The sequence below is a fragment of the Arthrobacter sp. UYP4 genome, assembly GCF_057291175.1.
The window spans coordinates 168,472-282,111 of sequence record NZ_JBXAVU010000004.1 but is presented as its reverse complement, the minus strand read 5'-3'; the positions used below and the strand labels follow the sequence as shown (position 1 = coordinate 282,111).

The window sequence follows — 113,640 nt, the reverse complement described above, 5'->3', positions numbered from 1 at the left end:
GGCAGACGCCACAGCGCGGCAAGCTTCTCGCCGTCCACGTCCTCCGGGTCGGGGCGTGCCGAGGTGAAGAGCAGGTCGCCGCTGGAGAGGAACACGGCGCCGGACTCCCCTGCCGCGCCCTGCGTGAGGCGCCGCGCGGGCTGCTCGCCCGCAGGGTCCACCTCCCACAACGCGGTCCTGTAGGCGGTCTTCTTGGGGTCGAGAGTCGCGACGGACGTCACGAGGCGCGTGCCTGCCCGGTCGAGGACGAGGCCGCTCAGGCGCGGCAGGGCGACGAAGTCGTCGAGCGATGAGAAAGGGGTGGTCATGCGTCATCTCTACCACCGCGTGTGGCCGCGGTCACAGCCGTTCACTCAGGGAGGAATTCCGTTGCTGAAGGCACCCATCGCACGGCGGAACCCTAGAACGGCGGAACCCGCCCTGGTGACCAGGGCGGGTTCCGTAATGCCGTGCCGTGCGTGCTGCCGGTACTACTCGGGGACGGTGGCCTCGAGAGCGGCCGGCGCATCCTCCAGCTCCTTGGGAGCACCGTGTCCGACGAAGGTGAAGCGCGCATCCACGCCCTCGCCCTCGACGTCGACGTCGACGCGCTCTCCCGACTTCAGCTCGCCGAAGAGGATCTTCTCCGACAGCTGGTCCTCGATCTCGCGCTGGATGGTACGGCGCAGCGGCCGGGCACCCATCGCGGGATCGTAGCCGCGGGTCGCAAGAAGCACCTTGGCCGCGGGGGTGAGCTCGATCGTCATGCCCTTGTCCGCCATGCGGCGGCTCAGGCGCTCGAGGAACAGGTCCACGATCTGGACGATCTCGTCCTGGGTGAGCTGCGGGAACACCACGGTGTCGTCGACGCGGTTCAGGAACTCCGGGCGGAAGTGCTGCTTGAGCTCCTCCTGCACCTTCGCCTTCATCCGGTTGTAGCTCGTCTGGGTGTCGGAGCCGGACTGGAAGCCCGTCATGACGCCCTTCGAGATGTCGCGGGTACCGAGGTTGGTGGTCATGATGATCACCGTGTTCTTGAAGTCCACCATGCGGCCCTGGCTGTCCGTCAGGCGGCCGTCCTCGAGGATCTGCAGGAGCGAGTTGAAGAGATCGGCGTGCGCCTTCTCCACCTCGTCGAACAGAACCACGGAGAACGGCTTGCGGCGGACCTTCTCGGTCAGCTGGCCGCCCTCCTCGTAGCCCACGTAGCCCGGAGGGGCACCGAAGAGCCGCGAGACCGTGTGCTTCTCGGAGTACTCGGACATGTCGAGGGTGATCAGGGCATCCTCTTCGCCGAACAGGAACTCCGCGAGTGCCTTGGCGAGCTCCGTCTTGCCGACACCCGTGGGGCCGGCGAAGATGAAGGAGCCGCCCGGACGCTTCGGATCCTTGAGGCCGGCGCGCGTGCGGCGGATGGCCTGCGAGATCGCCTTGATGGCCTCGTTCTGTCCGATGACCCGCTTGTGGAGTTCGGCCTCCATGTTCAGCAGTCGCGAGGACTCGGCCTCGGTCAGCTTGAACACGGGGATACCGGTGGAGTTCGCGAGCACCTCGGCGATGAGTTCCTCATCCACCTCGGCGATGTCGTCCAGTCCGCCGGACTTCCAGCGGCGCTCCTTGTCGCTGCGCTCGTCGTGGAGCTTCTGCTCCTTATCGCGCAGCGCGGCAGCACCCTCGAAGTCCTGGGAGTCGATGGCCGACTCCTTCTCGCGCTTGACGTCCGCGATGCGCTCGTCGATCTCCTTGAGCTCCGGCGGCGCGGTCATCCGGCGGATGCGCAGGCGCGCTCCCGCCTCGTCGATGAGGTCGATCGCCTTGTCCGGCAGGAAGCGGTCCGAGATGTAGCGCTCGGCCAGCGTCGCCGCGCTGGACAGGGCGCCGTCGGTGATGGACACGCGGTGGTGCGCCTCGTAGCGGTCGCGCAGTCCCTTGAGGATCTCGATCGCGTGGGCCACGGAGGGCTCGGCGACCTGGATCGGCTGGAAACGGCGCTCGAGCGCGGCGTCCTTCTCGATGTGCTTGCGGTACTCGTCCAGCGTGGTGGCACCGATGGTCTGGAGTTCACCACGGGCGAGCATCGGCTTCAGGATCGACGCGGCATCGATGGCACCCTCGGCCGCACCTGCGCCGACGAGGGTGTGGATCTCGTCGATGAACAGGATGATGTCGCCGCGGGTGCGGATCTCCTTGAGGACCTTCTTCAGCCGCTCCTCGAAGTCGCCGCGGTACCGCGAGCCGGCCACGAGGGACCCGAGGTCCAGCGTGTACAGCTGCTTGTCCTTGATGGTCTCCGGGACGTCGCCGCGGACGATCGCCTGGGCGAGGCCCTCGACGACGGCGGTCTTGCCGACGCCGGGCTCACCGATCAGGACGGGGTTGTTCTTGGTGCGTCGGGAGAGCACCTGCATGACGCGCTCCATTTCGGACTCGCGCCCGATGACGGGGTCGAGCTTCGATTCGCGCGCCGCCTGCGTCAGGTTGCGGCCGAACTGGTCCAGCACCACCGAGCCGGCAGGGGTTCCCTCCTGCTGCGGACCGCCGGCGGCAGCCGGCTCCTTGCCCTGGTAGCCGGACAGCAGCTGGATGACCTGCTGGCGGACACGGTTGAGGTCTGCGCCGAGCTTCACGAGGACCTGCGCGGCGACGCCCTCACCCTCGCGGATGAGGCCGAGCAGGATGTGCTCGGTACCGATGTAGTTGTGGCCGAGCTGGAGTGCTTCCCGCAGGGAGAGCTCCAGTACCTTCTTGGCCCGGGGGGTGAAGGGGATGTGACCGGACGGGGCCTGCTGGCCCTGCCCGATGATCTCCTGAACCTGCTCCCTCACGGCACCCAGCGAGATGCTGAGCGACTCCAGGGCCTTGGCGGCGACACCCTCGCCCTCGTGGATCAGGCCAAGCAGGATGTGCTCGGTGCCGATGTAGTTGTGGTTGAGCATGCGGGCCTCTTCCTGGGCCAACACGACAACTCGACGGGCACGATCTGTAAATCTCTCAAACATGAGACACACACTCCTAGCTAACGCGTAATTCGATGCTACGGGTACGGCATGAGCTTTGGGTGCGTGTTCGCCACAGGCGAGATAACGCCGGAGGGCTTCCCCTCCGGCGTTCCGTGGTGGAGGTCAGCGCTGGGCGGCGCGGTAGGCCTCCACGATCTCGCTGTTGACGCGGCCACGGGAGGAGACGTTGTAGCCGTTTTCCTTGGCCCATTCGCGGATCTGGGCGGCTTCCTGGTTGCGGGAGGCGGCCGGGGCGCTCGAGCGCTGCTGCTTCGGGGAGTTGCTGCGACGGGCTGCCCCGACGTACTCGGCGAGGGTCGAGCGGAGTTCCGAGGCATGCGTCTCCGAGAGGTCGATCTCGTACTGCACGCCGTCGAGGCCGAAGCGCACGGTTTCGTCGGCTTCCCCGCCGTCGATGTCATCGATGAGAATGATCTTTACCTTCTGCGCCACAATGCTCTCCTTATTAAGTTCCTCGATATCGATGCCCCATGAATTAGTATGCGGCATTGATGAATCGAGGTCAAAAGAAGAGCATTCCTAACTCGGATCGATTTCCCGGCCGTCATTCTTTTCCCGCGCGGCCTCGCGGTTCCTCGCGTCCTCGGCGTCCTGCATTTCCTCGGCACGTGCCAGCGCCTCGCGTTCGGCGCGGTCGGCATTGAATATGGCCTTGATCACGAAGTAGAAAAGCACTGCCAAGCAGGCTGACGGCAGGAGGACCGCTACATATTCCACCGCTACTGCCCCGCCTCGGGCTTGAGAATCGGGAAGAGGATGGACTCGCGAATTCCGACGTTCGTGAAAAGCATCACGAGCCGGTCGATTCCGAGACCGATGCCGCCCATCGGCGGGGCCCCGTACTCGAGGGCCCGCAGGAAGTCCTCGTCCAGCTGCATGGCCTCGTCGTCGCCGGCCGCGGCCTGTCGGGACTGCTCGGTGAGCCGCTCGCGCTGGATCACCGGGTCGATGAGTTCGGAGAAGGCCGTGCCGCGCTCCATCCCGCCGATGATGAGGTCCCACGCCTCGATCAGCCGCGGGTCCTCCCGGTGGGGCCGGGCGAGCGGCTGCGCCGACGGCGGGTAGTCGTAGACGAAGGTCGGCTGGATGAGGGTCGGCTCCACGATCTCGGAGAAGAGCTCGAGCACCACCTTCTCCGCGCCCCAGGCCGGGTCCAGCGAGACCTCGTGGCGTTCGGCGATCGACCGCAGCTCCTCGAGGCCGGTGTCCGGCGTGACCTCCTGGCCCACCGCGGCGGACAGACCGGGATAGACGCCGAGCCACGCCCACTCGCCGTCGAGGTCGATCGTGCCCTTCGCGGTCTCGATGGTGCGTGATCCCAGCAGGTCGGCGCAGGCGAGGATCATCTCCTTCATGCGGTCCGCCATGACGAACTGGTCGGCGTAGGCCTCGTAGCACTCGAGCATCGTGAACTCCGGGCTGTGCGTGGAGTCCACGCCCTCGTTGCGGAAGATCCGGCCGATCTCGTAGACGCGGTCGATCCCGCCGACGACGGCGCGCTTCAGGTACAGCTCCAGGGCGATGCGGAGCGTCATCTTCTGGTCGAAGGCGTTGAGGTGGGTCTCGAACGGCCGGGCCGTCGCTCCGCCGTGGACGAGCTGGAGGATGGGTGTCTCGACCTCGATGTAGTCGTGGCGGTTGAGCGTCTCGCGGAGTGTGCGCGTGATCGCGGCGCGGGTGCGGACCATCTGCCGGGCCTCCTCGCGGACCATCAGGTCCACGTAGCGCTGCCGCACGCGCGTCTCCTCGTTGACCCCGGCGTGCAGGGTGGGCAGCGGGCGGAGCGCCTTCGACGCCATGGCCCAGGAGTCCGCCATCACGGAGAGCTCGCCGCGCCGCGAGCTGATGACCTCGCCGCGCACCTGGACATGGTCGCCGAGGTCGACGAGCGCCTTCCAGTCGGCGAGGCGGTCGGGGCCGATCTCCGCGAGGCTCAGCATGACCTGGAGCCGGGTGCCGTCCCCCTCCTGCAGCGTGGCGAAGCACAGCTTGCCCGAGTTGCGGATAAAGACGACGCGTCCGACGACGGCGACCTGCCGGCCGCTCGACTCTCCCGTGGGGAGCTCGCCGAACTGCTCCCGCACCTCGCCGAGCGAGTGCGTCCGCTCCGGCCTGACCGGGTAGGCCTCGGTACCGGCGTCGAGCAGGGCCGCCCGCTTCTGCAGCCGGAAGCGCATCTGCTCGTTGAGGTCTTCCGCGGGGAGGATTTCGTCGTGAGTCACGGAAGACAAGTTTACGGCTCCGCGCCGGGCGCCGGGTGCCGGTGTGCCTCAGCCCACGACCGGCAGGAAGGTGTTGTCGATCAGGCGCACGGCACCGACCCTGGCCGCGACGACGGCGAGCGCCTGGTGCGACCGGCCATCGTCCCCGACGACGGCGAACGACGACGGGTCCACGACCTCGAGGTAGTCGAGTTCCACCAGCTCCTCGGACGCTATCTCGGCGCGCGCACGGTCGAGGTCGGGCGGTGCGCCCCGGCCGGCGGCGTCGCGCAGCCCGCGGAGCACGCGTGAGAGCACCAGCGCCGCGTCCCGCTCGGCGGGACCGAGGAAACGGTTCCGGCTCGAGAGCGCCAACCCGTCGGCGTCGCGGACGATCGGCACGCCCTCGATGCGTACGGGCACGTTGAGATCGAGCACCATCCGGCGGATGAGGGCGAGCTGTTGCGCATCCTTCTCGCCGAAGTACGCCCGGTACTCCGCCGTGGTGCCGGGCAGCCCGAGGTTCAGCAGCTTCGCGACCACCGTCAGCATGCCGTCGAAGTGGCCGGGCCTCGATGCCCCCTCGAGCACCTCGCCCATCCGGCCCGCGCTGACCCGGACCGAGGGTTCCCCGCCCGGGTACATGTCCTCGACGGACGGGGCGAAGACGACGTCGACCCCGCACCCGCCCAGGAGCCGGAGGTCCTCGTCGAGCGTGCGCGGATAGCGGTCGAGGTCCGCCGGGTCGCCGAACTGCAGGGGATTGACGAAGACGGACGCCACGACGACGTCGACGGCTTCCCGCGCCGTCCGTGCGAGTGCGGCGTGCCCGGCGTGCAGGCCGCCCATGGTGGGGACGAGGCCGAGCGACGGCGGGCCGTCGGCTCCGCCGCGGGCGGCCGCCCGGTCCAGGAGCGCCGAGGTGGCGGTCCGGAGCTCGGCCGGGGTGGAGACGAGGAGCGGGGTGGCCGGGCGGGTGGTGCCGGTCGGGGTCACGGGAGGTCCTTCGGGGAAGTGGGAGCGGTGCCGCTGCACGGCGGGGGCGGATCAGGCGGGTGGGGAAGGATCGGGGCAGGTCAGGACGGCGGACCGGAGGGGCCGTCCTGCGGCGGGCGGGGAGGCCCGCTCCCGCCGGGGACGTCCGCGAGTGCGGCGAGGATCGCCTCGCCCTGCGCCGGCGTGAGGATGCCCCGCTCGAGAGCGCGCAGTGCGGTGGCACGGGCCATACCGAGATAGGCCTGGCGGGTGTCGGGGGCGTCGTGCGCCTCGAGGGCGGCACGGTGCGCACGGACGGTCCCGGCGTCACCGCGTGCCACCGGTCCGGTCAGGGCACCCTCGCCCGAGGACAGGGCGTTCTCGAGGGAGGCCTTCATGAGCGGGCCCAGCATGCGGTCGGGATGCTGGACGCCGAGGTCGGCGAGGAGCTGGGCGGACTGCGCGGCGATCGTCACCAGGTGGTTCGAGGCGTGGGCGAGGGCCGCGTGGTACAGCGCCCGCGACTCCTCCTCGATGACGACCGGCTCCGCTCCCATCTCCACGACGAGTGCCTGCGCGATGGGCAGCACGGCGGACGGGGCGGTGATGCCGAACATGCTGTCCGGCAGGCGCCCGAGGTCCAGGCTCATCCCGGTGAAGGTCATGGCGGGGTGGATGGCCAGGGGGATGGCACCGGCCGCACGTGCGGGGCCCAGCACGGCGGTCCCGTAACGGCCGGAGGTGTGCACCACGAGCTGCCCGGCCTGCCAGACCCCGAGCTGGGCGAGCCCTTCGACCAGCTCGGGCAGGGCGTCGTCGGGCACCGTCAGCAGCACGAGTTCCGCACGCTCGATGATGTCGGGGACCTCGAGGACCGGGACCCCGGGCAGCAGGTTCTCGGCGCGTTCACGGCTCGCCTCGGATACGGCGGCCACTCCGACGACGGCGTGGCCCGCCGATCGCAGGGCCGCACCGAGGACGGCGCCGACCCTCCCCGCGCCCACGATGCCGACGCCGAGCCGTCCCGGCCGGCGGGATGCGTCAGCGGCCATCAGCGGGCTCCTCCGTCCCGCCGGGCGCGGGCGCGTAGAGCGGCACCTCGGGCATCACGTCCCGGACGCCGGGGGCGGGCCGCGCATCGTCCTGCGACGTCCCGGCGTCGTCGTGCCGGGTCTGCCCGGTGTCCCCCGTGAATCCGGCGTCCCCCGCCCGGGTGTCCGCCGTGGCGGCCGTGTCCTCCGCCCCGGTGTCCGCCGTGGCGGCCGTGTCCCCGGTGTCCGCCGTGGCGGCCGTGTCGGCCGTGTCCTCCGTGGTCCCCGTGGCGGCTGCCGCGGGGAGCGCGCCGGGGACGGGCTTCATCCACTGCTCGGGGCCGCTGCGGCGCCGGGCCTCGGCGGCGCGGGCGGCCTGTCCGTGGAAGAGCTCCCAGGCCGTGGCCGAGTCCGCGAGGAGGACCCGCGGATTGACCGGGCCGGGCGTCGTCTGGAACTGCAGGTTCGAGACGCGGAAGCGCCGCTCCACGGGGCCCTGCTCGATCGACAGCGACTGGGTCCGCTCGTGCGGGACGACGACGAGCTGGCGCCACAGCACGCCGGAGCGCATGAGCAGTGCCGTCCGCGTTCCGACGAAGCCGGTGCGCCGCCAGGCGAGGGGTGCCAGCCACCGGGCCCGGCGCGGAGTGGTCGCGAAGCCCTCGGCGCCGTCCCGGCCGGCCATGCCGGCGGTGAACACCTCGACCGGACGCGGCGTCCCGGGATCGGGCAGCACGAGGGCGAGGATCTGCAGCACCTCGTCGCGGGTGCCGACGGGGAGGAGCGTCGCACGCGCCTGTCCCTCGCTGGAGACCGACGCCCCGTAGCCGGCGACGTTCACGGTGACGCGGTACCAGCCCTTCAACCGCCAGAGCGGTGACTGCTGGATGCTCAGCGCCTGCACGCGTCCCGGCGGTACCGTCTGCGAGCGCGTGTCGAGCAGTCCGTAGCGCATGCGGATGCCGTCCGGGGAGGTCGCTGCCCGGAAGTTGTAGCCGGTGTTGAGGGCCGACCAGTAGGCGCCCACGACGCCGATGAGGATGGGGATGAAGGACGTCGCGATGATCGGTGTCTCCAGGACCACCCCGAGCGTGGTGACGACGGCGGCGGCCACGACCAGCGCCACGGTGGTCCCCGAGAGGACGGCTGCGCCGACGACCCGCGCCGGCGGGATCGCGACCACCTCCCGCTCGGGCGCCTCCACGGCCTCCTCCGGATGCTCCGGGTCCGGGTCCACGCCTGCCGCGCGCGCGAGGATCGTGGCGCGCAGCCTGCGGGCGTCGGCCAGCTTCAGGAACGCGAGCCGGACCGCGGACTCCCCCGCGTCGGCCACCTCGAACTTGAGCTCGGCGAGCCCGAAGATCCTGGCGAGGAAGGGCTGCACGATGTCGATGGCCTGCACCCGGTCGAGGCGCGCCTGCCGCTGCTGCCGGAACACGACGCCGGAGTGGACGCGCACGTGCTCGGCCGTGACCTGGTAGCGCGTGAAGTACCACGAGACGAGGAAGGCGGCCGCGACGACCACCACGACGCCGAGCACGATCCCGCCGGCCACCAGGAGGCCGATGCCCTCGGGCAGGGGACCCCGCTCCCGCGATCCGCCGTCGAACAGGCCCTCGAACCAGTCCCTGCCCACGAAGTAGAGGATGGCGACGAGCGCGATCCAGCCGCGCACCAGCGGGGAGATGAAGTGGACCCGGTGCCACGTGTCGGCAGGCGGAGCGGTGGCCTCCGGTCCGTCCGGGGCGGGAGTCGCCGGGAGGCCGCCGGAGGAGCCGGGCGGGGCCGTCACAGCCCGGCCAGCCTGGCTTCTCCCCGCGCGGACAGCTGCTCGCGCAGCCTCGTGCCCTCCTCGGAGGGCAGGCCGGGGATCAGGGCGTTCGTGGCGGGGGACGCGGTGTGGAGCTTGAGCGTGCAGATCCCGAACGCGCGCTCGAGCGGCCCGACGGCGACGTCGACGTACTGCATGCGGCCGTAGGGGACCACCATGGTGCGCTGGAAGAAGACGCCCTGGCGGACCAGGAGGTCGTCGTCGCGCTCGGCATAGCCGATCGAGGCGACCTGGCGCGGCAGCAGCACGCCCCGCCACACGGCGATGACCAGCACGGCGGCGGGGAGCCCCCAGGCGATCACGGGCGGCGGGAACGAGTCCCAGAGGCCCGTGAGGCGGAGGACGAGCGGGACACTCGCGAGGACGAGCCAGACCACCGACCCGATGAGCCAGCCGAGCAGCCGGACGCGCAGGTACTTCGGTGACACCCTGGACCACTCGAGCCCGGACGGGTCGATCGGTTCCCTACGCATATTCCCCCTCGATGGAGCCCGGAGCGCCCGTGCCGTCGTCGTCGGGCGGAAGCCTGCAGAAGCTCTCGACGACCAATCCCACCACAATCATCAGGATCCCGCCCACCATGAGTGCCACGGACCCCCACAGGGGTGCCGTGGTGGAGCGGACCGCCAGGAGGGCCACCTGGTCCACGAGGATCCCCGCGTGCCAGCCGAGGCTGAGCGCCCCCGCGTACGCACAGGCCTGTGCGAGGACGAGGGTGCGGGTGGCGAGGATCGGATCGAGGGGCCGATCGCGGTTGCCGTTGCGCCACCGCAGCACGCGGCGCCCGAAGACCAGGGTGATCCCGAGGATCACAGCCGTGGTGACGAGGGACGTCAGCGGCAGGGTCGGGGTGCCGTAGCCGTTGCGGGTCGCGAGCCAGTTGGCCAGCCAGCCGGCGAGTCCGGCCAGCACGCCCACCAGGGCCAGCCAGCGGAACCGAAGGGTGCTCACAGCGTCCTAGACTCCCTCGAAGGGCACCAGGCCCGCAAGATCGGCGGCCTCCGCGGCGAGCCCGGCGACGGGCCGGCCGCCCAGTTCCGCCCCGGGATCCATCCAGGCCCAGGGCTGCAGGACGAACGCACGGGACGCGGCGCGGGGGTGCGGGATCGTCAGCGCGTCGTCGTCGGAGGTCCACGCCCCGTACGTGATGATGTCGACGTCGAGCGTGCGCGGCCCCCAGCGCACCGTGCGTTTGCGGTGGTGGACGTCCTCGACGGACTGGCAGTGCGCGAGGAGCTCGTACGGTCCGAGGTCCGTCTCCACCTCGATCACCATGTTGAGGTAGTCGGGCTGCTCCGGGCCTCCCACCGGCTTCGTCCGCACCACGGGCGAGACGGCGCGGAGGCGCACGTGCTCGGAATCCACGAGGTCGGCGACGGCGCGCACCAGGGTGTCGCTGCTGGCTCCGAGGTTGCTGCCCAGTGCGAGGACCGACCGGACCGTGCTCATGCCCGGCTCCGGCGCAGCGTCACGGCGACGTCACCGAACGGCACCTCGATGGGTGCCTTCGGCTTGTGGACGGTCACGTCGACGGCGGCGACGGGGAACGCGGCCAGGACCGCCGAGGCGATCGTCTCTGCGAGGGCCTCGATGAGGTCGAAGGGCTTCCCGCCGATGATGCCGTGCACCAGTTCGGCGAGCTCCCCGTAGTGCGCCGTCCTGGCGAGATCGTCGCTGGTCCCCGCGGGTTGCAGGTCGAGGTGGAGCACGACATCCACCGCGAAGGGCTGGCCGTCCCGGCGCTCGTGGTCGAAGACGCCGTGGTACCCCTTGGCGGTGATGCCGGTGAGCACCACCGTGTCCAGGTGCCCGGAGGGTGAACCGGGCCTGCCCGGCACGGGAGACCCGTTCACCGTCGGGTGCCGGCGGCGGCGACCTTGACGGCGTCGAGCGTCGCGGCAGGATCATGGACGCGGACGCCCCAGGCGCCGGCGGCGGCGGCCAGGGTCGCGACCGCGAGTGAGGCGGAGTCGCGTTCTCCGGGCGCCGCGGCCCTGCCCGCCGAGGTCAGGAGGGTGCCGAGGAACCGCTTGCGGGAGGCGCCGACGAGCACGCGGTGTCCCAGCCCGGTGAAGGCGTCGAGGTTCCGCAGGATCGCCCAGTTGTGCTCGTCAGTCTTCGCGAAGCCGAGTCCCGGATCGAGGATGATCTGCTCGGCGGCGACGCCGGCGGCCATGAACCGGTCGCGCAGTCCGACCAGTTCCGCGGTCACCTCCGCGACGACGTCGCCGTAGGTCGCGAGGCCGTCCATCGTCGCGGCCGTGCCCCTCCGATGGGTCAGGACGTAGGGCACGCCGCGCTCGGCGACGAGTGCCGGCATGGCGGGATCGAAGCCGGCGCCCGAGATGTCGTTGACGATCGCGGCACCCGCATCCAGTGCCTGCCGCGCGGTCTCCGCGTGCATGGTGTCGATGCTGATCAGGGCTCCGGCCTTCACGAGGGCCTTCACCACCGGGAGCACGCGGGCCAGCTCCTCCTCGACCGGCACCTGGCGGGCGTTCGGGCGGGTCGACTCCCCACCGACGTCGATGATGTCCGCACCCGCGTAGTGCATGCGGAGGCCGTGGCCGATCGCGTCGTCGGTGGTGGCGTACCTGCCGCCGTCACTGAAGGAGTCCGGAGTGACGTTCAGGATCCCCAGGACGACGGAGCGGTCCGCCGGCAGGTCCCCGACGGCCTTTGCCACCCGGACCGGCCGGAGGACGGGCAGCGGCGAGGTCGCCGGCCCCGTCCCGGGCGCTGCAGCGAGAGAATCCATGGGGTCCTACCTTCCGAGTATGAGGCTCATCGCCTCGGCACGCGTCGCCGTCTCATGGATCTGGCCGCGCACGGCTGACGTGACGGTCTTTGCTCCGGGTTTCCGCACCCCGCGCATCGACATGCACATGTGTTCGCATTCGATGACGACGATCGCGCCCTTGGGCTTCAGGTGCTCCATCATCGCATCGACGATCTGCGTGGTCAGCCGTTCCTGGACCTGGGGGCGCCGTGCGTAGACCTCCACGAGGCGCGCGAGCTTGCTGAGGCCGGTGACGCGGCCCTCCTCCGACGGGATGTAGCCGAGGTGGGCCGTCCCGTGGAACGGCACCAGGTGGTGCTCGCACGTGGAGTAGAACGGGATGTCCTTCACCAGCACGAGTTCCTGGTGGTTCAGGTCGAACGAGGTGGACAGCACCTCGCTGGCATCCTGGTGCAGCCCCGCGAACATCTCCGCATACGCCTTCGCCACCCGCTTGGGCGTCTCGAGCAGGCCGTCGCGATCCGGGTCCTCGCCGATCGCCGCCAGGATCTCCCGGACCGCCCGCTGGATGCGGACCTGGTCCACGGGGGAACCGGTGGCTTCCAGCGCGGCCTCCACCACCTCGTCGTCGAAATCAGTCACAGCTCTTCCACCCCTTCCTCGGACACTGCTCGCCACCGGCCCCCTGGCCGGTGGCGTACTCCTGCGGAACTAGCCGTCCCGGCTGTCCCCGGGGCGGTCGCCCGACTCGGGCGACGGGAGGTCCGAGCCCCGGACGTCGAAATCACCGGGGATGTCCGCGTCGGCGATCTGGTCCTGCGGCGCCACGGATTCCGGGGTGGGCCGGCCGCTCTCCAGTGCTTCCGCGCGTTCCTTCGGGGACGTGACCGGCGGCAGCGAGTGCACGGGGCGCGTCTGCTTGGACAGCCACACCTCGCGCAGGTCGCGCTTGCGCACGTTGTGGAAGACCTCGGCGATCTCCGCCTGGTTGAGCGTCTCGCGCTCGAGCAGCTCGAGCGCCAGCTGGTCCAGGACGTCGCGGTTCTCGGTGAGGATCTGGTACGCCTCGTCGTGCGCGTTGTCGATCAGGCGGCGGACCTCCTCGTCGACCACCAGGGCGATCTGGTCGGAGTAGTCGCGGTCGCTGCCCATGTCGCGGCCGAGGAAGGGCTCGCCGGCTCCCTGGCCGAGCTTCACGGCGCCGATGCGCTCGCTCATGCCGTACTGGGTGACCATCTTGCGAGCGGTCCCCGTGGCCTTCTCGATGTCGTTGGAGGCACCCGTGGACGGATCGTGGAACACGATCTCCTCGGCCACCCTGCCGCCCATGGCGTAGGCGAGCTGGTCGAGCAATTCGTTCCTGGTCACCGAGTACTTGTCGTCGCTCGGCATGACCATCGTGTATCCGAGGGCGCGTCCGCGCGGCAGGATGGTCACCTTGGTCACGGGGTCGGTGTTGCGGAGCGCCGCCGCCACCAGGGCGTGGCCGCCCTCGTGGTACGCCGTGATCTTCCGTTCGAGTTCCTTCATCACGCGGCTGCGCTTCTGGGGGCCGGCGATCACGCGGTCGATGGCCTCGTCGAGTGCGCGGTCGTCGATCAGCTGGGCGTTCGAACGGGCCGTCAGGAGTGCCGCCTCGTTGAGGACGTTCGCGAGGTCCGCGCCGGTGAAGCCTGGCGTCTTCTTCGCCACGGCCTTCAGGTCCACGTTGGACGCCATGGGCTTGCCCTTGGCGTGCACCGAGAGGATGTGCTCGCGGCCCTTCATGTCGGGGGCCTCGACGCCGATCTGGCGGTCGAAGCGTCCCGGGCGCAGGAGCGCGGGATCGAGGACGTCGGGACGGTTGGTCGCGGCGATCAGGATGACGTTGGTGGTCGCGTCGAAGCCGTCCATCTCGACGAGGAGTTGGTTCAGGGTCTGCTCGCGCTCGTCGTTGCCACCACCGACGCCCGCACCGCGGTGGCGGCCGACGGCGTCGATCTCGTCCACGAAGATGATGGCGGGCGAGTTGTTCTTCGCCTGCTCGAACAGGTCGCGGACGCGGGACGCGCCGACGCCGACGAACATCTCGACGAAGTCGGATCCGGAGATGGAGTAGAAGGGGACGCCGGCCTCACCGGCGACGGCGCGTGCGAGGAGGGTCTTGCCGGTCCCGGGAGGGCCGTACAGCAGGACGCCCTTGGGGATCTTGGCGCCGAGGGCCTGGAACTTGGCGGGCTCCTGCAGGAACTCCTTGATCTCGAGCAGTTCCTCGACCGCCTCGTCGGCACCCGCGACATCGTTGAACGTCACCTGGGGCATGTCCTTGGAGATGAGCTTGGCCTTGGACTTGCCGAACTGCATGACCTTGGAGCCGCCGCCCTGCATGCGGCTGAGCAGGAACCAGAAGATGACGCCGAGGATCAGGATGGGGAAGATCAGGCCGGCGAGGCTGAGCAGCCAGTTGCTCTCGGCGGGCTGGTCGGTGAAGCCGTCGGTGTCCGAGGTGTTGATGGCATCGACGACGCTCTCCGCGCGGGCGGTGCTGTAGTAGAACTGGACGCTCTCGCCCTTGCCCTCGTAGTCCTCACGGAGGGTGAGGTCTACGCGCTGCTCGCCGTCGTAGATCTTGGCCTGCGACACCTTGTCATCTTCGAGGAGCTGGAGCCCGACGTTGGTGTCGACGCGGGAACTGCCCGTGCCGAAGAGGCTCGGGAGGACCAGGAGGAGCGCAACGACCGCGAGGACGATCCAGAAGAAGGGCCCCTTGAAGATGTTCTTGAATTTCATACGTCTCAGGGCAGCAAGCCCTGTCCCTCCTGCTGATGCAAGTAAAAGTGTGCGGGCGCACTGCTGCGTGGGTGCCCGTGGAGCACCTCAACATATACACCGTCCGAGATTCACCACGCGCGGATTGTGGCAATAGTTCCCTCTTGGCGTACTCCCCGCATGGGGCGAGGGGGAATCCCCTATTCGTAGACGTGCGGCGCGAGGGTGCCGATGAAATCGAGGTTGCGGTACTTCTCGGCGAAATCGAGGCCGTAGCCGACGACGAATTCGTTGGGGATGTCGTAGCCCACGTATTTGACGTCGATATCGACCTTCGCGGCGTCGGGCTTGCGCAGCAGGGTGCAGATCTCGACCGATGCCGGTCCGCGGGACAGGAGGTTGGCCTTGAGCCAGGACAGCGTCAGACCGGAATCGATGATGTCCTCGGCGATCAGGACGTGCTTGCCCATGAGGTCGGTCTCGAGGTCCTTGAGGATCCGGACCACGCCGGAGGACTGCGTTCCCGAGCCGTAGGACGAGACCGCCATCCAGTCCATGGTGATGTGGGAGTGGAGTGCGCGTGCGAGGTCCGCCATGACCATCACCGCACCCTTCAGGACACCCACGAGGAGGATGTCCCGGCCCTGGTAGTCGGCATCGATCTGCTGGGCCAGCTCGTTGATCCGCTGCTGGATCTCTTCCCTGGTGTAGAGGACGTGCTTGAGATCTGACTGGACGTCGTTGGAATCCACCGATTACTCCTGGGTTGGACGGCGCGACTGCTTCACGCCGGGGCCATTGCTTCTAAGGACAAGATTGCCATAGCTCGGCTCTCCCCGGAGAACCGCCCGCCCCCGCACCTGGCGGTGGACGCTCACCTTCCCGCCCAGTTGCACCGGACCGGCGGACCCCTTCCTGTCGAGCAGGGACTCGGCGGCGCGGAGGCGTTCGAAGCTCGGCTGGAAGGCCCCCAGTTCGAGCGCGGCGAGGGCGAGGACCCGCTGCCTCAGGGCTGCGGGCAGGTCCCTCAGCCCTTTCTCGGACAGCAGGATGCCGCCGTCGTCGAGCCGCCGGAGCTGCTGGTAGGCCTCGGCGCTCAGGCGTTCGAGGTGGTCCGCGTCCTGCCCGAGGATCCGTGCGGTCCGGGACAGCGCCTGGGCGATGCCCGGGCCGAGCTGCTCCTCGAGGAACGGCAGCACGTCGACGCGGACGCGTGAGCGGGCGTAGGCCGGGTCGAGGTTCGTCGGGTCGTGCCAGGGGTCGAGCCCGTAGAAGTCGCAGATGGCCTCGGTGTCCGAGCGGCGCAGTTCGAGGAACGGGCGGACGTAGAGGCCGCGGCGTGCGGGCATCCCTGCGAGCGAGCGTGTGCCGGAACCGCGCGCCAGCCCGAGGAGCACCTGTTCCGCCTGGTCGTCGAGGGTGTGCCCGAGCAGCACGGCGGCGGCTCCGAGCCGTGCGGCGGCGTCGTCGAGTGCCGCATACCGTGCGGTCCTGGCCGCCGCTTCGGGTCCCATGCCCTCGCGTTCGACGGCGACGCGCCGCACCTCGACGGGGTCGAGCCCGAGTTCGCGCGCGGCGTCGGCGGCGGCCGCGGCCGTCCGGGCACTGCCGGCCTGCAGTCCGTGGTCGACGACGACGGCCCCGACGCGACAGCGGCCCGTGTGCGCGAAGTGCGCCGCGACGGCCGCCAGGGCCAGTGAATCCGGTCCGCCGCTGCACGCGACGAGCACCAGCGGCAGGTCCCGGGCGGCACGGCCGCCAGGGGCACCCGACGATGCGGCCTCGCCACGATCCTGCCGCACCGCATCCGCCAGGAGTCCCTGCAGGCTCGCCTCGAGCAGGTTGCGTGCGGCCCCGACGGCGGGAAGCAGGCGGGGGCGCCTAGCCATGACGGCGGAGGCTCATCCTGTCGATCCACTCGTCGGCGGCGTGGATCTCCCGCTCGGTGGGCAGGTGGGAGGCGGACTCCCAGACCGCGTTGAAGCCCTCCATGCCCGTCTGGCTGACGACGCGGCGCACGAACCTCGAGCCGTCGCTGTACTGGCGCATCTTCGCGTCCAGTCCCAGAAGCTGCCGGATGACCTTCTCGAGCGGCCCGCGGGACTTCCCCCGGGCGTTGAAACGGCGACGGATGGTCTTGACCGACGGCACGATGCTCCCGTCCACACCGTCCATCACCACGTTCGCGTGGCCCTCGAGCAGACTCATGACGGCGGTGAGGTGGGACAGGCGCGCCTTGTCGTCCGGGTCCTGCAGGATCGACAGCACGCCGACCTCCTGGGACGGCAGGGCGTCCACGGCCGGACCCTCCCCGCGGGCACGCGCCCTGCCCGCGGCGATGTTCCTCACGACCGCACCGAGGCGCTCCGAGACAGTGTCCGCCTTGTCCATCAGCCCGGACGTCAGCTGGCCGATGTGGCTCGTCATGTGGTCCTTGAGCCAGGGGGCCGCGGCGAACTGGACGCGGTGCGTCTGCTCGTGGAGGCACACCCACAGCCGGAAGTCGGACGGGTCCACGTTCAGTTCCCGCTCCACCGAGATGATGTTGGGCGCCACGAGCATCAGCCGCCCGCCCTGCCCGTTGCGCGACGGCACGAACGGATCGTACTGGCCCAGGACCTTGCTCGAGAGGAACGCCAGGATGGCACCGAGCTGTGCCCCCGTGACCGTTCCGCCGAGGGCGAGGGACGCCGACCTCAGGACCTCGGGACGGGATGCCGCGAGCTGGTCCAGGGCAGGTTCCATGAGCGTGCGGAAGCTCTGGGAATTGGCCCTCGACCACGTCGCGCGGTCGACGACGAGCAGCTCGGAGTCCCGCAGGTCCCGCGCGGCGTCGAGCCGGGAGATGGCGTGGACGTGGCCGACGGACGCATCGGCCAGCTCCCGCATGTTCTGGACGGCGCGGGCGATGTCCGCGGGCGCCATGGTGGGTCCGGCAGGGGTCAGCGATGCCGCGGTGGAGGCCGCGACGTCCCAGTTGACCAGCTGCGGACGGGGTGCTGCGGGCTCGTTCCTGGACATGCGCCTATTCGATCACATCCTGCCGACGGCGGCTCCCAGAGAATGGGCAGGATCAGCCCGTAGGGGCTCAGCGGCAGCCGCATCCCGCGAGCAGTCCGGCCGCGCGGTCCGCCGCGGCGCGCGCCTCCGCCGTGGTGCCGTCGAGTCCGGAGGCGAGGAAGGAGAAGACGAGCAGGCGGCCGTCGGCGGTGACGACGTGCCCCGTGAGCCCGGTGACGGCATTGAGCGTCCCCGTCTTCGCACGGACGGTCCCCGCACCCGCACCCGCACCCGCCCCGTCCTCGGCCGTGAACCGTGTCGCCAGCGTCCCGGTCAGACCGGCGATGGGGAGCGATCGCGCGACGGCCGCGAGGCCGGGCTCCTGCGACGTGGTGGTGCCGCGGACCAGCTGGGCGAGGTGGGCCGGGGACACGGCGTTGCGGACGGACAGTCCTGCTGCGTCGCCGACGCTGAGCCCCTCCTGGGGCACGCCGAGGCGCACGGCCGCGGCGGTGATCGCCTCGGTGGCTCCCCCGAAGGATGCCGGCCGTCCGCTCTCGAGCGCGGCGATCCGCGCCAGGGCTTCGGCGAGGTAGTTGTCGGAGATCTCGAGCATGTGGCGCATCTGCTCCTCCAGCGGCGCGGAGGCGACGGCGGCGACGGTCTCGGCGTCCTCGGGAGCCACCTGGCGCCGGACATCGAGGGCCACCGCGATCCCGCGCTCCCCGGCTGCCGCCACGAGCGCGGCGGTGAACGCGCGGGCGGCGTCAAGCGCTGCGTCCTGGGATCGCGGCCCGCCGGTCCTGCCTTCCTCGAGCCATGCCGAGTTGACGGCGAGCGCGTGGACCGGCGCGACCTCCCCCGCCTGGACGTCGCCGTCCGCCCAGGTCGGGTTGAGGGTGGCACCGGCGAAGAGGGAGTCGTCGAGGTAGACGCTGTAGGGGCCGGAGCCGTCGGGCAGGGCGTCGGCCGCGTCGGCGGCGAGGGTGGCGAGGCCTGCCCGCCCGATCACGGCGTCGGGGTCGGAGGGACCGGAGCCGAGGAGGACGTCACCCCCGCCGCGCAGGTAGAGCGCTCCGGGCGCGGTCCCCGAGGTGAGGACCGTCGTCTCCAGCACCTGGTCCGGCCGGCCGTAGGTCATGGCCGCGACGGCGGTGAGGAGCTTGATGTTCGACGCCGGTGGCTGCGGGCGGTCGGCGTCCCTCGCGTACAGCACGGCACCGTCCGCGGAGTCGATGACGGTGCCCGCGAAGCTCCCGGGCCCGGGGATCGCCAGGGCGGCGTCCAGCTGTGGGCCGAGGACCGCGGGGTCCGGTGCGGGCGCCGCCGGGGAGAGGGGGGTCACGACGTCGGGCAGGGGGACCGCCGTCGGCGGCACCTGCGGGGAGGGCGTCACGGGAGGTGCCGAAGGGGCGGGATTTACGGCCGCGAGGACCCGGGGCGTCAGGTACACGGCCAGGGGTACGGCAATCCCCACCATCACCAGGACCAGGAGGAGACCGGTCAGCAGGCGGAGCGGGCGCTTCATGGTGTCCTTTCGCAAGGTCCGGCGGGGCAGCGCCGCAACCACGAGGAAATGCTCTGGTACCGGCGGCCGACCGATATGTTAGGGCTGACGAATGAAACACTAGACCGGCCGGGCGGCCCTCCAGCGGAGGGCGCGGCCGCCGGCTGCCACCGCACCTAGCCCCAGGAGTTGCCATGAAGCTCGACGTCACCATCGAGATCCCGAGGGGATCGCGCGTCAAGTACGAGATCGACCACGACACCCACCGGCTGCGCCTCGACCGCGTCCTGTTCACGGCCATGCAGTACCCCACGCACTACGGCTACTTCGAGAACACGCTCGGCGAGGACGGCGATCCGCTGGACGCGCTCGTCCTGCTGCAGGACTTCGACCTCATCCCGGGCGTGCTCGTCGAGTCGCGCCCGATCGGCGTCTTCAACATGACGGACGACGGCGGCGGGGACGCGAAGGTGCTGTGCGTACCCGTGGATCCCCGCTTCGACCACATCAAGGACCTGTCCGACGTCTCGGACTTCCTGCTCGACGAGATCAAGCACTTCTTCACGAAGTACAAGGACCTCGAGCCGGGCAAGTGGGTCGAGGCCGCCGACTGGGCCGGGCGCGAGGAGGCCGAGGCCGAGGTCGAGGCGTCGCTGAAGCGCTTCCAGGAGATCGGCGAGGGCAGCGCGCAGGACGAGCCCCAGGGCCGCTCCGTCGATGTGGAGGCGAAGAACGCCACGGAGACCCCCGAGGGCCGCTAGGACGTCCCCTGCAGGAGCTCCCGCCAGGGACGGCGGGAGCTCCTGCGTTTCCGGCCCCTCCTCCGCCCGCTGCGGGGCCCTGAGCCGCCCCGATCAACCGGAAGGCGTTGATTTCGGCGGTAGGTCCCCCATACTGGGGCCATGCACTACGTCCTGACCATCAACCAGCGTGACTCGCGTGAGGCCGGGGACCTGGTCGGCGACCTCCTCAGGGTCCTGCGCCGGCTCCCCACCGTGATCCCGTTCCAGCGCTCGGTCGGCGACGAGGTGCAGGGCGTCGTGGATGCGGCGTCCACGGCGGTCGACGCCGCGCTGCAGGCCATCCGCTACCGGCGCTGGCACGTGGGTATCGGCGTCGGCGGCCTCACGCCCCCGGTCCCCGAGCGGCTCGTCGACGCGCAGGGCTACGGGCTCGTGTACGCGCGCCGCGCGGTGGACCGCGCCCGGAAGACCGGCGAGCGGATCCCCCTCGCGGTGGAGGGGCCCGACGGCGGTATCGCGGCCGAGGCCGAGGCGGTGCTGCGACTGCTCGGGCAGATCGTGTACACGCGCACGGACGCGGAGTGGGCCGTCCTGGACCTCATGACGCCGGGTGCCCGCGGGCAGCAGAAGTACGTCGCGCAGGAACTCGGCATCACCACGCAGGCCGTGAGCCGCGCCGTCGTCCGCTCGCACTGGATGGAGGAGTGGGCCACGCGGCCCGCGGCAGCCCGCCTGCTGGACCTCACGCACGGACCGGCATCACTGCCCGAGGCGGCCCTGGCGTACTGACGGGGTCGGACGGAGTCGGACGGAGTCGGACGGAGTCAGACGATCGAGCGCAGGACCTTCGCGGCGCCGTCGTCGTACACGCTGCCCGTGACCTCCGACGCCGCAGCACGGACCTCCTCGGGTGCCTGCCCCATCGCGACCCCGCGGCCGGCCCACTCGAGCATCTCGACGTCGTTCCGGCCGTCGCCGACGGCGACCGTGAGGCTGCGGTCGGTCCCGAGGCGCTGCCGGAGGGCCTCCAGGGCGCTGGCCTTCGTGACGCCCGAGGCGGCGATGTCCAGCCAGGCGGTCCAGCCCACGGAGTAGGTCACCCCGTGCAGCCCGATCGACGCGACGGCGTTCCCGAACTCGTCGGCCGAACTGTCGGTGCTGAACACCACCACACGCACGGCCCGGCTCTCGAGCATCTCCTCGAAGCCGACGCTCTGCGCCTCGGAACCGAAGCTCGCGTCCTGGAAGCTCTCCGTGGACAGGAAGCGGCCGCGGTCGTCCTCGAGCGCGTACTTGGCGGAGGGGAGCCGCTCGCGGAGCGCGGTGAGGGCGGGTCTCGGATCGAAGGTGACGCGTTCGAGGACCTCGAATCCCTCCGGCAGCGCCGCGTCGATCCTCAGTGTGACCCCGCCGTTGGAGCAGACCGCGTAACCGCGCGTGATACCGAGGAGCCGGATCACGGGGAGGGTGGCCCCGAGGGACCGGCCCGTGGCGATGATGACGTCGTGCCCGGCTTCGATGACGGCCCGCGCGGCGTCCCGCACCTCTTCGGTCATCGACCCCTCGTGATCCACGAGGGTGCCGTCGACGTCGAGGGCGACGAGGTGGTGCTTCCTGTTCTCCTGCCGGTCATCGATGCCGGCATCGCTCAAAGTACTCATGGTTCAGTGAACCAGACCTCACTGAAGCCCCGGTAGGACGGCGCTCACAGTACCGGAAGTGTTTCCAGACCGTTAAGATAAGGCCGCAGCGCCGCCGGTACGGTGACGGAACCGTCCGGGTTCTGGTGGTGCTCGAGGATCGCCACGATCCAGCGGGTGGTCGCCAGCGTCCCGTTCAGGGTGGCGACGGCGCGCGTCCCCTTTTGGCCCTCCCCGTCCTGGCGCTCGCGGATGTTCAGCCGGCGGGCCTGGAAGGTCGTGCAGTTCGACGTCGACGTCAGCTCGCGGTAGTCCCCCTGGGTGGGGACCCACGCCTCGCAGTCGAACTTCCGTGCGGCGGACATCCCGAGGTCGCCGGCCGCCGTGTCGATGACGCGGTACGGCAGTTCCACCTTCGCGAGCATCTCCTCCTCCCAGGCGAGCATGCGCTCGTGCTCCGCAGCGGCGTCCTTGACGGTCGTGTAGGTGAACATCTCGACCTTGTTGAACTGGTGCACGCGGATGATGCCGCGCGTGTCCTTGCCGTGGGACCCCGCCTCGCGGCGGTAGCAGGAGGACCAGCCGGCGTACCGGACCGGACCCGCACCGAGGTCGAGGATCTCGTCCGAGTGGTACCCGGCCAGCGCCACCTCGGAGGTGCCCACGAGATACAGGTCGTCCGCCTCGAGCCGGTAGATCTCGGCGTCGTGGGCGATGTCGAAGCCGGTGCCCTGCATGGTCTCGGGCCGCACCAGGGTGGGGGTGATCATCGGGATGAAGCCGGCGCGGATCGCCTGGTCGAGGGCCATCTGCAGCAGGGCGAGCTCGAGGCGGGCACCGACGCCCTTCAGGAAGTAGAAGCGCGAACCGGACACCTTGGCGCCGCGCTCCATGTCGATGGCGCCGATCAGCTCGCCGATCTCGAGGTGGTCGCGGGGCTCGAAACCCTCGGCCGCGAAGTCCCGCGGGGTGCCGACCTTCTTCACCACGACGTAGTCGTCCTCGCCGCCTTCGGGGACGCCGTCCTGCACGAGGTTCGGCAGCTTGCGCAGGAGCGCCTCCTGCTCGGCCTTGGCCTCCTCGGAGCGTGCCGCGGCGGCCTTGACGGACGCCGCGAGTTCCTTGACCTCGGCCAGGAGGGCCTGCTTCTCCTCGCCCTTGGCCTGGGCCACCCGCTTGCCGAAGGCGTTCTGCTCGGCTCGCAGCGTCTCGTAGGCCGTCACGGACTCCCGCCGCGTCGTGTCCGCCGCGAGGACGGCGTCGACGAGGGACTCATCCGCCCTGCGGGCGCGCTGCGATGCTCGGAACTGCTCGGGATTCAGGCGGAGGTCGTTGACGTCGATCACCCGTCAAGACTACCCAAACCCGGCGGCACGGCCGCCCGCGGTGGCCGTGCCGCTATTCTGGATGACCATGCGCCGCAAACTGCTTGCCGGAACCGCCGCGGCGTCCGCCGCCGTCGCGTCCCTCCAGACGTACTGGTCCGTCCGGCGGCTGCAGCAGACCCGCACCCCCACCGCCTCCGTCCACGAGCCGACGCCGGTGGCGGCGGGCCCGCAGCGCGTCGCACTCGTGCTGAATCCCTCGAAGCTCCAGGCCGACGCGACGCGTGCCCTCGTGGAGCAGGCGTGCTCGGACGCCGGCTGGGAACCCCCGCTCGTCCTCGAGACCACCATCGAGGATCCGGGCACGGGGCAGGCCGCGCAGGCACTTGCGGCCGGGGCCGACGTCGTCATCGCGGCCGGCGGCGACGGCACGGTGCGTGCCGTGGCGCAGGCACTCGCGCACCAGCCCGCCGCGCTCGGCCTGCTGCCCCTCGGGACCGGGAACCTCCTCGTCCGGAACCTCGGCCTGCCGTACAACGACATCGCGGGCTGCCTCCGGCTCGCCCTGCACGGCTCCGAGCGGCGCATCGACATGGCCCGGATCAGGCTGCGCAACGACCGCAGCGAGGTGGTGTCCGAGCACCCGTTCCTCGTCATGGGCGGCGTGGGCTTCGACGCGAGCGTGGTGGCCGACGCGAAGCAGGACCTGAAGGAGAAATTCGGCTGGCTCGCCTACAGCGAGGCCGGGGTTCGCCACCTGCCCGGCAGGCGCCGGCGCATCTCGATCAGCCTCGACGGACAGCCACCGCAGAGCAGGAAGGTCCGCAGCCTCCTCGTCGCGAACTGCGGCAAGCTGCCGGCGGGGGTGGATTTCGTGCCCGACGCCGTGATCGACGACGGCTACCTCGACGTCGTGGTGCTGAGCCCCCGCAGCCTGCTCGGCTGGACCTGGATGGCCGCGAAGATCCTCTCGCGGCACCGCGGCGTCATCCCGGTCATCAGCTACTACCGCGCCCGGGAGGTGACCGTCTGGTCAGCCGATCCGATCGCCACCCAGCTCGACGGCGATCCCTCCGGTTCCATCACCTCGCTGACCGCCCGGGTGGACCCGGACGCACTGATGGTCCGGGTGCCGGTGACGGCTCCCGGACCATCAGGGTCCTCGGTGCTGCCGCTGCCCGACTGGCACCGGCGGTGGCCCAGGACGTGGCAGCAGGGCTGGCAGCGGGGCCGGCAGAAGGTCCTGCGCCGCCCCTAGGGCCGGTCCGTCCTAGCGGTCGCGGTCCGTGTACTCGCCCTGGCCCTCGGGCTCGTCGATGAGGGGCTTGTCCTTGTCGGTGTACTCGCCCTCCTCGGCCGGGTCCTGCGACGAGGTGTAGCCACCGGAGGCTCCGGCGGGATCCGAGCTGGTGTAGTGGCCCTCCTGCTCGGAGGCGTCGACGGCCTCCGACGGGTCGCGGTCGGCGCGGCCGGCCTGCTCGTTGATGAGGGCCTGCTCCTCGGCGAAGCGGACGTCGTTCCCCTGGTCGCCCATATCGCCCTGCCAGTTGGGGTCCGACGTCGAGCCGTCGCCCTCGTTGGGGTTCACGATGTGTCCTCCATGAGCGTTCTCGGTCATGATGCTTCCTTTCGTCGACGGATGCGCTCCTCGTTGGGCGCCCGCTGCCAGCGTACTGACCGGCGGGATGGTTGGAAATGTGCTGTTCAGTCCCGCAGGAGTTCCTGCACGGCCTTCTCCGAGGCGGAGTAGGTGGTGATGGGGATGACCTCGCCGCTCATGAACCGGTCCACGAGCCTCGGGTCGACGTACGAGCTCCTGGCGACGGTCGGCGTGTTGCCGAGGTGGTCGGCCACGGCCTTCATGGTCGCCGTCACGGCCTTCTGGCGGGCCGTGCGGCTCGTCGCCTTCAGGTCCTCCTTGGCCAGCGCCATGGCCGCGACGACGGTGGCCTGCCAGGTCCGGAAGTCCTTCGCCGTGAACGGACCGCCGGTCACCTGCCGGAGGAACTCGTTGAGCAGGGAGCCGTCCACGTGGTGCCACTTGCCGTCCTCCGTCTGGTAGGCGAGCACCGTGTCGGCGTCCTCGCGCTCCATCATGGGCCGCAGGGCACCGGCGAGGTCCTCGTCCTCGAGCCGCGTCTCCCAGTGCTGCCCGCTCTTCCCGGGGAAGTCGAAGGTGATGATGGAGCCCTCGATCGTGCAGTGCTCCACGAGGAGGGTCGTGACGCCGAAGGAACCGTTCGCCTCGGCGTACTGGGCCGACCCGATCCTCAGCGCCCCGGCGTCGACGATCCGCAGCGCAGCGGCGAATGCGCGTTCCCTCGTCACGCCATCACTGCGCAGGTGCTGGGTGATGGCCCGGCGGGCGCTCGGCAGCTTCGCTCCGAAGTCCAGGGCGCGGTCGAACTTCTCGCGGTCCTTCTGCTCGCGCCATGCCGGGTGGTACATGTACTGGCGCCGGCCGGCGTCGTCCGTGCCGATCGCCTGGACGTGACCGTTCGGATAGGGCGCGATCCACACGTCCTTCCACGCCGGCGGGATCACGAGGTCCCGGATGCGCTCGATCTCGTCGCGGTCCTGCAGCAGCTCGCCGTTCGGGGCGCGGTAGCTGAACCCCTTGCCGTGGCGGCGGCGGGTGATACCGGGCCTGCGCGTGTTGCTGCGGCGCAATCGAGCCATCGTGGAACCAGCCTTTTGTGGGAGGAGGACCTTCGATAGTAAGCCTACTGTGCTTTCGGTCCTCCCGGCGCCCCCCGCTATCGCCCTCCGGTGATCCCGCCCAGCCAGGCATCGGCGGCACCGAAGGCGTCGTCGGACGTGTGGCGTTCGACGGCGGGGGTGCGGCGGTCGGCGCGGGCGTAGGACCCGAGGAAGCGCAGTCCCGGACTGATCCGGTGCAGCCCCTTGAGGGCGTCGGCCACACGGGCGTCCTCGACATGGCCGTCGGCGTCGACGCTGAAGAAGTAGTCCCCGAGGAAGTGGCCCGTGGGCCTGGACTCGATGCGGCTCAGGTTGACGCCGCGCGCCGCGAACTGGTCGAGGATCTGCATCAGCGCACCCGGGTGGTCGTCGGGCAGGGGGATCACGAGGGTGGTCTTGTCGGCCCCTGTGCGTGGCGGCAGGGCGTCCGGCCTGCCCACCAGCACGAAGCGCGTGACGGCGTCGGTGACGTCCCCGATGTCGGCCGCGAGGACCGCGAGTCCGAGGCGCCCGGCGACGAGGGGGGAGCAGATGGCGGCATCGTAGCCCGCATCCGTGTCGGCCAGCCCGTACGCGGCGGCGGCGGTCGACGACGCCGGGAAGTATTCCGCTTCGCGTATATGAGCATCGACCCAGTTGCGGCACTGCGCCCAGGCGTGGCCGTGCGTGGCGATGCGGCGGACGGCGTCGAGCGGCGTGCCCGGACGGGCAGCCAGCACGAATGTGATCGGCACGAGCTCCTCGCGCAGGATCCGGAGCGGCTCACCCACGGCGATGGCGTCGAGGGTGGCGCTCACCCCGCCCTCCACGGAGTTCTCGATGGGCACCATCGCCGCATCCACGGTTCCGGAGCGGACGGCGTCGAGCGCCGCGCCGACCGTCGACGCCGGGACACGGCGTGCGTCCTCCGCCCCCGGCACCTGGAGCAGTGCGGCTTCCGTGAAGGTCCCCTCCGGGCCCAGGTACGCGTAGGAATCGGACCGTGTCACAGGACGGTCGGCTCGCTGCCCGTCTCGGACACCATCGGCTTGCCGGCCTCGAGCCAGGCACCCATGCCGCCGCTGACGTTGACCGCCGTATAGCCGTTGCCCTCGAGCCACTGGGCTGCGCGCTGCGAGCGGCCACCGCTGCGGCAGATGACGTGCAGGTCCTCGTCCGGATCCAGTTCACCCAGCCGGGCGGGAAGCTGGTCGAGCGGGATGTGCAGCGCGCCGTCGACGTGGCCCGCCTCCCACTCGTAGTCCTCGCGCACGTCGAGGATCCTCGCGTCGTCGGGCACGGCCGTCACCGGTACGTTCTGGGGTTCGCTCATGCGCCTACCTTTTCACGGCCCGGTGGGGTGCCGCCATTGCTACGACCGCACCGGGCGGGGGAACGGCTCCTATAGTTGTCCTTGTCGTTTCTTCACGGGCCCATGGCGCGGCGGGTCCCGGAACCGCCCGCCTCCGATTGGGAACCCATGAGCGAACTCCACGAACTCTCCGCACTCACACTCCGCGACGCGCTGGTGCGCGGCGCGGTCAGCGCCCGCGAGGTCACCGAGCACTTCCTCCGGCGCATCGACACCCTCGACCCCGACCTCGGCTCCTTCGTCACCGTGACCCACGACGACGCCCTGCGGGCCGCCGACCACGCCGACCGGCTGCGTGCGTCCGGAGTGGCCCTCGGCCCGCTCCACGGCGTGCCCCTGGCACACAAGGACCTCACCGACGTCGCCGGCGTGAGGACCACCCTGGGCACGGCGGCCCTCGACCACGCCGTCGCCGAGCAGGACGCCCCGCTGGCCTCGGTGCTGCGCCGGGCCGGCGCCATCAGCCTGGGCAAGACCCAGGTCCCCGAGTTCGGACTGAGCTGCTACAGCGAGAATCGGATCGCCCCACCGGCCCGCAACCCCCTGGACCGTCGCCTCAGCCCGGCCGGATCGTCGGGCGGCAGCGCCGCCGCCGTCGCCGCCGGAATGGTCCCCTTCGCGCCCGGCACCGACGGCGGGGGTTCCATCCGCATCCCGGCGGCGGCGACCGGGCTGGTGGGCCTCAAGCCGAACCGCGGCCGCGTGCCGTCGGGCTCGGGACAGGCGGACCTCGGCCAGTTCGTCGTCGCCGGCCCGCTCGCCCGCTCGGCCGTGGACGCCGGGCTGATGCTCGATGCCCTCGTGCGGGAGCCGAACTACCGGCCCACGAGTGCGGCGTCCCGCTACCCCGGGTCCTTCACCGAGGCCGCGCTGCGGGCCGAGGGCCACTTCCGCATCGGCGTCAGCACGGCCTCCCCCTTCTCCGGCGCGATGGACATCAGCCTGGACAGCGCCGCCACCGATGCCTTCTCCGCCGGGATCCGCCGGCTGCAGCAGGCCGGCCACGACGTCGTCGACGCGGACCTCACCTACGACCGCCGTTACCACGACGCGTTCCAGCTCGTCTGGACGGCCGGCCTCGCCACCGCGCCGATCCCCGACGAGCGCGAGGACCGGCTGACGGACATCACGCGCGTGCTGCGCCGTCGCGCCCTGGGCCGCAGCGCGGCGGATCTCGCGGCCGCCGTCGACGTCCTGCGGCAGTTCGAGCAGGACACCATCAGGCAGTACTCCGGCTTCGACATGGTGCTCACCCCCGCCGTCGCCATGACACCCCGCCCCCTCGGCTGGTACACCGACGCCGACGGCGACACCGACTACCTCCGGCAGTGCCGCTACTCGCCCTTCACGTCGATGGTGAACGTCTGCGGCCTGCCCGCCGTGACCGTGCCCACGCTGCGCCTGCCGGACGGCCTGTCGATGAGCGTGCAGCTCATCGGACGGCCCGGCGAGGAGGCCCAGCTACTCGCCGTGACCGCCCAGATCGAGGCCCTGCGCCAGGAAGATCGCGAATTTACTCCCCTTGCGCCCGGTGGCACCATGGAGTGAATGAGCACAACCCAGCGGACCGCCGCCACCGGCGGGAAAACGTTCTTCGGCCACCCGCGCATGCTGGCGAACCTCTTCAGCGTGGAGCTGTGGGAACGCTTCTCCTTCTACGGCATGCAGGCACTGCTCCTCTACTACATGACCTACTCCCTCGCCGAGGGAGGGCTCGGCTTCGACTCCGCCACGGCCGCGGGCCTCGTCGGGGCCTACGGCGGCGGCGTCTACCTCTCCACCATCCTCGGAGCGTGGCTCGCGGACCGCGTGCTCGGCTCCGAGCGGGTGCTGTTCTACTCGGCCATCATCATCATGTGCGGCCACATCGCCCTCGCCCTGCTGCCCGGCGTCGTCGGACTGGCGATCGGCCTCGTGCTCGTGGGCGTCGGCTCGGGCGGGCTGAAGGCCAACGCCTCGTCGCTCGTCGGCACGCTCTACGCCCCCGGGGACGACCGCCGCGATGCCGGCTTCTCCATCTTCTACATGGGCATCAACATCGGCGCCCTCGTGGGACCGCTGCTGACGAACCTCGCATGGGACGCCTACGGCTTCCACGTCGGGTTCGGACTGGCGGCGATCGGCATGGCCGCGGGGCTCCTCCAGTACGCCGCGACCCGGAAGAACCTCCCGGACGCCGCGCACCTCGTGGAGAACCCGCTCCCCCGCACGGCGTACCCGCGCTGGATCGTCATCGCCGCCGCCGTCGTCGTCCTCCTCGGCGTGGTGCTGGCCACCGGGCTCCTCAATGCCGGCAACCTGGCCAACGTCATGGCCTACACCGCCATCGCGGCGACGATCGCCTACTTCGCGGTCATCCTCTCGAGCAGCAAGGTCAGCGGGGTGGAACGGCGCAGGGTCTACTCCTTCATGCCGCTCTTCCTCGCCAGTGCCGCCTTCTGGTCCCTGTTCCAGCAGCAGTTCACCGTGGTGGCGCTGTACTCGGAGAGCCGGCTGGATCGGAACCTGTTCGGCTGGGAGATGCCGCCGGGCATGGTGCAGTCGATCAACCCGGTCTTCATCATCGTGTTCGCCGGGATCTTCGCGGCCCTCTGGACCCGCCTCGGCAGCCGCCAGCCGTCCTCCCCGCTGAAGTTCTCCTTCGGCCTGATCATCATGGGTGCCGCGTTCCTCGCCTTCATCCCCTTCGCGGGCGGCGGCCCCAACAGCACGCCGCTGGTCGGCCTCGCCGGGATCCTGCTGCTCTTCACCTGGGCCGAGCTCTTCATCTCCCCGATCGGGCTGTCGGTGACCACGAAGCTGGCGCCGGAGGCCTTCCGTACCCAGATGCTGGCCCTGTTCTTCCTGTCGATCTCCCTGGGCACCACGGTGTCCGGCCTGCTCGCGGGGTTCTACTCCGAGGCGAACGAGGTGCCCTACTTCGCCTTCAGCGGCATCACGGCGATCATCCTCGGCGGAGCGCTCATCGCCGGCGCCCCCGCGATCCGGAGGGCCATGAGCGGGGTCCGCTAGGTCCGCGGCACTGCCCGAGGCCGGTGCGGCCCCCGGCATGAACAGGACCCGCCCGGCACCTGCGGGCGGGTCCTGTTGCATGCGAAGCGCCCATCGCCCAGACTTCTACCGACCGGTAACTCCCGTACCGTCCGTTGCAGCATCGTGCTTGGAGATCAAAGGAGATCGCGTGCCGAACCTCGCCAACAACCTCGTGGCCACCGCGACGAGGAGCCCCTCGGCCGTGGCCATCAAGCTCGACGACGTCGAGGTCACCTTCGGGGCGCTCGAGGTACTCAGCCAGAAGGTGGCGACGCTGCTCGCCGGGCACGGCGTGCAGCGTGGGGACCGCGTGGCGCTCATCATGCCCAATATTCCCCAGATGGCATTCGTCTACTACGGGGTCCTGCGGGCGGGCGCCGTGGTCGTGCCCCTCAATCCGCTCCTCAAGGGCCGCGAGGTCGCCTATCACCTGACGAACTCCGGCGCCCGGCTCGTCTTCGCCTGGGAGGGCATCCTCGCCGAGGCGCAGGCCGGCGCCGAGGCCTCCGGCACCGAGACCGGCGATCCCGTGAGCGTGATCCCCGTGGACAGCACCACGTTCATGCAGCAGGTGTCCGGCGCCGAGCCCACCCCCGGCGTCGTCGACCTGGACGGCGAGGAGACCGCCGTGGTCCTCTACACCTCCGGCACCACCGGCCGCCCCAAGGGAGCCACCCTCTCCCACACCAACCTCTCCCGCAACACCGAGATCTCCCGCGACCTCATGGGTACCGCCGAGGGCGAGGTGCTCTTCGGCGGACTGCCGTTCTTCCACATCTTCGGGCAGACCTGCGCGCTCAACGCCGCCGTCCTCACCGGGGCCACGGTGACGCTCCTGCCGCGCTTCGAGCCCGGGAAGGCGCTCGAGATCATCGCCCGCGACCGGGTGACGATCTTCGAGGGCGTCCCCACCATGTACATCGCGATGCTGCGCCACCCGGGTGTCACGGACACCGACCTCTCCTCGGTCCGCGTGGCCGTCTCCGGCGGATCGGCGCTGCCGGTGGAGGTGCTGCACGAGTTCGAGCGTGTCTTCGGTGCAGACCTCCTGGAGGGCTACGGACTGTCGGAGACCTCCCCGATCGTCAGCTTCAACCGGGTGGGGCACCTGCGCAAACCCGGCTCCATCGGCACGCCCGTGGAGGGCGTCGAGGTGCGGATGCTCGACCCCATGGGCGACGAGGTGGCGCAGGGCGACGTCGGCGAGCTCGCCGTGCGCGGTCACTGCGTCATGAAGGGCTACTGGGAGAACCCGGCCGCCACGGAGGCGGCCATCCCGGACGGCTGGTTCCGCACCGGCGACCTGGCCCGCGTGGACGAGGACGGCCTTCTCTTCATCGTGGACCGCAAGAAGGACGTGATCCTCCGCGGGGGCTACAACATCTATCCGCGCGAGGTGGAGGAGGTGCTGTACGAGCACCCCGCCGTGGCGGAAGCCGCCGTGATCGGCGTGCCGGACGACCTGCACGGCGAGGAGATCGTGGCGGTCGTCGGCATCAAGGCCGAACACGCCCCGGCCGACGACGGCGCCCGCGAGGCGCTCGCGGCCGAGATCGTCGACTTCGCGAAGGACCGGGTCGCCGCCTACAAGTACCCGCGCCGCGTGGTGCTGGTCGACGCCCTGCCGAAGGGACCCACCGGCAAGATCCTCAAGCGCGAGATCAGGCTCTAGCCCCGACCGGCCGCGAAGACGCCGTAGACCTGCGCGGCCGCGTCCTCCATCAGCATCCCGGCATCCCGGATCAGCTCGTCGAGCACCATGGGACCGGTCGCGATGGAGAACGCCCCCGCCAGCCCGGCGTCCTGCACCTGGGCCGCCGTGAGCTGCACGCGCCCCGCGACGGCGACGACGGCGCAGCTCGCCGGGGCGTTCTCCACCACGGCCTGCACCACCTTGCCGCCCAGTGACTGGGAGTCGAAGGACCCCTCACCCGTCAGGACCAGATCGGCATCCGCGAGCGCGCCGGCCAGACCGACGGCGTCGGCCACCAGGGCGGACCCGGGGACGATCTCCGCGCCCAGCAACGGGACGAGCACCGCGGGCAGGCCGCCGGCCGCTCCCGCACCGGGGACCTCGAGCATGTCGACGCCGGACACCGCGCCCACGACGGCGGCCAGGTGCGCCAGGCCATGGTCGAGGACGGCGACGTCGTCCGGCGTCGCGCCCTTCTGCGGACCGAAGACGGCTGCGGCACCGCGGCGTCCGCACAGGGGATTGTCGACGTCGACCGCGATGCGCCAGCGGACCTCGCGGGAGCGCGGATGGAGGTGGGCGGTGTCGATGGTCGCCAGGGCCGCGAGCGCTCCTCCGCCCGGCAGCAGGGGATCACCGTCGGCGTCGAGGAAGCGGGCACCGAGGGCGGAGAGCAGACCCGTCCCGCCGTCCGTCGTCGCGGAGCCGCCGATGCAGAGCAGGATCTCCTCCGCGCCGTCGTCGAGCAGTTGCGCCGCGATCTCCCCGACGCCGAAACTGGTGGCCGTGAGCGCATCGAGGGGGAGATCGGCGACGAGGGGCAGGCCGTTGGCCTCCGCAGCCTCCAGGACGCCCCGCACCGGCGCGTCCCCCGGGCCTCCTGCCCTCGAGATGCCGTAGCGTGCGGTGCGCGTCCGGCCGGCCGCGTCGTGGCAGGCGGCGGTCCGCGCCTCGGCGGACCAGGCCGTGAGGAGCGCGTCGAGGGTCCCTTCGCCGCCGTCGGCGAGCGGCGCCAGGACCACGTGCGGTACGGGATGGCCGAGCCGGGACGCCGCCGCCCGGACCCCCGCGGACATGGCGAGGGCAGCCTCCGCTGCGGGAAGGCTGCCCTTGAGGGAATCGGGTGCGAGGACGATCTTGAGCGGGCGCTGCTGCGCTGGCGTGGTCACCCGTCCACCCTAGCGGGCGGTCGAGCCCCGCTCCGGGGCCGACCGACGGGTGTCAGTCGCCGGAGCCGCCGTCGTTGTCCGCCTCGAAGTCCGGAGCGATCTCATCCTCGGTGCCGGGCCCGCCGTAGCCGCCCGCGGTCTGCTCCTCGAGCGTGCCGGCCTCCTCCGCGCCCTGCTCCTCGGGGTCGGCGGCTGGGTTGTCACTGGAATTCTCGCTCATGGTGATACCTTCCGGAATGCGTCTGCCCCCTGGCTGGGTGCTGATACTCAGCTTACTGATGATCGGCATGCGGGCAACCCGTGGGCCACGTCCGTCATTACACCCGTCATGCACCCGCCGACGGGTGTAATCGGACGAGTTCTTTGGCATGCTGGGGCCATGGCTAACCGAGCGGGCACTGTTGCCCTTCCCAGCGACCTCGTCGACGTGACCAAGCTCCTCGACGCGTACTTCGACGTCGAACCCGACCTCCAGGACCCTGCGCAGCGGGTGGCCTTCGGCACCTCGGGCCACCGCGGTTCGTCCCTGAAGTCGTCCTTCAACGAGGTTCACATCGCGGCGATCACCCAGGCGATCGTCGAGTACCGCGCCGGTCAGGGCATCACCGGGCCCCTCTTCATGGGCAAGGACACGCACGCGCTCTCGGAGCCGGCGCAGAACACCGCCCTCGAGGTCCTCGCGGCCAACGGGGTCACGGTCCTCGTCGACGCCCGCGGCGCCTACACACCCACCCCCGCCGTGTCCCACGCCATCCTCACCTACAACGCGGCCAAGGTCGAGCAGGCGGACGGCATCGTCATCACGCCATCGCACAACCCCCCGGGCGACGGCGGCTTCAAGTACAACCCGCCGCACGGCGGTCCCGCCGACTCCGATGCCACGACCTGGATCGCGAACCGCGCCAACGACCTGCTCGAGGGTGGACTGCGGGACGTCCGGCGCCTGCCGATCGCACAGGCCCGCACCGCCGAGGGCATCGGCAGCTACGACTTCCTGCAGCAGTACATCGACGACCTCCCCTCGGTCCTGAACCTCGATGCCATCCGGTCCGCGAACGTCCACATCGGCGCGGACCCGATGGGCGGTGCGTCCGTCGACTACTGGGGTGCCATCGGCGAGCGGCACAACCTCAACCTCACCGTGGTCAACCCGACCGTCGATCCGCAGTGGGCGTTCATGACCCTGGACTGGGACGAGAAGATCCGCATGGACTGCTCGTCGCCGTCGGCCATGGCGTCGCTCATCGGACGGGCCGCCGAGTTCGACATCGCCACGGGCAACGACGCCGACGCGGACCGCCACGGCATCGTCACCCCGGACGCCGGCCTCATGAACCCGAACCACTACCTCGCGGTCGCCATCCAGTACCTCTACGCCAACCGTCCCAACTGGCGTGCCGACGCCGTGATCGGCAAGACCCTCGTGTCGTCGTCGATCATCGACCGCGTCGCCCTCGACCTCGGTCGCGTGCTGCAGGAGGTCCCCGTGGGCTTCAAATGGTTCGTGCCCGGACTGCTGACCGGCGACCTCGCCTTCGGTGGCGAGGAGTCCGCCGGCGCGTCCTTCCTGCGCCACGACGGCACGCCCTGGAGCACCGACAAGGACGGCATCCTGCTGGCCCTCCTGGCCTCGGAGATCACCGCCGTCACCGGGAAGACCCCGTCGCAGCACTACACCGGGCTGACCGAGCGGTTCGGCGCACCCGTCTACGCGCGGATCGACGCCGCAGCGACCCGCGAGCAGAAGGCGGCCCTGGGCAGGCTCTCGCCCTCGGACGTCACCGCCACGACCCTCGCCGGCGAGGAGATCACCGCCCGCCTGACGGAGGCACCGGGCAACGGCGCCCCCGTGGGCGGCCTGAAGGTCACCACCGAGAACGCGTGGTTCGCCGCGCGCCCGTCGGGCACCGAGGACGTCTACAAGATCTACGCGGAGTCCTTCCGGGGCGAGGAGCACCTGAAGCAGGTGCAGGCCGAGGCGAAGGCCCTGGTGGACGGCGTCATCAGCTGACGGGACTCAGAGGAGCCTGCGCAGCAGCCTCCTCTTGATCGGCCCGAAGGGTGGATACGCGAGGCGCAGCGTGTCCATGCGGGTGGGCTTGGAGAACACCGGCTGCACATGGCTGAAGGTCAGGAACGACTGACGTCCGTGGTAGCTGCCGGTGCCGCTCGCGCCCACTCCCCCGAACGGCAGGCCCGGCACCGCGAGCTGGATGGTGCAGGCGTTGTGGGCCAGCCCGCCCGCCTGCACCCGGTCCGTGAACTCGCGCAGGTGTTCCTCGCGGTCGCTGAACAGGTAGGCGGCCAGGGGGTGGGGCCGTGCGCCGATGAACCGGATCGCCTCGTCCAGGTCCCCGACCTCGAGGATCGGCAGCAGCGGGCCGAAGATCTCCTCCTGCATGAGCGCGGAGCCCGGATCGACATCGCGCAGGACGGTCGGCTCGATGTACCGCTCCGTGCGCTCGTGGCGACCGCCGGAGACCACGGTGCCCCCGTCCAGCAGGCCCACGAGACGGTCGAAGTGGTGCTCGTTGATGATCCGGCCGTAGTCGCCCGAGGTGCTCGGATCGCTGCCGTAGAAGTCCCGGACGGCTGTCGCGAGCGCATCGGCGAGGATCGGCGCGGCGGCCGGTGTGGTCAGGACGTAGTCGGGCGCCACACACGTCTGGGCGGCGTTGAGGAACTTCCCGTGGGCGATGCGGCGGGCGGCGGTGCGCAGGTCCCCGCCCACGACGACGGCCGGCGACTTGCCGCCCAGCTCGAGCGTCACCGGCGTGAGGTGCTCGGCCGCGGCCTTCATCACGATCTTCCCCACGCGCTCTCCGCCCGTGTAGAACACGTGGTCGAACGGCTGGGCGAGCAGGTCGGTGCTCACCTCGGCTCCCCCCTGGACGACGGCGACGGCCTCCCGGTCCAGGTACTCCGGCACGAGGCGCGCGAGCACCCGGGAGGTCGCGGGCGCGAGCTCGCTGGGTTTGAGCACCGCCGCGTTGCCGGCCGCGAGCGCCCCGACGAGCGGCGCCAGCACGAGATTCAGCGGATAGTTCCAGGGCCCGATGATCAGGACGACGCCGAGCGGGCGGGCCTGCGACCAGGCGCGGCCCGGCTGCAGCCCGCCCGGGACGGGGATCCGCTCCGGTGCCATCCAGCGGTCCAGGTGCCGGAGGGCGTAGCGCGCTTCCGCCCGGACCACGACGACCTCTGAGAGGAAGCCTTCCGTCCGGCTCTTGCCGAGATCCTCCTCCAGGGCGCCCGTCAGCTCGTCCTCGCGTTCGGCCAGCAGCCGGAGGAGCGCACGCAGCTGCTCGCGCCGCCACCCGGCGGCACGGGTCACCCCCGTCCCGAAGTACCGGCGCTGGTCGGCGAGAAGCCCTGCGGCGTTCATGCGTCGCCTTCCTTCTGGTCGGCGGGAGCACCGGGGCGTCCCGTGAAGTGCTCCATCGAGCTGTACACCCGGAAGACGCGCCCCGCGACGACGTCCCACACGGGCTGCGGCAGGACGTTGCGGAGGGTGCCGGCGAGCTGCACGGTCCACGGCAGCTGGACGCGTGCCCTGCCGGCGAGCATCCCCCGCCAGGCCCTGTCCACCACATGGTCCGGTTCCATCAGCGGAGTCATCAGGGGGCCGCGGGCTCCCTCGAACATGCCGGTCCTGATGTAGCTGGGGATGAGCGTGGTGACGGTGATCGGGGAACCGGTCGATGCCAGTTCGAGGCGCAGGGAATCGCTCCAGCCGATCACGGCCCATTTCGACGCCGCATACACGCTCATGCGGGGCACGGCGAGGGTCCCGGAGGCCGAGGCCACGTTGAGGATCCTCGCGGGCGTGCCGCGCTGCATCATCGCCGGGAGGAACGCGCGCGTGACATGCATGGGCCCCGCGGTGTTCACCCGCAGCGTGAGGTCGATGTCCGCGGCGTGGTCGTGTTCCCAGAAGTACTTCCCGCGGACGATCCCGGCGTTGTTCACGAGGACGTCCGGCACGCCGACGTCGCCGAGGACGGCATCGGCCGCCGACCGGATCGACTCCACCGACGCGACGTCGACCACGTAGCTGTGCACGGTCGCCGTGGTCGATGCCAGGCCGGCGACCACCTCCTCGAGTGCTCGCCCGTCGACGTCCCAGAGGACGACGGCGGCCGCTCCCTCCCTGGCCGCCCGTTCGGCGTAGAGCCTGCCCATGCCCCTGCCCGCGCCCGTGACCAGTACGGTGCGTCCCCGGATCGGAGATACCATCCCTCTGCCCTTCCCTCGATTCCAAGCAACGTAACATCCCGGTCACGTGCTGCGGATAGGATTTCCCGGAACCCCTCGACCATCCCCGGAAGGCATACCCATGAGCGCACGAGGAATCGGCTGGACCCTCCACGGGGACGGCAGGAACGTGACCGCGGGCGGGTTCGTCGCGCCCGAGGAACGCCTCAGCTGGCCCAGGACCATCGGCATCGGGGCGCAGCACGTCGTGGCGATGTTCGGCGCGACCTTCCTCGTCCCGCTCATCACCGGATTCCCGCCGTCGACCACACTGCTGTTCTCGGGGATCGGGACGATCCTGTTCCTGATCATCACGGCCGGGAAGGTGCCGAGCTACCTCGGTTCGAGCTTCGCCTTCATCGCACCGATCGCCGCCGCGCAGACGCAGCACGGCGCGGCCGGCGCCCTCGGCGGCATCATCATGGCCGGTGCGGCCCTGGCGATCATCGGGTTCATCGTCCACACCGCCGGCGCACGCTGGATCCAGGTGGCCATGCCCCCGATCGTGACGGGTGCCATCGTGGCCCTGATCGGCCTCAACCTCGCGCCGACGGCCAAGTCGAGCTTCGAGCAGGCTCCGCTCACCGCCCTCGTGACGGTGATCGCGATCCTGCTGGTCACGGTGCTCTTCAAGGGCATCCTCGGCCGGCTCTCCATCCTCGTCGGCGTCCTCGCCGGCTACGTCGTCGCCATGATCCGGGGCGAGGTCGACTTCGCGGCGATCCGGGACGCGGCCTGGGTCGGCCTGCCGGACTTCGCGGCGCCGGAGTTCCACCTGTCCGTCGTCGGCCTCTTCGTGCCCGTGGTGCTCGTGCTCGTGGCCGAGAACATCGGCCACGTGAAATCCGTGGCCGCGATGACCGACCGGGACCTGGATCCCCTGACCGGGCGGGCCCTGATGGCGGACGGCCTGGCCACCATGATCGCCGGTGCCGGCGGCGGTTCGGGCACCACCACGTACGCCGAGAACATCGGTGTCATGGCGGCGTCGCGTGTCTATTCGACGGCCGCCTACTGGGTAGCCGGCATCGTCGCGATCCTCCTGAGCCTGTTCCCGAAGTTCGGCGCCCTGATCGCCACGGTCCCCGCCGGCGTGCTCGGCGGTGCGGGCGTGGTGCTCTACGGCATGATCGGCATCCTCGGCGTCCGGATCTGGGTGCAGAACCAGGTCAACTTCTCCAACCCGATCAACCTGTCCACGGCAGGGGTCGCCCTGGTCATCGGCATCGCGGACTTCACCTGGACGATCGGTGATCTCACCTTCGCCGGGATCGCCCTCGGGACCGCCGCGGCGCTCCTCATCTTCCACGGCATGACGGCGATCGCCCGCGCCCGCGGCAGCGAGCACGTCGCGGGTCCGGACGACCTCGAATCCAGCGACCACGGCAGCAGGCCCTCCAAGCTCGGCTGACTCCCGGGCGATGCGAGAATGAGGTCCATGCTCCGTTCCTCCATCATCCGCAGCGTCCGATGACGTCTCCCCGCGAGGTCTGGGCCTCCCCCGAGTGGCGGCAGCAGGCCGAACAGTGGATCGACCTCGTGCTCGAGAACTTCGGTGTCACGCGGCTGGGACCGACGGAGCAGCCGCGCATCCGCTTCTGGTCGACCCAGCTGACCGTACCCACGGACCACGGGACACTGTGGTTCAAGGAGAACAACCTCGGGCAGCTCACAGAGGCGTCCGTCCTGTCGCTGCTGGGTGAGCTCGCCCCGGACCACGTCGCGGCGCCCCTGGCCATCGAACCGTCCAGGGGCTGGATGCTTACCGCCGACCACGGCGCGACCCTGGACACCCTGGGCTCCGACGACCCTTCCGTCTGGGCCCGCATCACGGGCGACTTCGCCGACCTGCAACAGCTCCTCGCGCCGCACGGCGAGCGGCTCTCGCAGGCTGGCCTGGTCCTCATGAACCCGGACGTCGCCGCCAACTTCGTCGAGAACCAGCTCCTGCTCCACACGGGCCTGCCGGCCGGACATCCGCTGTACCTGTCCGCGGAGGAGGCGGACGACGTCGTCGGGCGCCTGCCGGCCATCCACCAGGCGGTCGAGGTCCTGCGCAGCGTCGCCGTCCCCCTCTCCCTCGACCACAACGACCTGCATCCGCGGAACTGCTTCCTGCCCGGGACCAGCACCGGGCCGCTGCGGTTCTTCGACTTCGCGGACTCCTACTGGGCGCATCCCTTCAGCGCGTTGCTCGTGCCGCTCACCCGGATGCGCGAACAATGGCGCACGACGCCGGACGATCCTCGCCTCCAGGCAGTGGTCACCGCCTATCTCGAGCGGTGGACCGGCTACGCTCCCCTGCCGGAGCTGCGGGCCGCCGTCGAGCCCGCCCTGGCCCTGGCCGGGGTGCACCGGTACGGTTCGTGGCTGCGCCTGCTCGTGTACGCCGACGACGACTCGATGCGCACCTACGCACCCGCCGCCCTGCACTACCTGCGGACCCTGACCGATCCTGTGCTGGCCGCCGGTACGGCGTCCTAGGGCTCCCTCCTTGACGGTCACCACGGAGCCGAGGGAGTGTTCTACAACGATGTAAAGAATGATGTAGACGGGCAGCGAGTAGCTGCCCGCACCCACCAGACTCGGTGGACCGGCAGGGCGCGATCCCCCGGCCGGCGCACCGATACCGAAGGAGCCCGGTTGCGGGTGTGGCCGCGACCGGGCTCCTGCACGTCAGGCCGGACGCCCCTGGGGCCAGGCGGACCGAGCGGCCATGCACGCGGCGAGGACATCGGCGGCGTCGGACACGAGGCCGTCGGCGCCGAGATCCAGCAGCCGGTCCATCTCCGTGCGCTCGTTGACGGTCCAGACGTGGACCTGCAGCCCGCCCGCCCGGCAGGCGCGGAGGAAGCGGCCCGTCACGACGCGCACGCCGCGGTACGTCTCGGGGACCTGCAGCGCCTGCACCCGCGCGATGCGCGCGACCGCACCGGCCAGCCCGAACGGTGCGAGCAGCTTCACCAGGGTGTTGACCGCCATGCCGGCGGAGGACGCCGTCGGCCTCCCGAGCAGGCGCAGCACCGCGAGCCGCCGACGGTCGGAGAAGGACGCCACCAGCACGCGGTCATGGACCCCCAGACGGTTGACGAGCTCGGCGAAGGGTCGCACGCAGTCATCGCTCTTCACGTCGATGTTCAGGCGCAGCCGGGGCCACCGGACCAGGACGGCCTCGAGGGTCGGGATGCCGCCGTGTCCCCCGATGGACAACGCCCCCAGATCCAGCGCCGTGCGCGCCGCGATCGGGCCGCCGACGCCGGCCACCCGGTCGAGGTCCCCGTCGTGGAAGACCATCACCACGCCGTCGCTCGAGGCGCGGACGTCGATCTCGAGATAGCCGAAGCCGAGGTCCACGGCGCGTTGGAAGGCGGCCATCGTGTTCTCCCCGCCGTCGGGCGCGAAACCGCGGTGGGACAGCGCGAGCGGGAGGCTGCCCGGTCGCAGGCCGGACCGGTTGTCGAGATAGGGGAAGCGGCCCGCGTCAGGCCGTGCGAAGCGCCGCAAGCCGTTCCTCCAGCACCTGTGCCACGCCGTCCTCGTCGAACGGAGGCGCCACGAGGTTCGCGGCGGCGAGGGCGTCGGGGTGCCCGGAGGCCATGGCATACCCCTGCCCCGCCCAGCCGAGCATCTGGACATCGTTGGGCATGTCGCCGAACGCCACGACGTCGGCGGCATCGATGCCCCGCGCCGCGGCGTAGCCGGCGAGCGTCACGGACTTGTCGATGTGCGGCACCGCCATCTCGAGCAGCGCGATGGTGGGAGCGGAGTGCGTCGTCGAGACGAGGTGGGCGACGGCGGGGCGGACGGCCGCCAGGAAGTCGTCGGGTGAGACGTCCCGCTCCCGGGAGAGGAACTTGACGACGTCCTCGCCCGGCAGGGACTCCTCGAACGGCTGGGCGGTGATCCCGCCGAGCAGCTCGGAGGTGGCGGCGTCGCCGAAACCCGGCTCGAGGTGGAAGCCGGACACCGTCTCGGCCGCGAAGGTCGCCGCCGGGAAGAGCCCCCGGATGATGTCGCGTGCGGCGAAGACGTCCTCGGGCTTCAGGAGCTTCGCGTCGAGGACGCGCTCCGCCTCGAGGTCGTACGTCAGGGCGCCGTTCGAGCAGATGACCGTCCCGGTGTGGCCGAGCTGGTCCCGGAGCGGCTGCAGCCAGCGCGGCGGGCGGCCCGTGACGAACACGACGTCGACCCCGGCCTCGACGCACGCGCGGAACGCCCGGACCGTCCGTTCGCTCATCCTGCCGTCGTGACCGATGATGGTCCCGTCCATGTCGCTCGCCACGAGGCGCATCGCTGACTCCTTCGTTTCCTGGACTCCCACCCTACCGGCGGCGCGGGGGCCACCCGCCGGATGGCCACGGCTACTGCTCGAACGTGCCGATCAGCCGGGCGCGGCCGAAAGTGTGCGAGAACAGGGCGAACCCGAGCGAGGCGGGCGTGGCGTCCGCGGGGACGCCCAGCGACTCGACGTCCACGGCGTGCACCACGACGTGGTAGTGGTGCGGGCCATGGCCCTCGGGCGGGGCGGCGCCGATGAAGCCGGCGAATCCGGCGTCGTTCCGGAGCTGCACCGCACCGTCCGGGAGCAGTCCGGAGCCCTCCGTGCCGGCCCCGGCGGGCAGCGACGTGGTGGTGACCGGCAGGTCGGCGACAGCCCAGTGCCAGAATCCGCTGGCCGTCGGCGCATCCGGGTCGTAGACCGTCACCGCGAAGCTCCTGGTGCCGTCCGGGAAGCCGCTCCAGCCCAGCTGCGGGGATTCGTCCCTGCCGCCGGCCCCCATGACCCCGGATGCCTGCGCGGCGCCGAGCGGCTCCTGATGCGTGATGTCCTCGCTGGTCAGCTCGAACTCGGGTACCTGCGGAAGGTCTGCGTAGGGGTCGCGGGTCATCGGTGTGCTCCTGGAGGTCGTCATGGCTCGTTCGGGTCAGGCCCGGCGCGCCATCTCGTCCCGGGTGGGCGGATTGGCGCCCGCACGGGAGACGGTGATGGCCGCGGCCCGGGCCGCGTACTGCAGCAGGTCCGTCAGCTGCCCGAGGTTGATTCGGCGCAGCTCGTCCCGGCGATGGGCGCCGTCCAGTTCGAGATCCACGAGATATCCCACGAGGGCCGCCATGAAGGAGTCCCCGGCACCCACCGTGTCCACGACGCTCGTCGGGGGTGCGGGCACGGACACCTGGCCCGCGCGGCACAGCGCCCACGGACCCTTCGATCCGCGGGTCACGACGACGACGGCGGCTCCGGCCTCCAGCCAGGCCCGCGCCGACTCCTCGGGGGTCCGATCGGGATAGAGCCACTGGAGGTCCTCGTCGGAGGCCTTGACGACGTCCGCGAGCCCCACGAACCTCTCGGCCTGGTCCCGGGCGAAAGCCGCGTCCCGGATGATGGTCGGCCGGCAGTTCGGGTCGTAGGTGACGGTGGCGAGCGGGTGCGCGGCCGTCACCAGCGCCAGGACGTCGTCGGCCCCCGGGGCGAGCATGGTCGCGATGGAACCGGTGTGCAGGAGGGTGGTCCCGTCGAGGAGCCTGTCCTTCTGCCCGGCGAGGCCGGGCAGGTCCCAGACCAGCTGGAAGTCGTACGCCGCGCCGCCTGCGGGGTCGAGGCGCGCGGTGGCGACGCTGGTGGGCGAGCCGTCGGCTTCGACCGGGAAGGGCACCGAGTTGTCGCGGAGGTGCTGCTGGATCATGCGGCCGTACTCGTCGTCGCCGTACCTGCCGACGAACTGCGCCGGGTGGCCGAGCCGCGCGAGCCCGACGGCCACGTTCATGGGGCTTCCGCCCACGTGGGCGCGCATGGACGCGGTGTCGCTGACGACTTCGTCGATGAGGGTTTCCCCGATTACGGTGAGCACACCTTCAACGTACCAGCCCCGGTGCGTCACCCGGCCGGAGGCTCTTCCCTGTCGGGGACGCCCCGGACGTGGGCCCTACTCGGCGTCCGCCCGATGGGTGAACGCCTCACCGGCACCGGCCGCCCCCGGAAACGCCGCACGCTGTAGGCGATGAGGGCGAGGGCTATCAGGGACGAGGCGATGAGGCTGACCCCTGTACCGGACCCGCCGAAGAGCCACCACCTGTCCTCGAGGAACCACCAGGACGGAACGCCGGGTTGCAGGATCCACACGACCCCGAGACCCATGATCACGAAGGCGCTGAGGCAGCTCGCCGCGATGCGTGGGATCGTCTTCACCCCCAGCGCAGCGGCGTGGTAGGCGCTCTCCTTGAGGGGCTTCAGATACCGGCGCGCCCAGTGGTACTGCTGCGAGAGGACGGCGAGGCCCGCGGCCAGCATCAGCAGCCCCGGTCCGGGCAGCACGAGGGCGGCGATTCCGAGCACCACGAGGGTCCACCCGAGCACCTCGATGCCGGTACGGCGGACCCAGCCCCGGACCCGCTCTCTCGCTGCCATGCACACAGGATGACACAGGACGCCGGACACACACGACGCTCAGCAGGCTGCCTACCGCGTACGGGGCCGGACCGTGCGGGAGGGAACAAATACCGATATACATGCGTTTGCATGGACATACCGGCGCATGTGGACCGGTCGCTACCAAGGAGGACACTGTGACTGCACGAACCGAAGGCCTTCATCACGTCACCGCGATCGCCGGTGATCCCCAGAGGAACATCGACTTCTACATCAGGGGACTGGGACTGCGCCTCGTCAAGAAGACCGTGAACTTCGACGATCCGGGCACGTACCACCTGTACTACGGCGACGAGGCCGGCCGTCCCGGTTCCCTCCTGACCTTCTTCCCCTGGCAGGGCATCCGCAGCGGACGCGTCGGCAGCGGCCAGTCCACCACCACCGCGTTCTCCGTTCCGCAGGGCACCCTCGGCTGGTGGCAGGAGCACTTCAAGGCCCTCGGCGTGGAGTCGACCGTCTCCCGCGCATCCTCCGAGGAGGAGCGCCTCTCGCTCCGCGACCCCGACGGCCTGCAGATCGACCTCGTCGCCTCCTCCGTCTCGGACCCCCGCAATCCCTGGGACTCCGCGTCCGTCCCCGCCGAGTACGCCGTCCGCGGCCAGCACTCATCCGTCCTGACCGTGCAGGACCCCACCCGCACCCTCGAGACGCTGACGCGCGATCTCGGCATGAACGTCCTCGCCGAGAAGGACGGCCGCTACCGCCTGAGCACGCACGACGGTGAACCCGGCACCGTGGTCGACGTCGTCACCGATGCGCGCGGCGAACGCGGGCTCGTCGCCGGCGGCACGGTGCACCACATCGCCTTCCGTGTCCCCGACCAGCAGACGCAGGAACTCTGGCGCCAGGAGCTCGCCGAGCGCGGCTACGGCGTCACGGCCATCCTCGACCGCCAGTACTTCACCTCGATCTACTTCCGCGAACCCGGTGGAACCCTCCTCGAGATCGCGACCGACACACCGGGCTTCGACATCGACGAGCCGCTGCTGGAACTGGGCCGCTCCCTGAAGCTGCCGCCGTGGCTCGAGCCGAACCGCGAGGCGATCTCCGCCGCCGTGGCGAAGATCGAACTGCCCGGGGAGAACAACCCGGCCATCCAGGCCTTCGTGAAGTAGGTACGGACATGACCACCACGCATCCGTGGCCGCACCTGTTCGGTGCAGGAGCAGCAGGCACGCCGGTGCTCCTGCTCCTGCACGGTACGGGCGGCACCGAGCACGACCTCCTTCCGCTCGTCGACCGCCTCGCGCCCGGCGCCGGCTACCTCGCACCGCGCGGACCGGTGCAGGAACATGGCATGAACCGCTGGTTCCGGCGCTTCGGCGAGGGCGTGTTCGACGTCGACGACGTCGTCCGCCGCGCCGGCGAGCTCGCCGGATTCATCGACTGGGCGCGGGAGCACTACGGCATCACCGACCGCCCGCTCGTCGCGGTGGGCTTCTCGAACGGTGCGAACATCGCGCTCGCCGCCGCGCTGCTCCACCCGGCCGTGGTCGCGGACGTCGTCGCGTTCTCCGGCATGTACCCGCTGGAAGGACGGACCATCGAGGCCGATCTCTCGGGCACGGCGGTCGCCCTGTTCAACGGGACCGCGGATGCCATGGCCCCGACCGACAGCGTGATCCGCGTCGGTTCGATCCTCGAGAGCCGCGGCGCCGAAGTAGACCGGAACGTCCGCGAGGGCGGTCACGGGATCCACCCCACCGAGATGGACGGCGCAGCCGCCTGGATCAGCTCCCACACGCAGAAGGCAAGGCAATGACCGAAACACGCACCGATACCGCCGCGAAGGCCACCACGCTCGCCCGGCTGCACTCCGCCCCGGAGATCCTCCAGGTCGTCAACGTCTGGGACGTCATCAGCGCGAGGACGATCGCCGGTATCCCGGGCACGAAGGCGCTCGCCACGGCGAGCCACTCCATCGCCGCGTCGCTCGGCTACGAGGACGGCGAGAACATCCCGCTCGACGAGATGATCACCGTCGTCGGGCGGATCGCCGCCGCGACGGACCTCCCGGTCTCCGCCGACCTCGAGGCCGGCTACGGAGACCCCGGGGACACGGTCCGCAGGGCGATCGGCGTCGGGATCGTCGGCGCGAACATCGAGGACCAGATGCGACCGCTGGCCGACGCGATCACGCAGATGGAGGCGGTCCTGAGGGCCGGGACGTCGGAGGGTGTCGACTTCGTGCTGAATGCGCGGACGGATGCCTTCGTGAAGGGGGGAGACCGTGATCCCGCGGACGTCCTGGCCGACGCCGTCGAACGGGGCAGGGCGTACCTCGACCTCGGCGCCGCCACGGTCTTCGTGCCCGGCCTGCTCGACGAGCAGGCCGTCACCACCCTCGTGGAGGCCTTCGGCCCGCAGCGCCTCAGCGTCATCAACGTACCCGGCAGCCTCGCACCGTCCCGCCTGCAGGAACTCGGCGTCGCCCGGATCTCCTACGGACCCTGGACCCAGCGCGTCGCCCTGACCGCGCTGGCGGACTCCGCACGCGAACTGCTCGCCGGCGGCGCCCTGCCCGAGGGCACGCTTCCCCTGAACTAGGGAGCGCCGCGACCCGGACCCCGGTCAGCCCGGTGCGGGCAGTCCGGAGGCGGCCGCGTCGTCGAGCAGTTCGACGACGCGGTCCCAGTCCTTCGATCCCGGGGTGATGACGGCGAAATGGTCGCCGGGCACGAGGGACAGTCCCGCCGTCGCGCCCGCTGCCGTCGCCGCCCGCACATAGCTCTCCGCCTGGCTGAGCGGCACCGTGGTGTCCTTCTCCCCGTGCACCGCGTAGACGGGGACGTCGAGCGGGACGGCGGTCATGGGGTCCGCGAGCCGGTAGCGCTCGGGGTCGTCGGGTGCACCCAGCAGGTTCTCGACGGCGCCGTCGCCCAGCCCCAGTTCGCGGGCCTCGCGGAGGTCGAGCACACCGGCCTGGCTGACGACGGCGGTCAGCGGCACCCCGGGCGTCCCGGCCCCGGGAGCCCCGGCCGGCAGTGCGGCCCTCCCCGCCGCCCACACCGCGAGGTGCCCGCCCGCGGAGTGTCCCAGCGCCGTCGTCGAGCCGAGGTCCAGCCCGTGCTCGTCCGCCGCGCGGGCCAGGTGGTCGATACCGGCGGCCACGTCCTCGAAGGTGGCGGGCCAGCCCCCGCCGTCGCCCGCCCGTCGGTACTCGAGGTTCCAGCAGGCGTAACCGCGTCCCACCAGGTCCTGCGCGAGGGGCTCGCCGAGCTCCGCGCCGTAGGTGGAGCGCCAGTAGCCACCGTGGATGATGACGGCGACGCCGCGCACTGCCATCCCGGCGGCAGGCAGATAGAGGTCAGCGAACTGGCTCGGATGCCCGCCGTAGTGATAGCGCTGCGGCACCGCGGCGCGGGCCCTGGTTGCCGCCCTGATGCCGCAGGCGGCCAGGACGCCCGTACCGGCGGCCGTCAGCAGCGCGAGCACGGAGCGCCGGCCCACGGGGTGTCCTCGATGATCCACAGGGGAAGCCTAACCGTCGTCCCGGTTGGCTACGATGAAGACTCTTCGTGGAAAGGCACGGTTCATGGGCGCGTGGGATGATCTCGACGAGCGGTTGCGGCCTGCCGTCGAAGCGCACACGCGTGAGTACGAGCGCGTGCGGCCGGCCCTCGACCGCGTCACGGTCGCCATGCGCGACAGCATCGCCGCGATCTTCGACGGGACGGACCTGAACCCGCTCTTCGTCACGGCGCGCACCAAGACCGTCGAGTCCTTCCGTGACAAGGCCTCCCGCACCCTGCCCTCCCCCGAGGCCGGTGCACCGCCCGTCCTCGTGTTCCCCGATCCGCTGCGCAACCTCACCGATCTGGTGGGTGTACGCATCATCACCACCCTTCCGCACGAGGTGGACCTCGCCGCGAACCTGCTCAAGCGGCAGCGCCACGAGTTCGACTGCCGGGGCGACCGCGAGAAGGACATCGGCTCCATCGAATCCGGCACGTACGGCTACTCCAGCCGCCACCTCATCATGCGGACCATCCACAGCGAGGTCGTCCGGTCCTTCCAGCAGGCCGTCGACCCCGACACCAGGGCCGCCGGGAGCTACCTGTTCGAAGTACAGGTACGCACCGTGCTGGCGCACGCCTGGTCGGAGATCGAGCACGACATCCGGTTCAAGGCGTCCAACCCGAAGGCATGGAGCCCCTACTTCGACCGGCAGTTCACCGGAACGGCGGCCATGCTCGAGACCGTGGAGTCGGCGTTCGCCGAACTCCACGAGCGCTACGAGACCGTGACCGGTTTCTGGGACGAGGAGGGTGAGGGCAGCGCCCCCCTGACGCCCAACCGCATCCGCGACATCTGGCAGACGCTCCTGCCGCACGTGGACCGGAAGTCTGACGACAACTGGGGCTGGGCGGCGGAACTCCTCGCGGCCCACGGTCTGAAGACGACCCTGGAACTGGTGTCCCTCCTGCAGGCGGGCACCATCACCACGGTGCGCAAGGCGCTGGACCACCGGTACTCCCCCGGGCCCGACCGGCTCCTCGACGACATGCTGCTCTGGCACTACGGCGAGCGGCACATCGACCTCACGGCAGAGGCGCGGGACGCGGAGAGCACGCCCCGACGTGACAGCCTCCAGCGCCGGTATCGCCAGATGGAGATCTACCGCAGCCAGCACCCCGGCGCGTAGCCGGCCGCCTAGCCCTCCGCCCCGGCTCCCGCCCGGTATTTCCCGGCACGCCGCACCAGACGGTCGCCTGCGGGGAGCTCCTTCACCCGGGCCAGCTCGTACTCGATGGCGACCGCCATCCGCTCGCAGAAGGCCCTGCCCTCCTCGGCCGCGTCGGGCCGCTCGTCGACCACGTGGTCGACGACGCCCCGGTCGACGAGGGCGGCGACCTTGACGCCCTGCGCCTCGGCCATCTCGGGGGCGCGGTCGACCGTGCGGTGCACGATGGCGCTCGCGCCCTCCGGCGGCAGCGGCGACAACCAGGCGTGCTCGGCGGCGATGGTGCTGTCGGCCGGCAGCAGTGCGAGCGCGCCACCCCCGGCACCCTGACCGAGGAGCACGGAGACCGACGGCGACGCCAGCCCGATGAGATCGTGCAGCGAGCGGGCGATCTCGCCCGCCAGTCCGCCCTCCTCCGCCTCCTTCGACAGATCCGCGCCCGCGGTGTCGATCACCGTGAGCAGGGGCAGGCCGAGTTCCTCGGCGAGCTTCATGCCGCGTCGCGCCTCGCGCAGCGACGCCGGCCCCAGTCCGGACTCCCCCACGAGGCGCGGCCGCTGGTGCCCGAGCACGATGCAGGGCTGCCCGCCGAAGCGTGCCAGTGCCAGGAGGAGCCCGGGATCCTTCTCCCCCTGGCCCGTGCCGTTCAGCGGCAGGACGTCCCGCGCCCCGTAGGCGAGCAGCCGGCGCAGATCGGGACGCCGGCGGTTCCGCGAGACGAGGATGGAGGTCCAGGCGTCGCCGCCGCCGGGCCGGGACGACACCGTGGACGGCGCGTCAGGCGCCGTCGGGCTGCCCGCGAGCAGCACGCTCAACGCCTTGTCGACGATCCCCGCGAGGTGTTCGGGCGGCACCACCGCGTCGATCAGACCCTTGTCGAACAGGTTCTCCGCGGTCTGCACCCCGCCCGGGAACGGCCGGTCGTACAGCGCCTCGTAGACACGGGGGCCGAGGAAGCCGAGCAGCGCCCCCGGCTCCGCGACGGTCACGTGCCCCAGGGAACCCCAGGACGCCATGACGCCGCCGGTGGTGGGGTGCCTGAGGTAGACGAGGTACGGCAGCCCGGCCTGCCGGTGTGCCCGCACCGCGCCGGTGATGTCCACCATCGACAGGAACGCGGGCGTCCCCTCCTGCATGCGGGTCCCGCCCGACGCCGGTCCGGCCAGGAGGGGCAGCCGCTCCCGGGTGGCCCTGAGGACCGCCGAGGTGATCCGGTGTGCTGCGGTGGCGCCGATCGATCCGGCGAGGAACGTGAACTCCGAGACGATGACGGCCACGCGCCGGCCGTGGATGAGCCCCTCGCCCGTCAGCACGGATTCGTCCGCCCCGCTCTTCTCCCTGGCCCGGTGCAACTCCTCCCGATAGGACGCCGCGATCCCCGGGTAGGCCGCCGGGACCGGCGTGTCCCAGGACGCGAACGATCCGGTGTCCAGCACGGCCTCGATGAGCTCCCGTGCCGTGAGGTGCCGGACCGGAGCCGACGCCGTCACGCTCCGGTACCTCCCGGGACGGACCCGGAGAGCCAGGCGCGGATGGCGTCCCCGTCGCCGTCGAGCAGGGGCGGCGCCGTGTGGCCGGTGAGGGTGGTCTCGGCGTCGCCGTCGAAGAACCGCAGGGGCGGCCCGGGCAGGGCGATGTCGCCGAGGACGGGGTGCTGGACGGTCAGGAGCAGCCCCTGCGAGTGCACCTGTTCCCAGGCGTAGACCTCGTCGAGGGTGCGGACCTTGCCCGCCGGGATGCCGGCGTCGTTGAGTTTCGCCAGCAGGGGTTCCGCCTCGTAGGCCGAGAACGCGTCCTCGACGACGCCGATCAGCTCGTCGCGGTTGCGCACGCGGTCCGCGTTGGTCGCGAACTCGGCGCGGCCCGCGTCGAGTCCGAAGGCGGCGGTGAAGGTGGCCCACAGCTTCTCGCTGCCCACGCTGATCTGGACCTTCCCCCCGCGGCAGTTGAACAGGCCGTACGGGGCGATCGAGGGGTGGTGGTTGCCCTGGGCGCGCGGCACCTCGCCGGCCACCGTGGTGCGTGTGCCCTGGAAGGCATGGACGCCGATGATCGCGGCGAGCAGCGACGTGCGCACCACCTGCCCCCGGCCCGTCCGCTCCCGTTCGAGCAGGGCCGCGACGGCACCGTATGCCCCGTACATGCCGGACAGCAGGTCGGCGATGGGGACCCCGACGCGCTGGGGGTTGTCGGGATCGGGCCCGGTGACGGACATGAGGCCGGCCTCGCCCTGGACGATCTGGTCGTAGCCGCTGCGCCTGGCCTCGGGGCCGTCGTGCCCGAACCCGGTGATGGAGAGGATGACCAGGCCGGGGTTCAGCTCGTGCATGGCATCCGTGGAGAACCCGAGCCGGTCGAGGACCCCGGGCCGGAAGTTCTCGACCACGACGTCGGCTCGGCGCAGCAGTTCCGTGAGCACCGCCCTGCCGTCGTCGCTCTTGAGGTCCAGCGCGATCGATTCCTTGTTCCGGTTGCAGGACAGGAAGTAGGTGGCCTGGCGGTCGTCCTCCGGGCCGACGAAGGGTGGGCCCCAGCCACGGGTGTCGTCCCCGGTACCCGGTGTCTCGACCTTGATCACGCGGGCGCCGAGGTCACCGAGCATCATGCCGGCGTGCGGCCCGGCTAGTGCCCGGCTGAGGTCGACGACGAGGCGCCCGGACAGTGGACCGCCGCGCTCCCCGCGCTCGCTCCCGCTTCGTTCCTCTGGTGCGTCGCTCATGTTTCCTCCGGGTGGTTCGTGCGGTCTGGTCGGACGGGTGGACGGCTCAGAGCCAGCCGGGCACCACGAGGACGAGCCAGGCGATGATCGGACCGGCGACGACCACGAGGGCCCCGTACCCGAGGATCTGCTTGTAGAAGCGGTCCTTGTCCGTGCCCTCGGGGGCGTTGGCGAGCACGAGTGCGCCGTTGGTGGAGAACGGCGAGACGTCCACGATCGTCGAGGACACGGCGAGGGCGCAGACGACGCCGACCGCACTCACGGCGCCCGTCTCGAGGAACGGGATGGCCAGCGGGATCAGGGCTGCGAGGATGGCCGTCGATGAGGCGAAGGCGGAGACGACGGCGCCGATGTAGCAGATGAGCAGGGCGGCGAGCAGCGGAGCGCCGAGTCCGGCGACGCCGTCGGACACGTACTCGATGGTCCCCGCCTCGGTGAGCACACCCACGAACGTGAGCATCCCGCAGATGAGCAGCACGGTGGACCAGGCGATCTTGTTGACCGCACCGCTCTGGGCCTTGGGCGAGATCAGCGCGAGGAGGACGGCGACCGTGATGGCGACGAATCCGACGTCGACCTGGAATCCGAGGGCGATCACGGCGAGCGCGATGAGGCCGAGGATGGTGGCGGCCTGCGAGATGCGGTCCTCGCGGGACTTCACGGCGACGGCGCCGTCGCCGGCGGGGTCACGCGGTCCGTAGGTGCCGCTGCCGGTGCCCTTGTAGGCGACGTCGGCCCTGCGGGCTCCCGGGCTGGCGTTCAGGCGGGCCTCGGCGGCCTCCTCGACGAAGTGGGAGATGCGCGAGGACAGGAGCGTGCGGCCGCCGAGGACGATGAAGAGGACGACGGCGATCAGCAGGTTGAAGATGAAGCTCGACAGGAACACGGCGAGCGGGCTCGACTCGAAGCCGGACTCACCGACGATGTCGTTCACGATCACCCCGTACACCGCGATGGGCGAGAAGCCGCCGGCCTGTGCGCCGTGGACCACCATCATGCCCATGAGCAGCGGTGAGATCTTGTGGCGTGCCGCGAAGCCGAGTGCGACGGGCGCCATGATCGCGACGGCCGCGGGACCGAGCGCGCCGACGGCGGTGATGACGGCCGTGATGAGGAACATGACCCACGGGATGAGTGCCACGCGGTTGCGGACGAGCTTCACGGCCCCCTGCACGAGCAGGTCGATGGTGCCGTTGTTCTGGGCGATGGCGAACAGGTAGGTGACCCCGACGAGGGTGAGGAACAGCCCACCGGGGAACTCGGCGATGATGTCGTCGGTCTCCATCCCCAGGACGACGGCGCCGAGCAGGAAGGCCCCCACGAAGGCGAGGGCTCCCATGTTGATGGGCAGCAGGGTGGCTATCAGGAACATCGCCGCAAGGATGATGATCGATAGGAGTGGAGCGGACATCATTATCCTCCAGCGGGCGACGGACGGTTCGACGAGCCTGTGATCTGAGTTACAGGACTACTGGCCTAGCCTGTAGGAGAGTGGGTGTCCCTGTCAATCGTTCACCGGTAGCATGGGCCCACCACTATCCGGGGAGAACAGGGATGACCGACGCCGTTGATCCGCAACCCTTGGGGCGCCTTGCGCGTCCTCGGCTGTACGAACAGCTGGTCGAGCAGCTGCTGGGCTACATCGAGTCCGCGAGGCTCCGCCCGGGAGACCTCCTCCCCGCGGAGCGGGATCTCGCCGAGCGCCTCGGGGTCTCGCGGGCGACGCTCGCCCAGGCGCTCGTGGCCCTCGAGGTCCTCGGTGTCATCGACGTCCAGCACGGCACCGGTGCGGTTCTCCGGCACCGCGCGAGTGTCGCGAGCGTCATCAAGGGGCTGCGCGAGCACCGGAGCCGCCTGCCCGACATCGTGGAGGCCCGCAGCACCCTGGAGGTGAGGCTCGCGGCCCTGGCAGCCGAGCGGCGCACGGACGCCGATCTCGCGGCCATCGACGACGCGCTCCGGACGATGCAGGCGGAGATCGACGACGGCGACCGCGGCGCCCACGGCGACGAGCTGTTCCACCAGGCCGTGACCGGGGCCGCCCACTCCCCCGTGATGGCGCAGCTCATGGCGTTCATCGGCGAGATGGTCCTCGAGACCCGCCTCGAATCGCTCGCCCAGCCGGGCAGGCCGGAGCAGTCGCTCGTATCGCACAGGGGTATCGCCGAGGCCATCCGGGCGCGGGACGCCGCCGCGGCCGCCGATGCCATGCAGCGCCACATCGAACTCGTCTCGGACGTCGCCCTGCTGCAGTAGCAGGCAGCGGCCCGGCCGGCAACGACGACGGCCGGCCGGCCCCTCCAGGGAGCCGGCCGTCGTCGTCCGGGTGCCTGCGGCGGGAGGTCAGGCCTCCGAGACCTGCGCCGCGAGGTTCGCGAGCGTGGAATCCAGCGCCTCCCGCGGCACGGCCGGGAAGCCGATGGTCTTCAGGAGCTCCTTGTCGGTCACGGCGGACCAGTCGTAGCTCACCGACACCTCGGTGGAACCGGGGCCGGAGGGCTGCAGCTCCCAGATCCACTCCCAGCCCGGCGGGACCTCACCGGCGGGCGCGGTCTTCCAGGCGAGGAGCTTGTTCGGGTCGTAGCCGACCACGTGGTTGTCCGTCTGGTAGTCGCCGCCCATCTTGTCCCAGGTCTGGTTCATGGTGAACGTCTGGCCCACGGCGGTGATGCGGTCGGACTTGCTGTCCGACTGCACCATGCCCGAGCCGTCGAGCGCTGCATGGTGGGCGGGATCGGACAGGATGTGGAAGATCGCATCGGCTGGTGCGTCGATCGTCCGGGTCGCTGAGATACGGGACTCCGTCATGCGTCGTTCTCCTTCTGGTCGTGGGCGCGCGGCTCTACTGGGCGTCGTCCGGCGAGGATTCGTCGAGGGTCCAGCCGGTGATGGACTCGAGGTCCTTCCCGGCATCGCGCGTGTACTGCCACGCACGCTGACGCTGGTCCTGCAGGTCCTGCCGGAGACGGGCCTGCGTCGCTCCGAGAGTCGGCACGCGATCGATGACGTCCATGGCCAGCTGGAACCTGTCGATCTGGTTCAGCATCGCCATGTCGAACGGCGTCGTCGTCGTGCCTTCCTCCTTGTAACCCCTAACATGCAGGTTCTCGTGGTTGTTCCGACGGTAGGCCAGGCGATGGATGAGCCACGGGTACCCGTGATAGGCGAAGACCACGGGTTTCGACGTCGTGAACAACGTGTCGAAGTCCCGGGCCGACAGCCCGTGCGGATGCTCCGTGCTGTCCTGCAGGCGCATGAGGTCCACGACGTTCACCACGCGGATCTTCAGACCGGGGACGGCTGCCCTGAGCAGTCCCGCCGCGGCGACCGCCTCGAGCGTGGGGACGTCGCCCGCGCAGCCGAGGACCACGTCCGGCTCCACCCCCGGTTCCTCGGAGCCCGCGAAGTCGAGGATCCCGATGCCGCGCCTCACGTGCAGGTGCGCCTCCTCGGGCCCGAACCAGGTGGGGGTGGGCTGCTTGCCCGTCACGATCACGTTGACTGTGTCGCGCGTCTGCATGCAGTGCTCGGTCACGGCGAGCATCGTGTTGGCGTCCGGCGGGAGGTAGACCCGGATGATGTCCGCCTTCTTGTTGACCACGTGGTCGATGAACCCGGGATCCTGGTGCGAGAAGCCGTTGTGGTCCTGCTGCCACACGTGGCTGGACAGCATGTAGTTGAACGACGCGATGGGCATGCGCCAGGACAGCGTGCGGTGCACCTTGAGCCATTTCGCGAACTGGTTGAACATCGAGTCGACGATGTGCACGAAGGCTTCGTAGCAGTTGAACACCCCGTGGCGGCCGGTCAGCAGGTAGCCCTCGAGCCAGCCCTGGCAGAGGTGCTCGCTGAGGACCTCCATGACGCGTCCCGAACGGGCCAGGTGCTCGTCCACGTCCTCGATGCGCGGTTCCCACACCTTGTCCGTCACCTCGTAGACCGCGGAGAGGCGGTTGGACGCCGTCTCGTCCGGACCGAACAGGCGGAAGTTGTGCGGATTGCGCTCGATGACGTCCCGCAGGTAGCCGCCCACGGTCGTCATGGGACTCACCTTCTCCGCGCCGGGACGCGTCACGGGTACGGCGTGGTCCGCGTACGAGGGCAGCACGAGGTCGCGGAGGAGCCGGCCGCCGTTCGCATAGGGGGTCGCGCTCATGCGCAGGTCACCCTCGGGCGCGAGCGCCGCGATCTCGGGCCGCAGTGACCCCTCCTCGGTGAACAGGGATGACGGGTCGTAGGACCGCATCCACTCCTCGAGCTGGTGCAGGTGCTGTTCGTTGTCGTGGATCTCCGAGAGCGGTACCTGATGGGACCGCCAGGTCCCCTCCACCGGCTTGCCGTCCACCTCGGCGGGGCCGGTCCAGCCCTTCGGCGAGCGCAGCACGATCATGGGCCAGCGGGCCGCGGCGGCGTCCGCGCCTGCCGGCGAGGTACGGGCCCGGTCCTGGATGGCGTGGATGTCGTCGATGCAGGCGTCGAGGACGGCGGCGAAGTCGCGGTGGGCGTCCTCGGTGGCACCGGGATCGGACACCGTGACGAAGTGCGCCTCGTAGCCGTAGCCGTACATCAGCTGCCGGAGCTGCTCCTCGGGCATCCTGGCCAGCACCGTGGGGTTGGCGATCTTGTACCCGTTGAGGTGCAGGATCGGCAGTACCGCGCCGTCCACCGCGGGATCCACGAAGCTGCTCGAGTGCCAGCTCGTGGCCAGCGGTCCCGTCTCGGCTTCGCCGTCGCCCACCACGGCGGCGGCGATGAGGGAGGGGTTGTCGAAGACCGCGCCGTAGGCGTGGGCGAGCGTGTAGCCGAGTTCCCCGCCCTCGTGGATGGATCCCGGGGATTCCGGGGCGGCGTGGGACGGGATGCCGCCGGGGTAGCTGAACTGCTTGAACAGGGCGTTCAGCCCCGCGCCGTCCTTGCCGATGGAGGAATATATCTCGGAGTAGGTCCCCTCCAGCCAGGCGTTGGCCACGTTGGCGGGCCCGCCGTGGCCCGGCCCGGTGACGAACAGCATCTCCTGCCTCCGCTCGGAGATGACCCGGTTGAGATGGGTGTAGACGAAGTTCAGCCCCGGTGTGGTGCCCCAGTGGCCCAGCAGTCGCGCCTTCACGTCCTCGCCCGCGAGCGGACGCGTGAGCAGGGCATTGTCCCGCAGGTAGATCTGGCCGACCGAGACGTAGTTGGCGGCGCGCCACCACGCGTCCAGTGCCGGGATATCAAGACTTGCCATGTGTGCCTCCTGGATGGTGCAACGGGACGGTGCGGATCTCAGAGTTCGACGACGACGTCGGACGGCGTCTTGTCGGGTCGCCAGCCCCGCCACACGGGGTGCCGCAGGCGGCCGGTCCCGGTGTGCTCGCTGTACTGGACTTCGCCGACGAGGGCGGGGCGCACCCAGTGCGCATCGGATGCGTCGGCGCCGGGCACGTCGTCGAGCGGGGCGGTCTTCCGTGCCAGCTTCCTGAGCCTGGACCCCACCTCGGCGAGGTCGCGCTCGGTGAGCCCGGACCCCACGCGGCCCACGTAGCGGAGGTCGACGCCGTCGGGGACGGCGACCAGCAGGGAACCGATCTTCGCCGCCCGGTTGCCCTTCCCGGGCCGCCAGCCCACCACCACGACCTCCTGCGTGTGGAGGTGCTTGATCTTCACCCACGACGCCGACCGCGTCCCGGGCTGGTAGTCGCTCGTGAGGCGCTTGGCCATGATGCCCTCGAGGCCCAGCTGGCGGCTCGCCTCGACGGCTTCCGCGAGCGTCGCGTCGAGGGCCGGCGGAACCTGGACGTGGCCGTCCTCCGCCTCCTCGACCGCCTTCTCGAGCAGCTCCCGCCGCTGGCAGTAGTCCAGCCCGGTGAGGTCGTTGCCCTCGAGCTCCAGGAGGTCGAAGAGCATGAAGCGCACGGGGGTCTTCCGGCGCGCGTCGTCGATCTCCGCCCGGTGGGTCAGCTTCATGCGGGTCTGCAGGAGGCCGAAGTCGGGGCGGCCCTTCGCGTTCAGGGCCACGATCTCGCCGTCGAGCACGGCGCTGTCCGCACTCAGGTACTCACCGAGGTCCCCGAGTTCCGGGTAGGTCGCGGTGGTGTCGATCCCGTTCCGGCTGGCCAGGGTGACGGCGCCGTCCTTCACCAGCGCGATGCAGCGGACGCCGTCCCACTTCATCTCGTAGGCCCAGTCGTCGGGGTCGGGGATGGCCTGCTCCGAGCCGAGGGTGGCGAGCATGGGACGGACGGGACCCGGAGCCCGGACAGGAGCGGGAGGGTCGATGCCCTGCACCTCGACGGGCGGGGGGTCGCCGCCGTCCGCCGGGACCGGTGGCGACGCGCCGGGGTCGTGCGGGGAGTCCTGCCGGGCCTCGGCCGGCTGGTCCTTCATGAGGTGGATCAGCCAGTTGCTCCTGCCGTTCGGACCGCCGCCGGTGTTGATGAGCGCGTAGCGGCGGATCGCGGTCCCGCCGCGGGCCAGTCCGCCGTCGGGCCTGCCATGGAGTGTGCAGATGACCTCCTTGCCCTCACGCCACTTCTCGAGCTCGTAGGTGCCCGCATCCCAGATGGAGACCTCCCCCGCACCGTATTCCCCCTTCGGAATAGTTCCGTGGAAGGAGCCGTAGTCGAGGGGATGGTCCTCGGTCTGCACGGCCAGGTGGTTCCTGCTGGGCGTCAGGGGCGGTCCTTTCGGGAGAGCCCAGGAGACGAGCACGCCCTCATGCTCCAGCCGGAAGTCGTAGTGCAGGCGGCGGGCGTGGTGCTCCTGGATCACGAAGCTGTTGCCACCCGCCGGGCCCACGGCCTCGGGTACGGGCTCCGGTGTCTTCGATGCGTCGCGCATCGCCCGGTAGGTGGAGAGCCGGTCCGTCGGTGCGCTTCCCCTCTCTCCTGCGCCGGTCGCGGGTGGGGTCGCGGCGGCGAGGATGTCGCCGAGGGACTCGATCCGCTGCAGGACGGCGCGGTAGTCGAGGTGCCCGAGGTCGACGTCGTCGAGTTCCTCCCAGGTGCGCGGCGCGGCGACGGTCGGCTCGAAGCGGCCGCGCAGCGAGTACGGGCTGACCGTCGTCTTGTTGGCGTGGTTCTGGCTCCAGTCCACGAGCACCCTGCCCGTCCGCAGCGCCTTCTTCATGTCGCTGACCGCGAGGTCGGGATGGTCGGCCTCGAGGGCCCGGGCGAGTTCGTGGGCGACGGCGGACACCTGCTCGGAGGTCAGCCGGCCGTCGAGGGCGCAGTACAGGTGGATGCCCTTCGATCCGCTCGTGACGGGGAACGGTTCCAGCCCCATGCCCTGCAGGATCGGCCGGGCCAGCCGGGCGATCTCGGCGCACTCCGCGAGACCCACGCCGTCGCCCGGGTCGAGGTCCAGCACGAGGCGGTCGGGATTCCCTCTGGCGCCGTCGGCGTCGAAGCGCCACTGCGGCACGTGGAGCTCCAGGGCGGCGATCTGCCCCAGCCAGGTGAGCGTCGCGAGGTCGTCGACCAGGGGGTAGACGTTCGTGTGGTCCTTGTGCTGGATCGCGTTGCGCGGCACCCAGGCCGGCGCGTTGTCGTCGATGTTCTTCTGGAAGAACACCTCGCCGGGCTCCTCCGGCGTCCCCACGCCGTGCACCCACCGCTTCCGCGTCAGCGGCCGCTGGCTCGCATGGCGGATCAGGTGGGGTGCCACGGCTGCGTAGTAGGCCAGGACGTCGGCCTTGGTGGTCCCCGTCGCGGGGTAGAGCACCTTGTCCAGGCTGGACAGCCGGAGCGTGCGACCCTCCACCGTGACGGTCTGCTGCCGTGCTGAGCGAGGGGGGGCCATCCCCCCAGTCTTGACCGGATGCCGGTGGTGGTCCAGTACCGATTCGGTCGGAACACCCGGCTGGAGGCGGCAGGGATTGTGTCCTAGTCGGCGAACTGCTCGCGGTAACGCTCGACGTAGACATCCCACAGCGCCGGGTCCTGCCCGAGGTTGCGCTTGTTCAGGAAGTCGTCGAGTCCGGCGATGGTGAGGTGCCACCCTGCCGCCATGGTCGCGGAGTGCCGCGGGCTCCCCGGTGTCAGGAACAGCACGAGCCGGGTCCCGTTGTCGCCCGTCCGGGTCAGTTCCCAGCGCAGACTGTCCTTCTCCCAGGTGTAGGCGAGCACCGACGGCCGCGCCGCCTCGAGCACCTCTCCGCGCAGAGGCTTCTGGTCGGCGTAGCGGAAGAGGATCTCCGCATCCGGGTGCGGCTCGAACTCCATCTCGCAGGGGAACCAGTACTTCAGCTTGTCCGCCTCCGTCAGGTGCTTCCACAGCACGGTCGGCGGGAACGCGAACTGGAACTCCAGGCGCAGCACCGTACCGCCGTCGTCGCTGGTCGTCTTGCTGACAATGGGCTCTACGGTCTCGGAAGTCACCTCCCAAGTCTAGGGCCGGCCCGCCCGCCTCCTCTGGCCCACTAAGCCTGCTTGGTGTTCACTTGACCCATGAGAGCCATCTGGAAGGGCGCGGTCGCGTTCGGGCTGGTCAACGTGCCGGTGAAGGTCTACAGCGCCACCGAGGACCACGACATCTCCCTGCACCAGGTGCACGACGAGGACGGCGGCCGCATCCGCTACCAGCGGCGCTGCGAGATCTGCGGCGAGGTCGTGGATTTCAAGCACATCGACAAGGCGTACGACGACGGCGAGCACACCGTGGTCCTCACGGACGAGGACCTCTCGTCACTGCCGGTGGAGCGGAGCCGGGAGATCGACGTGGTGGAGTTCGTGCCGAGCGACCAGATCGATCCGATCATGTTCGACCGCGCCTACTACCTCGAACCCGACAGCACCTCGACCAAGGCCTACGTCCTGCTGCGGCGCACGCTCGAGGAGACGGACCGGACCGCGATCGTGCAGTTCTCCCTCCGCCAGAAGAGCCGCCTCGCCGCGCTACGCGTCCGGGGTGACGTCCTCATGCTGCAGACGCTCCTGTGGGACGACGAGGTCCGGGAGGCCTCCTTCCCCGCACTCGAGGAGAAGGTCCGCATCTCCGCCAAGGAGAAGCAGATGTCCGCGGCCCTCGTGGACTCCTTCTCCACCGACTTCGACCCCGAGAACTTCACCGACGAGTACCAGGTCCAGCTGCGCACCCTGATCGACGCGAAGATCGAGAAGGGTGACACCATCAGCACCGAGGAGACGTTCGGGGCCAACGGTGGCGAGGACGACGGCGACAACGTGCTGGACCTCATGGAGGCACTGCGCCGCAGCGTCGAGAAGAACCGCGAGAAGAAGGCCGGAGCCAAGAAGGCGGCCGGCACCTCCAAGCAGAAGGGCGCGTGATGGGTTTCTTCACCGACAGCCTGGGCCGGCAGACCATCGCCCAGAAGCCGAACGCTCCGATCCTGGGCTGGGCACTGCTCGGCGCCGCCTCCTTCGCGGCGCTCGAGGAGAAGAACCGCGGGCGCCTGCGCCTGGCGAGCACCCTCTGCCTGGCGGTCTGGGCGGTCCTCGAGGTCGTCTCCGGGCGGAGCGGCTTCCGGCGGAGCGCGGGCGCGCTGACGCTCTCCTGGCTCTCACGGAAGGCCTGACGCCTCCGGGTCCTGCCGCTGCCCGGCCCCGGAGCCCCCGCATTCGGAGGAAGCATGGAACACGCACTGGAGCTGAGCGATCTGACCAAGGCGTACGGGTCGCGGCGGGCACTGGACGCCGTATCGCTCCTGGTGCCACCGGCGAGCGTGGTGGGCGTGATCGGCCCGAACGGCGCCGGGAAGACCACCACCATGCGCCTGATCCTCGGCCTGATCAAGCCGACCGCAGGGTCGGTGACCACCCTCGGTGCGGACCCCTGGCGGGCGGGCCCGCGCCTCCGGGAGCGCATCGGGTACCTGCCCGGGGAACTCAGGCTCGACGGCAGGACCACCGGCACGGAGATGCTCGACCACCTCGGCCGCATCTCCGGTCCCGTGGACCACGCGTACAGGTCCGAGCTCGTCGAACGCCTCGGCCTCGATCCGTCGCGCCGCATCGGGACGCTGTCGAAGGGCAACAAGCAGAAACTCGGCCTGGTCCAGGCCCTCATGCACCGGCCGGACCTGCTCGTCCTCGACGAGCCCACCTCCGGCCTGGATCCCCTCGTGCAGCGGGAGTTCCTCGCCCTCGTCCGGGAGGCGAAGTCGACGGGCCAGGCCGTCTTCCTGTCCTCCCACGTCATCTCCGAGGTGCAGCAGTGCGCCGACCACGTCGCCGTGATCCGGGAGGGGCGCCTCGTCCGTTCGTCACGCGTGGCGGACCTGCGTGACGAGGCGCCCCGTACCGTGCGGCTCGAACTGGAGAGACCGCTGACGCCGGGGCAGGCGGCCGCGCTCCTCGCGGCCGGCCTCGAGGTGGCCGATCCCGGAGTCGACCGGGCGTCCGCCGGGGTCCCTGGAAACGTCGTGGAAGGGCGGTTGTCCGGGTCGCCCGTCGCGCTGATCGACGTCCTCCCGGCCCTCGGGCTCATCGACGTCGTGATCGAGGAACCGGACCTCGAGCAGGCGGTCCTCGGCCTGTACGGCCGGGCCCCGACCGTCCCGGCAGGAGCGGCCGGGGACCGTCATGTCCGCTAGCACCCTGCCCCTCGTCCGGCACACCCTCCGACGCTCCCGCCTCGGGATGGCCGGCTGGTCGGCCGGCCTCGTCGCGGCGAGCCTGCTCTACCTGCCGATCTATCCGTCGATGGGTGCCTCCGGCCAACTCGACTCCGTCGTCTCGTCCCTGCCCCCGGAACTCGTGTCCACCCTGGGCTTCGACTCGATCTCCACGGGTGCGGGATACACGCAGGCGACGCTGCTGGGCCTGATCGGCTTCGTCCTCCTGACGATCGCCGCTGTCGGCTGGGGTGCAGCGGCGATCGGTGGCGAGGAGGAGAGCGGAGCCCTCGAACTCACCCTGGCGCACGGGGTCACACGCCTGCAGGTGGCGCTCGAGGCCGTCCTCTCCCTCGCGCTGCGGATCGCCGTCGTGTGCGCGGTGCTGCTCGCGGCCGTGCTCGCCCTGAACGCCCCGTCCGAGCTCGGCCTCACCGTCGGCAAGGCCGTCGCGGGTGTCCTCGCCCTGTACCTGCTGAGCCTGCTCAGCGGATCGGCGGCCATCACCGCGGGCGCGGTGACCGGCTCCCGGACCGCCTCGGTGGCCGCCGGGGCTGCGGTGGCGCTCCTGGGCTACACCTTCAACGCCCTCGGGAACCAGGCGGAAGCCCTGCAGTGGCTGAAGGGCCTCTCCCCCTACGACTGGGTGTTCGGTCCCGCACCGCTGCTCCACGGTTTCTCGACCGGCGCCGGAGCGGGCATGGCGGCCGTGCTCGCCCTGTGCGGCATCCTCGTGCTGGTCGCCGTCGTCGGACTGTCACGCCGGGACGTCGGCCGGTAGCGGGGGCGGCCCGTCACTCCAGCGGGAAGTTCTCCCGGCGCAGCAGCCTCGCCAGATGCTCGGCGTTGCGGACGACGCCCGCGGTCGTCGTCGCCACCACGTCGGGGACCTCGGCGAGGTCCTTGAAGTCGACGGCCTGCATCGCCTCGCCCACCCAGTAGGTGGAGCCCTGGGACGGCAGGGAGAAACCGATGTCGTTCAGGCCCTGCATCATGTCGGCGATCGTCTTGTGCGCGCCGTCCTCATTGCCCACGACGGCCACCACCGCGACCTTGCCCGCCATCACGGGCCGGCCCTCCTCGTCCGTCTCCGCGATGTCGGCGTCCAGCCGCTCCATCACGCGCTGCGCGAGGCTCGACGGGTGGCCCACCCAGATGGGGGTGGACAGCACGAGGATGTCGGCGGCGAGGATCTTCTCGCGGAGGATCGGCCACTCGTCGCCGTCGCCCATGTCCTTCTGCACGCCGGGTGCCACGTGGTGGTCGACCACGCGGGCGCTGGACGTCGCGATTCCCCGCTCCGCGAAGCGGTCGAGGATGTGCCGGGCCATCAGGTCGGAACTGGACGGCTCCGGCGATGGGGTGAGGCTGCACACGAGCGCGAAGGCTGTCAGGTCGGTCACGGGTACTCCTTGATGTCGGAACTGCCGGATGATGCGGAGGTCTGAGGGAGTTCGGGGCGGGGCGTCCCGCCGGGGGTGTCCAGGGTCGACGCCGGTCAGGCCCGCAGGACCCCGGGCAGTTCCCCGACGGACGCGACCTCGTGGTCGGGCGGCGTCATGATGGTCGGATACGGGCCGCCGTCACGGTTCAGCCAGGCCGTCTTCAGGCCGGCGCGCGCGGCGCCGTCGATGTCCCAGGGATGCACGGCGACCAGCACGACGTCGCCCGCCGCCTGTCCGAGGGTCTCGAGGGCGTGCGCGTAGGACTCCCGCGCGGGCTTCCACCGGGCGGCGTCCGCCACGGAGAGGACGGCGGCGATCTGCTCCCCGACTCCGGCCCGCTCCAGCAGGCCCGCCGCCGTTGCCGCTGCCCCGTTGGTGAGCACGGCGACACCGAAGCCCTCGAGTGCGAGCGCGCGGATGCCGTCCGCCACGTCGGGATGGACCGGCAGCTCCTGCAGCGCCGTCATCACATGCGTCACCGCATCGTCGAGGTCCCGGTTCAGCACCTGGTCCGCGAGAACCACCCGCAGGGCGCCCTCGGCGACGTCGCCGAAGGCCGGGTTACGCCCGACGGCGGTCAGTGCGAAGCCGTCCCGGAGCACCGAGGCGAACCACAGGGCGGCCAGTTGCGGGGGTGCACCGACCTCCTCGAAGTGCTGGGACATGCGGCCCATGTCCGAGAGCGTCCCGTTGACGTCGAACAGCACCAGCGGCAACGCCATTACTGGCGGTACCCCTCCACCTGGCTGATCGGCCGGGCATCGGCGTCGGCCGGATCCTCACCGGCGTCCGCCTTCGCCCGGCGCTGGCGGAGCAGGTCCCAGCACTGGTCGAGGTCCTCCTCGACCCGCTTGAGTCGGGCCGCGTGGTCCTGGTGCTCGGCCCCGGCTCCGGCGTCCTGGGGCTGTTCGCGGAGGTCGTGCTCTTCCTGCACGAGTGCCTGGATACGCTGGAGGATGTCCTGGTTGTCCATGGTTCGGTCCCTTTCGTCGTCGCCGTGCCGGCGCCGGTGGATGATCAGCAGGCTTTCCTTCAGGCTACTGAGGCGACGGACCGATGACCAGCGCCGGCCTCCGCCCCGGCCCGGTGCAGCAGGGGAATTTGGCGCACCGCCCGGATGGCCTAAGCTGTTGGAGAACCAATTGCCTGTGTAGCTCAGTCTGGTAGAGCATCCGCTTCACACGCGGAAGGCCCGGGGATCGAGGCCCCGCGCAGGCACGAGGATCGGCTGGAGACAGCACCCGGGAAGGCCCGTACCGATAGGTCGGTACGGGCCTTTCCTGCGTCCATGGGAGTTCGTCCTGGGCGAACAGATTTTGTTAGCACTCCCCTGGGTCGAGTGCTAACATTTTTCCTGGTTGAGCGGAGGGCGCTCAACCTTGAAGAACCGACCACCTGCCGGTGGCATCTGTGAAGGAGTTGTTTCCAGTGGCCATGAAGTTCGATCCATTCCGCGAGCTGGACCGCGTTGCCGGCGCCCTGCTGGAGAACCGTCCCGGACTCCGTCTCATGCCGATGGACCTCTACCGCGAGAAGGACCACTACATCCTCTCCGCGGACCTTCCGGGCATCGACCCCGGATCGGTCGACATCGACGTCGACGGCCAGCTCCTGACCATCCGCGCGGAGCGTACGCTGCGTGGCGCGGAAGGCGTCAAATGGCTGACCCGCGAGCGCGAGAGCGGCTCGTTCCTGCGCCAGCTCAATCTCGGTCAGGGCATCGACACCGAGGGCATCTCCGCCCGGTACGAGAACGGCGTGCTCAACGTGATGATCCCGGTCAGCGCACGCGCGAAGCCACGCAAGATCGAGGTCGTCAGCGGAGAGTCCTCCGCGCCGGTCGAGTCCACGGCGGTCGAATCCCCGGCGGTCGAATCCACGGAGCCCGGTGCAGGGCACCAGGAAGCCGTCGAGGCGTAGCACCCCGGTATCGGCGACCCCCCGGGCTGCAGCCCGGGGGGTCGCGCCGTCCCTGCACCGGATCCATCCCCGCCTGCGCCCCAGATTCTCCTTGCACCAGCCGGCCGCCGGTGCAAAGGATGGAGCATGGACTTCACACCGAGCAAGGCAATCGTCACCGGCTCCGATTCCGGCATCGGCCGGGCCACGGCCATCGCCCTCGCAGCGGCGGGCTGCGACGTCGGCGTCACCTGGCACTCCGATCAGGAGGGCGCCGAGGAGACCGCACGACTGGTCCGGGAGAAGGGCGTCCGCGCCGCCGTCGCGCAACTCGACACCACCGATGCACCCGCCTGCGGGGACGTGGTGGACCGGCTCGCCGGCGAACTCGGCGGCCTCGACGTCTTCGTCAACAACGCGGGCGTCAACGGCGGCACCCTGTTCCTGGAGACGGACTGGGACACCTGGCGTGGAACCCTGGGCGCGAACCTCGACGGCGCCTTCGTCTGCATCCAGCGCGCCGCGCGCCACATGGTCGATGGCGGCAGGGGTGGGCGCATCATCGGCGTCACCAGTGTCCACCAGGAGCAGCCGCGCGTGGGTTCGGCCGCCTACGACGCCTCCAAGCACGGGCTCGGCGGTCTCCTCCGGACGATCGCCCTCGAACTGGCGGACCGGGGCATCACGGCCAATGCGGTCCTGCCCGGCGAGATCAACACCCCGATGAACGACTCGGCCGAGGAGGACCCGCACACCATGGACCGCCCCGGCATCCCCCTGGGCCGGCCCGGCGCTCCCGAGGAGATCGCCGCCGTCGTCGCCTTCCTGGCCTCGGGAGCGGCCAGTTACGTCAACGGCGCCTCCTTCGTGGTGGACGGCGGGATGCTCCTCATGGGACCGCAGGCGGGATCTCATCTCCGAAGCGGGGAATGGCGCAGCCTCTGACCCCGCCGGGGCCGGCGCTCCAGCCTTCAGCGCGCGTTCACCCCGCGTTCAGGACGGCCGACTAGCGTGGGGACCCCGCCCCTCCCCGAAAGGCCCGCACCATGGATGCCTCCCCCGTCCTTCCCGATCCCGACCACCAGGACTGGTCCGGCATCACGCGCGGTGACGACGTCACCCTCCAGCACGCCACCGGGACGCAGCTCCGGGGTGTGCTGGACATGAGGACCGATGACGCATCGGTGCTGTGGATCCGGCTGCACGACGGCGGCGGGCGGCGGCTCGTGCACCGGGCAGACGGGTACCGCCTGCGTCGCGGGTGACCCGGCCCGCCCGGGATCGGCCCGTTCATCCGCTGTTCACCTTGGGTTCACCTTTTCGTCACCTGTAACGTTGCTCCGGTGAGAAAACGATCCACCGTCGCCCTGTACCTCGCCGTCCTCCTCGGCTCGAGCGCCTGCGGTTCCGACTACCCGCTGGGTCCGGAGCAGGAAGCGGCGGCGCAGCGGGGAGACACGAGCCTGCAGGGCGCCGTGACCGCATCGGGATCCTCCGCCCAGGGACCGGCGATGGACGCCTGGCGCTCGGGCTTCGCCACGATGTACCCGCGGGCCCAGGTGCAGTACTCACCCGACGGTTCCGGAGCCGGACGCGGTGCGCTGCTGGCGGGGGCGGTGGGCTTCGCCGGCTCCGACGCCTACCTCAGTGATGAGGAGCTGGCCGGGTCGACGGACGCGTGCGGTCCTGGCGGCGCCTTCAACATCCCGGCCTACGTCTCGCCCATCAGCGTTGCGTTCAACCTGCCCGGCATCTCGGAGCTGAAGCTCGACGCCGGTACCGTGGCGCAGATCTTCAGGGGTGGGATCACCACCTGGGACGATCCCGCCATCGCAGCGCAGAACGAGGGCGTCGACCTTCCCGACGTGCCCATCTCGGCGGTGAGCCGTTCGGACGACTCCGGCACCACCGAGAACTTCACCGACTACCTGCACGCGGTGGTCCCCGGGATCTGGACCGACGAGCCCGACGGGACGTGGCCCGACAGCCTCGAGAACGAGAACGCCAAGGGCAACGCCGGTGTGGTGAGCACCGTGGCCGGGACGGTCGGGGCGGTGACGTACGCGGACGACTCGGCCGTCGGCGACCCGCTCGGCCGCGTGGCACTGAAGGTCGGCGAGGACTACGTGCCGGTCGGCTCCGAAGCCGCTGCTTCCGCCGTCGACCTCGCGGGCCGCGTGCCCGGGCGGAAGGACTACGACATCGCCCTCGCCCTCGACCGGACGACCACCGAGCCCGGCGTCTACCCCCTGGTCCTGGTGTCCTACCACGTGTACTGCACGCGGTACGAGAACGAGGCGACGGCCGCCGTCGTGCGCGCCTTCGGGACGTACGCCGTCAGCGCGGAGGGCCAGGCGGAGGCCGCGGAGGCCGCGAAGAGCTCGCCCATCTCGGCGGAACTGTCCCGGCAGGCCACCGATGCGATCGCGGCCATCGAGGTCGGCGACATCCCCTAGGCCATCCGCCAGGACATCCGGGAACAGCAGAGGCGAACCCCTTCCGGGATCCGCCTCCTACCGGTCACTCGTCAGCTGACGCGCGGACCGCCCGAATCGGGATCGTTCGTCGACGTGTCCGGGAACGTATTGTTCGCCGGCGTCGCCTCGCCGGATCCGCCGGTCGGCGGTGCCGCGACGTCGCCCCGCCAGGCGCCGGTCTCCCCGCCGCTCTTCTCGATGAACTCCTTGAACCTCTTGAGGTCGCCCTTCACCTGGGCGGCGTCGGCGTTCACCACGGCACCGACCTTCTCGGTGAACGTCTCGGGGTGCCAGTCGATCTGCACCATGAGCCGCGTGGTGTTCTCGTCGAGGCGGTGGAAGGTGACCACGCCGGCATGCGATTCGCCGTCCGTGCTCTTCCAGGCCACGCGCTCGTCGGGGTGCTGCTCGGTGATCTCGGCGTCGAACTCGCGCTTCACGCCGCCGATGCTCGTCACCCAGTGCGTCGAGGTGTCCGAGGTCTGCGTGATCGACTCGACGCCCCCCATGAACCGGGGGAAGCTCTCGAACTGGGTCCACTGGTTGTAGGCCGTGCTGACCGGTACTGCTACGTCGATAGATTCCTGCACTGAAGCCAAAAGGTCCTCCTTCGTAGAGACTCCGGGGCCGTCCGTCACCCCGTTCCCGGGATCCGCACGGCGAAACCGTAAGTCCCCTTAGCGTAGGCAGATCGGTTGGATTTGGCCAACGCGCGGGTCTAGGGTGAAAGCAGTCCACCCGGCGGGGGATCGGTGCGTCCGGAGCCTGCCGGGACGGAGAAATTTCTCTAGCACTGGAGGATTCATGAAGGCTTCACCCACCCTCACCGACAACATGCAGGCCGTCCTGGTCGACCTCGTCGAGTTGCACCTGCAGGGCAAGCAGGCCCACTGGAACGTGGTCGGCAAGAACTTCCGCGACCTCCACCTGCAGCTGGACGAGATCATCGACGACGCCCGCGCCTTCGCCGACGAGATGGCCGAGCGCATGCGCGCCCTCCACGCCGTTCCGGACGGCCGCAGCGTCGCCGTCGCGGAGGGCACCAAGCTCGACCCGTTCCCCGCAGGCCTCGTCTCGACGAAGGACACCGTGGGCCTCGTGGTCCGCATGCTGAACGCAGCGGTCACGACGATGCGCGACGTGCACGACCAGATCGACGAGGAGGACCCCACGACGGCCGACCTCCTCCACGGGTTCATCGCCAAGCTCGAGCAGTACGCATGGATGGTGGACGCCGAGAACATGGAGCCGACCGCCGAGGTCGTCACCCCCGTCGGCACGGAGCACGCGACGGTCTGACGGTCCAGCACCCACCCGGGCGGGAGGAAGGCGCGTCCGCCTCTCCTCCCGTCCCGGCGGCCCTGCTACGGGTACGACCTCTTGTACTATGTAGGCTGACTGACGGTCTAGCAGACGGCCGATCGCAAACTCCCGGGGTTTGTGTATCGGTCCGGGAGACCCCGGACGCCCCGCAGGGCGATGCACACGTGGCTCGGCGGCTGGACGAATCAGGATCAGTACACATGGCCGACCAGGTTGCCGGGCAGACCACCGCCGACTACCTCCAGGACCTCCTCCTCGACACCGACGACGTCGAGGAGTTCCTCACCCAGTTCGCCCGCTTCGCCGCGGCCCGCCTGTTCGAGCGGCCGGGGCGGATCCTGTGCGGGATCACCCTCCTGCGCGACAAGCGGGCCGGTACCGTCGCCAGCAGCAGCGAGGCGGCGAAGCAGCTCGACGAGCTGCAGTACCTGTTCACCGAGGGCCCGTGCCTCAGCGCCTGCGAGGAGCAGCGGACCGTCCACGTCGCGGACGTCGCCACGGACGAACGCTGGAGCAACTACCTCACCCGTGCCGCCGAGCACGGCGTGGGTTCGATCCTCGCCGTCCCGTTCTCCCTCGACACCGGCGTCCGCGCGGCCCTGAACGTCTACTCGACGGAGACCGGCGGCTTCGGCCCCGAGGACATCGCCACCGCCGAGGCCTTCGTGGCCCAGACGTCCAAGGCCCTGATGCTGGCCGTGCGGCTGGCACAGCACAGCGAATCGGTGGGCAACCTGAAGTCCGCCATGAAGTCGAGGACCGCCATCGACATAGCGATCGGGATCATCATGGCGCAGAACCGCTGCACGCAGACGGAGGCCTTCACCATCCTCAAGTCGGTCTCCAGCAGCCGCAACGAGAAGGTCCGGGACATCGCCGCTTCCCTGGTGGCGTCGATCGGCCAGGTGGAACCCGAGACGCACTTCGACCCCTGACCCGCGGTACCCGCGTCCGGTAGCAGGTGCGGCACCCCGCTGGGAACGGCGACCGACGGCGATCCTCCCGTTGCGGGCGGGCGGGGACGGGTGCCACGGTGGGAGGACCGACAGGACGGAGCGTGATGATGGAACCCATCGAGCAGTGGTGGACGCGAGTGGACATCGAGGAGAAGCAGTGGCTCCGGGAGCACCCCGGCGCCGACGACCTCCCGGAGTCCGTGCAGTCGGCGATCGCCGGGGCGGGCGGACCATCCGGCGACGATCCCCTCAGCGACGAGGACTGGCAGTTCATCCGGCTCCAGTCCGAGACCCCCGACTAGGCGCCGCGCCGTGCAGCGTTTCGACGGCAAGGTCGTGATCGTGACGGGCGCCGGGTCGGGGATCGGCGAAGCGGCGGCACGGCGCTTCGTGGCCGAAGGGGCACGGGTGGTGCTCACGGATTCCGTCGGGGACAAGATCGACGCCGTCGTGGCGTCCCTCCCGGAAGGACGGGCGACGGCGGTCCGGGCCGACTCCTCCGACTTCGACCAGGTGGCCGCCATCGTGCAGCATGCCGTCGGGCAGTACGGGCGGCTCGACGTCCTGGTCAACAACGCCGGCACCATCACGCAGGGAACCGTCCAGGACACGAGCGTGGACGACTGGCACCGCGTTCTCGAGACGGACCTCTCCGGCGTGTTCTACGGCACCAAGGCGGCACTCGGGCACCTGCTGGAGAGCAGGGGGTGCATCGTCAACGTCTCGTCCGTGTCCGGACTGGCGGGCGACTGGCGGATGAGCGCCTACAACGCCGCCAAGGGCGGGGTCAGCAACTTCACGCGCGCCGTCGCCCTGGACCACGGCAGGGACGGCGTGCGGGTCAACGCCGTCGCTCCCGGATTCGTCTGGACGGACCTGACGAGCGAGGACGGCGAGGCACACGAACTGTCCGACGCGTTCTCCCGGCGCATCCCCCTCGGACGCGGCGGACTGCCGGATGAGGTTGCCGCGGCCATCACCTTCCTCGCCAGCGAGGACGCGCGCTTCATCACCGGGGTCGTCCTCCCCGTGGACGGCGGGACGATGGCGAGCAACGGCCAGCCCGCGCAGGCCTGACCGGCCTGGAGCGATGCCGCGAGGGAGCGGCCCGCCGTGCGGCCCGAGAAGATGCAGCCGCCCAGGAAGGTCCCCTCGAGGACGATCCCGCCGAAGGACCAGAACGCCTGGCCGCCGGCAGGCGAGGGAGGTCAGCGCCGTTTGCCCCGCGGGCCGGACGGACGACCGGGCTTCCCCGACTGCTTCCCGCCCTTCTGGTCCCCGGCCTTCCGACCCCCGGCCGCGGCCTTCTTCGCGGCCGCCTTCTGCGATGCGCTCTTCTTCGGCGCCTCGCGCTGCGAGGGCTGCCGGGAACTCCGGGCCGTGCGGCCGCGGACGATGCCGATGAACTCCTCGACGTCGTCGGACTCGTCCTCCGTCCGCCAGGCGATGCCGATGGTCGTCGGGACCAGGCCGGGGACCGGGCGGTGCACGGCATCCTTCCGCGCGTACAGGCGGGCGAGGGACATCGGCAGGACGACGACACCCGCGCCGGACGCAGCGACCTCCACGGCCGATTTCGGACCGCCGCACTCGAGGACGTCGAGCAGGATCCCGCCCTCGAGTTCCTCGGCCGGGACGTCGTCGTAGAGCGACAGCTCGTTCTCCCGCGACATCACGGCGACGGGCTGCTCCTCGTACAGGGGGATCAGGTGGATCCCCGCACGGTCCACCGGAAGCCGGACGAAGACGACGTCGTCGGAGCCTTCGCGCAACGCCGCCAGGGCGTCGTCGTCGTGCTGGTGGAGTTCGAGGGGGACCTCCGGGTGCCGCTCGCGCCACCTGGCCACCCACTTTCCCGGCGTCACGCCGGGCACGAAGCCGACGGACAGGGTTCGGGGCTGGTCGGCGGGCACCTGATCACAGTAGCGCCTGCCCGCGACCGTTAAGCTTGGACCATGACTCCCGCGAAAAACCCCCAGACCCTGAAGCCCGCCACCGCGGCCAAGAAACTGGGAATCTACCTGCCCGCCGCTCCCCAGGACTTCCAGGAGACCGAGCTGACACGCGCCGAGTTCGACGAACTGCAGCAGACGCCGCCGGAGTGGCTCGCCGGATTGCGCCGCACCGGCCCCCACCCCCGCCCCGTCGTCGCGCAGAAGCTCGGGATCTCCATCGGCGGGCTGGCCCGCGGAGGCATCACGGATCCGCTGACGAGCGAGCAGATCACCGCCCTGCTGCAGGATCCGCCCGCATGGCTGGTCGCGGAGCGGTCCACGCAGGCCGCCGTCCGGGCCGAGGCCGCACGCGTCAAGGAACGCGACGCCGCCCGCAAGGCATCCGACGCCTGACCTGCCCATCCCGCCTGCCTGACCCGCACCCGGCCGGTCCGTAGCCGGCCCTCGGGCGGCACTGTCCGGCCTCCCGGCAGGGTGTCGTGGACGTGCCTGCGACCACCCTGATGAAGGCCGACCTACCACAGGCATGCCCTTTTTCAGCGGAGGCGCGCCGATTGACTTAATCGAACACGTATTCGAATATTGACGAGTGACGCCTCCACCTGCCGGCTCCGCCCTCGACCGGGATGAGCCTTCCTCCACCCCCCAGGGCACGTCACGCCCGGGGACCGGCACCCCGCACACAGCCCTCCACGGCAGCTCCACGGCCGATGTCGCCCTCGGCCTCCAGGCCCGCATCAACAGCATGCAGGCCGGGAAGCTGGACTCACGACGGATGCCCACCGTACCCGCCCTCGCCCGGATCCTGCCCGGTGGAGGCCTCCAGTCCGGGGGCTCCTACGCCGTCCGGAACTCGACGACGATCGCCATGGCCCTGCTCGCGGGCCCCTCCGCGACAGGGGCGTGGTGCAGCGTCATCGGTGTGCCGGACTTCAGCGTGGAAGCGGCGCAAGGCTTCGGGATCAACCTCGACCGCCTCATCCTGGTCCCGGATCCCGGGACCCAGTGGCTCACGGTCACGGCAGCCCTCGTGGACGTCGTCTCGATCGTCCTGACCCGGGCCCCGGAACACCTCGCGCCCACCGAAGGGGCACGGCTCAAGGCACGGCTGCGCCAGCGCGGCGCGGCACTGATCACCCTGGGCACCTGGCAGCAGAGCGACTCCACACTCGGTGTCGCCGAGAGCGCCTGGGAGGGCCTCGGCTCCGGGACCGGCCACCTGAGGGCGCGCCGCATGAAGATCACCGCGACCCAGCCCTCCGGCCGGCTCCGCCACGCCTATGTGGAACTGACGGACCTCCAGGGTGCCGCTCCGGGCGGGACCGCGGTCCAGGACGTCCTGCAGCCGGATCCCCGGTCCGACGGCCGCCCTGACGCCGCCTTCGGCACTGCTTCCGGCGTCCTGTTCGAACCCCGGCTGATGAAGTCCTCGTGACATCCGCCCTCCCCCCGGCAGCTCCCGGCACCTCGGCCACGCGGACCATGATGCTCTGGTGCCCGGACTGGCCCATCACCGCGGCACTGCGCGACCACGCACTTCCCGCGGACACCGCGCTCGTCCTCGTCGACCGCGGGGAGGTCTTCGCCTGCTCCCCGGCAGCACGGCAGGACGGCGTGAAGAGAGGCCTCCGTATCCGGGAGGCCCAGGCCCGCAGCGCGGGGCTCGTCACCCTCGCCTACGACCCCTCGCTCGACGAACGCACCTTCGAGCCCGTGACCGCGGCCGTGGAGACCATCATGCCCGGCGTCCAGGTCCTCCGCCCGGGACTGTGCGCCGTCAAGGTCAAGGGGCCCTCGCGCTACTACGGCAGCGAGGGCAGGGCCGCGGACATGGTCTTCCGGACCCTCGCAGCCATCGGTCTCACGGACGTGCGCATCGGAATCGCCGACGGCTCCTTCGCGGCCGAGCACGCAGCCAGGGCCACGGATCAGCTGGAGGACCCCGACGCGGACCAGCTGGTCGTCATCCCGCCGGGCCGCTCGGCCTGGTTCCTGAGCAGCTACCCCCTCGAAGTCCTCGAGCAGCCCAAGCTCACCGTGCTGCTCAAGCGCCTCGGCATCCGGTCCCTGGGTGATTTCGCGGCGCTCGGCGCAGCGGACGTCCGCAACCGCTTCGGCGTCGAGGGCGCCCTCGCGCACCGCCAGGCGAGCGGACTCGACCATCGGGACGTCGTCGCCCGTAAGCCGCCACCCCACCTCGACACCGTCGCCGACTTCGAGCCGCCCCTCGCCCGTATCGACCAGCTCGCATTCGCCTTCCGCACGCGGGCCGGTGAATTCGTCGACACCCTGCGCGGGGCAGGACTGGTGTGCACGGCCCTGCACGTCTCGCTGCACACGGAATCGGGCGAGGTGTCGGAGCGCCGGTGGCAGCACCCGCGCTGGTTCGACGCCGACGACGTCGTCGACCGCGTGCGCTGGCAGCTCCAGGGCACCTCTGCGTCCGACCACGGCCTGACCTCCGGCATCACCCGGGTCCAGGTGGTACCCGACATCGTCGAGGACCTCGGCGACCACGCGGACGGTCTCTGGGGGACGGGGCCGGACGAGGGCATCCACCATGGCCTGGCCCGCGTGCAGAGCATGCTGGGCCACGGCGCCGTCCTCACCGCGATCATCGCCGGCGGGCGGCTCCTGGCCGACCGCCGGGTCTTCATCCCGTGGGGGGACGCCCCGTCCTCGCCCACCAGGGTGCCGGTCAAGGACCGCAACCAGCCCTGGCCCGGCCGCCTGCCCGGCCCGGTGCCGGCCACGGTGTTCGCCGATCCCGTGCCCGCCGTCGTCGTCGATTCCCGCGGCAACCCCGTCGACGTGGATCCGCGCGGCCTCCTGAGCGCCGACCCCGCCTTCTTCAGCGCCGGGTCCGACGACGGCCGGCGGCCCGTGCACTCCTGGGCCGGCCCCTGGCCGATCGACGAACGGTGGTGGGACCCGAAGGGACGCATCCTCAACCGTTTCCAGCTGGTCGACCAGTCCGGCTCTGCCTGGCTGCTGCTCCTCGAGGACCATGCCTGGTGGGTGGAAGCCGGCTACGACTGACCGCGCGGAGCTGATCCCGGGACAACCACAGACAGCACGACATCCAGGACAGGGAGGGACGCCATGGGCTGGAACAATCCACCGATTCCCTGGTCGGACTTCGAACGGAGCCTCTCCGACACCCGGCCCGGGATCCCGCCCGCCGGTGCCGACGGCGGGGACAGCCCGGCCTGGTCCCGAAAGCGCCGGCCCTATACCGCTCCGGCCGGGGCCCCGGTGCCGGAGGGTCCCGTGGTCCCCTATGCGGAACTGCACGTGCACTCCAACTTCAGCTTCCTCGACGGCGCATCGAGCCCGGAGCACCTCGCGGAGGAAGCCCAGCGGCTGGGCCTCACCGGCATGGCCCTGACCGACCACGACGGCCTGTACGGTGCGGTGCACTTCGCTGAAGCAGCCGAGAAGTACCCCGGACTCTCGACGATGTACGGCACGGAACTGTCCCTCGGACTGTCCCGGCCGCAGAACGGGGAGGCGGACCCGGAGGGGCGCCACCTGCTGGTCCTGGCCCGGGGGTCGGCCGGCTACCACCGGCTCTCCACGGCCATCACCGAAGCCCAGCTGGACGCCGACGCCGAGAAGGGGAAGCCCCGCTACGAGCTCGAGAACCTCGCCGGCCATGCCGGTGGTCAGTGGATGATCCTCACGGGCTGCAGGAAGGGCGCCGTGCGCTCGGCGCTCGTCGCCGGTGGAGAGGCAGCCGCCGAGGCGGAACTCCGGGAACTCGTCGAACTGTTCGGTCGTGACGGCGTCGCCGTCGAACTCACCAACCAGGGCAATCCCCTGGACGCCGCGCACAACGACGCCCTGGCCGCCGTCGCCGCCCGCCTGAAGCTGCCCACGGTCGCCACCAACAACGTGCACTACGCCACCCCGAAACAGCACCGGCTCGCCTCCGCCCTGGCCGCGGTCCGGGCCCGCCGGAGCCTGGACCAGATGGATGGCTGGCTTCCCGCCGCCGGATCCGCGCACCTGCGCAGCGGCGCGGAGATGGCGAGGCGGTTCCGGGACTATCCGGGGGCGGTGGAGCGCACCGTCGAGATCGCCACCGATCTCTCCTTCACCCTCCGCAGTGTCCGACCGGGCCTGCCGAACATCGAGCTGCCGGAGGGCCACACGCAGATGAGCTATCTGCGCGAACTCGTCTGGCGGGGGGCCGACAAGCTCTATGGGAACCGGACCGACGTCCGCGAGCGCATCGAACGCGAACTGGAGGTCATCGAGGACAAGAACTTCCCGGGGTACTTCCTGATCGTCCACGACCTGGTGCACTACGCGCGCCGGAACGGCATCCTGTGCCAGGGACGGGGTTCGGCCGCCAACTCGGCTGTCTGCTACCTGCTCGAGATCACCGCGGTGGACTCGATCAAGTACCAGCTCCCCTTCGAGCGGTTCCTCTCGAGCATGCGGGACGAGGAACCGGATATCGACGTCGACTTCGACTCCGACCGACGTGAGGAGGTCATCCAGTACGTCTACCGGAAGTACGGGCGCTTCAACGCCGCCCAGGTCGCCAACGTCATCACCTACCGCCCCAAGTTCGCCGTCCGGGACATGGCCAAGGCCCTCGGCCACAGCCCGGGCCAGCAGGACGCCTGGTCCCGGCAGATCGAACGGTGGGGCGGACTCGTCTCCAGCACCGACCACGACATCCCGGACGCCGTGGTCGGCCTGGCGCAGGAGGTCCTCGCGTTCCCGCGCCATCTGGGTATCCACTCGGGCGGCATGGTCCTGACGGACCGGCCCGTCGGAGAAGTATGCCCTATTGAGCATGGACGCATGGAGGGCCGGACGGTCCTGCAGTGGGACAAGGACGACTGCGCCTGGATGGGGCTGGTGAAGTTCGACCTGCTGGGCCTCGGCATCCTCGCGGCCATCCAGTACAACTTCGACCTCGTGGAACGGCACTTCGGGGAGACGTGGGAACTGCACACCATCCCGAAGGAGGAGCAGGGCGTGTACGACATGCTGTGCTTCGCCGACTCGGTGGGCGTCTTCCAGGTGGAGAGCCGCGCCCAGATGGGCATGCTCCCGCGGCTCCAACCCCGCCAGTTCTACGACCTCGTGATCGAGGTGGCCCTCGTACGACCGGGGCCCATCCAGGGTGGAGCCGTGCACCCCTACATCAAACGGAAGATGGGCGAGGAGGAGGTCCGGTACCTCCACCCCGACCTCGAACCGGTGCTCGAACGGACCCTCGGCGTCCCGCTCTTCCAGGAGCAGCTCATGCAGATGGCCATGGTGGTGGGGGGCTGCACCGGGGCCGACGCCGACCTCCTGCGCCGGGCCATGGGTTCCAAGCGGGGTGAGGAACGGATCGATTCGCTCAAGGCCAAGCTGTACGCGGGCATGAAGTCCAACGGCATCACCGGCGACGTGGCCGACACGATCTACGACAAGATCCACGCCTTCGCGAACTTCGGGTTCGCGGAAAGCCACTCGATCAGCTTCGCCCTGCTGGTCTATGTCAGCGCATGGCTGAGGCTGCACTATCCCGGAGCGTTCCTCGCGTCCCTGCTACGCGCCCAGCCCATGGGGTTCTATTCACCCCAGACGCTCGTGGCGGACGCCCGCCGGCACGGCGCCGTCGTGCTGCGGCCCGACATCCTGCACTCGGGCGTGCACGCCGACCTCGAGCCGCTCGAGGGCTACGACCCGCCCGTCGATCCCCGAGACCGGACCACCGGCACGGACGGCTGCACCGAGGACGAGCAGCCCCCGGTGGGCTACTTCGACCAGGACACGCCCTTCGATTCCACGCCGCACCGCCGTGACGGCAACTACGCGGTGCGGCTCGGCCTCGCCAGCGTGGAATCGATCGGGGCCGGACTTGCGGAGAAGATCGTCACCGAGCGGGAACGGAACGGGCCCTACGAGGACATGCCGGACCTGGCCCGGCGGACGGGCGTCAACGCCGGGCAGCTCGAGGCCCTGGCGGCATCGGGCGCCTTCGACTCGATGGGGCTGAGCCGCCGTGAAGCACTGTGGAACGCCGGGCCCGCGTCCACCGAACGCGAGGGCCAGATCAAGGGCACGGCCGTCTACATCCAGCCTCCGCTGATGCCCGAGCTCTCGGACATCGACAAGGTCGGATCCGACCTGTGGTCCACCGGCATCACCCCGGACGATCATCCGGTGCGCCATGCCAGGAACAGACTCGAGCGACGGGGTGCCCTGACGGCCGTGGAGCTGAAGACGGCCGAGTCCGGACGGCGGATCGAGGTGGCGGGAATCGTGACGCACCGGCAGAGGCCGGCGACCGCGAGCGGCATCACGTTCCTGAACCTCGAGGACGAGACGGGGCTCGTGAACGTCATCTGCTCCGTGGGGGTCTGGCAGCGCTACCGCCGCGTGGCGCGGGAGGCCGGCAGTGTGATCGTGCGGGGTCTCCTCGAGCGGTCCGCCGAGGGCATCGTCAACGTCGTGGCGGACCGCATCGAGGTCCTGCAGCTGAAGGCCACCACCAGGTCGCGGGACTTCCGCTGACCGGCACCGGGCCTTCCCGAAGGACCACGGTACGACGAAGGGCCCCCGCTGAGCGGGGGCCCTTCGTGTCATACCGTGCGCGAGGGGGGATTTGAACCCCCACACCCTTTCGGATACTGGCACCTGAAGCCAGCGCGTCTGCCGTTCCGCCACTCGCGCATTTCGAGATCCAACTCCGTGCGCCAGGCGCAGGCGTTGTGAACAGCAGAAACAAGCATAGCCGAGCGCGGGCGCAATTACCTAAACAGGAACCGGCCGGGCCCCGGCGACACCGTTCCGCCCGTCCTAACGATCCATGGATCGTTAGGACAAAGTAATCCTCGGAACGATGGCTTGGAGCCCATTCCCAGAGCCTCCCAGTAGTATCGGAGGGAACATGCCCGGGTGGACGCTGCCGTCCCGACGACCGGGCCGGCCCTGCGGCGCCTTGCCGACGGGGCCCGATATTCCGATGCGACAGGGGAAGGAGGCGGGAGATGGGCATTCTTGACAACGTGGAGCGCGGACTCGAAAAACTGGTCCGAGGCGCCTTCACGACGGGATCCCGTGCCCAGGTGCAGCCCCTCGAGATCGCGAGCGCCCTGCGCAAGGAACTCGACAACCGCTCACTCGTCCTCTCGCAGGGCCGCACTCTCGCTCCCAACGTCTTCACGGCACGCCTCTCCGACTCCGACTTCAATCTCGCCCAGCAGTGGGGATCGGCTCTGGCCGAGGAACTGTGCGACGTCGTGATCGCCCATGTCAACAGCCAGCAGTACAGCCTGCAGGGACCCGTCCGGGTCTCCTTCGAGCACGACCCCGAACTGAAGGCCGGCATCTTCGAGATCGACTCGTCGATCGAGAAGCAGGACGCCGCACGCCGTCCCGCGGGCCCCGCCGCCCCTGCAGCACCGCGGCGCCAGCCCACGCGCTACCAGCCGATCCTCGAGATCGACGGCCAGCGCTATTCGATCAACTCCGGGTCGATCGTCCTCGGCCGCTCCTCCGAGGCGGACATCCTCGTGGACGACACCGGTGTCTCCAGGCGCCACCTCGAGATCCGCGCACGCGACGGCCGCATCTACGCCGTCGATCTCGGCTCGACCAACGGCAGCTACGTCAACGGGCAGCGGGTCCACGGCCAGGCCGAACTCACGGACGGTTCCACCATCACGATGGGGCGGTCGCGCATGACGTTCCGCCTCGTTCCGACCCAGGGCGGGGGCGTCCCGCGATGAGCGAGGCCGGAGAACTGACCGTCACGCTGCTGCGCTTCGGATTCCTGATCCTGCTGTGGGTCCTGGTCCTCAGCACGGTGGGAGCCCTGCGCCGGGACCTCGCCGTGGGCCGTCGCAACAGGGTCGGCGCCCCCACGGCACGGGAGATCCGCAGGAACCCGGACCTCGGCGAGGAACCGGCCCCCCTGCGCACCCCCGCCCGCCGGCTGGTCGTGACCGAGGGTCCCCTCACCGGGACCACGCTCGAGCTCGCAGCAAGCCCGATCCTCCTCGGCCGCGCCCAGGAGGCGACCCTGGTGCTCGAGGACGACTACGCGTCCGGCCGGCACGCCCGCCTCTTCCCGCAGGGCAGCCGCTGGTTCATCGAGGACCTCGGATCCACGAACGGCACCTACCTGGCCGGCACCCAGCTCACGCGCGCACTGCCCGTCGACCCGGGCGTCCCCATCCGGATCGGTAAGACGGTCATCGAATTGAGGCCGTAGGCGTGCCGCTTGCTCTCAGGTTCGCCGCCCGCTCCGACGTGGGCATGGTCCGCGCGAAGAACGACGACTCCGCCTACGTGGGACGGTTCCTCGCCGTCGTCGCCGACGGCATGGGTGGGCACGCCGGCGGGAATGTCGCCTCGGCCTCCACCGTCCTCGATCTCGTCCACCTGGATCACAACGGGCACGGCGGGAGCGCCGGGACACACCTCGCCGACGAGATCCAGACCGCGAACTCGCTGCTCTCCGAACTCGTCGCGACCAACCCGCAGCTGGCAGGCATGGGGACCACCGTGACCGCGATCCTGCTCGAGGACCGGAAGCTGCAGCTCGCGCACATCGGGGACTCGCGCGCCTACCGCCTGAAGGACGGTGTGTTCGAGCAGATCACCACCGACCACACCTTCGTACAGCGCCTCATCGAGGAGGGCAGGCTCAGGCCCGAGGAAGCGGAGGTCCATCCTCACAAGAACGTCCTGATGCGCGTCCTCGGTGACGTCGACGCAAGCCCTGAACTGGATCTCCGGGAATTCGACGCCGAACCCGGCGAGCGGTGGCTGCTCTGCTCCGACGGCCTCAACGCCGTTCTGAAGGACCGCGTGGTCGAGCAGGTGATGCGTGAGTCGAAGGACATCCGGAACTGCGTCGACACACTGGTCGACCTGACCCTCGCGGGCGGCTCCCCGGACAACATCACCATCGCCGTCGTCGAGGTCATCGAGGCGGAGGACGACGACGCCGCGCCGCCGGCCGTCATGCCTCCGGCCCGGCAGGCAGCGGGAGAGCGCGACAGGCCCTCGGCGGATGCGGCGTCCCACGGGATCGACGGCGACGGCCTCCCGGGTACCGCCATCCGCGCCGATGTGATCCGGCAGGACCTGCTGACGCGGCCCCACGTCCTGGTGGGATCCGCGGCACTGGCCACCGAGACGGGCCAGATCCCCATCGTGACGCAGCGGTCCACGGAGCGCCGTGCCGCCATGATGCTCACGCACAAGGCCGAGTCGGAGGGCGTGGAGGACGCCGAGGACGAGGCACCGCCCCGGAAGAGACGCTGGCTGGTCCCCGCGTTCCTCTCCCTGATGACCCTGATCCTCGTCGCCGTGCTGGGCCTCGGGTACACATGGACGCAGACACGCTATTACGTGGCGGAGGCGGACAACCGCGTCGCGATCTACACGGGTGTCCCCCAGAGGATCGGGCCGGTGCACCTCAGTGAGCTCTACGAGACCACCGACATCCCCGTGTCGAATCTTCCCGAATACCAGCGCTCCCAGGTGAGGGGCACCCTGCCGGCCGCCAGCCTGGAGGAGGCCGAGCGCATCGTCGGCGATCTCCGGAGCGAACTGCGGGCGGTGAACTGCGATCCCGCGACGCCCGGGACCCCGTCGGCCTCACCGGCACCGTCCGCGAGCGGCACCGCCGGTCCTGCGCCGACGTCCCCGCCTTCGGCGCGGGCGACAGCATCCCCCACAGCGCAGCCGACGGCCTCGGCGACCGCGCCTCCCGGAACTCCCGGCTCCTCCGCCTCGGCCGCTCCGTCCCCGTCGACCGGTCCGTCCGGTCCGACGGGCGGGTCTCCGCGTGCCACCCCCGGCGCCGACCCCTCGGCGCCGGCCATCGACTGCGGGAGCGCCGCTGATGAGTGATGTCCTGACAGTCCCCCGATCGCGGCGGACCATCGAGTTCGTGCTGCTGCTGCTCGCCCTGGCCGTGGCGATCGGCGCGAACTACCTCGCGGGTATCGGCCGCGAGGATGCCTTCGGCGACTATTTCTGGTCCCAGGCCCTGACCCTGGGGGTGATGGGTCTCTTCATCCACCTCATCCTGCGCTTCCGGGCGAAGTATGCGGATCCTGTGATACTTCCGATCGTGGTCGCGCTCAACGGCATCGGCCTGGCCATGATCCATCGCCTCGACCTGTCGGCCGCCACGGTGAATCCGGACTTCTCACCCGTCGCCCCCCAACAGGTCCTCTGGACGGCGGTCGCCATCGGAGCGGCCGCGATCCTCCTGATCGTCCTGCGCGACCACCGCATCCTCCGCCGCTTCACCTACATCTCCCTGATCGTCAGCGCCGTGCTGCTGCTGCTGCCCCTGACACCGCTGGGACTCGAGATCAACGGGGCCCGCATCTGGATCTCCGTCGGTTTCGGCACCTTCCAGCCGGGCGAGATCGCGAAGATCACCCTCGCCATCTTCTTCGCCGGCTACCTGTCGACGAACCGGGACCTGATCCTGCTCGCGGGGAAGAAGATCGGTCCGCTGCAGCTTCCGCGCTTCCGGGACCTGGCGCCGATGGCCGCCGCCTGGCTGGTGAGCATCGGAGTGCTGATCTTCCAGCGGGACCTCGGCTCGTCCATCCTGTTCTTCGGTCTCTTCATGGTCATGATCTACGTCGCCACGAGCCGCGTCAGCTGGGTCCTGATCGGGCTCGCGATGATCGGTGTCGGGGTCTTCGTGGCCCTGGAACTGTTCAGCCATGTGGCCCTCCGGTTCGACTCCTGGATCAACGCCTTCGCGCCCGAGGTCTACGACCGGGCTCCGGGTGGCAGTGCCCAGGTGGTGCAGGGGCTGTTCGGCCTGGCCAACGGCGGCCTGATCGGGACCGGACTCGGGGAAGGGCGCCCTGACCTCGTGACCTATGCCAACAGCGACATGATCATCGCGGCGCTCGGCGAGGAGCTCGGGCTGATCGGCGTCGTCGCCATCGTGATGCTCTACGTCATCCTCGTCTCCCGCGGCATCCGGGCCGCCCTGGGAACGAAGGACGGCTTCGGCAAGCTGCTCGCCTGCGGGCTGTCCTTCACGATCGCCCTCCAGTGCTTCGTGGTGATCGGCGGGATCACGCGCCTGATCCCGCTCACCGGACTGACCACGCCGTTCATGTCCGCGGGTGGGTCCTCGCTGCTGGCAAACTGGCTCATCGTCGCGCTGATCCTGCTCATCTCGGAGACAGCGCGTCGGCCGGCCCCCTCGGGGCCGATGAAGGACTCGTTCCCCGAAGCCGTCGGAGTGAACGGGAGACCCGTGAAGAGGACCACGAAGGAGGGGACCCGATGAACCAGGCCATCCGCAGCGCATGGGCCGTGGCCATGGGCATGTTCGCCCTGGTCCTCGGATCCCTCACCTATGTGCAGTTCTTCCAGGCACAGGAACTGAACGACAACGACTGGAACAGCCGCCAGCTGTACCAGGACTTCGGCCGGCAGCGAGGAGCCATCCTCGTGGACGGCCGAGCCATCGCCGAATCCGTGCCCTCGGACGACCAGTTCAAGTTCCAGCGCGTGTACAACGAACCCGAGCTGTACGCCCACCTCACGGGCTACTACTCGTTGTCCCTGTCCTCCACCCAGCTCGAGGCCGAGGAATCCGAGATCCTCTCCGGCACCAGCAGCTCCCTGTTCTACGACCGCGTCGTGCGGTTGTTCTCGGGCGTCGACTCCGAGGGTGCGTCGGTGGAGCTCACCATCGACCCTGAGATCCAGCAGCTGGCGTACGACCTGATCCCGGACGGCCAGCGTGGCTCGATCGTCGTGCTCGAGCCCGGCACCGGGAACATCCTCGCCATGGTCTCGAAGCCGACGTACGACCCGAACCTCCTCTCGGGACACGACACCAGCGTGATCGCCGAGAACGCCGCCGCGCTCTCCGAGCAACCCGGACTGTCGATCTACACGAACCCCGCCACGGAATCCCTCGTGTCGCCGGGTTCCGTGTTCAAGCTCGTCGACGCCGCGGCGGCCCTGGAGTCGGGCCAATACGATGCGGAGTCGCAGATCCCGAATCCGCCCGCCCTGGAGTTCCCCGGCATCGAGTACGCCCTGCCGAACTTCGTCACCGGTGGTTGCGCGAGCAGGACGACGGCGGACCTGGAGTTCGCGCTCGAACAGTCCTGCAACACCCCCTTCGCGCAGATCGCGCTGGACCTCGGGGAGGAAGCCATCCAGGAGCAGGCCGCGAAGTTCGGCTTCGGCGAGGAGCTGGCCATCCCCACGCGGGTCATCGCGAGCTCCTTCCCCTCGGACCTCACGGGGCCCGAACTCGCGCAGTCCGCCGTCGGCCAGTTCGACACCCTGGTGACCCCGCTCCAGATGGCCATGGTGGCTTCGGCGATCGCCAACGACGGGCAGCAGATGAAACCCCAGCTCATCAAGTCGATCCGCGCGGCGGACCTCGAGCTGATCGAGTCACCGCAGCCCGAAGTGCTCCGCCAGTCGGTCAGCCGGGAGACGGCCGACCAGCTCACGGACTGGATGGTCAACGTGGTGGACAACGGGACGGCGACCGCGGCCCAGGTCCCCGGGGTCCGGGTGGCAGGAAAGACAGGAACCGCGGAGGTCAGCGTGACCGGTGACAATGCGTGGTTCACCGGTTTCGCGCCCGCGGAGGACCCGCAGGTAGCCGTATCGATCGTGATGGAGAACGTGGACATCCCCACTGGTCAGCAATTGACCTCACCCAGTGCCAAGAGACTCATAGAGGCGGTGTTGAACAGATGAGGCCCACGTCAGGAATCACCCTGGGCGGCAGGTTCGAACTGACCGAGCGCATCGCCATCGGCGGCATGGGCGAGGTGTGGAAGGCCCGGGACCAGATCCTCGGCCGCGTGGTCGCGATCAAGATCCTCAAGGAGGAGTACTCGGGCGACCCCGCGTTCCTCAACCGCTTCCGCGCCGAGGCGCGCCACACCGCGCTCCTCAACCACGAGGGCATCGCCAACGTGTTCGACTACGGCGAGGAGGGTGGCTCGGCCTACCTCGTGATGGAACTCGTGCCCGGTCAGCCGCTGTCCGCCGTGATCGAGAAGGAGCAGGTGCTCTCACCCGATCGCACACTCTCCATCATCGGCCAGACGGCCACCGCACTCGCCGTCGCACACCGGCAGGGCCTGGTCCACCGCGACGTCAAGCCGGGCAACATCCTCGTGATGCCCGACGGCCGGGTCAAGATCACCGACTTCGGCATCGCACGGCTCGCGGACCAGGTGCCGTTGACCGCGACGGGCCAGGTCATGGGCACTGCGCAGTACCTCGCCCCGGAGCAGGCGACGGGCCAGCCGGCCACGGGGTCCTCCGACATCTACGCACTGGGCGTGATCGGCTACGAGCTCCTCGCAGGGCGCCGCCCCTTCTCGGGCGAGTCCCAGATCGCCATCGCCCTTGCACAGGTCAACGATGCGCCGCCGCCCCTGCCCGAGTCCATCCCGCGCCCCGTGCGCGCGCTGATCGGCTCGATGCTCGCCAAGGATCCCGCGGACCGGCCGCGCGATGCGGAGAGCCTCTCCCGGGCCGTCGACGCCATCCGCTCCGGTGACATCCGCGGTGCGGAGGCAGCGGTCCCGGGCCTGCTCGCCTTCGCGGCGGGCGGGGACACCGCCACGGCCGCCGTCCCGCGCCAGGACACGCAGGCGACGACCGCGGTCCCGGCACCCACGACGTCGGCCCTGCCCACGGTTGCTGCGCCCGCCGCCGCCGGTGCTGCCGCCGGCATCGCTGCCTCCCGGGACTGGTCCCAGGAGGACATCGATGCGACCACGCCGTCGCAGCCGATCCGCCGCGAGGAGGATAACCGCAGGAGCCCCTGGCTGATCCCGCTCATCGTCCTGCTGCTGCTGGCCCTGGCTGCCATCGCCTTTTTGATCTTCCAGCCGGTGCTGGCCGGCGACGATCCGGAGAACGTCCCGGTCGCATCGACCAGCACCTCCGCCGACGCCACCCCCTCCCGCTCACGGACCCCGAGTCCGTCGCCGTCCTCCACGCCGCCGTCGCCGAGTCCGGACCCGAGCACCACGCAGGCCGACGAAGGCACCATCATCTCGCCCGCCGAGTATCTCGGCCGGCCCGTGGAGGACGTGAGGGCAAGCCTGATCGCGCTCGATTTCGGCGTCAACGTCGTGGAGCAGGCCGCCGAGGAAGCAGCGGGAACGGTCATCGACATCAATCCCAGCGGAGCCCAGCCACCCGGCACGACCATCACGCTGACCGTGTCGACCGGCCCGGAGCAGGTCACCGTACCCGCCGGCTTGCAGGGGCAGGATGCCGCCGAGGTGGAGAGGATCCTCGTCGACCTCGGCCTGCGGCCCCTGAACGTGGGATCCGAGGAGTCGGATCAGCCCGCGGGGATCGTGCTTCGCGTCGATCCCGGACCGGGCGCCGTCCTGGCTCCGGGGACCCAGGTGAACTATGTCGTGTCCACGGGACCGCCGGCCACCGAGGAACCCACGCCCCCGTCGACACCGACCTCCACGCCGACGGCGACGGCGACCGCGACCTCAGGCCCATGATGCGTCGGGTGATGCGTCGGGACCGATGCCGGAAGGGCACGGAGTGATGACCGCCGAGCGCGTCCTGAACGGGCGGTACGAGGTCAGGGAACTGATCGGCCGCGGCGGCATGGCGGACGTGCACCTCGGTCGTGACCTCCGGCTCGGCCGTTCCGTCGCGATCAAGGTGCTGCGACAGGACCTCGCCCGGGACCCGCTCTTCCAGTCGCGGTTCAGGCGCGAGGCGCAGGCCGTCGCCGGCCTCAACAATCCGACGATCGTCGCCGTCTACGACACGGGCGAGGAGGAGATCCCGGACCGGCCGCAGCACGAGGTCCGTGTCCCCTTCATCGTCATGGAATACGTCGAGGGCCGCACGCTCCGCGACCACGTCAAGGCCGGCGACCTCACGCCCGAGGACAGCGTCACCTACCTCCAGGGTGTCCTCGACGCCCTGGAATACAGTCACAAAGCAGGTATCGTCCACCGGGACATCAAACCGGCCAACGTCATGATCACCCCGGACGGCGCGGTGAAGGTCATGGACTTCGGCATCGCGCGGGCCATGGCGGACTCCCAGGCCACCATGACGCAGACCCAGGCCGTCCTCGGGACGGCCCAGTACCTCTCACCCGAACAGGCGCGTGGGGAGACCGTGGACGCGCGCAGCGACCTGTACTCGGCCGGCTGCCTGCTGTTCGAACTCCTCACCGGGCGTCCACCGTTCATCGGTGACAGTCCCGTCTCGGTCGCCTACCAACATGTACGGGAGGAGCCGCCCCTCGCCAGCAGTCTCGACCCGGCGGTGACGCCCGCGCTCGATTCCGTCCTCGCCCGGGCCCTGCAGAAGGACCGTGACCACCGGTTCCAGGACGCGGCCTCCTTCCGGCGTGCCCTGCTCGACGCCCGCCGCGGTATCGTGCTGGCCGACACCCCGAGCCTGGCCACCGAGGCGATGGACGTCCTGGCGCCCCGGACACGGACGCGCGCGGAGACGATCGGGGCTGCGGCGTTCGGCGCGACGGCAGCCTCGGTGGATCCGCGGACCCGTGCCATGGACCGGGTGGCAGCCGGACCCCCTCGCCCCGGCGTGCACGGTGACGGTACCGACGACGGCCGCCTCGACGTCCTGCAGGGCGCCGACGAGCCCGCGGACCGGCAGGACCGACGGCGGAGATCCTCGCGCGCCGCCTGGATCACGGTGTTCTTCGTGGCGGTCCTGCTCGTCCTCGCCGGAGGCTATGTCTTTCTCACCAATGTCGCGGGCGACCCCCCGGCACAGGAGGTGGCGACCGTCGTCGTCCCCGACCTCGCGGGGATGACCGAGGCCGACGCCACGGACGTGATCGTGGATGCCGGTCTGGTCCCCTCCACCGACGAGGAGTACAACGCGTCGGTCGAGGCAGGGAAGGTCATCGGATCCGATCCGTCCCCGGGGGCATCGGTGGAGCGTGAGTCACGCGTGAACATGACGGTCTCCCTCGGGCCGGCCAACGTCGTGCTGCCCGACTCCCTCGCCGGGCTCACGGAATCGTCGGCGCGCGATCAGCTCGAGGTGCTCGGCCTGCGTGGCGGTGGGATCACGGAGGAACCCAGTGCCGAGGTCCCCGAAGGCAGGGTCATCACCACGAATCCCCAGGCCGGCCAGTCCGTCCCCGTGGGGAGTTCCGTGGACCTGGTGCTCTCGAACGGCAAGGTGACAGTGCCGCTGCTCACCGACCTGACCGTCGCACAGGCGGAGGCACTGCTGGCGGATCCGGCGGTCCGGTTGCCGTTCTCCGTCCGGGAAGTCGAGAACAGCGTCGTCACGCCGGGGATCGTCACGGCGCAGTCGGCGCCTGCCCGCTCCGAGGTGGACCAAGGGACGGAGATCGTGCTCACCGTCGCGACGGCACCCGCCGAGCCGGCGCCCGAACCGACGCCGGCACCCACGCCCGAACCGTCCGAGACATCGAACGGACGACCGACCGAGGGTCCCGACGACGAGCCCTCGTCGGAACCCACCGACGAGGACGATAGCTAGCGCGCGATGAGGGGGCTGAGCCCGGCCGCCGTGGCCGCGGCGCCCTCGAGGCCCAGCGATTCGAGCCAGTTCCCCAGCATCTGGTAGCCGCCCTCGGTCAGGACCGACTCGGGGTGGAACTGGACGCCGCACAGCGGAGCCGTCCTGTGTTCGAGTCCCATGATGATGCCGCTGGCCGTCCGCGCGGTGACGGTGAGGGCTGCCGGGACGTCGTCACTCACCGCTGCGAGCGAGTGGTAGCGCGTAGCGGTGACCGGCGACGGGAGCCCGGCGAAGACACTCGTGGAATCGTGTTCCACGAGTGACGTCTTGCCGTGCATGAGTTCGGGCGCATGCGTGACCGTCCCGCCGTAGGCTTCGGCCAGCGCCTGGTGCCCGAGGCACACTCCGAGCATCGGCTTCGCGTGGTCGCCGCACCACCGGATGAGATCGACGCAGACACCGGCCTCGGCAGGTGTGCCGGGCCCGGGGGAGATCAGCACGCCGTCGCGGGACGCGGCCATCTCCTCGGCCTCGGCGAGGGTGACGTCGTCGTTCCGGACCACGGTCGTCTCGGCACCGAGTTCCTGCAGGTACCCGACGAGCGTGTAGACGAAGCTGTCGTAGTTGTCGACGACGAGGATACGGGTGGTGTCAGCCATGAGCTCAGGGGGACCAATCGTTGAAGCTGGAGGCGGGTCGGACCGGGAGACCCAGGGGGAAAGCGCAGACACTCGGTGCTGCGGCTGCGAGGACCCCCGGGAGGACGATGCGCATCCAGGGGATGCCAGGACTCACCGGCTAGGCAATGATACGCTCCCGGGCTGGGAACCGCCGATGGCAGCCCGCCGTAATGCCGTCCGGACGGCGCGGCCCGCGGGTGAGACCCTCCCTGCCGCTTCGATGCACCGGTAGCCGGCGGTTCTTGGCTAGAATCGTTCGGAGAACCGGGCCGCCGGACGTCGTCGTTCCCTCAGGGTTGCCTGCGGACCGCGACGCGCCGGAGCGGCCGGCGAGACCATCGGCGTACCTGATCCGCAGGTGCGCCCTGTCGAGGAGGATCCGTGCCCGAGTCCAAGCCCCGCAAGAGAGCCAGCTCCGCTGCGGCCACCGTGAATTCCTCGCAGCCCAAGCCGAACCCGGTCTGGTACAAGCCCGTGATGTTCGGGCTCATGATCATCGGCCTGCTGTGGATCATCACGTTCTACATCTCGATGTCCACCCTCCCGGTCGCGGCCTGGGGGTCATGGAACATCCTGGTGGGCTTCGGGATCGCCATCGTCGGCTTCCTGATGACCACGCGCTGGCGCTGACCGCTGGAGTTGTAGGACCCGTTCCACATCCAGCGCGGGTCGAGTTCACGTCCGGTCCGTAGCCCGCCGCGGTGGGCGGCGCACGGATGCAACGGTCGACGTCGGGCAGGTACCCGATGAGGACGTCCGCTGGTCCGCCCATGGTCGGATCCCCGGCCACAGCCGGAAGGACGATGCCATCGGCGCGCCCCGGACCCTCCCCGGGATGGTCCCGCACCAGGTGGCGCAGCGTCGAACCCTCCGGCGGCCTGTCCAGGATGCTGCCCTGCTCGCCGTCGACATCACCGACCTACCACGTCTCCCGCGACCCCCGCGTCTACCGCGTCTTCCGCGACAGGCAGGCCCGACCGGCCCCCACGGGTCCGGAGGGCATGGCCGTCGAAGACCAGCGGTTTCGTCAGTGTTGCGCGGCGGAGCGGGTGGAGCGGCCCGGAGGGCCTCTCGGCCGGCGGGACCTCTACCGAAGGGCACGGATGCACTGCGCGCTCCAAGTACCCTGTGCCGGCGGGCAGCGCTCGATGAGGCCTCACCGGGTCCCGCCTCGGGGTCCGGTGCGGGAGCAGGGACCGCTGGTGCAGGTGCCGCAAGGGGTTCGGGACCGGGAGGGGGAAGCGCGGCCGGGCCTTGTCCCCACTGTGCACACGGTGTGCAGAAAGTTATCCACAGGTGTGCACATTATTGTTGATGATTCACGGAACGGCCCGGAATCTCGGGCCCCGCTTATCCACAGGTGTGGAATTACATGTGTGTAAGTTATCCCCCGTGTGGATAAGGGGTGTGGAAAACGTGATGAAGGGCCGGTGCAGGAGCGCCGGCCCTTCATCGGTGTGATTCCTAGATCGGGAGGAGTGTCACGCCCAGGAACGTCAGTCCACCGAGGATCACGACGATGCCGCCGATCCCCAGCCACTGCAGACGCGACTGGCGGGCTCCCTTCGGCGCGTAGGCGATCACGGCTGCGCAGGCAGCACCGGCGAGGAGTCCTCCGAGGTGCGCCTGCCACGCGATGCCCGGCACCACGAACCCGATCACGGCATTGATGGCGATCAGGACGACGATCTGGCGTACGTCCCCACCGCGCTTGCGCTGGATGATGAACAGGGCCCCGAAAAGGCCGAACACGGCGCCCGAGGCGCCCACCACGTACTGCAGGGGCCCGCTCAGCAGGAGGACGCCCAGGGAACCGCCGACCGCCGAGACGAGGTACAGCGCCAGGAACCGCGCCCGGCCCATCGACGGCTCGAGGACCTTTCCCAGGATGTACAGCGCATACATGTTGAAGGCGATGTGCAGGAAGGAACCCTGCGAGTGGAGGAAGGCCGCGGTGAGCATGCGCCAGGGCTCGGCCGGTATGACACCGCCGGCGCCGGCGGTGAAGACCGGTGCGTAGGAGAACGCCCGGGTCAGTCCCGGCACCACGAGCTGGAGCAGGAACACTCCCACGCAGATGGCGATCAGCGTGGTGGTGACGACGGGGGTGCCCCCGCGCGCGACGCCGCCGAAGGCGTTCCTGCGGACCGGCGCGCCCGCCGCCTGCTCACGCACGCAGTCGACGCACTGGAAGCCGACCGCGGCGGGCCGCTGGCATTCGGCGCAGGCCGGGCGGCCGCACCGCTGGCACCTCACATAGCTGACGCGATCGAGGTGCCGCGGGCAGACGGGTGCCTCCTGGCTGCCGGCGTCGGGCGCGGGGACACCGTAGGACATTCGGTTAGAGCTGTTCCACGGTGATGCTCTCGATGACGACGTCGTCGAGGGGCTTGTCCCTCATGTCCGTTGCGATCGAGTTCAGCTTGTCGACCACCTTGCGTGATTCCTCGTCGGTGACGTCTCCGAAGATGGTGTGCTTGCCCTGGAGCCAGGTCGTCGGGACGGACGTGATGAAGAACTGCGATCCGTTGGTCCCGCGTCCTCCCTGCAGCCCGGCATTGGCCATGGCGAGCTTGTACGGCTCGGTGAACGTCAGGTCGGGGTTGATCTCGTCGTCGAACTTGTAGCCGGGGCCACCGATGCCCTGCCCCAGGGGATCGCCGCCCTGGATCATGAAGTCCCTGATGATGCGGTGGAAGATGGTGCCGTTGTAGAGGGGAGCGTTGCTCTCCTCCCCGGTCTGGGGGTGCGTCCAGGCGATCTCGCCCGTCGCGAGGCCCACGAAGTTCTTCACGGTCTTCGGCGCATGGTTGCCGAAGAGGTTCACCTCGATATCGCCCTGGTTGGTGTGGATGGTCGCTTTTGCGGTTGGGATAGCAGTCATTCGGCCATTCTTTCACGCGGCCCCTGACAATAAGCTGGAGTAGTGCCATTCCGCCCACAGTGGAACAACTGGTCAGCACGGTCTTCCGCAGGGCCACGGATAGCACCCCCTGCCCATGCAACGTAGGCTGATCACAACGAGCAACCACCCCCTGGAGGTTTTTGTGAAGAACAACGTACGCGCCCCCCACGATCTCGAGGAGAGCGTCGCCATCGGAGCAGCTTTCGCTGCCGGAGTCGCAGCAGCGCGGGCCTGGGCATCACCGCACGTCGATGCCGCCTACGGCTGGGCCAAGCCCCGGCTGGAGAAGGGTATCGAGACCGCGGGCCCCGCACTGCAGGACACCGTCCGGAAGGCCACGGAAGGGGTATCCGGCGGTATCGCCGTCGTCACCCCCCTCATCCAGGACCGGATCGACAAGGTCACTCCCGCGCTGACCTCCGCCAAGGGCAAGGTCGTGGACGAGTACCTGCCGGCACTGTCCACCCGGCTCGGGGAATCGGCCGACACGGCGTCCCGCTCCCTCGCAGAGGCCACCGTGCCGCCGGTCGTCGAGAAGGCGGTCATCAAGATGACCGGCGACAAGAAGGCCGTGAAGAACGCCCAGAAGCGCCTGGTCGCCGCGACCATGCAGGCCTCCAAGGATCTGAAGAAGAGCAAGGCACGCAAGTCGGGCAAGGGATGGCTCGTCGTCGGGATCATCGCGTCCGCGATCGTCGCCGGCCTCGCTGCCTGGCGGGCCTCGAAGCCGGTCGAGGATCCCTGGAAGAGCCCCGCTCCGATCAAGTCCGCCCCTGCCTCCACCTCCGGCGGCACGTCGCAGGAGGCGAAGGACGTCGTCGCCTCCGTCAAGGAAGCGGCCGAACGAGCGTCGAAGGAGTCGGCCGAGCCAGCCGGCGATGTGAAGACCACCGCGGCGGATGCAGCCGCCAAGGTCGCGGAGTCGACGAAGGACGCGACGGAAGCGGCGAAGCACGCCGCCAAGCCGCAGGAGCCCAAGGCCTGACGACGCCACTCCTGGAGGAGACCCCCGGCACCATGGTGCCGGGGGTCTTCTATTCCTGGAAAAGCATGCTTTTCTCGGAATGCTTATTGCCCGCTGCTTCAGTCCCCGCCGAGCGCGGGCGGGGGGCCGGCCGTCGCCTGCTCCAGCATCCGCCGGCGGTCCCTGCGCTGCTGGCCCCGGATGACGACAGCCAGCCCGACGAGGATCAGGATCAGGCCCCCGTAGGTCCCGGCAGGAAGCTTCTCCCCGAGGAACACGGCCGCGAGGAGTGCAGCGCCGGGGATCTCCAGCAGGATGATCATCGACACGACGAGCGGACTCATCACCGCGAGCAGGTGGTTGAACACCGAGTGGCCCATGATCTGCGCCAGCAGGGTAACCGCGAGGATCCCAGCCCACGCCGCGGGGGAGAAGCCGATGACCGGCTGCCCCGTGATCGCGCACAGGACCAGCAGGATCCCGGCGCAGGCTCCGTAGCAGAGGGTCGTGTAGGTGCCGGTGGACATCGTCCGCCGTGCCGCCGCTCCCGCCATCTGGTAGACACCCGCCAGGGCCCCACCGGCCAGCGCGAGCAGATCTCCGAGCAGCGCTTCGCCCGAGAGCGAGAGGTCGAACCCGGTGATGATGACCACGCCCACGAAGGCGACGGCGAGCCCCGCCACCACGGCACGGTGCGGCCGTGATCCCAGGAGCGCATTGAAGAGTGCGATCCATGCCACCTGGAGACAGACCAGTGCGGTGGCCGCTGCCACGGACGTGAGCTTCAGCGCGGTGATGAAGCATGCGAAGTGCAGCGCCAGCGCCACGGCCGCCACGGCGAGCCGCCGGTAGTCCGCGCCGCGCAGGGCCGCGAACTCGGCCCGCTTGGAGACGGCGGCGGGACCCCCCATGAGCACCGCGCCCAGGAGGTTCCGCCAGAACGCGATGGCGAGGACGGGCGCCGCCGTCGCTGCCATGATCGGGCCGGATGCGGACACACCGATCACGCCCAGGATCGAGAGGAAGATAATCACCCGGCAACCCTATTGCACTTCATCGGTCCTCCCGGGACGACGCTTAACGCGAGAAGTCCCGGTCGATGACCGGGACTTCCCTTCGGTGGAGGCACGGGGACTCGAACCCCGAACCCCCTGCTTGCAAAGCAGGTGCGCTACCAATTGCGCCATGCCCCCGAAACAGAACTCGTCCAGTTTAGGTGCACCGGATGATGCTCTGTGCTACGCGAGATCGTCCGTGGCGTTGCTCCAGACGTTCTTGCTCTTCTCGGAATCCTGCCACCGCTTGTACATCAGGACACTGGCTGCAGCCGCTGCCGCGATGAGCAACTTCTTCACATCAGTCTCCTTGCAACTACCTGCCGGTGGCAGATCCGTGGGCGTACCAGGACTTGAACCTGGGACCTCTTCGTTATCAGCGAAGCGCTCTAACCGCCTGAGCTATACGCCCCGATACCTCTTCGGGCCGAGATACGACTTTACAGTAGTGTCTCGGCATTTCTCAAATCGCCCGCGGGCGCCGAAGGGGCAGGGGTCCTAGTCGTCCGTCAGCGTGACGCCGATGCCGCCGACCAGGGTGGACGAGATGTTGTAGAGGACGGCCGAGAGCATGGCCAGGGCTGTCAGGAGCACCACGTTCACCACGGCGATGATCGTGGCGAACGAGAGCACCTGCGGCAATGACGCGAACTGGCGGAGGTCGAATCCACCGTTCTCGGAGCCGGCGATCTCCCGCAGGAGCTCGTTGACCCCGTCGAAGATGCCGGTCAGGTCGAGGACGGTCCAGATGACGAAGGACGCGACGACCGTGACGATCCCCAGCGCGACGGACAACAGGAACGACATCTTCAGGACCGACCACGGATCGACCTTGCTGACGAGCAGGCGGGCCTTGCGGGCCTTCGCCTTCGGTGCCGGCTTGACGAGATTGGGTCGCTGCCCCGGACGGCCGGCCTGCGCACCCGCGGATGCAGGACGCTGGGCAGGGCGGGCAGGCGCGTTCACGCGCGGAGGAGCCCCGGGCGTCCGCACTTGTCCGCTGGACGACCGCGGGTTGGTGTTGGCCGAGCTCACTCGCTACCTCCGTGTTCCGGCGACTCAGCGTCAGGCTCAGCCGTTTCCTCTGTCGACAACCGTACTTCATCGGCTGTGAACTCCGCAGGATCCTCCTGCGGAGAGACCGTATCGATCACGTCGACATCCGGGCTGCCCTCGGAGGGATCCTCGATGAGGCCCTCCTCCACGGCGACGCTACGCTCGCTGTTCCGGGCCACGGCGATGATCCGGTCGGTCTTGTCGGGCTTCGCGAAGATGACGCCCATCGTGTCGCGGCCCTTGGCAGGGACGCCGGCGACGGCGGACCGGACGACCTTGCCGCCGCCCATGACGACCAGCACCTCGTCCTCCTCCTGCACCACGAGGGCGCCCACGAGGTCCCCGCGCTCCTCGGCCAGCTTCGCGACCTTGATGCCCAGGCCGCCACGGCCCTGGACACGGTAGTCGTCGACCCTGGTCCTCTTCGCGAAACCGCCCTCGGTGACGATGAAGACGTAGGAGTCGTCGGTGACCACCTTGGCGGCCAGCAGCTCGTCGTCGTCGCGGAACTTCATGCCGGTCACACCCGACGTCGCGCGTCCCATGGGTCGCAGGGCGTCGTCGTCGGCCGTGAAGCGCAGCGACTGTCCCTTCCGCGAGACGAGCATGATGTCGTCCTCGCCGGAGACGAGCTGCGCGGAGACGAGCTCGTCGTTGTCGCGCAGGTTGATCGCGATGACACCCGCCGTCCGGTTGGTGTCGTAGTCCTCGAGGCGGGTCTTCTTGACGAGCCCCCGCTTGGTGGCCAGGACCAGGTAGGGGGACTGCTGGTAGTCGCGCAGGTCCAGCACCTGGGCGATCGTCTCGTCCGGCTGGAAGGCCAGGAGATTCGCCACGTGCTGGCCCTTTGCATCACGCGCGGCCTCGACGAGCTCGTAGGCCTTCGCCCGGTACACCCGGCCCAGGTTGGTGAAGAACAGGAGCCAGTGGTGCGTGGTGGTGACGAAGAAGTGCTCGACGACGTCGTCGCCGCGCAGCTGTGCCCCCTTGATGCCCTTGCCGCCGCGCGCCTGCTGCCGGTAGTTGTCGCTGCGCGTGCGCTTGACGTATCCCCCGCGGGTGATGGTGACGACCATCTCCTCCTCGGGGATGAGGTCCTCCATGCTCATGTCGCCGTCGTAGCCCATGAGGATGTCGGTGCGGCGGTCGTCGCCGAACTTCGCCACGATCTCCGCGAGTTCGGTGCTGACGATGCCGCGCTGGACGTCCTCCGACGCGAGGATGCGGTTGAACTCGGTGATCATCGATTCGAGTTCGGCGTGCCGGTCCTGGATCTTCTGCCGCTCGAGCGCCGCGAGCCGGCGCAGCTGCATGTTGAGGATGGCGGTGGCCTGCAGCTCGTCGATGGCGAGCAGCCCCATGAGCCCGTCACGGGCCTCCTCGGTGGTGGAGGAGGCGCGGATCAGCGCGATGACCTCGTCGAGCGCGTCGAGCGCCTTCAGGAGGCCGCGGAGGATGTGGGCCTCCTCTTCCGCCTTGCGCAGCCGGTAGCGGGTGCGCCGCACGATGACTTCGAGCTGGTGGTTCACCCAGTGCCGGATGAAGGCGTCGAGGCTGAGCGTGCGGGGCACGTCGTCGACGATCGCCAGCATGTTCGCGCTGAAGTTGTCCTGGAGCTGCGTGTGCTTGTACAGGTTGTTGAGGACCACCTTGGCGACGGCGTCGCGCTTGAGCACGATCACCAGGCGCTGGCCGGTCCGTCCGGACGTCTCGTCGCGCAGATCGGCGATGCCGCTGATCTTGCCGTCCTTGACCAGTTCGGCGATCTTGATCGCGAGGTTGTCCGGGTTGGCCTGGTACGGGAGCTCCGTGACGACGAGGCAGGTCCGGTTCTGGATCTCCTCGACATTGACGACGGCGCGCATGGTGATCGAGCCGCGCCCGGTGCGGTAGGCGTCCTCGATGCCCTTGTGCCCCAGGATCTGGGCACCGGTCGGGAAGTCGGGGCCCTTGATCCGGGCGATGAGCGCCTCGAGCAGTTCTTCCTTCGAGGCCTCCGGGTTCTCCAGGTACCACTGGACACCGTCGGCCACCTCGCGCAGGTTGTGCGGGGGGATGTTCGTGGCCATGCCGACCGCGATGCCCGAGGATCCGTTGACGAGCAGGTTCGGGAAGCGCGACGGCAGGATCGTCGGCTCCTGGTTCTTGCCGTCGTAGTTGTCCTGGAAGTCGACGGTCTCCTCGTCGATGTCGCGCACCATCTCCATGGCGAGCGGGGCCATCTTCGTCTCGGTGTATCGCGGAGCCGCGGCGCCGTCGTTACCGGGCGAGCCGAAGTTCCCCTGGCCCAGCGCCAGCGGGTAGCGCATGGTCCAGTCCTGGATCAGGCGGACCAGGGCGTCGTAGATCGCGGAATCGCCGTGCGGGTGGTACTGGCCCATGACCTCGCCGACCACGCGGGCGCACTTGTTGAACGAGCGGTCGGGCCGGTAGCCGCCGTCGAACATGGCGTACAGCACGCGGCGGTGCACGGGCTTGAGGCCGTCGCGGACATCGGGCAGGGCCCGGCCGACGATGACCGCCATCGCGTAGTCCAGGTAGGACCGCTGCATCTCGGTCTGCAGGTCGACCTGCTCGACGCGGTCGGTCAGGACCTCACCCTCGATGGGCTCGTCCGGTCCGTTGCCGGTGATGTCGTCACTCATGAATCAGTTCCGTTCGTGAAAGGTTCTCGACCACAAAGGAGACGCGGTCGCCGGCCGATGCCCGACATCTTGTGTAGGCGCTTTAATATCTGCGAGGAACGAGCAGATTTCGTTGCGCCGGCAAGATGCCGGGTGTCGGCTCAGATATCGAGGAAACGCACGTCCTTGGCGTTCTGCTGGATGAAGTTGCGGCGGGACTCGACGTCCTCGCCCATCAGCACCGAGAACACCTGGTCCGCGGCGGCGGCGTCGTCCATGGTCACTTGGAGCAGCGTGCGGTGGTCCGGATCCATGGTGGTCTCCCACAGTTCCGTGTAGTCCATCTCGCCGAGGCCCTTGTAGCGCTGGATGCCGTTGTCCTTGGGCAGCCGCTGGTTGTTGGCGAGCCCGATCCGGATGACCTCGTCACGCTCGCGGTCGCTGAACACGTAGTCGTGCTTAGCGTTGGACCACTTGATCCGGTACAGCGGCGGCTGGGCCAGGTAGACGAAGCCGTTCTCGATCAGGGGACGCATGTAGCGGAACAGCAGCGTGAGCAGCAGCGTGGTGATGTGCTGGCCGTCCACGTCCGCATCGGCCATGAGCACGATCTTGTGGTAGCGGGCCTTGTCCACGTTGAAGTCCTCGCCGATGCCCGCGCCGAACGCGGTGATCATGGCCTGGACCTCGCTGTTGCCGAGGGCGCGGTCGAGGCGGGCGCGTTCGACGTTCAGGATCTTCCCGCGGAGGGGGAGGATGGCCTGGGTCTCGGGGTTGCGTCCTCGGACGGCCGAACCGCCGGCCGAGTCGCCCTCCACGATGTAGATCTCGGACCGGGCGGGGTCCTTGGACTGGCAGTCCTTGAGCTTGCCCGGCATGCCGCCGGACTCCAGCAGCCCCTTGCGCCGCGTGGACTCGCGCGCCTTGCGCGCCGCGAGGCGGGCCTGCGACGCCTGGATCGACTTGCGGATGACATCGCGAGCCGGGCCGGGGTTGCGCTCGAGCCAGTCGCCCAGCTGATCGGTGACGACACGCTGGACGAAGCCCTTGACCTCGGAGTTGCCGAGCTTCGTCTTCGTCTGGCCCTCGAACTGCGGCTCCGACAGCTTGACGGAGATGACGGCGGTCAGTCCCTCGCGGATGTCGTCACCCGTGAGGTTGTCGTCCTTCTCCTTGATGATGTTCTTCTCGCGTGCGTACTTGTTGATCAGCGTGGTCATGGCCGCACGGAAGCCCTCTTCGTGGGTGCCACCCTCGTGCGTGTTGATCGTGTTCGCGTAGGTGTGCACGCTCTCGGAGTACGCCGACGTCCACTGCAACGCGATCTCGACGGACATGGTCCGGTCGGTGTCCTCGGTCTCGAAGGCGATCACGTCGGGGTGGACGACGTCCACGCGCTTGGACGAGTTGAGGTGGCGGACGTAGTCCAGCAGCCCGTTCTCGTAGAAATACACCACAGCCCGGTGCTTCGGCTCGCCGTCGGACTCCTGCGCGTTCTCGACCTCGGTGACCTCGTCGGTCTGCACGGCGTCGACCCGTTCGTCGGTCAGTGTGATGCGCAGCCCCTTGTTGAGGAACGCCATCTGCTGGAAGCGCGCGCGGAGTGTCTCGAAGTCGAACTCGGTGCTCTCGAAGATCGCTTCGTCCGGGTAGAACGTCTGGGTGGTCCCGGTCTCCGAGGTCTCCTCACCCTTCCTCAGTTCACCGAACGGCTTGCCACCGTCCCTGAAGGACTGGCGCCAGACGTGTCCTTGCCGGCGGACCTCGGTCTCGACGCGCTTGGACAGGGCATTGACGACGGAGATACCGACACCGTGCAGGCCACCCGATACCGCGTATCCTCCGCCGCCGAACTTGCCGCCGGCATGGAGGATGGTCATCACGACCTCCACGGTGGGACGTCCCTCGGTGGGGTGCATGTCGACGGGGATGCCGCGTCCGTTGTCGACGACCTTGACACCGCCGTCGGTCTGGAGCGTGATCTCGATGTGGTCGCAGTACCCGGCCAGCGCCTCGTCGACGGAGTTGTCCACGACTTCGTAGACGAGGTGGTGGAGACCGCGGGGGCCGGTGGACCCGATGTACATGCCGGGGCGCTTCCGGACCGCTTCCAGACCCTCGAGGACGGTGATCTCGCTGGCACCGTATGCGTGTTCCGTCGCCGCCTCCAGAATCGGGGACTCGCCTTCGCCGATCAACACATCACTTGCATTCAACTCGTTCTCGTGTGCCACAGGCGTAGACGGCTCCTCAGCTGGATAGGCAAAACAATCTCGCTCCATTCTACCCTGTGGAGGGCTACAATCCCGCACGAGTAGGCCCTCACTGTCCAATAAACAGCCACCAGAGCCGATCGCGGGTCCTTCCATGAGGACGTATACGCCGGGCGGACCCCCGATCGACGTACAGGCCGTCCAGCGGGTGCGCGGACCGGCTCGGTTCAGCCGTACGTGTCGCGGGGCCCCCGCCCCTTGACGGAGCGCCCGCCCTTGCGCCAGCTCGGCGCCGCCGGCCCGACGACGGCGAGGCGCGTCACCACCCCGGCACCGAGTTCGGCCTCGAATCGCTGCAGCACCTGCGGGGTGATGAGGCGCAGCTGTGTCGCCCATGCCGTGGAATCGCACCGCACGAGCACCGTGTCGGCGTCGAAGCTCTCGGGTACGCAGTGCGCCGCGATGTCGGCACCGACGATCTCGTCCCAGCGGGTCAGCACCGATCCGATCGCCACCGGCGACTTCCAGCCTCGTTCGGCCAGCATCCTCGAGAAGACGTTGCCGACCCCCTCCGGATCCCTGCCGCCGTAGACGGGTTCGGGTGAGTACCGGCGGCGGGTCTTCTTGGCGGTGGGTGAGGCTGCGGCCTCCCGGGGCGTGCCCCGCGACTGGGAAGCGTTGCGCAGCCGGTTGAGCAGCGCCTGGGGAGCATCCTGCTCGGGGAACGGCCCGGGCTGCCCCGTCCCGTCCCCACCGGCAGCGCCGTCGTGCCGTCCGCCCCGGTGCCGGCTCGTCGGCATGTCGGGATCCGCCCCGTCGGACGGGGCGTCATCCGGCGGGTTTCCGTCACTCATCGGTTTCCCCGGCTTCTACCCGTGCGGTCGCACCGGTATCAATCGGCTGCTCGGCGGAACCGTCGGGCTCCTCGATCCCACCTGGGACGACGCGGATCTGGCGTCCCAGGAGGGCCTGCGGTATGTCGTCCCCGACGGCCGCCGTCACCAGCACCTGCTCGGCCGGCGCGACGATCGCCGCCAGGCGGGTCCGCCGTTGGGCGTCGAGTTCGGCGAAGACGTCGTCGAGGATCAGCACCGGATCGCCCCCGGGCGTATGGTCCTCCTCGAGCAGCAGGTAGTACGACGCCAGCCGCAGGGCGAGGGCCATCGACCAGGTCTCACCGTGCGAGGCATAGCCCTTGGCCGGGACCTGGCCGAGGAGCAGGTCGAGCTCGTCCCGGTGCGGTCCCACGAGTGAGATGCCCCGCTCGAGTTCCTTCTTGCGGTGCCGGAGGAGGCTCCCCACGAACAGAGCGGTCAGTTCTGGCAGTGCCAGATCCCGCAGCGCCTCCGGAGGCGCGTCACCTCCGGTGCCCGCGCCGTCGGAGTCCCCCGCGAGGTCCGACGACGACGAGACGCTGGAGACGTAGGTGATGTCGGCGCCTTTCGAACCGTCGGTCAGTTCCTTGTAGGCGCGCTGTACGTGCGGGCGCAGCTTGTCCACGAGGAGCAGCCGCGCGGACAGCAGTCTCGCCCCGGCTTCGGCGAGGTGCTGGTCCCAGACGTCGAGGGTCGACTCATGGGCCGTGGAGAACCTGCCGGCGGCACGTGCCGACTTGAGGAGGGCGTTGCGCTGCTTGAGGACACGCTCGTACTCGGCACGCAGCGCCGACTGATGGGGAAGGAGCGAGACCAGGACCTCGTCCAGGTACCGGCGCCTTCCCGAGGGATCCCCCTTCACCAGTGCCAGGTCCTCGGGAGCGAAGAGGACGGTCTTGAGGATTCCCGCGGCGTCCCTGGCCCGCACCGGATTGGACCTGTTGATCCGGGCCCGGTTCGCGGCGACGGCGTTGATCTCCACCTCGACGCCGGTGCGTTGCGTCCCGCGGACGAATCGGCCACGGATGATCGCGCGTTCCTCGCCGAAGGCGATGAGCGGTTTGTCGGTGCTCACGCGGTGCGACGAGAGTGTCGCGAGATACCCGATGGCCTCGACGATGTTCGTCTTCCCGACACCGTTCGGCCCGACGAAGACCGTGATGCCGGGCTCTATGGCGGTGTCGAGTTGCCTGTAGCTCCGGAATCCGGTGAGCGAGAGGTGCTCAACGTACACCGGGGAGCACCTACTCGGGGTTCGACTGGGCCGGCTTCACCGCATGGCCGCCGAACTGGTTGCGGAGCGCTGCAACCATCTTCATCGACGGGGAGTCGTCCTGCCGTGAGGTGAAACGGGCGAAGAGAGCCGCTGTGATGGCGGGGGCCGGGACCGAATTCGCGATGGCTTCCTCGACGGTCCAGCGGCCCTCACCGGAGTCCTCGACGTAGCCGGCGATCTTCGACAGCCCCGGGTCCTCCTGGAGGGCCTTCACGAGCAGGTCCAGCAGCCAGGAGCGGACGACGGTGCCCTTCTGCCACGCGGCGAAGGTCCCGTGGACGTCCTTGACGATGTCCTTCGCCTCGAGGAGTTCGTACCCTTCGGCGTAGGACTGCATGAGCCCGTACTCGATGCCGTTGTGGACCATCTTGGCGTAGTGCCCCGCACCGACGTCACCCACGTGCACGAAGCTCTCGGCGCGATCGCCCTCCGGGCGGAGGGCATCGAAGACTGGCATGGCGAGTTCCACGTCGGCCTGGCTGCCACCGGCCATCAGGCCGTACCCGTTCGCCAGCCCCCACACCCCGCCGGAGACACCGCAGTCGAGGAACCGGATGCCCTTCTGCGCGAGGAGCGTGGCGTGGATCTGATCGTCGGTGAACTTCGAGTTCCCGCCGTCGATGACGAGGTCACCCTCGGACAGGACCTCGGAGAGGTCCTTGACGACACCGTCGGTGATCTGGCCTGCGGGGACCATCACCCAGACGATGCGTGGTGCGGGAAGCGCCTCGATGAGCTCGTCGAGGGTCGACACATCGGTGAGGTCGGGATTGCGGTCGAAGCCGGTGACCTCGATGCCCTTCTCGCGGAGCCGCTCCCTCATGTTGAATCCCATTTTGCCGAGTCCAATGAGGCCGATGTGCATGAGCTTCTCTTTCTGACGATGTGTCCGGCCGGCGTTCCGCCCGGCCGCTGTCCCTGCGGAGCGGTTACTGGTTGGGCAACCGCACGGGCATCAGCAGGTACCTGTAGTCTTCCCTGTCCTCACCGGAGGCGTCATCCTGCGCGGAGATCACCGCAGGCTTGGGTGGTGAGGTAAAGGAGAACCGGACGTACGGGCTGCTGAACGCGCCGAGGCCCTCGCTCAGGTAGTGCGGGTTGAACGCGACGGTGATGTCGTCGCCGTCGAGGGTGGCCTCGATGGCCTCCGAGGCCTGTGCGTCCTCGCCGGTACCGGCGTCGAGGGTCACCTGGCCCTCGGTGAAAGCGAGGCGGACGGGGGTGTTGCGCTCGGCCACGAGCGAGACGCGACGGACGGCTTCCACCAGGGTGCTGGTCTGCACGGTGGCGTGGATCGGGGTGTTCTCGGGGAACAGCGAACGGATCTTCGGGTAGTCGCCGTCCACGAGCAGGGATGTCGTCCGGCGTCCGCCGGACTCGAAACCGATCAGCTCGGAGTCTTCGGAGAAGGCGATGTTCAGGTCACCGGCTCCGCCGAGGGTCTTGGCGACCTCGTTGAGGGTCTTCGCCTTCACGAGTGCACTGGTGGAGATCCCCGGAGTCGTCGGCTTCCAGGACACTTCCCGGAGGGCGAGCCGGTATCTGTCCGTCGCGAGGAGGGTGATGAGGTCGTCCTCGATCTCCATGCGGACACCTGTGAGGATCGGCAGTGTGTCGTCGCGACTCGCGGCGATGATCACCTGGGAGACGGCCTGGGCGAAGGCCTCACCGTCGACCACTCCGCTCACGTCCGGCAGTTTGGGGAGTTCCGGGTACTCGCCCTCCGGCATGGTGGCGAGGTTGAACCGGCTGTTGCGGCATGTGAGGGTCACCTTCGACCCATCGGTGGCCACCTCGACGGGCGCCGAGGGCAGGCTGCGGCAGATGTCGGCGAGCAGCCGGCCGGACACGAGGATCGTGCCTTCCTCGAGGACGTCGGCGGCGATCTCGAGCCGTGCCGAGATCTCGTAGTCGAAGCTGGCGAGGCTCAGTGAGCCACCTTCGGCCTTGATCAGGAGTCCGGCGAGGACGGGGACCGGAGGGCGTGGCGACAGGGAACGGGCGGTCCAGGACACAGCCTCCGCAAGTACATCCCGCTCGACTCTGAATTTCACGGAGCAGTGCCGCCTTTCGCCAGATCAAAAAACAGCCACCGGTCAATCGCCGGCGGATGGTGGGTGGGTTCCGGTTCCGGAGGTGTCCGGGCACGGGGAACTACAACCCTACTGGGGAACAGCTTAGCCGCAGAGCGGCGGTGCTCAGCATGGCCCAGGAGGGCTGGGACGGGGCGTGCGGAACGTGGAATGTTATTTGACGAACTTTTGAAGTTTAAGGTTCGTAGTGTTAATAACTGCTGTGGATTCTGTGGATAAGTCCGCTGGACAGGGCATCGGCGCGGATCTGCCCTGTGGACAAGGTGTGCGTTCAGGGGAAGGGCCGCAGCAGGGGCTTGTGGGCAGAATCCTTGTCATTTCGCGGATCCACAGGCGGTAGGGGGTTTTTCCTCAGGCTGGGTGCCGATGTTCCCCCGGTTATCCACAGGTGTGTCCACACCTGTTAATTACCGGGGTGCGCCACGGCGTTCCCTTGGCGGGCGTCAGGCCTCGCGTTGCTTGTGCTTGATCCGGTTGGTCAGTTCGGTGACCTGGTTGAAGATCGCACGGCGTTCTGCCATGAGTTCGCGGATCTTGCGGTCGGCGTGGATGACCGTCGTGTGGTCGCGCCCGCCGAGCTCCTGTCCGATCTTCGGCAGCGACATGTCCGTCAGCTCACGGCAGAGGTACATGGCGATCTGGCGGGCGGTGACGAGGGTCCTCGTGCGGGACTTGCTGCACAGCTCCTCCATGCTGATCTGGAAGTAGTCCGCCGTCTGCGCCATGATCACGGTCGACGTGATCTCCTGCGCCCCGTCGTCGGAGATCAAATCCTTCAGGACGATCTCCGCCAGGTTCACGTCGACGGTCTGGCGATTGAGGCTGGCGAAGGCAGTGACCCTGATCAGCGCTCCCTCCAGTTCCCGGATGTTGGTCGCGATCTTCGACGCGATGTACTCGAGGACGTCATCCGGCGCGCTCAGGCTGTCGCTGATCGCCTTCTTGCGGAGGATCGCGATGCGGGTCTCCAGTTCGGGTGGCTGGATATCCGTCAGGAGGCCCCACTCGAACCGGGACCGCATGCGCTCCTCGAACCCGATCAGCTGCTTGGGTGGCATGTCGGAGGTGATGACCACCTGCTTGTTGTGGTTGTGCAGGGCATTGAAGGTGTGGAAGAACTCCTCCATGGTCCGGTCCTTGCCGGAGAGGAACTGGATGTCGTCGATCAGCAGGATGTCCACGTTGCGGTACGTCTGCTTGAAGCTGGAGCCCTCGTCGTCGCGGATCGAGTTGATGAAGTCGTTGGTGAACTCCTCGGAATTCACGTAGCGCACCCGGATACCCGTGTAGAGGTGCCGGGCGTAGTGGCCGATGGCGTGCAGCAGGTGGGTCTTGCCGAGCCCCGAGTCCCCGTAGATGAAGAGGGGGTTGTACGCCTTCGCGGGTGCCTCGGCCACCGCGACCGCAGCGGCGTGGGCGAACCGGTTCGAGGAACCGATGACGAACGTGTCGAAGATGTACTTGGGGTTGAGCCTGCCGAACTCGTGGGAGTTGCTGGGCGGGGTCGGCGAGGGCTTGGCCTCACCCTTGGGTTCCGGCGAGACTTCCTCGGGTTCCTGCTCGGGCGCTTCCTCCGCGACCGGGGTCAGCTCGGGATCGATGACGAAAGCGCACTGGATGTCTTCCCGGAAGACGTCGCGGAGCGCCTCGTCGAGGGCGGCCTTGAGCTGGGTCTGCAGGACCTCACGGGTCAGTTCGTTCGGAACGGCGATGAGCATGGTGGTGCCGATGAGCCCCTGGGCCTGGGCGAGCACCATAAAGCCGCGCTGGCGAGGGGTGACGCGATCGTCCTGCTCGAGGGTCCGGATGACTTTACGCCAGGAACTCCCGACGTCGTTTACCTCATCTGTACCCACGAAAAACCCCTCTTGGCTGCACAACCGCTCGAAAAGGTCCGTTCTCCACAGAGTTGTGCACATGTCGTGGATAAACGGACCAGAGCCAAGACTAGAGGATGAAAAGTGCAGAAGATAGCGGACTGGAGCGTCCTGACGGGGGCTGTGAAGGCCCTCACAGGGCGCCGTCGGGATGCGTGTAGTGTGGCTCGAGCAGCAGTTGTCCACAGGTCCGTGGAAAAGTAGCCCACAGGGCGGCGACGGCTGGTTTGACGCCCGCGAGCTGCGTCCCCTAACGTTATGTAGTCCAACATATCTGCATTTCGCATGCCATCACAGATGTTTCCGGGTACTAAGAGGCCTCGGGATGTGACAGCTCCTCCGCGAATGTCGGATGTACACCTTCATCGCGTCAGTCTGTTCTTCCCCCTTGTTGCAATGGGCCGGACGCATCTCAAGATCGTTCTGGAGTAACTACAGTGAGCAAGCGGACTTTTCAGCCGAATAACCGCCGTCGTGCCAAGAAGCACGGTTTCCGTCTTCGCATGCGCACCCGTGCTGGTCGTGCCATCCTGTCGGCGCGCCGCGGCAAGGGCCGTACCGAACTCTCGGCATAAGCGGTTCCTCCTACGCCATGCAGCCTTCGGGTGATCGCGCCGGCACGGTGTTCCTCGCTTCCCCAGGAAACAGGGACCCCCAGTGCTACCGATGATCCACAGGGTGCGGACGGCCGCGGATTTTGCACGTACCGTACGTTCCGGTGCCCGGTCTGGGCGCCGGAACGTCGTGCTATACGGGTCGAGGACGTCGAGCTCCGCTCCTTCCAGGGTCGGTTTCATCGTCGGCAAGAACGTAGGGAACGCCGTCACACGCAATCTCGTTAAACGGAGGCTGCGCCATGCTTCGGCGGAGTGGGTCGAAGCGCACCCTGCCGGGTACGACGTCGTCGTCAGGGCGCTGCCGCCGGCAGCCGGGAGTGACTGGCCGACCCTGCAGAAGGACTTCACGAGCTGCCTCGCCGCCGTCGTCCGCAGGCTCGACCGCACCGAGGTACCGGAGAAGGAAGGCAGAGTATCGTGATCAGGGTCGCTGTCCGCGTGCTGGCCTTCCTCGTCGGGATGCCGCGCCTGGCAGCGATCGGGTTCCTGATCGCGTACCGGAAGGTCGTGTCTCCGCTGTACGGTCCCGTGTGCCGGTTCTATCCCAGTTGCTCCGCCTATGCGCTGGAGGCCCTGACCGTGCACGGGTTCATGCGCGGTACATGGCTCGCCGGCCGACGGCTGATGCATTGCCACCCCTGGAACGACGGCGGGGTCGACCACGTCCCTGCAGGTTCCAGGACCTTCCCGCCAGGGAAGGTCCCCTCGATTGTTGTGTTGAACCATCCGGTGATCCCGGCCGATGACGAAAGCCGTTCCGCGGCTTGAGGAGCTAACTGATTATGGGTTTTTTTGAGACGATCCTGGCGCCGTTCAGGTGGCTCGTGTCGTGGATCATGTTCATGTTCCACGAGGGCTTCACGTTCCTCGGGATGGACCCTGCTTCCGGCTGGACCTGGGTCCTGTCGATCGTCGGCCTCGTCGTCGTCATCCGCGCCGCACTCATCCCCGTCTTCGTCAAGCAGATCAAGGCCCAGCGCGGCATGCAGGCCCTGCAGCCGGACCTGCGGAAGCTGCAGCAGAAGTACAAGGGCAAGACGGATCAGCTCTCGCGTCAGGCGATGACGCAGGAGCAGATGGCCCTGTACAAGAAGCACGGGACCAATCCGTTCGCGGCGTGCCTGCCGATCCTCATCCAGATGCCCTTCTTCTTCGCACTCTTCACGGTGCTCAACGGCATCTCCCGGGCAAGCGCCGAGGGTACGACCATCGGTGCCCTGTCACCCGAATCGGTCCGCCAGTTCGACAACGCGACGATTTTCGGTGCTCCCCTCTCCTCGACGTTCCTCGGCAGTTTCGGCGCCGACGGGAACATCAGCGTCATCATCCTGTCGCTCCTCATGATCATCGCGATGACGGCATCGCAGTTCATCACGCAGAAGCAGATCATGGCGAAGAACATGTCCGAGGAGGCCATGCAGAGCCCGTTCATGCGTCAGCAGAAGATCATGCTGTACATCCTCCCGCTGGTGTTCGGAGTCGGCGGCATCAACTTCCCGCTCGGCGTCCTCGTCTACTGGACCACGACGAACGTGTGGACCATGGCGCAGCAGTTCTACGTCATCCGCAGGATGCCGACCCCCGGATCGCCGGCGGCGAAGGCACTTGCCGACCGCCGGGCGAAAAAGGGTCTGCCCATGGTTCCCCTCCTCGGTGAGCGGAAGACCGAGGAAGTAGTCGAAGCGGTGCCAGAGGCCCGGGTGCAGCGTGTCCAGCCCCAGCGCAAGAAGAGGAAGAAGCGATGACGGTAGACAACGAAGAGCAGACACCCGAGCTGAGCGGCCCGGAGTCGGGTGATGACGTCGAGGCATCCGCCGACGACGTCGAGGCAGCGGGCGGGACGAAGGCGTCCAGGCTGGACGAAGAGGGCGACGTCGCGGCCGACTACCTCGAGGAGCTCCTCGATATCGCGGATATCGACGGCGACATCGACATCGAGGTGCGCAACGGCCGCACCTACATCTCGATCGTGTCGGAGGACAAGTCCGACGCCGGGCTGAGCAGCCTCGTCGGTCGTGACGGTGAAGTGCTCGAGGCACTGCAGGAACTCACCCGACTGAGTGTCCTCACGGCGACGGACTCGCGGTCACGGCTCGTTCTGGACGTCGACGGCTACCGGAACCAGCGCGGCGGCGAACTGGCCCGCATCGCTCAGGACGCAGTGGACAAGGTCAAGGAGACGGGCGACGACGTCGCTCTGCCTCCCATGTCGGCCTACGAGCGGAAGATCGTCCACGACGTCGTGGCCGACCTCGGTCTCGTGAGTGAATCCGAGGGTGAGGGTCAGGCCCGGCACATCGTCGTTTCGCCCAGTGATGACTGATCCTTCCCCCACTCCGGTCGCCGGGGCCCCGGATCCGTCCGTCGACGAACTCGCGGCTGCGACGATCGTGTTCGGTGCGCACCTCGGTCTCGCCCGCGGGTTCGTCAGGCACCTCTCCACCTCGGGCATTGAACGTGGCCTGCTGGGTCCCAGGGAGGTTCCACGACTCTGGGGGCGGCACGTGCTCAACTGTGCGGTGGTCGCGGATTTGATGGACCCCGGTGCCACTGTGGTCGACGTCGGTAGCGGTGCCGGTCTTCCAGGCCTCGCGATCGCCATCGCCCGGCCCGACCTCGAGCTCCACCTGGTCGAGCCGCTGGAACGCCGGGTGACCTGGTTGAACGAGGTCGTCGGGGATCTCTCCCTGCCGAACGTCACCGTCCATCGGGCTCGCGCGGAACAGGTGGTGGGCCAGGTGTCGGGGGACTATGTGACGGCACGAGCGGTCTCGGCCCTCAGCACCCTCGCGGGCTGGACCATCCCTCTGGCCAGGCCGGGAGGGGAAGTCCTCGCGATCAAGGGCCGAAGTGCCGGCGAGGAGATCGAGAAGGCCCGGAAGATCATCCGGAAGCTCGGCGGGGGTCCGGCCGAGGTACTCGTGGCAGGGGCCGAAGTACTCGCAGAGCCCACGACCGTGGTCCGTATTCCCGTCCGCATCCCCTGAAGGCCTGCCCCGGTGCTGATGTCGCGTCGGGCCGCGTGCTTCCGGCTACCCTTGTAGATAACGACGTCTGGCATGTGGAAGTGAGTTACTGAGTGACCATCAAGGACGCCCCCGCGAAGAAGTCCGAAACCCTCCTGCCGTCCGGGTTCGCACTCGCTGGTGGGCTACGTGAAATACAACCCGAAGTGTTTGCGGACCCCGCGAACACCGGTGTTGTTCCACGTGAAACCACGGCCGTGTTGTCCGATGCGACGCAAACGAAGAAGCCCGGTAAGGGTAAGAGCGTCCTGGAGTCGATGGACGATTCCTCGCCCCTGGGTCGTGAGCTGGCCAGCGAGGCGAAGCGTCGCGAGAAGCTGCTGGGCAAGACGCTCCCCAAGCCGCAGAGCACGCGCATCATGACCATCAGCAACCAGAAGGGCGGTGTGGGCAAGACGACGACGACAGTCAATATCGCGGCGGCGCTTGCTACCGCTGGTCTGCAGGTCCTCGTGATCGACATCGATCCGCAGGGCAATGCTTCGACCGCCCTCAATATCGACCATCACGCTGATGTGGACTCCATCTACGACGTCCTGATCGACGATGTCCCGCTCGCCGATGTCGTCGCGCCCTGCCCGGATGTGCCGAACCTGATCTGTGCGCCTGCCACGATCCACCTTGCCGGTGCCGAGATCGAACTCGTGTCCCTCGTGGCTCGGGAGCAGCGCCTCCGGCGTGCGATCGATGTCTACGCGAAGGAGCGCGAACGCAGGGGCGAGCCTCGCCTCGACTTCGTCTTCATCGATTGCCCTCCGAGTCTCGGTCTCCTCACGGTCAACGCCTTCGTCGCAGCGAAGGAGGTGCTGATCCCGATCCAGTGCGAGTACTACGCGCTCGAGGGTCTGAGCCAGCTGCTCAAGAACATCGAGATGATCCAGAAGCATCTCAACGCTGATCTCTCCGTCTCGACGATCCTGCTCACGATGTACGACGGACGCACGAATCTCGCTGCGCAGGTTGCGGCCGAGGTGCGCGAACACTTCCCCCAGCAGGTCCTCAAGGCCGTGGTACCCCGTTCGGTACGGATCTCCGAGGCGCCGAGCTATCAGCAGACGGTCATGACGTATGACCCTTCATCAAGTGGTGCACTCTCCTACCAGGAAGCAGCGGCCGAGATAGCCTCTCGGTCCTAGCAGTTCGCAGTACCGGTCCGACTGGACCACGACGATGTGACGGTGAAGCAGGGCTCCATCGTCCGGAAGGAACGACATGGCGGAAAAGCGGCGTGGCCTGGGCCGAGGGCTCGGGGCGCTCATACCCAGCGGTCCGGTCGAGGATGACACCGAGCCGGCACAGCCTGAGCATGATGCTCCGGTCGAGCGGGAAGTGCCCACTGCAGCCTCCGAAGGGTCGCGCAAAGCAGCGGGCAGACCCGTGGATCTTTTCTTCGAGCGGGTGACCGAGGAGGACGTGGCGGAGCAGCCACGGTCCTACTCTTCCGCCCTCCGAAGTGGCATCAACAAGAACATGCTCGAAGCGCAATCGAAGCGCGTTGCGAAGTCACCGTCGGGGCGTAAGAGCGCGGCCGGAAGGGGCGCGGACACGGCGAAGCCGTCGCCGTCCGCGTCGACGCAGGCTGCGGTGTCTGATGAGGACACTGCACACGTCCCGAGTCCGGTCAGCGCGGATGGACAGGACCAGGCGCCCGGTCAGTCACCAAGGCGCTCTGCGGGCGCGGCAGACGACGGTGCTGGTACTGATTTTCACGCGGAGGATGCGCGCCCATCGGGAGAGCCCACTAGGGTGTCAGCACGGACTGACGCTTCAACCGCTGACGGCGCGGCGGGAGCCGCACAGAACATGGAGACTGCAGATCTCGAGCCGGCCTCCGCGACGAGATCAGCTGCCTCACCAGGTTCCGTTCCACGTGAAACCGGTTCCAGTTCTTCCAACGTGACGATGGTGCGACCTGACCAGGGCGGTTCGGACGCGTCGCTGATTGCTGTACCCGGTGCCACCTTCGCCGAGCTCCCGCTCGACAGCATCCATCCGAACAGGAAGCAGCCCCGCGTAGAGTTCAATGAGGACGAGCTGGCCGAACTCGTGCACTCGATCCGCGAGATCGGGGTCCTTCAGCCGGTCGTCGTTCGTCCTTCGCAGGAAGGCGGCACCACCTCGTACGAGCTGGTCATGGGAGAGCGTCGTTGGCGCGCATCCCGGGAAGCCGGCATGGAGAGCATTCCGGCGATCATCCGATCCACGTTGGATGACGATCTGCTCAGGGATGCGCTGCTTGAGAATCTGCATCGTAGTGCCCTGAACCCGCTGGAGGAAGCTGCTGCATACCAGCAGTTGCTGGACGACTTCGGTTGTTCCCACGATGAACTGGCCGGGCGCCTGGGTCGGTCGCGACCGCAGATCTCCAACACCCTGCGCCTGATGAAGCTGCCACCGCTTGTACAGCGGCGAGTAGCTGCGGGGGTGCTGTCGGCCGGGCATGCTCGGGCACTCCTCGGCCTGGGAGATCCGGCCGACATGGAAAAGCTCGCCCAGCGCATCGTGGCGGAAGGCCTTTCGGTCCGGTCCACCGAGGAGATCGTCGCGCTCAGTGGGGGCCTCCGCAGGGCGAGCAAACCCTCCACTCCCCGGGACGGAGCCAGGCATGAGCGTCTCGATTACCTTGCGACGTCCCTGTCCGATCGGCTGGACACGAATGTGAAGATCACGCTCGGAGCGAAGAAGGGGCGGGTCAGCATCGAGTTCGCGAGCGTCGACGATCTCAATCGGATCATCGGTGTGCTCTCGCCTCCGGCCGAGTAGGATCACAAGACGTTCGACACGACGACCCCTGTTTCACGTGAAACAGGGGTCGTCTGTCTTTCGGGGAACGTTCTAGAGCGCGACAGCGCGTGCCAGTTGGCTCCAGTTCCGAGTAGCCGTTCGGTAGAGCTCTTACGGCCGATCCGCATTCGGTCCGCTGTGAGGATGGCGGATGGGGAGAGAACCGGTGCTCACGCCTGCTCGTCAGTACGCGAGGATGAGGATTCGAGGACGCTCACGAAGAGATCGCACGCGTGTCGGCCTAGCGTGTTTCACGTGGAACGCCGGTCACAGTGAATGTACCGGGCAGGATATGGAGTCGGCTGCCCGGTCTCCTGAGTGGTGTGCGTGCACCGGCAAGGGCTCGAGCGGCATTACCAGGCAAGCGTAGTCCTACTACGAGACGTTCAACGGTGCGTAGGCGAACGCAGGGACCCAGCGTCCCGTCGCTGGTGGCGGCCCGGCTTCACCTGCTCTGCGAGTGCGAGCCAGAACACGGTGGTCGGCTCGCTCCGTGGGTGGATTGCGATGAGGCGTTTCACGTGGAACATTGCGGTTATGGATCGACTGACATTGATCCGGGCACCCCTCGCTCAGCACTTTTCCGTCCAAGGCGTCCTGTATCCCTGGTCAGGGACGGCGGAGGGCTCATTCATGGACGCCATGATCGATTCGCCGAGGTCGACGACGACCCAAGGCCCTCCTTCATGGAGCGGCGTGACATGTCCCGGAACGTCACGCGCGCCCGGGCCCTTGGGTCGTTAATGGGCTGCTGTATCAGCACAGGCACGTGGCTCCGAGGTGGCGTCACGAGGGCCGCGACGGTGAACGGCGAAGCGACCGGGTGGGTGCATTAGTCGGGTGTGGAAGCCGGCTCAGCAAAAGGTAGCGCGAGGGAGGGTGCGGATCTCCACCTTGAGGATTGCCCAGGTGGTGTCCCATCATCGACGCTAGCGCAAGGGCGCACACGGGCGGTGAAACTCCGCGAGGGTAGTGGCGCGATGTGGAGCGCTTGCTGACCCCGAACGGCCTTCTACCAGTGCCGCAGCGCTTCCTCCGGGGGTACTGAGCATCCTCTGCTTGCAAGGGTTACGAGCGGGCGCGACTGCTTGGGACGATCTGGTTTCACGTGAAACGTGAGACACCGGCTCCCGCCGGCACCCCCGTCTGGTCGCGGTTGGGTTGTTCGCAGCAGATGAGTGCCCGCTGCGCACGGCAACTGGAACGATCTGTCGACGTCGTGCATCCATCCATCGTTCTGCCGGCGCGATGGCTTTGTCATCATCCGGGAGCGCCCGTGCACCCTCCGAGGTCGGCAGGCCTGCGGCATTGACGCGCTCAGCGGCTCGACGGGACGAATGGGCCGTGCAATCTGACCTCGCCCGCAGTCGTACCCAGGTTTTGTGGTCAGTGAGTTCATATCGATGGAGGACCCTGGGAATTCGTCGTTTCTACCTTCAAACAGATGATCCTCGCCGCGGATCGCGGCTGCAGCGGCTACTGCAGCACCTTGATTGAAGGAGCGATGCTTACTCTACTGTCATCGTTTCACGTGAAACAGCGCGATGCTTCTGCTGCTTGTTCGCCCTCATCGGAAGTGATGTTCGACCTAACGCTGACGCGGTACATGTCGCTCACCTGCGTAGGCAGCACGATGCTTGCGACACTGCACGGTCCACGAGGGGAAGAAGCCGTTGATCGGCATGTCCCCCAGAGACCAGCAGCAGAACAGAGGGTTCCGGTTC

The 113,640-nt window shown here is 69.3% G+C and carries 107 protein-coding genes and 4 tRNA genes (1 of these 111 only partly in view); 48 read left to right on the top strand and 63 right to left on the bottom strand.

Translation table 11 applies throughout. The annotated features are described in order from the left end of the window. From AC0Z9V_RS15345 to dacB, 19 genes are all read right to left on the bottom strand, one after another. Positions 1–308, bottom strand: partial view of a prolyl oligopeptidase family serine peptidase gene (locus tag AC0Z9V_RS15345; protein ID WP_485142019.1) — the beginning only. It extends 1,714 nt beyond the left edge of the window; 308 of the gene's 2,022 nt are visible here — the first part of the coding sequence; the start codon lies at positions 306–308; its stop codon lies beyond the left edge, outside the window. Between the two features lie 162 nt (positions 309–470). Further along, positions 471–2,978: an ATP-dependent Clp protease ATP-binding subunit gene (locus tag AC0Z9V_RS15340; RefSeq protein WP_133080094.1), complete on the bottom strand. Its 2,508-nt coding sequence runs from the start codon at positions 2,976–2,978 to the stop codon at positions 471–473. Positions 2,979–3,101: 123 nt separating this feature from the next. Beyond that, positions 3,102–3,431 carry a histone-like nucleoid-structuring protein Lsr2 gene (locus AC0Z9V_RS15335; RefSeq protein ID WP_459268413.1) on the bottom strand — a complete coding sequence of 110 codons (330 nt, stop codon included), beginning with the start codon at positions 3,429–3,431 and terminating at the stop codon, positions 3,102–3,104. A gap of 87 nt (positions 3,432–3,518) precedes the next feature. After that, entirely contained in the window at positions 3,519–3,674 is a 156-nt protein-coding gene (locus AC0Z9V_RS15330) for a hypothetical protein (RefSeq protein ID WP_459268414.1), read from the bottom strand. Positions 3,675–3,718: 44 nt separating this feature from the next. After that, positions 3,719–5,221, bottom strand: coding sequence for a lysine--tRNA ligase (lysS, locus tag AC0Z9V_RS15325; protein ID WP_459268415.1), 1,503 nt, complete (start codon positions 5,219–5,221; stop codon positions 3,719–3,721). A gap of 48 nt (positions 5,222–5,269) precedes the next feature. After that, positions 5,270–6,196 (bottom strand): pantoate--beta-alanine ligase, encoded by a 927-nt coding sequence (panC, locus tag AC0Z9V_RS15320; RefSeq protein WP_459268416.1) that lies wholly within the window; start codon positions 6,194–6,196, stop codon positions 5,270–5,272. 80 nt (positions 6,197–6,276) lie between these two features. Then, positions 6,277–7,227 carry a Rossmann-like and DUF2520 domain-containing protein gene (locus AC0Z9V_RS15315; RefSeq protein ID WP_485142018.1) on the bottom strand — a complete coding sequence of 317 codons (951 nt, stop codon included), beginning with the start codon at positions 7,225–7,227 and terminating at the stop codon, positions 6,277–6,279. Further along, on the bottom strand, positions 7,217–8,998 hold the full coding sequence (locus tag AC0Z9V_RS15310) for a PH domain-containing protein (protein WP_485142017.1): 1,782 nt from the start codon (positions 8,996–8,998) through the stop codon (positions 7,217–7,219). The genes AC0Z9V_RS15315 and AC0Z9V_RS15310 overlap by 11 nt, the downstream gene beginning before the upstream one ends. Then, positions 8,995–9,510: a PH domain-containing protein gene (locus tag AC0Z9V_RS15305; protein ID WP_485142016.1), complete on the bottom strand. Its 516-nt coding sequence runs from the start codon at positions 9,508–9,510 to the stop codon at positions 8,995–8,997. Before AC0Z9V_RS15305 ends, AC0Z9V_RS15310 begins: the two co-directional genes overlap by 4 nt. Beyond that, on the bottom strand, positions 9,503–9,988 hold the full coding sequence (locus AC0Z9V_RS15300) for a DUF3180 domain-containing protein (protein ID WP_133080089.1): 486 nt from the start codon (positions 9,986–9,988) through the stop codon (positions 9,503–9,505). Before AC0Z9V_RS15300 ends, AC0Z9V_RS15305 begins: the two co-directional genes overlap by 8 nt. A gap of 6 nt (positions 9,989–9,994) precedes the next feature. Next, on the bottom strand, positions 9,995–10,486 hold the full coding sequence (gene folK, locus AC0Z9V_RS15295) for a 2-amino-4-hydroxy-6-hydroxymethyldihydropteridine diphosphokinase (RefSeq protein ID WP_133080088.1): 492 nt from the start codon (positions 10,484–10,486) through the stop codon (positions 9,995–9,997). After that, positions 10,483–10,875 (bottom strand): dihydroneopterin aldolase, encoded by a 393-nt coding sequence (gene folB, locus AC0Z9V_RS15290; RefSeq protein ID WP_459288881.1) that lies wholly within the window; start codon positions 10,873–10,875, stop codon positions 10,483–10,485. Before folB ends, folK begins: the two co-directional genes overlap by 4 nt. 11 nt (positions 10,876–10,886) lie before the next feature. Continuing rightward, on the bottom strand, positions 10,887–11,795 hold the full coding sequence (folP, locus tag AC0Z9V_RS15285) for a dihydropteroate synthase (RefSeq protein ID WP_485142015.1): 909 nt from the start codon (positions 11,793–11,795) through the stop codon (positions 10,887–10,889). A gap of 6 nt (positions 11,796–11,801) precedes the next feature. Then, positions 11,802–12,419, bottom strand: coding sequence for a GTP cyclohydrolase I FolE (gene folE / locus AC0Z9V_RS15280; protein ID WP_485142014.1), 618 nt, complete (start codon positions 12,417–12,419; stop codon positions 11,802–11,804). A 69-nt stretch (positions 12,420–12,488) separates the two neighbouring features. Continuing rightward, positions 12,489–14,546, bottom strand: a complete 2,058-nt coding sequence (gene ftsH, locus AC0Z9V_RS15275) for an ATP-dependent zinc metalloprotease FtsH (protein ID WP_485142013.1) — start codon at positions 14,544–14,546, stop codon at positions 12,489–12,491. Positions 14,547–14,725: 179 nt separating this feature from the next. After that, the gene (gene hpt, locus AC0Z9V_RS15270; RefSeq protein WP_104116634.1) at positions 14,726–15,277 is read right to left on the bottom strand and encodes a hypoxanthine phosphoribosyltransferase; all 552 of its coding nucleotides are present in this window, start codon (positions 15,275–15,277) and stop codon (positions 14,726–14,728) included. Positions 15,278–15,280: 3 nt separating this feature from the next. Then, positions 15,281–16,414: a tRNA lysidine(34) synthetase TilS gene (gene tilS, locus AC0Z9V_RS15265; protein WP_485142012.1), complete on the bottom strand. Its 1,134-nt coding sequence runs from the start codon at positions 16,412–16,414 to the stop codon at positions 15,281–15,283. Next, on the bottom strand, positions 16,407–17,546 hold the full coding sequence (locus tag AC0Z9V_RS15260) for a zinc-dependent metalloprotease (RefSeq protein ID WP_485142011.1): 1,140 nt from the start codon (positions 17,544–17,546) through the stop codon (positions 16,407–16,409). The genes tilS and AC0Z9V_RS15260 overlap by 8 nt, the downstream gene beginning before the upstream one ends. A 67-nt stretch (positions 17,547–17,613) precedes the next feature. Continuing rightward, entirely contained in the window at positions 17,614–19,053 is a 1,440-nt protein-coding gene (gene dacB, locus AC0Z9V_RS15255; RefSeq protein WP_485142010.1) for a D-alanyl-D-alanine carboxypeptidase/D-alanyl-D-alanine endopeptidase, read from the bottom strand. A 173-nt stretch (positions 19,054–19,226) separates the two neighbouring features. Here dacB and AC0Z9V_RS15250 point away from each other — a divergent pair, with 173 nt between their 5' ends. Next, on the top strand, positions 19,227–19,793 hold the full coding sequence (locus AC0Z9V_RS15250) for an inorganic diphosphatase (RefSeq protein ID WP_485142009.1): 567 nt from the start codon (positions 19,227–19,229) through the stop codon (positions 19,791–19,793). A gap of 141 nt (positions 19,794–19,934) precedes the next feature. Further along, on the top strand, positions 19,935–20,564 hold the full coding sequence (locus AC0Z9V_RS15245; RefSeq protein ID WP_133080080.1) for a hypothetical protein: 630 nt from the start codon (positions 19,935–19,937) through the stop codon (positions 20,562–20,564). Positions 20,565–20,599: 35 nt separating this feature from the next. Here AC0Z9V_RS15245 and AC0Z9V_RS15240 read toward each other — a convergent pair whose 3' ends face one another. Then, positions 20,600–21,436, bottom strand: a complete 837-nt coding sequence (locus AC0Z9V_RS15240) for an HAD family hydrolase (protein WP_133080079.1) — start codon at positions 21,434–21,436, stop codon at positions 20,600–20,602. A 44-nt stretch (positions 21,437–21,480) separates the two neighbouring features. Continuing rightward, positions 21,481–22,761 carry a serine--tRNA ligase gene (serS, locus tag AC0Z9V_RS15235; protein ID WP_485142008.1) on the bottom strand — a complete coding sequence of 427 codons (1,281 nt, stop codon included), beginning with the start codon at positions 22,759–22,761 and terminating at the stop codon, positions 21,481–21,483. A 67-nt stretch (positions 22,762–22,828) separates the two neighbouring features. Here serS and AC0Z9V_RS15230 point away from each other — a divergent pair, with 67 nt between their 5' ends. Then, a complete protein-coding gene (locus tag AC0Z9V_RS15230; RefSeq protein ID WP_485142007.1) occupies positions 22,829–23,998 on the top strand; it encodes a diacylglycerol/lipid kinase family protein in 1,170 nt (389 codons plus the stop codon). 12 nt (positions 23,999–24,010) lie between these two features. Here the strand turns inward: AC0Z9V_RS15230 and AC0Z9V_RS15225 are convergent, their stop codons facing one another. The 4 genes from AC0Z9V_RS15225 to AC0Z9V_RS15210 form a co-directional block, all read right to left on the bottom strand. Beyond that, positions 24,011–24,358 (bottom strand): hypothetical protein, encoded by a 348-nt coding sequence (locus AC0Z9V_RS15225; protein WP_133080076.1) that lies wholly within the window; start codon positions 24,356–24,358, stop codon positions 24,011–24,013. Positions 24,359–24,444: 86 nt separating this feature from the next. Then, entirely contained in the window at positions 24,445–25,419 is a 975-nt protein-coding gene (locus AC0Z9V_RS15220; protein ID WP_133080075.1) for a DNA topoisomerase IB, read from the bottom strand. Positions 25,420–25,496: 77 nt separating this feature from the next. Further along, on the bottom strand, positions 25,497–26,429 hold the full coding sequence (gene pheA / locus AC0Z9V_RS15215) for a prephenate dehydratase (protein ID WP_133080074.1): 933 nt from the start codon (positions 26,427–26,429) through the stop codon (positions 25,497–25,499). Beyond that, a complete protein-coding gene (locus AC0Z9V_RS15210; RefSeq protein WP_133080073.1) occupies positions 26,426–26,752 on the bottom strand; it encodes a rhodanese-like domain-containing protein in 327 nt (108 codons plus the stop codon). Before AC0Z9V_RS15210 ends, pheA begins: the two co-directional genes overlap by 4 nt. Positions 26,753–26,899: 147 nt before the next feature. On the opposite strand from AC0Z9V_RS15210, the gene AC0Z9V_RS15205 reads away from it, so the two are divergent. The 3 genes from AC0Z9V_RS15205 (at position 26,900) to AC0Z9V_RS15195 (ending at position 31,496) form a co-directional block, all read left to right on the top strand. Next, entirely contained in the window at positions 26,900–28,339 is a 1,440-nt protein-coding gene (locus AC0Z9V_RS15205) for an amidase (RefSeq protein ID WP_485142006.1), read from the top strand. Beyond that, a complete protein-coding gene (locus AC0Z9V_RS15200; RefSeq protein ID WP_485142005.1) occupies positions 28,340–29,803 on the top strand; it encodes a peptide MFS transporter in 1,464 nt (487 codons plus the stop codon). A gap of 169 nt (positions 29,804–29,972) precedes the next feature. Continuing rightward, positions 29,973–31,496 carry a long-chain-fatty-acid--CoA ligase gene (locus AC0Z9V_RS15195; protein WP_485142004.1) on the top strand — a complete coding sequence of 508 codons (1,524 nt, stop codon included), beginning with the start codon at positions 29,973–29,975 and terminating at the stop codon, positions 31,494–31,496. On the opposite strand, the gene AC0Z9V_RS15190 is transcribed toward AC0Z9V_RS15195, so the two are convergent. Further along, positions 31,493–32,686 carry a glycerate kinase gene (locus tag AC0Z9V_RS15190; protein ID WP_485142003.1) on the bottom strand — a complete coding sequence of 398 codons (1,194 nt, stop codon included), beginning with the start codon at positions 32,684–32,686 and terminating at the stop codon, positions 31,493–31,495. The genes AC0Z9V_RS15195 and AC0Z9V_RS15190 overlap by 4 nt on opposite strands. 52 nt (positions 32,687–32,738) lie before the next feature. Next, positions 32,739–32,906, bottom strand: a complete 168-nt coding sequence (locus tag AC0Z9V_RS15185) for a hypothetical protein (RefSeq protein WP_459288856.1) — start codon at positions 32,904–32,906, stop codon at positions 32,739–32,741. A gap of 159 nt (positions 32,907–33,065) precedes the next feature. Here AC0Z9V_RS15185 and pgm point away from each other — a divergent pair, with 159 nt between their 5' ends. Further along, positions 33,066–34,697: a phosphoglucomutase (alpha-D-glucose-1,6-bisphosphate-dependent) gene (gene pgm / locus AC0Z9V_RS15180; protein WP_133080068.1), complete on the top strand. Its 1,632-nt coding sequence runs from the start codon at positions 33,066–33,068 to the stop codon at positions 34,695–34,697. 6 nt (positions 34,698–34,703) lie between these two features. Here the strand turns inward: pgm and AC0Z9V_RS15175 are convergent, their stop codons facing one another. Next, on the bottom strand, positions 34,704–36,071 hold the full coding sequence (locus AC0Z9V_RS15175) for an aldehyde dehydrogenase family protein (RefSeq protein WP_485142002.1): 1,368 nt from the start codon (positions 36,069–36,071) through the stop codon (positions 34,704–34,706). Then, entirely contained in the window at positions 36,068–36,922 is an 855-nt protein-coding gene (locus AC0Z9V_RS15170) for an SDR family NAD(P)-dependent oxidoreductase (protein ID WP_133080066.1), read from the bottom strand. The genes AC0Z9V_RS15175 and AC0Z9V_RS15170 overlap by 4 nt, the downstream gene beginning before the upstream one ends. Positions 36,923–37,022: 100 nt before the next feature. Here AC0Z9V_RS15170 and AC0Z9V_RS15165 point away from each other — a divergent pair, with 100 nt between their 5' ends. Both AC0Z9V_RS15165 and AC0Z9V_RS15160 read left to right on the top strand, forming a co-directional pair. After that, the gene (locus AC0Z9V_RS15165) at positions 37,023–38,351 is read left to right on the top strand and encodes a solute carrier family 23 protein (protein ID WP_133080065.1); all 1,329 of its coding nucleotides are present in this window, start codon (positions 37,023–37,025) and stop codon (positions 38,349–38,351) included. A gap of 59 nt (positions 38,352–38,410) precedes the next feature. Beyond that, positions 38,411–39,424: a phosphotransferase family protein gene (locus AC0Z9V_RS15160; RefSeq protein WP_485142001.1), complete on the top strand. Its 1,014-nt coding sequence runs from the start codon at positions 38,411–38,413 to the stop codon at positions 39,422–39,424. 192 nt (positions 39,425–39,616) lie between these two features. On the opposite strand, the gene AC0Z9V_RS15155 is transcribed toward AC0Z9V_RS15160, so the two are convergent. From AC0Z9V_RS15155 to AC0Z9V_RS15135, 5 genes are all read right to left on the bottom strand, one after another. Further along, positions 39,617–40,444, bottom strand: a complete 828-nt coding sequence (locus tag AC0Z9V_RS15155) for a glycerophosphodiester phosphodiesterase family protein (RefSeq protein WP_485142000.1) — start codon at positions 40,442–40,444, stop codon at positions 39,617–39,619. Further along, positions 40,422–41,231 (bottom strand): HAD family hydrolase, encoded by an 810-nt coding sequence (locus AC0Z9V_RS15150; protein WP_133080063.1) that lies wholly within the window; start codon positions 41,229–41,231, stop codon positions 40,422–40,424. Before AC0Z9V_RS15150 ends, AC0Z9V_RS15155 begins: the two co-directional genes overlap by 23 nt. Before the next feature lie 70 nt (positions 41,232–41,301). Beyond that, positions 41,302–41,829: a YbhB/YbcL family Raf kinase inhibitor-like protein gene (locus AC0Z9V_RS15145; RefSeq protein WP_485141999.1), complete on the bottom strand. Its 528-nt coding sequence runs from the start codon at positions 41,827–41,829 to the stop codon at positions 41,302–41,304. A 36-nt stretch (positions 41,830–41,865) separates the two neighbouring features. Then, on the bottom strand, positions 41,866–42,789 hold the full coding sequence (locus tag AC0Z9V_RS15140; RefSeq protein ID WP_208740337.1) for a carbohydrate kinase family protein: 924 nt from the start codon (positions 42,787–42,789) through the stop codon (positions 41,866–41,868). A gap of 26 nt (positions 42,790–42,815) precedes the next feature. Beyond that, the gene (locus tag AC0Z9V_RS15135; protein WP_485141998.1) at positions 42,816–43,346 is read right to left on the bottom strand and encodes a PGPGW domain-containing protein; all 531 of its coding nucleotides are present in this window, start codon (positions 43,344–43,346) and stop codon (positions 42,816–42,818) included. Positions 43,347–43,504: 158 nt separating this feature from the next. Between AC0Z9V_RS15135 and AC0Z9V_RS15130 the strand changes: the two genes are divergently transcribed. The 3 genes from AC0Z9V_RS15130 to AC0Z9V_RS15120 are packed head-to-tail and all read left to right on the top strand — an operon-like array spanning position 43,505 to position 45,914. Further along, entirely contained in the window at positions 43,505–44,482 is a 978-nt protein-coding gene (locus AC0Z9V_RS15130) for a ring-cleaving dioxygenase (protein ID WP_459268437.1), read from the top strand. Positions 44,483–44,490: 8 nt separating this feature from the next. After that, positions 44,491–45,129: an alpha/beta hydrolase gene (locus AC0Z9V_RS15125; protein ID WP_485141997.1), complete on the top strand. Its 639-nt coding sequence runs from the start codon at positions 44,491–44,493 to the stop codon at positions 45,127–45,129. Continuing rightward, positions 45,126–45,914 (top strand): isocitrate lyase/PEP mutase family protein, encoded by a 789-nt coding sequence (locus AC0Z9V_RS15120; RefSeq protein ID WP_485141996.1) that lies wholly within the window; start codon positions 45,126–45,128, stop codon positions 45,912–45,914. The genes AC0Z9V_RS15125 and AC0Z9V_RS15120 overlap by 4 nt, the downstream gene beginning before the upstream one ends. 24 nt (positions 45,915–45,938) lie before the next feature. Here the strand turns inward: AC0Z9V_RS15120 and AC0Z9V_RS15115 are convergent, their stop codons facing one another. Further along, on the bottom strand, positions 45,939–46,751 hold the full coding sequence (locus AC0Z9V_RS15115) for a prolyl oligopeptidase family serine peptidase (RefSeq protein ID WP_485142060.1): 813 nt from the start codon (positions 46,749–46,751) through the stop codon (positions 45,939–45,941). Between the two features lie 151 nt (positions 46,752–46,902). Between AC0Z9V_RS15115 and AC0Z9V_RS15110 the strand changes: the two genes are divergently transcribed. Next, a complete protein-coding gene (locus tag AC0Z9V_RS15110) occupies positions 46,903–48,012 on the top strand; it encodes a GTP pyrophosphokinase (RefSeq protein ID WP_133080056.1) in 1,110 nt (369 codons plus the stop codon). 8 nt (positions 48,013–48,020) lie between these two features. Here AC0Z9V_RS15110 and AC0Z9V_RS15105 read toward each other — a convergent pair whose 3' ends face one another. From AC0Z9V_RS15105 to AC0Z9V_RS15095, 3 genes are read right to left on the bottom strand one after another with little or no spacing between them, the layout of a single operon-like run. After that, entirely contained in the window at positions 48,021–49,541 is a 1,521-nt protein-coding gene (locus AC0Z9V_RS15105; RefSeq protein ID WP_485141995.1) for a carboxyl transferase domain-containing protein, read from the bottom strand. Then, positions 49,538–50,770, bottom strand: a complete 1,233-nt coding sequence (locus tag AC0Z9V_RS15100; RefSeq protein WP_485141994.1) for a CaiB/BaiF CoA transferase family protein — start codon at positions 50,768–50,770, stop codon at positions 49,538–49,540. Before AC0Z9V_RS15100 ends, AC0Z9V_RS15105 begins: the two co-directional genes overlap by 4 nt. Before the next feature lie 46 nt (positions 50,771–50,816). Next, positions 50,817–52,181, bottom strand: coding sequence for an SLC13 family permease (locus tag AC0Z9V_RS15095; protein WP_133080053.1), 1,365 nt, complete (start codon positions 52,179–52,181; stop codon positions 50,817–50,819). 143 nt (positions 52,182–52,324) lie between these two features. Between AC0Z9V_RS15095 and AC0Z9V_RS15090 the strand changes: the two genes are divergently transcribed. Then, positions 52,325–53,026 carry a FadR/GntR family transcriptional regulator gene (locus AC0Z9V_RS15090; RefSeq protein ID WP_133080052.1) on the top strand — a complete coding sequence of 234 codons (702 nt, stop codon included), beginning with the start codon at positions 52,325–52,327 and terminating at the stop codon, positions 53,024–53,026. A gap of 87 nt (positions 53,027–53,113) precedes the next feature. On the opposite strand, the gene AC0Z9V_RS15085 is transcribed toward AC0Z9V_RS15090, so the two are convergent. From AC0Z9V_RS15085 to AC0Z9V_RS15070, 4 genes are all read right to left on the bottom strand, one after another. Beyond that, the gene (locus tag AC0Z9V_RS15085; protein WP_133080051.1) at positions 53,114–53,578 is read right to left on the bottom strand and encodes an SRPBCC family protein; all 465 of its coding nucleotides are present in this window, start codon (positions 53,576–53,578) and stop codon (positions 53,114–53,116) included. A gap of 34 nt (positions 53,579–53,612) precedes the next feature. Then, positions 53,613–55,997, bottom strand: a complete 2,385-nt coding sequence (locus AC0Z9V_RS15080; protein WP_459268443.1) for a phosphoketolase family protein — start codon at positions 55,995–55,997, stop codon at positions 53,613–53,615. 38 nt (positions 55,998–56,035) lie between these two features. After that, entirely contained in the window at positions 56,036–58,549 is a 2,514-nt protein-coding gene (locus AC0Z9V_RS15075) for an ATP-dependent DNA ligase (RefSeq protein WP_485141993.1), read from the bottom strand. A gap of 83 nt (positions 58,550–58,632) precedes the next feature. Next, positions 58,633–59,127, bottom strand: coding sequence for an SRPBCC domain-containing protein (locus tag AC0Z9V_RS15070; RefSeq protein WP_459268445.1), 495 nt, complete (start codon positions 59,125–59,127; stop codon positions 58,633–58,635). Between the two features lie 69 nt (positions 59,128–59,196). Here AC0Z9V_RS15070 and ku point away from each other — a divergent pair, with 69 nt between their 5' ends. From ku to AC0Z9V_RS15050, 4 genes are read left to right on the top strand one after another with little or no spacing between them, the layout of a single operon-like run. Further along, the gene (gene ku, locus AC0Z9V_RS15065; RefSeq protein ID WP_485141992.1) at positions 59,197–60,036 is read left to right on the top strand and encodes a non-homologous end joining protein Ku; all 840 of its coding nucleotides are present in this window, start codon (positions 59,197–59,199) and stop codon (positions 60,034–60,036) included. Further along, on the top strand, positions 60,036–60,284 hold the full coding sequence (locus tag AC0Z9V_RS15060) for a hypothetical protein (protein WP_133080046.1): 249 nt from the start codon (positions 60,036–60,038) through the stop codon (positions 60,282–60,284). The genes ku and AC0Z9V_RS15060 overlap by 1 nt, the downstream gene beginning before the upstream one ends. Positions 60,285–60,338: 54 nt before the next feature. Continuing rightward, on the top strand, positions 60,339–61,301 hold the full coding sequence (locus tag AC0Z9V_RS15055) for an ABC transporter ATP-binding protein (RefSeq protein WP_485141991.1): 963 nt from the start codon (positions 60,339–60,341) through the stop codon (positions 61,299–61,301). Beyond that, a complete protein-coding gene (locus AC0Z9V_RS15050; RefSeq protein ID WP_485141990.1) occupies positions 61,291–62,103 on the top strand; it encodes an ABC transporter permease subunit in 813 nt (270 codons plus the stop codon). The genes AC0Z9V_RS15055 and AC0Z9V_RS15050 overlap by 11 nt, the downstream gene beginning before the upstream one ends. Positions 62,104–62,116: 13 nt before the next feature. Here the strand turns inward: AC0Z9V_RS15050 and AC0Z9V_RS15045 are convergent, their stop codons facing one another. The 3 genes from AC0Z9V_RS15045 to AC0Z9V_RS15035 all read right to left on the bottom strand — a co-directional run bounded on the left by AC0Z9V_RS15045 (position 62,117) and on the right by AC0Z9V_RS15035 (position 63,740). Continuing rightward, on the bottom strand, positions 62,117–62,725 hold the full coding sequence (locus AC0Z9V_RS15045) for an NAD(P)H-dependent oxidoreductase (protein WP_133080043.1): 609 nt from the start codon (positions 62,723–62,725) through the stop codon (positions 62,117–62,119). A gap of 95 nt (positions 62,726–62,820) precedes the next feature. Then, positions 62,821–63,489: a haloacid dehalogenase type II gene (locus AC0Z9V_RS15040; protein ID WP_485141989.1), complete on the bottom strand. Its 669-nt coding sequence runs from the start codon at positions 63,487–63,489 to the stop codon at positions 62,821–62,823. Further along, a complete protein-coding gene (locus AC0Z9V_RS15035) occupies positions 63,489–63,740 on the bottom strand; it encodes a DUF2630 family protein (RefSeq protein ID WP_133080041.1) in 252 nt (83 codons plus the stop codon). Before AC0Z9V_RS15035 ends, AC0Z9V_RS15040 begins: the two co-directional genes overlap by 1 nt. A 171-nt stretch (positions 63,741–63,911) precedes the next feature. Here AC0Z9V_RS15035 and AC0Z9V_RS15030 point away from each other — a divergent pair. The 5 genes from AC0Z9V_RS15030 to AC0Z9V_RS15010 all read left to right on the top strand — a co-directional run bounded on the left by AC0Z9V_RS15030 (position 63,912) and on the right by AC0Z9V_RS15010 (position 67,122). Beyond that, positions 63,912–63,985: transfer RNA gene (locus AC0Z9V_RS15030), tRNA-Val, on the top strand. Positions 63,986–64,201: 216 nt separating this feature from the next. Beyond that, positions 64,202–64,687: an Hsp20 family protein gene (locus AC0Z9V_RS15025; RefSeq protein WP_133080040.1), complete on the top strand. Its 486-nt coding sequence runs from the start codon at positions 64,202–64,204 to the stop codon at positions 64,685–64,687. A gap of 126 nt (positions 64,688–64,813) precedes the next feature. Further along, a complete protein-coding gene (locus AC0Z9V_RS15020; RefSeq protein ID WP_133080039.1) occupies positions 64,814–65,611 on the top strand; it encodes an SDR family oxidoreductase in 798 nt (265 codons plus the stop codon). 101 nt (positions 65,612–65,712) lie between these two features. Next, positions 65,713–65,931, top strand: coding sequence for a hypothetical protein (locus AC0Z9V_RS15015; RefSeq protein ID WP_133080038.1), 219 nt, complete (start codon positions 65,713–65,715; stop codon positions 65,929–65,931). 78 nt (positions 65,932–66,009) lie between these two features. Continuing rightward, positions 66,010–67,122: a phosphate ABC transporter substrate-binding protein PstS gene (locus tag AC0Z9V_RS15010; RefSeq protein WP_485141988.1), complete on the top strand. Its 1,113-nt coding sequence runs from the start codon at positions 66,010–66,012 to the stop codon at positions 67,120–67,122. Between the two features lie 71 nt (positions 67,123–67,193). Here AC0Z9V_RS15010 and AC0Z9V_RS15005 read toward each other — a convergent pair whose 3' ends face one another. After that, positions 67,194–67,733, bottom strand: coding sequence for an SRPBCC family protein (locus AC0Z9V_RS15005; RefSeq protein ID WP_459269422.1), 540 nt, complete (start codon positions 67,731–67,733; stop codon positions 67,194–67,196). A 214-nt stretch (positions 67,734–67,947) separates the two neighbouring features. Between AC0Z9V_RS15005 and AC0Z9V_RS15000 the strand changes: the two genes are divergently transcribed. The 4 genes from AC0Z9V_RS15000 (at position 67,948) to budC (ending at position 70,499) form a co-directional block, all read left to right on the top strand. Beyond that, a complete protein-coding gene (locus tag AC0Z9V_RS15000; RefSeq protein WP_133080035.1) occupies positions 67,948–68,442 on the top strand; it encodes a Dps family protein in 495 nt (164 codons plus the stop codon). Positions 68,443–68,666: 224 nt separating this feature from the next. Further along, the gene (locus AC0Z9V_RS14995) at positions 68,667–69,401 is read left to right on the top strand and encodes a GAF and ANTAR domain-containing protein (protein WP_485141987.1); all 735 of its coding nucleotides are present in this window, start codon (positions 68,667–68,669) and stop codon (positions 69,399–69,401) included. A 122-nt stretch (positions 69,402–69,523) separates the two neighbouring features. After that, positions 69,524–69,724, top strand: a complete 201-nt coding sequence (locus tag AC0Z9V_RS14990) for a hypothetical protein (RefSeq protein ID WP_485141986.1) — start codon at positions 69,524–69,526, stop codon at positions 69,722–69,724. 10 nt (positions 69,725–69,734) lie between these two features. Further along, positions 69,735–70,499 carry a meso-2,3-butanediol dehydrogenase gene (gene budC, locus AC0Z9V_RS14985; protein WP_485141985.1) on the top strand — a complete coding sequence of 255 codons (765 nt, stop codon included), beginning with the start codon at positions 69,735–69,737 and terminating at the stop codon, positions 70,497–70,499. A 131-nt stretch (positions 70,500–70,630) separates the two neighbouring features. Here budC and AC0Z9V_RS14980 read toward each other — a convergent pair whose 3' ends face one another. After that, the gene (locus tag AC0Z9V_RS14980) at positions 70,631–71,335 is read right to left on the bottom strand and encodes a LysR substrate-binding domain-containing protein (protein WP_485141984.1); all 705 of its coding nucleotides are present in this window, start codon (positions 71,333–71,335) and stop codon (positions 70,631–70,633) included. Between the two features lie 42 nt (positions 71,336–71,377). On the opposite strand from AC0Z9V_RS14980, the gene AC0Z9V_RS14975 reads away from it, so the two are divergent. From AC0Z9V_RS14975 to AC0Z9V_RS14960, 4 genes are all read left to right on the top strand, one after another. Continuing rightward, positions 71,378–71,770: a DUF5997 family protein gene (locus AC0Z9V_RS14975; protein ID WP_133080031.1), complete on the top strand. Its 393-nt coding sequence runs from the start codon at positions 71,378–71,380 to the stop codon at positions 71,768–71,770. Between the two features lie 196 nt (positions 71,771–71,966). Then, positions 71,967–72,812, top strand: coding sequence for a hypothetical protein (locus AC0Z9V_RS14970; protein ID WP_485141983.1), 846 nt, complete (start codon positions 71,967–71,969; stop codon positions 72,810–72,812). After that, entirely contained in the window at positions 72,809–74,416 is a 1,608-nt protein-coding gene (locus AC0Z9V_RS14965) for a DNA polymerase Y family protein (RefSeq protein ID WP_485141982.1), read from the top strand. Before AC0Z9V_RS14970 ends, AC0Z9V_RS14965 begins: the two co-directional genes overlap by 4 nt. 63 nt (positions 74,417–74,479) lie before the next feature. Further along, positions 74,480–77,899 carry an error-prone DNA polymerase gene (locus AC0Z9V_RS14960; RefSeq protein WP_485141981.1) on the top strand — a complete coding sequence of 1,140 codons (3,420 nt, stop codon included), beginning with the start codon at positions 74,480–74,482 and terminating at the stop codon, positions 77,897–77,899. 76 nt (positions 77,900–77,975) lie between these two features. Here AC0Z9V_RS14960 and AC0Z9V_RS14955 read toward each other — a convergent pair. Next, positions 77,976–78,058: transfer RNA gene (locus tag AC0Z9V_RS14955), tRNA-Leu, on the bottom strand. Positions 78,059–78,375: 317 nt separating this feature from the next. On the opposite strand from AC0Z9V_RS14955, the gene AC0Z9V_RS14950 reads away from it, so the two are divergent. Genes AC0Z9V_RS14950 through pknB form a run of 7 tightly spaced genes read left to right on the top strand, consistent with a single transcriptional unit; the run spans position 78,376 to position 87,889 of the window. Beyond that, positions 78,376–79,116 carry an FHA domain-containing protein gene (locus AC0Z9V_RS14950; RefSeq protein WP_485141980.1) on the top strand — a complete coding sequence of 247 codons (741 nt, stop codon included), beginning with the start codon at positions 78,376–78,378 and terminating at the stop codon, positions 79,114–79,116. Then, entirely contained in the window at positions 79,113–79,601 is a 489-nt protein-coding gene (locus tag AC0Z9V_RS14945; protein WP_133080027.1) for an FHA domain-containing protein FhaB/FipA, read from the top strand. Before AC0Z9V_RS14950 ends, AC0Z9V_RS14945 begins: the two co-directional genes overlap by 4 nt. 44 nt (positions 79,602–79,645) lie before the next feature. After that, positions 79,646–81,250 carry a PP2C family protein-serine/threonine phosphatase gene (locus tag AC0Z9V_RS14940; protein WP_485142059.1) on the top strand — a complete coding sequence of 535 codons (1,605 nt, stop codon included), beginning with the start codon at positions 79,646–79,648 and terminating at the stop codon, positions 81,248–81,250. Beyond that, positions 81,243–82,664, top strand: a complete 1,422-nt coding sequence (locus AC0Z9V_RS14935) for an FtsW/RodA/SpoVE family cell cycle protein (protein ID WP_208740102.1) — start codon at positions 81,243–81,245, stop codon at positions 82,662–82,664. Before AC0Z9V_RS14940 ends, AC0Z9V_RS14935 begins: the two co-directional genes overlap by 8 nt. Next, on the top strand, positions 82,661–84,103 hold the full coding sequence (locus AC0Z9V_RS14930; RefSeq protein ID WP_133080025.1) for a peptidoglycan D,D-transpeptidase FtsI family protein: 1,443 nt from the start codon (positions 82,661–82,663) through the stop codon (positions 84,101–84,103). Before AC0Z9V_RS14935 ends, AC0Z9V_RS14930 begins: the two co-directional genes overlap by 4 nt. Continuing rightward, entirely contained in the window at positions 84,100–85,887 is a 1,788-nt protein-coding gene (locus AC0Z9V_RS14925; RefSeq protein ID WP_485141979.1) for a protein kinase domain-containing protein, read from the top strand. Before AC0Z9V_RS14930 ends, AC0Z9V_RS14925 begins: the two co-directional genes overlap by 4 nt. A gap of 46 nt (positions 85,888–85,933) precedes the next feature. Next, a complete protein-coding gene (gene pknB, locus AC0Z9V_RS14920; RefSeq protein WP_485141978.1) occupies positions 85,934–87,889 on the top strand; it encodes a Stk1 family PASTA domain-containing Ser/Thr kinase in 1,956 nt (651 codons plus the stop codon). On the opposite strand, the gene AC0Z9V_RS14915 is transcribed toward pknB, so the two are convergent. Further along, complete coding sequence (locus AC0Z9V_RS14915) at positions 87,886–88,530, bottom strand: aminodeoxychorismate/anthranilate synthase component II (RefSeq protein ID WP_133080022.1); 645 nt, start codon at positions 88,528–88,530, stop codon at positions 87,886–87,888. The two genes, pknB and AC0Z9V_RS14915, sit on opposite strands and share 4 nt — an antisense overlap. Before the next feature lie 402 nt (positions 88,531–88,932). On the opposite strand from AC0Z9V_RS14915, the gene AC0Z9V_RS14910 reads away from it, so the two are divergent. Next, positions 88,933–89,181: a cell division protein CrgA gene (locus tag AC0Z9V_RS14910; protein ID WP_133080021.1), complete on the top strand. Its 249-nt coding sequence runs from the start codon at positions 88,933–88,935 to the stop codon at positions 89,179–89,181. Positions 89,182–90,015: 834 nt separating this feature from the next. On the opposite strand, the gene AC0Z9V_RS14905 is transcribed toward AC0Z9V_RS14910, so the two are convergent. Together AC0Z9V_RS14905 and AC0Z9V_RS14900 are read right to left on the bottom strand one after the other, a co-directional pair. After that, positions 90,016–90,888, bottom strand: coding sequence for a rhomboid family intramembrane serine protease (locus AC0Z9V_RS14905; RefSeq protein ID WP_459269410.1), 873 nt, complete (start codon positions 90,886–90,888; stop codon positions 90,016–90,018). 4 nt (positions 90,889–90,892) lie between these two features. After that, a complete protein-coding gene (locus AC0Z9V_RS14900; RefSeq protein WP_133080019.1) occupies positions 90,893–91,435 on the bottom strand; it encodes a peptidylprolyl isomerase in 543 nt (180 codons plus the stop codon). A gap of 163 nt (positions 91,436–91,598) precedes the next feature. Between AC0Z9V_RS14900 and AC0Z9V_RS14895 the strand changes: the two genes are divergently transcribed. Further along, positions 91,599–92,441 (top strand): hypothetical protein, encoded by an 843-nt coding sequence (locus tag AC0Z9V_RS14895; RefSeq protein WP_485141977.1) that lies wholly within the window; start codon positions 91,599–91,601, stop codon positions 92,439–92,441. A 98-nt stretch (positions 92,442–92,539) separates the two neighbouring features. Here the strand turns inward: AC0Z9V_RS14895 and AC0Z9V_RS14890 are convergent, their stop codons facing one another. The 12 genes from AC0Z9V_RS14890 to dnaA all read right to left on the bottom strand — a co-directional run bounded on the left by AC0Z9V_RS14890 (position 92,540) and on the right by dnaA (position 105,468). After that, positions 92,540–93,454 (bottom strand): DMT family transporter, encoded by a 915-nt coding sequence (locus AC0Z9V_RS14890; protein WP_485141976.1) that lies wholly within the window; start codon positions 93,452–93,454, stop codon positions 92,540–92,542. Between the two features lie 86 nt (positions 93,455–93,540). Continuing rightward, positions 93,541–93,613, bottom strand: a tRNA-Ala gene (locus AC0Z9V_RS14885). A gap of 45 nt (positions 93,614–93,658) precedes the next feature. After that, the gene (locus AC0Z9V_RS14880; RefSeq protein ID WP_459269412.1) at positions 93,659–93,775 is read right to left on the bottom strand and encodes a DLW-39 family protein; all 117 of its coding nucleotides are present in this window, start codon (positions 93,773–93,775) and stop codon (positions 93,659–93,661) included. Positions 93,776–93,813: 38 nt separating this feature from the next. Beyond that, positions 93,814–93,887, bottom strand: a tRNA-Ile gene (locus tag AC0Z9V_RS14875). Positions 93,888–93,973: 86 nt separating this feature from the next. Further along, complete coding sequence (locus AC0Z9V_RS14870; RefSeq protein ID WP_133080016.1) at positions 93,974–94,510, bottom strand: DUF3566 domain-containing protein; 537 nt, start codon at positions 94,508–94,510, stop codon at positions 93,974–93,976. After that, the gene (gene gyrA, locus AC0Z9V_RS14865; RefSeq protein ID WP_133080015.1) at positions 94,507–97,176 is read right to left on the bottom strand and encodes a DNA gyrase subunit A; all 2,670 of its coding nucleotides are present in this window, start codon (positions 97,174–97,176) and stop codon (positions 94,507–94,509) included. Before gyrA ends, AC0Z9V_RS14870 begins: the two co-directional genes overlap by 4 nt. A gap of 140 nt (positions 97,177–97,316) precedes the next feature. Further along, entirely contained in the window at positions 97,317–99,437 is a 2,121-nt protein-coding gene (gene gyrB, locus AC0Z9V_RS14860) for a DNA topoisomerase (ATP-hydrolyzing) subunit B (protein ID WP_133080014.1), read from the bottom strand. Positions 99,438–99,595: 158 nt separating this feature from the next. Beyond that, complete coding sequence (locus AC0Z9V_RS14855) at positions 99,596–100,222, bottom strand: DciA family protein (RefSeq protein WP_485141975.1); 627 nt, start codon at positions 100,220–100,222, stop codon at positions 99,596–99,598. Further along, complete coding sequence (recF, locus tag AC0Z9V_RS14850) at positions 100,215–101,477, bottom strand: DNA replication/repair protein RecF (RefSeq protein ID WP_485141974.1); 1,263 nt, start codon at positions 101,475–101,477, stop codon at positions 100,215–100,217. Before recF ends, AC0Z9V_RS14855 begins: the two co-directional genes overlap by 8 nt. Positions 101,478–101,487: 10 nt before the next feature. Further along, positions 101,488–102,384, bottom strand: a complete 897-nt coding sequence (gene gnd / locus AC0Z9V_RS14845) for a phosphogluconate dehydrogenase (NAD(+)-dependent, decarboxylating) (protein WP_485141973.1) — start codon at positions 102,382–102,384, stop codon at positions 101,488–101,490. Between the two features lie 64 nt (positions 102,385–102,448). Then, positions 102,449–103,573, bottom strand: coding sequence for a DNA polymerase III subunit beta (gene dnaN, locus AC0Z9V_RS14840; protein WP_133080011.1), 1,125 nt, complete (start codon positions 103,571–103,573; stop codon positions 102,449–102,451). 482 nt (positions 103,574–104,055) lie between these two features. Further along, on the bottom strand, positions 104,056–105,468 hold the full coding sequence (gene dnaA / locus AC0Z9V_RS14835; protein WP_133080010.1) for a chromosomal replication initiator protein DnaA: 1,413 nt from the start codon (positions 105,466–105,468) through the stop codon (positions 104,056–104,058). Between the two features lie 458 nt (positions 105,469–105,926). On the opposite strand from dnaA, the gene rpmH reads away from it, so the two are divergent. The 8 genes from rpmH to AC0Z9V_RS14795 all read left to right on the top strand — a co-directional run bounded on the left by rpmH (position 105,927) and on the right by AC0Z9V_RS14795 (position 111,895). Next, positions 105,927–106,064, top strand: a complete 138-nt coding sequence (rpmH, locus tag AC0Z9V_RS14830; protein WP_022892375.1) for a 50S ribosomal protein L34 — start codon at positions 105,927–105,929, stop codon at positions 106,062–106,064. A gap of 91 nt (positions 106,065–106,155) precedes the next feature. After that, positions 106,156–106,527 (top strand): ribonuclease P protein component, encoded by a 372-nt coding sequence (rnpA, locus tag AC0Z9V_RS14825; protein ID WP_347876217.1) that lies wholly within the window; start codon positions 106,156–106,158, stop codon positions 106,525–106,527. 38 nt (positions 106,528–106,565) lie between these two features. Further along, a complete protein-coding gene (gene yidD / locus AC0Z9V_RS14820; protein ID WP_133080453.1) occupies positions 106,566–106,874 on the top strand; it encodes a membrane protein insertion efficiency factor YidD in 309 nt (102 codons plus the stop codon). A gap of 14 nt (positions 106,875–106,888) precedes the next feature. Continuing rightward, complete coding sequence (gene yidC / locus AC0Z9V_RS14815) at positions 106,889–107,851, top strand: membrane protein insertase YidC (RefSeq protein ID WP_133080008.1); 963 nt, start codon at positions 106,889–106,891, stop codon at positions 107,849–107,851. Further along, positions 107,848–108,429 carry a Jag family protein gene (locus AC0Z9V_RS14810; protein ID WP_208740260.1) on the top strand — a complete coding sequence of 194 codons (582 nt, stop codon included), beginning with the start codon at positions 107,848–107,850 and terminating at the stop codon, positions 108,427–108,429. The genes yidC and AC0Z9V_RS14810 overlap by 4 nt, the downstream gene beginning before the upstream one ends. Beyond that, positions 108,422–109,093 (top strand): 16S rRNA (guanine(527)-N(7))-methyltransferase RsmG, encoded by a 672-nt coding sequence (gene rsmG, locus AC0Z9V_RS14805; protein WP_133080006.1) that lies wholly within the window; start codon positions 108,422–108,424, stop codon positions 109,091–109,093. Before AC0Z9V_RS14810 ends, rsmG begins: the two co-directional genes overlap by 8 nt. Positions 109,094–109,389: 296 nt before the next feature. Next, complete coding sequence (locus tag AC0Z9V_RS14800; RefSeq protein WP_133080452.1) at positions 109,390–110,268, top strand: ParA family protein; 879 nt, start codon at positions 109,390–109,392, stop codon at positions 110,266–110,268. A gap of 334 nt (positions 110,269–110,602) precedes the next feature. Further along, on the top strand, positions 110,603–111,895 hold the full coding sequence (locus tag AC0Z9V_RS14795) for a ParB/RepB/Spo0J family partition protein (protein WP_485142058.1): 1,293 nt from the start codon (positions 110,603–110,605) through the stop codon (positions 111,893–111,895). Positions 111,896–113,640 lie beyond the last annotated feature (1,745 nt).

Coding starts and splice junctions, on each gene's coding strand:
- AC0Z9V_RS15340 (WP_133080094.1), bottom strand. CDS start 2,978: ATGTTTGAGAGATTTACAGATCGTGCCCGTCGAGTTGTCGTGTTGGCC.
- AC0Z9V_RS15315 (WP_485142018.1), bottom strand. CDS start 7,227: ATGGCCGCTGACGCATCCCGCCGGCCGGGACGGCTCGGCGTCGGCATC.
- AC0Z9V_RS15305 (WP_485142016.1), bottom strand. CDS start 9,510: ATGCGTAGGGAACCGATCGACCCGTCCGGGCTCGAGTGGTCCAGGGTG.
- folK (WP_133080088.1), bottom strand. CDS start 10,486: ATGAGCACGGTCCGGTCGGTCCTCGCACTGGGCAGCAACCTCGGAGCC.
- folP (WP_485142015.1), bottom strand. CDS start 11,795: ATGGATTCTCTCGCTGCAGCGCCCGGGACGGGGCCGGCGACCTCGCCG.
- ftsH (WP_485142013.1), bottom strand. CDS start 14,546: ATGAAATTCAAGAACATCTTCAAGGGGCCCTTCTTCTGGATCGTCCTC.
- tilS (WP_485142012.1), bottom strand. CDS start 16,414: ATGGCTAGGCGCCCCCGCCTGCTTCCCGCCGTCGGGGCCGCACGCAAC.
- AC0Z9V_RS15260 (WP_485142011.1), bottom strand. CDS start 17,546: ATGTCCAGGAACGAGCCCGCAGCACCCCGTCCGCAGCTGGTCAACTGG.
- dacB (WP_485142010.1), bottom strand. CDS start 19,053: ATGAAGCGCCCGCTCCGCCTGCTGACCGGTCTCCTCCTGGTCCTGGTG.
- AC0Z9V_RS15250 (WP_485142009.1), top strand. CDS start 19,227: ATGAAGCTCGACGTCACCATCGAGATCCCGAGGGGATCGCGCGTCAAG.
- AC0Z9V_RS15245 (WP_133080080.1), top strand. CDS start 19,935: ATGCACTACGTCCTGACCATCAACCAGCGTGACTCGCGTGAGGCCGGG.
- AC0Z9V_RS15240 (WP_133080079.1), bottom strand. CDS start 21,436: ATGAGTACTTTGAGCGATGCCGGCATCGATGACCGGCAGGAGAACAGG.
- AC0Z9V_RS15230 (WP_485142007.1), top strand. CDS start 22,829: ATGCGCCGCAAACTGCTTGCCGGAACCGCCGCGGCGTCCGCCGCCGTC.
- AC0Z9V_RS15225 (WP_133080076.1), bottom strand. CDS start 24,358: ATGACCGAGAACGCTCATGGAGGACACATCGTGAACCCCAACGAGGGC.
- AC0Z9V_RS15220 (WP_133080075.1), bottom strand. CDS start 25,419: ATGGCTCGATTGCGCCGCAGCAACACGCGCAGGCCCGGTATCACCCGC.
- AC0Z9V_RS15210 (WP_133080073.1), bottom strand. CDS start 26,752: ATGAGCGAACCCCAGAACGTACCGGTGACGGCCGTGCCCGACGACGCG.
- AC0Z9V_RS15205 (WP_485142006.1), top strand. CDS start 26,900: ATGAGCGAACTCCACGAACTCTCCGCACTCACACTCCGCGACGCGCTG.
- AC0Z9V_RS15200 (WP_485142005.1), top strand. CDS start 28,340: ATGAGCACAACCCAGCGGACCGCCGCCACCGGCGGGAAAACGTTCTTC.
- AC0Z9V_RS15185 (WP_459288856.1), bottom strand. CDS start 32,906: ATGAGCGAGAATTCCAGTGACAACCCAGCCGCCGACCCCGAGGAGCAG.
- pgm (WP_133080068.1), top strand. CDS start 33,066: ATGGCTAACCGAGCGGGCACTGTTGCCCTTCCCAGCGACCTCGTCGAC.
- AC0Z9V_RS15175 (WP_485142002.1), bottom strand. CDS start 36,071: ATGAACGCCGCAGGGCTTCTCGCCGACCAGCGCCGGTACTTCGGGACG.
- AC0Z9V_RS15170 (WP_133080066.1), bottom strand. CDS start 36,922: ATGGTATCTCCGATCCGGGGACGCACCGTACTGGTCACGGGCGCGGGC.
- AC0Z9V_RS15165 (WP_133080065.1), top strand. CDS start 37,023: ATGAGCGCACGAGGAATCGGCTGGACCCTCCACGGGGACGGCAGGAAC.
- AC0Z9V_RS15160 (WP_485142001.1), top strand. CDS start 38,411: ATGACGTCTCCCCGCGAGGTCTGGGCCTCCCCCGAGTGGCGGCAGCAG.
- AC0Z9V_RS15150 (WP_133080063.1), bottom strand. CDS start 41,231: ATGCGCCTCGTGGCGAGCGACATGGACGGGACCATCATCGGTCACGAC.
- AC0Z9V_RS15145 (WP_485141999.1), bottom strand. CDS start 41,829: ATGACCCGCGACCCCTACGCAGACCTTCCGCAGGTACCCGAGTTCGAG.
- AC0Z9V_RS15135 (WP_485141998.1), bottom strand. CDS start 43,346: ATGGCAGCGAGAGAGCGGGTCCGGGGCTGGGTCCGCCGTACCGGCATC.
- AC0Z9V_RS15125 (WP_485141997.1), top strand. CDS start 44,491: ATGACCACCACGCATCCGTGGCCGCACCTGTTCGGTGCAGGAGCAGCA.
- AC0Z9V_RS15120 (WP_485141996.1), top strand. CDS start 45,126: ATGACCGAAACACGCACCGATACCGCCGCGAAGGCCACCACGCTCGCC.
- AC0Z9V_RS15110 (WP_133080056.1), top strand. CDS start 46,903: ATGGGCGCGTGGGATGATCTCGACGAGCGGTTGCGGCCTGCCGTCGAA.
- AC0Z9V_RS15100 (WP_485141994.1), bottom strand. CDS start 50,770: ATGAGCGACGCACCAGAGGAACGAAGCGGGAGCGAGCGCGGGGAGCGC.
- AC0Z9V_RS15095 (WP_133080053.1), bottom strand. CDS start 52,181: ATGTCCGCTCCACTCCTATCGATCATCATCCTTGCGGCGATGTTCCTG.
- AC0Z9V_RS15090 (WP_133080052.1), top strand. CDS start 52,325: ATGACCGACGCCGTTGATCCGCAACCCTTGGGGCGCCTTGCGCGTCCT.
- AC0Z9V_RS15085 (WP_133080051.1), bottom strand. CDS start 53,578: ATGACGGAGTCCCGTATCTCAGCGACCCGGACGATCGACGCACCAGCC.
- AC0Z9V_RS15080 (WP_459268443.1), bottom strand. CDS start 55,997: ATGGCAAGTCTTGATATCCCGGCACTGGACGCGTGGTGGCGCGCCGCC.
- AC0Z9V_RS15075 (WP_485141993.1), bottom strand. CDS start 58,549: ATGGCCCCCCCTCGCTCAGCACGGCAGCAGACCGTCACGGTGGAGGGT.
- ku (WP_485141992.1), top strand. CDS start 59,197: ATGAGAGCCATCTGGAAGGGCGCGGTCGCGTTCGGGCTGGTCAACGTG.
- AC0Z9V_RS15060 (WP_133080046.1), top strand. CDS start 60,036: ATGGGTTTCTTCACCGACAGCCTGGGCCGGCAGACCATCGCCCAGAAG.
- AC0Z9V_RS15055 (WP_485141991.1), top strand. CDS start 60,339: ATGGAACACGCACTGGAGCTGAGCGATCTGACCAAGGCGTACGGGTCG.
- AC0Z9V_RS15050 (WP_485141990.1), top strand. CDS start 61,291: ATGTCCGCTAGCACCCTGCCCCTCGTCCGGCACACCCTCCGACGCTCC.
- AC0Z9V_RS15040 (WP_485141989.1), bottom strand. CDS start 63,489: ATGGCGTTGCCGCTGGTGCTGTTCGACGTCAACGGGACGCTCTCGGAC.
- AC0Z9V_RS15035 (WP_133080041.1), bottom strand. CDS start 63,740: ATGGACAACCAGGACATCCTCCAGCGTATCCAGGCACTCGTGCAGGAA.
- AC0Z9V_RS15025 (WP_133080040.1), top strand. CDS start 64,202: ATGAAGTTCGATCCATTCCGCGAGCTGGACCGCGTTGCCGGCGCCCTG.
- AC0Z9V_RS15020 (WP_133080039.1), top strand. CDS start 64,814: ATGGACTTCACACCGAGCAAGGCAATCGTCACCGGCTCCGATTCCGGC.
- AC0Z9V_RS15015 (WP_133080038.1), top strand. CDS start 65,713: ATGGATGCCTCCCCCGTCCTTCCCGATCCCGACCACCAGGACTGGTCC.
- AC0Z9V_RS15000 (WP_133080035.1), top strand. CDS start 67,948: ATGAAGGCTTCACCCACCCTCACCGACAACATGCAGGCCGTCCTGGTC.
- AC0Z9V_RS14995 (WP_485141987.1), top strand. CDS start 68,667: ATGGCCGACCAGGTTGCCGGGCAGACCACCGCCGACTACCTCCAGGAC.
- AC0Z9V_RS14975 (WP_133080031.1), top strand. CDS start 71,378: ATGACTCCCGCGAAAAACCCCCAGACCCTGAAGCCCGCCACCGCGGCC.
- AC0Z9V_RS14960 (WP_485141981.1), top strand. CDS start 74,480: ATGGGCTGGAACAATCCACCGATTCCCTGGTCGGACTTCGAACGGAGC.
- AC0Z9V_RS14950 (WP_485141980.1), top strand. CDS start 78,376: ATGGGCATTCTTGACAACGTGGAGCGCGGACTCGAAAAACTGGTCCGA.
- AC0Z9V_RS14945 (WP_133080027.1), top strand. CDS start 79,113: ATGAGCGAGGCCGGAGAACTGACCGTCACGCTGCTGCGCTTCGGATTC.
- AC0Z9V_RS14940 (WP_485142059.1), top strand. CDS start 79,646: ATGGTCCGCGCGAAGAACGACGACTCCGCCTACGTGGGACGGTTCCTC.
- AC0Z9V_RS14935 (WP_208740102.1), top strand. CDS start 81,243: ATGAGTGATGTCCTGACAGTCCCCCGATCGCGGCGGACCATCGAGTTC.
- AC0Z9V_RS14930 (WP_133080025.1), top strand. CDS start 82,661: ATGAACCAGGCCATCCGCAGCGCATGGGCCGTGGCCATGGGCATGTTC.
- AC0Z9V_RS14925 (WP_485141979.1), top strand. CDS start 84,100: ATGAGGCCCACGTCAGGAATCACCCTGGGCGGCAGGTTCGAACTGACC.
- pknB (WP_485141978.1), top strand. CDS start 85,934: ATGACCGCCGAGCGCGTCCTGAACGGGCGGTACGAGGTCAGGGAACTG.
- AC0Z9V_RS14915 (WP_133080022.1), bottom strand. CDS start 88,530: ATGGCTGACACCACCCGTATCCTCGTCGTCGACAACTACGACAGCTTC.
- AC0Z9V_RS14905 (WP_459269410.1), bottom strand. CDS start 90,888: ATGTCCTACGGTGTCCCCGCGCCCGACGCCGGCAGCCAGGAGGCACCC.
- AC0Z9V_RS14900 (WP_133080019.1), bottom strand. CDS start 91,435: ATGACTGCTATCCCAACCGCAAAAGCGACCATCCACACCAACCAGGGC.
- gyrA (WP_133080015.1), bottom strand. CDS start 97,176: ATGAGTGACGACATCACCGGCAACGGACCGGACGAGCCCATCGAGGGT.
- gyrB (WP_133080014.1), bottom strand. CDS start 99,437: ATGGAGCGAGATTGTTTTGCCTATCCAGCTGAGGAGCCGTCTACGCCT.
- AC0Z9V_RS14855 (WP_485141975.1), bottom strand. CDS start 100,222: ATGAGTGACGGAAACCCGCCGGATGACGCCCCGTCCGACGGGGCGGAT.
- gnd (WP_485141973.1), bottom strand. CDS start 102,384: ATGCACATCGGCCTCATTGGACTCGGCAAAATGGGATTCAACATGAGG.
- rnpA (WP_347876217.1), top strand. CDS start 106,156: ATGATCCACAGGGTGCGGACGGCCGCGGATTTTGCACGTACCGTACGT.
- yidD (WP_133080453.1), top strand. CDS start 106,566: ATGCCGCGCCTGGCAGCGATCGGGTTCCTGATCGCGTACCGGAAGGTC.
- yidC (WP_133080008.1), top strand. CDS start 106,889: ATGGGTTTTTTTGAGACGATCCTGGCGCCGTTCAGGTGGCTCGTGTCG.
- AC0Z9V_RS14810 (WP_208740260.1), top strand. CDS start 107,848: ATGACGGTAGACAACGAAGAGCAGACACCCGAGCTGAGCGGCCCGGAG.
- rsmG (WP_133080006.1), top strand. CDS start 108,422: ATGACTGATCCTTCCCCCACTCCGGTCGCCGGGGCCCCGGATCCGTCC.
- AC0Z9V_RS14800 (WP_133080452.1), top strand. CDS start 109,390: ATGGACGATTCCTCGCCCCTGGGTCGTGAGCTGGCCAGCGAGGCGAAG.
- AC0Z9V_RS14795 (WP_485142058.1), top strand. CDS start 110,603: ATGCTCGAAGCGCAATCGAAGCGCGTTGCGAAGTCACCGTCGGGGCGT.